Origin of the sequence: Bacteroides sp. HPS0048, from assembly GCF_964240755.1 — a bacterium.
Lineage (GTDB): Bacteria > Bacteroidota > Bacteroidia > Bacteroidales > Bacteroidaceae > Bacteroides > Bacteroides nordii.
Genome location: NZ_CAXSVC010000003.1, coordinates 230,687 through 320,471 on the forward strand (window position 1 = coordinate 230,687; position 89,785 = coordinate 320,471).

Here is an 89,785-nt window from a genome sequence, read left to right on the forward strand (position 1 = left end):
GTACCGCTTCACGGGCGGCAGCTTCATTGGTAAAGTGGCAGGTCACCTTGAAAGTGGGTACTGCAGATATATTTCTTGCTATTGTCCGTGAAGTTGCCGTGTTGTCCTGATCGACTATGCCGATAGGTATATTCTCCATTTGTCCGTTGCCGAAGATAGTAGCCATAAAGAAGAGGGTGAACAATGGCAAGATGATACAGACGCCAAAATAAAGGCGTCGCGAGGTCATCCGTATCCATTCACGACGTAGGACGGAGATTAGTTGATAGTTGGAAGTTGTATGTTGAGAGTTATTGGTCATAAGTAGTACTTCAAATTTAGTTCATACTATGTGACAGCGTTTTATTGAAACGCAAATGATCGCAGATTTTCGCAGATTAAATGGCTGCGTTATACTTGAGCGATGATATGCTTTACGTGAATCTGCGAGTTTCTGCGTTTCATAATAACATCATATAATTTAGAACGATTACTTAATTAATAATATACCGATACAATTACACTGTCCATTGTCAATTGCCCACTGTCAATTGAACAAGCACCGACATTCCCGGCCTTAATCCATCTACGGATTGTGTGGGCCTTGCATGTATCTCAAAAGTTTGTAAATCGTAACTACCCGTTTGTTTCGTCGATTTCCATGTAGCGAAGCTACCCAACGGACTGATATAATATATCTCAAACTCTACATCTTTCTTAGCTATTGCCGGAACATCTGCTACAAATTTACCTCCCATACGGAAGTTGGGCATTAAATCTTCACGTACATTTAGTACCACATGTACATCACTCATCACTACCAGATTCATGATAGGTGTTCCCGGTGCTACGAGTTCTCCACGTTTTGGGAAGATAGTGGCTATCTGTCCGTCTTCGGGAGCTGTAAGGCGTGCATCTACGAGTAGAGAAGTTACTTCATCCACTGTGCTGCGTGCTGCATCTACCAGACTTCTTGCCGAAGCTTTATCTTCACTCTGTGCACCATCTACCGCCATTTGATATTGTTCATAGGCAGCACGTTCTGCAGCAACTGCTGCCTTGTACATCGCTTCTACTTCATCTTTACGTTGTGAGGTTATCACGCTGTCTTTATATAAAGTAAGTATCCGGTCATAGGTAGTCTTTGCCAGTGACAGGTCGCTCTTTGTTTTATTCCAAAGTTGCTGTGCAGTGGCTACAATCTGCCGGCGTGTACCTGCATCAATCTTTTTGTTTTGCTGTACAGCTACTTGCTCCAACGCACCTAATTGGCGATATTTGGCTTCTATGGTCGGACTGTTGATTACTACAAGTGTATCACCTTGTTTTACCCAGTCTCCCTCACGTACTAAGAAAGTGTCAATACGTCCGGGCAGTTTTCCACTGATACGTATTTCTGTAGCTTCTGCCTGACCTTGCAGTACGAGTGGCTGTTTTCTCATTAATATCATACCAATAGCTGTAAATAAGAGAACAACTATCAGAACAACAATAAAGGCAATGCTCAGACTTTTTCTGTTAGAAGTATTCTCTTGTATTTCCTTTGAAGAGGGCGTTACCTCTTTTTTTATGTTATCTTCTGTATTCATAATTATAGGATTGATTATCGTTTCTGTTAATTGAGATTCTTTCGTTTTTTATTCCTCTTTAAGCAAGTTACCAGGCGAAGTGGCGGCATATTGTTTGAATTGTTCCGGTGTACCACATAGGGCCAGTAGATTCATTAGTGCCACATCATATTCATAATAGGCAGCCAGTCGGGCTACTTTTACTTTAGCCAGCATTGTTTCTGCATCAATCACCTCGGTTGAAGTGGCCATTCCTTCCGTAAAGGCTTTTTTCCGCATTCGTACCAACTCTTCACTCAACTCAATGGTGGTGTTCAAAGCACGCACGTTATCCTGTGCCTTCTGCATCTGACTGTATAGCTTATCTACTCCTACGGCGAGATCGTCTTTCGCTTTTGCCTGTCCCAGTACTAATGTCTGTCTGGTGAGTTTAGATTGGCGTATCCGTTTCTCACGTTCCAATCCGTCAAAGAGGTTCCATGTAAAGCCTACCCCGATCATTGTACGAGGTAACAGGTTGCTCTGGATACCGTGTGAGTATAATGTCTGTTTGCCAAAGAGGGCAATGTTGGGCATATATCCGCTTTGATCAATCTTTACTTGTTGCTTGGCCATGTGTTCCTGCAAGTTTAACTGATTGACAAGATAGTTACTGGTATTTACCGAAAGAATAAACTCCATCTTGGGTGGAAGCGAATCATTTATAAACAGAGGTGAAGAAGGAGTGATTTCTCCGTTTTCTCCCTCTATATTGAGCAATGTTTTCAATGCATTCTGTACAACAGCTTCTTCTTTACGTGCTGCTTCCAGTTCGCGTTTCGCTTCGTCCATATTGACTTGTGCAAAGAGACGTGCTGCTTTGTCTATCATTCCGGTAGCTTCTAGTTTGAGGGCATTCTCATAATGCTTTTCCAATCCACGATAGGTTTCTTCGCGCACTGCCACTACTTGTTGTGCCAGTCTTAATCCATAATAACTTTCGGCTAATAGTGTACGTTGTGTGGCATCCACTTGCGCCCGGCTTTCGCGGGCAAGATCTACCATGGTATTTCCTATCTTACTGGCATGGAATCGTTTACCGCCAGAGAAGAGTATCCATTCGGCAGTAACATCTACTGTTGTGAGGTTGCGTGGTGCCAAAGGGAATATCAGCGTATTAGCTCCTATCTGATCGAGTATGCCACTTATAATTTTGTCATCCGGAATAATACTATGTACAAAGTCTTTTGCCGGATCGGTAAATTGCGACAGAGGCTGTTTTACCTCTATTTTCTCTGACATATGTACAAATGCTCCGGTTGATTGCACACTTGGATACCAGAATGCATTCAACTTTCCTTTTTCACTTTTGGCTATTTCCACTCCTTTATCTGCTATTTTTAAACTCTGGTTACCATTGTGTAGTAACTCAAGAGCTTCCTCAAAACTAAGGTGTTGCTTTCCGGAGCTATCTTCTTGTGCTATAACGGTAGGTATAAATAATCCTACCGATAGCATAATGAGAATCATTCGATGGTTTAGGTTCATATTCGTTATTCGTTTATTTCGTGAGAAGTTAACAGATGAAAAAGAAGATTGTTCGCAGACTGTTTTTTAAAGCAGAAAAATAAAACCACGAATTATGCAGTTGAGTAAAACTTTAAACTGCGTAATTAAAAGGTTATGTGTAAGAAAGAACGTGTTTCGTTTTTATTGATAAACTCTGTGTTACTCTGTGGTGGGTTTTACTCATTTCCGATCAGATATGAATAAAACTAACTCTTAATTGGTTTCAACTACTGATTCGCATTATTTCTTATTTTTTTCTGCTTACACATTGCTTTTTTACAAAACAATGTTTACCTTTGCCAACGTTTTCAAAGAATAGAAAAGTAATGCGGCAGTAGCTCAGTTGGTAGAGCATTAGCTTCCCAAGCTAAGGGTCACGAGTTCGAGTCTCGCTTGCCGCTCAATTGAAAATCAAGCACTTACGTCTTTAGTAAGTGCTTTTTTTGTGTCCTTATTTGTTTTTTAATCCCGTTTATGATGGTTTTGAGAGGGTATTAATTATATTTGTGGTGCAAATTTAGTGCAAATTTTATAGCGAATACAATGGAAGACGTTATATGGAGTTTGAGCACAATTTGCACCAAATTTGCATTTTAACCCTAAAAATAGAGAGGTATGGCGATAGTTAATTTTTATTTGGACACGCGAAGAGAAAAGAAAGATGGGGTATATCCACTTAAAATAAACATACGCCACAAGGGGAAATTCCTTTTGTCAACCGGTTTTTCTGTCGCTGTCGATAAATGGGCAGGAAGTGAATTCTCGAATAAGGTAGAGAATTATAAAACAAAGAATGCTGCTCTGAGAAAATTACTTAACGACATGGAGAATACTATCTTTCGTCTTGAGATGGATGGAAAGCTCCAGGGAATGACTGATAAGTCATTGAAAGCTATTCTTGAAAAATGTCTGCCCGGGTTTATTCCGGAAAAAACAAAATGTTTTATGGATTATCTAACCGATTTCATTAATATAAAAGATAAGGCGGGGACAAAGGCTGTATATACAAGTACACTTAATAAAGTCATAGAATTTGATAGGGCCTGTACTTTTGATACAATGGATCTTGACTGGTTGCGTCGCTTTGAAAAGTGGATGAAAGATAGTGGTATGAAAATAAATGCATATGCTCTTCATTTACGTAATATCCGGGCTGTATTCAATTATGCCATCGACGAAGAGATTACCACTATGTATCCATTTCGGAAGTTTAAGATAAAGAAGGAAGAAACAGCTAAGCGTTGTCTTACTCCTGAGCAAGTTGCCTTACTCCGGGATTATGATTGTGAGGAACATCAAAAACGTTACCGGGATATATTTATGCTCATGTTGTATCTTGTTGGTATAAACGCAGTTGACCTGTTTAATTTAAAGCAATTAGTTAATGGTAAGGTAGAGTATAATAGGGCTAAGACAGGAAAGTTATACTCTATAAAAGTAGAGCCGGAAGCGATGGAAATCATAGAACGGTATAAAGGTGAAAACTGGTTATTAAACATATTGGATACTTATAGTAATTACCAGGATTTTCTACATAGAATGGATATTGGCCTTAAACAGATTGGGCCAGTTACTCGGAAGGGATTAGGTGGTAAGAAGGAACGTGAACCTCTGTTTCCTGATATTTCCAGCTATTGGTCTCGGCATACCTGGGCTACAATTGCAGCCGGATTGGATGTGCCTAAAGAAACGATTTCTGCCGCTTTAGGGCATGAGATTGGATCGGATGTGACATCTATTTATATTAAGTTCGATCAGAGAAAAATAGACGAGGCGAATCGGAGAGTTATCGATTATTTGAATGGGATTAAGGAGTAGTGTCTTTCTATTTTTTATTCTTTTTTGTTTGCTTTAAAATCAATAAGTTTAAATAGTGCTATCCCTAAGTCATAAATGACTTCCAAATAGTAAATGAGTGAAGCTAAAACAAATGTTCCTGATATAATATGGATTTTCCATGAAGTGATGAAATCCATGTTCTGTATAAAGTCGCATACTATCAAGATAACAATTAGTGAACAGAGGACGAATATCTGTGCTATTAGTCCATGCCTTAATTCTTTGAATGCGGGCGAAGGATCTATACTGAATTTGTCCTTGATTTTGTTAATCTCGGAGATGATGAGTGTGCTGGTCGGGATATTTATGGCTAGAATGGTGGCTAATAATGATATAATATTATCAGAAAGTCCTTTAATGAAATCTCTGCAACCATTATTAGCTAAATAGCTTAATACGAAGGCTATTGCTAAATACGCTATTATTTTTAGTATTCTATTCATTTAAACTTTTAAATATTTCTTTTATTCCTTCAATATTATCTGCTTGAATTTCTAATTCATCAAAGCTTATTGTTTTTGTCGTATATCCTGTCCTTTGTAGCTTTTTCATTCCTTTTACTCTAAAAACGACAGAGTTACCACTTCCTGAGGCAGCCTGAGTTAATCCTTTTATCTGTTCATTACTTTCCTCTATTTTAAGACATTCTTTCTCGGCAGAATTAAACTCTAATCTGGTTTTAGCACTAAGCGAAGCCTCACTTGCCTGTTTTAACATACTTGAAACGCTTTCTGATACTCTAGGTAGATTTGGATAATCAAACTCAAATCTTACCATTTTAATACAATCGGGATTACGATTAATTAAATCCCAAAACTCGCGTTCTTGATATTCTTTTTTTATTGTAATTGATAACCCTTGATCTATTAATAAAGCATTAAATGCCTTTTTTAAGATTTTGATCACAACACCCGTTTCAGTGAATGCTTTATTTTGTTCTATAGCTATTCTTTGAACATTGGGATTATTATTAATCAAAATATTAACGCTAGGTTCATCTGTTTCAGTTTTTATTTGAAACTTTTGCTCTAAATGCACGCTTTTTACATTAGCTAACTTGAAAGCTATTATATCATCTAAACAAAATAGAAGCTGTGAAGATAGCTTGTGATTTCGATGTGTAAATATACAACTTTTTATTGCATTCTCAAATATCTTATTTTTGTGAGACATTAATTCACCTTGATGTCTCAAACAATCTTCATTATTAAAGAGATTAAATACTGGTTTGAATTGGTATGTGTATATAGTGTATAGTGCCATAATATTATTTTGTTTATATGATAATAACTAATCTTAATTTATCGGCTGTCTCAGAATACAAATGCCAATCCAGCTCCGTTTTCTGTTGCTTGTAACTGTAAGCACTTTCCTGCTTTTGTTTTATAATTTATTGCGCTAATTTCTAATGCGATTGCGGTAATGGCAAATATACTTCCGCCAATAATTAACCCTTTAGCCTTATTGGTCATTTTAGGTTTACCATTATCGTTGAGTTCAAATTTATCTTTCAGACTACCGTATCCGATCAGAAGTCCGGCGGATACGCCAGCACACCCAATAGCTCCATATTGGTAATTATATGATTTATTCATATATACACCTGCACGGGCTGTATTGGACATTGCAAGAAACTCTTTTTTGCGCGATTCTTTCTTTTCTTTAAAAGGATCTACGTAAGTGTCACCATAGTTACTTTTACGGTTGTGGATGTTATCTACCGTATGCTTTACACTTTTCTGTGATTTAGGTTTTGTTTGCCCATATGCACTTAATGGGAGCAGTAAAATTAAAGCAAGTAATAATTTCTTCATAATACTGTTTTGTTTATGTGATAATAATTAGTTGTTTTGTTTTTATTTGTTCCAGATAATTTTCATAGGAACACGTGTTATTCTGCCTCCGGAATATTTCTCTGTTGATCGGCAGCAGTGAAAGCATTCTCCGTTCCGAGGGCAGTTTGTTTTTTCGATGTGAAAAGCTGTAACTCATGTTCAAGCATTCCTATCTTATGTGCTTGATCTTTTATTATTTCATCTTTCTCGGCTATTGATTTTTTGTATTCTTCGAATGGTATCATAATTACAGAAGAATTTGCTTGAATAGATGATTGAGTCTGATGAATTGATTTTAGAATCATATCTCCAGTTCCGCGAAGCAACCATTCTGCTGATAAGTCATTGAAGTGAAGAAGAAATTCTCCTGCTTTTTCAGCTGATATACTTTTTGCTTTAATTAATGCACCTTTACCCCATGAGAGTGTATATTCTGCTTTTGTGGGACTAATAGACTTATAATCAAGATATTGGAATAATCTTTCTTTTATTTCCATGTTTCAGTTGTTGTTAATTATATTTAAACGAAGAATATAATCTCCGGTATTTATTTGTATAGAAGAATATAATCTTCATATTTGTATCATCAATCAATCTAAAACAGTTTTGACTAACAAAACAAAAGTGACAATTCACAAAAATAGCAATTATAATTTAAATACACTATTATGGAAGAGATAAATAACAAGAAAGGAAGCGGTGCTATTTTACAACATATGATATTCCAAGCACTAAAAAAGCTATGGAAATCGATATATAAGCCAAAGCCTCAACAATCTTGCACCACCGAGGAAGATATACTCCATAGGATACAACAGGAGAGTTGGACTGTAGAGCTTTATCAAGTGAATCGCGATATGATTCTAGCTCCTTCCGTGAAAGCCATACTGAGTGATAATATACTAAAATCATGGTTAACAAGCTACCCACCGACAGTAGTAGTATCCCAGAAGCCATGCAAAAATGAAATAATTGGCTACCGGAGTCTTTATCTCCAAGGGAAATTAGTACTCCGAGGAGAGTTGATGATACAAGCACAATCTGACGGTGCCATGAGACTCGTGACGAATTTTTTTGATCCACTAAGGATTTAAGTTCTTTAGAGGCTACTATAGGAGCTTCCTCTGTAAAAAAATAACTCATATGCTTAATTTTTTAAGTTTGGTAACCGCAAAATTAAGCAATCTCCCGGAATGGGCGTGCAGCCGTCAATGGAATTGACCCGGGAGAACCAATAATTATAATTTAAAATCATAGGAGATATGGCAAAAACATTAACAGTAAAAAGAGGCTCAGTATCAAAGCTGGCAAGATTATTTGAGTGTACAGAGCAAACAGTTCGTAACGCTATTAGAGGTGTAACTATTGAGGGTGATGCTGAACGCATTCGTGTTGAGGCAGTAAAACAAGGTTTTGCAGTAAAAGAGAAACCTTTGACAATGGAAGAGTATAACCGGTATTATAAGGAGACATAACCATGGGGCGAACAAGAGCAACAGTAAAAGTCGAGCCGGCTCCAAAACGCTGGCTCAACAAACAGGAGGCAATGAGCTACCTCGGATGCGGTGAGGATTTTTTGGAGAAGCTACGTAATGAGGCTCTTGTCTCTTTCTCTCAATTCGGTAGCAGAATGATATGGTATGATATAGCAAGTCTTGATCGGTTTGTGCTTAAAAACAAAGTAGTATGAAAGTATTACCCTTGACTTTTATCTGGTGTATATCCTTTGTTACAATGGCTATCACCTGTATGAATTGTGATCTTATCTTCTGGTTAGCATTCTTTGTATTTGCTGCCGACTGTATTTACATGGGTAAGAATAGTAAAAGGCTTGAAAGTGAGATTGATGAATTGTTTGGAAAATAATCAGTAAAGTAAGTAACAATGAAGAAAGTATGCAGGATTCCGGAAGGTAGTGAATTTGTCACGGCTGAAGTGACAGATAACAGCATAGTATTGTTGTTTGAGCCTAAAGCTACCAAAGCCTTTCTCTGTGATATCACAAACGATTTAGAGTATATACCAAACCTTGGTGATCTTTCCATTTTTTGGAGTCAGGAAAGACCTGGGGCAGCTATTGTAGCCCGGTTAAGTGATTATAACTTTTCCGAAAAAGAGAGTCTATTTAAATCCTCCAATGGTTTGTGGTATCATCATGCCATTAGATTTCGTAATGAAGAACAATACAATAAAATCATAAGTCATGGCCGGGAAACCCAATCTGAAAAAGAAGCTTGATGTAGTATTCAGCCTTTTCATTCGTCTGCGCGATGCAAGAAAAGATGGAACCTTCAAATGTATCTCATGCGGACAGATAAAATCTTTTGATCAGGCAGATTGCGGACATTATATCAACCGCCAGCATATGTCTACACGATATAGTGAAATAAATTGTAATGCCCAATGTCGGTCGTGCAATCGATTTGACGAAGGAAACATTCAAGGATACCGGAGAGGGCTTTTTGAAAAATATGGTGTCACCACAGTTATATTACTTGAATCAATGAAGAACCAGGTGAATAAGATTTCTGAGTTCGAGTATAAGGCAATGATTGCCTACTACAAGAAAGAGATAAAGCGACTGAAGCAAGAAAAGCAAATTGATTGAGCTATGCCTGAAATATGCAAAACGGATATAAGGACCATTGAGCGGCTACTTCGGCAATGCTCAGAGGAAATAGAAGTTCTTTCTTCTCCCACATCTCCGGTACGGGACCTGGTACGGAGGTGTAATAAGATGAGAAAGAAATTGAGTAAGTCATTATCAAATCACCCTGCTGAGATGCAGGAATAACTAATCATTTAAAGAAGCCGGTGAAAAGGACACTGTCGGGACAGCCCCGGTTTAAGTTTTAATTTTATCAATCCCTCCCGGTGAAATATCCGGGAGTTTTAAACCTTAGGTTATGGCTAAAGTAGATATCGGAAAGATTAAATGTGATTGTCGGTGTTGTCAGCGTGCCGGTCCTGTAGAGAATTTAATGTGTTACTGTCCGATTCATGGATGTAATCGCTCTGTGGGAGCAAGAATGTGTCTGTACTTTTTAAAGAGAAAATAATGATATATCAAATAGATACTCGTTTTTACGAGAATTGCCAAAGGACTTATTATGCTGATTCTTTTGAAGAAGCGTATGAGATGTTTAGGAAATTGGGTACTAAGCTGATACGTACAGATCCGCTTATTACAAGTAAGATGTATGAGCGGAAACAGGGAGGAATACGGTACGGTGTATATTATTGTGGTTCTAACCAGATAGCAAAGACTATCGAGATTAGTATGAAGCCATATCAAGGAAATCAAGAGGTGCAGGTTGCTCTGCCGTCAGATGCATTAGAGGATTTACATTGGGCCATTTTCAATAGGGATATGGTAGAATGTATTCCGGGAGTGAATGATATGAAATTCCATTATGGTGATAAATATAAAAGATAAATGATATGAATGAAGAAAATTTCAGATGGCTCAGGGTGGGCGGTCCTACCATGAAATATTCAGAAGATAAGAGGATTAAGGTACTGCCTTCTACCGAAGGATGCAAAGGGTGTACATTTCAAAATAGCTTTGGGGCAAAGTATTGTCGTATGGCAGCATTCTGTATGGGACATTTACGTCCGGATCGGACTCCGGTTATATTTGTGGTGAAGTGATGGAACCCGAAAAGTTGATCATCCAGATACAGGATTCTCTTTTGGCCGAATTCCTCTATCACTGGGTACAGTATGATAAACCATGTTCGCTGTTGTTTCAAAAGCCCAAAACAGAGGGGCTCGTGGCAATAAAATTGCTGGTTGATACCGGGGAAATCGCAAACTTTGTCATAGAGACCCAACAGGCCATAGGATACAAGATACATTATGTAAAATGAAGAACAGTCGGCATTATGTTTGATAAAGTGGTCATAAAGGCAACGGTTGATACATCTGATATCGATACGATTATACTTCGGAATTACCTTGAGCAATGTACGGAAGGTGATGAAGTCTATTACAAATCGACGGCATATGCGAATTTTGACGGTTGCTTTATTGAGTTACGTGGGAATAGGTTGCGGTGCACCTGTTCTATTTGCAAGCTTTATTTTAAAGGGAAGTATGGGAAGTTGGATAACAGCCGCCCGATAACCTTTGCGATGGCGGTAAGGACAATTAAGGAAGTCTTGTTAAGGTTATGTGTAAGGATGGAGAATACAGTGGTAACATACTATGAGATCGGGATTACAATGAAGATGTCTCTCCCTGCGGATTCATACATAAAGCAGATGTACGAGGTTTCCGGGAAATACCTTTGGAATGATGCGAACTATTCTGCATTCAAGCAGCAGACTACGGAAAAAAGCAAGTATTTCCGTAAGGTTTTAAAGGTTTATGATAAGACCTTTGAGGCTGGTGAGAAAGGACGAAATGTAGGGGCCAATATCCTACGCATAGAAACGATATATAAGCATCAGTCTGTTCCGATGATGGAATTCACAGATAATTTATTCCTGAATAAAATGGGACGTATTTTTTATAAAGACTGGTCAGAGATACGCTTTGTCAGGGAATTGTCTGCTGCGAAGGGGATAAAGATTTCCCAGCTTGACCGTGCCAGGGAGATATACCGGATCGGAGTGACCCGTTACAAAGAACGCTACAAGCAGCTCTATTTGGATAGGAAATTGACCAAAAAACAATGGGAGACAATACGTGTCTTTATTCGTAATTGGCCCGAGGAGTGTGAGAAGTATGTAGAGATAATTGGTGAATTGGAACGCGAATTCAAAGATAAACTTCTGGCCGGTTATCAGACAGGGATATTTATGCCCATTTGTAAGAAATTGTAAGTATTTGATAATCAATTATTTATGTGGTTTTGTAAAAAGCACCTTATGGTGCATGAATAACTATCTTATAATCAGTTGGTTATGTTTTAAAAGATGAGAATTTAACATTTTACGGCAACTTGTCCTATACAGCCCGGAGGGTTGTCGGGTAACTGACATTAAAGGGCTGATAACTTTTTATTATAACTTAAAATAGAAATATATGAAATCATCACAAGACTTTAAGAAAGCAATCCAGGCATATTTGGATTTACGTGCAAAAACAGATAAGTTGTTTGCTGTATCCTATGCTAAAACAAACAAGAACCTTGACGATTGTTGTAACTATATCCTCGGTGAAGCTAAAAAGCGGGGTAATGCTGTTGCAATGACTGATGAAGAAGTGTACGGCATGGCAGTTCATTATTACGATGAAGACAGCATCAAAGTAAACAAGCTTCCGGCTAATGCGAGAGCTTCTGTAAGTGTTCCTGCATCAAAGGCTGTCGAACTTACGGAAGAAGATAAGGAGAAGGCTCGTCAAGTGGCGATTCAACGTCTGGCCGAAGAACAACACGCATTGCTCAAGAAAAAGCCTACACGGGCAAAGAAAGAGGTAACTGAAGTTCAACAGATGTCACTATTTTAACTATGAAACCGAGAACAAAACTTCAATTCAAGATAATGGAGCTGAGCAATCGCTTACCTATGTTCGGTTTGGAAGTCGACAAATGGGCAAAAGAAAAGGTTGTCAGTCACAACGGATATCGCACAAAGAAGTTTATCTACTGTACAGAGTGCGGCCAGTACTTCGATAATACCGGCATTAAAGACGGAAGAAAAGAAACGTGCCCTCATTGTGGTGCCGATTTAGTTATAACCACCTCTAAGAAACGTACCGATAAAGAAGAACGGTTCTTTTGTATCGTGGATAAATTTGAGGAATACCAGGTATTCCGATATGTCTATATTCTTCGCTCTAATCGTACTGGGAAACCAGTTCATTATTTCATCGATGAAGTAATGCAGAAATGGATGTCAGATGACGAAGTGGTTACTATTATAGCCAAAGGTCGTTTAATGAATTCAGCGTACATGTTTGACGGTTGGTCTCATAGCTCTGAAATGCAAATCCGAACACGTGGTATGAGCTATAATTCATTCGATTATGAGGTATATGTACACATGACCTATCCGGTTCAAAAATGGAAGAGTGAGTACAAGAAATACGGCGTCAACCGACAAATCAAAGGTGCTGATCCTTACTGGCTCCTAAAGGGTGTAAAGCATGAACCCAAAAATGAAACATTACTCAAAGCCAAACAATACAACCTACTTGGATATGTGACAAATGGTAACGCTTCTTTCATTAATAGGTATTGGCCAACGATAAAAATCTGCATCCGGAACAAATATATAGTCAAAGATGCAAGTATGTACAATGACTACCTTCAGCTCCTGGAGAGATATCATAAAGACCTGCGCAACGCTTATTATGTTTGCCCCAAGAATTTACATAAAGCTCATGACTATTATGTTACCAAGCGTCGTAAGGAACAGGAGAAATCCGAGAAAGAACGACTGGAACGGGAAATGCTCAAACAGAAGGAAGCAGAAAAGAAATTCCTTGAGCGGATCGGTAAGTTTGTAGATTTGGTAATTTCCGACAACAAATTAACTATCGTTCCTCTGAAATCTCTCGATGAATTCAAGCAGGAAGGGGACACCATGCACCATTGCGTATTTGCCAATGGCTATTGGAAACGTTCTGACTGTCTTATTCTCTCTGCCCGTATCGGAGACAAGCGCATAGAGACCATTGAAGTGAATCTTAAAACGCTCGATGTAGTTCAATCTCGCGGTGTCTGTAACAATAATACAGAGTATCATGAACGTATTATACAGCTTGTGAAGAAGAATATAAACCTAATACGCCAGAAATTAACGGCGTAAAACAAGATAGAAAGGAACTAATATGCCGATAAGCGAGGTTTATAATATGGACTGCATGGAATACATGAAAAATATTCCTGATAAGTTTTTTGATTTGGCTGTAGTCGATCCTGAATATGGAATAGGAATAGCAAAACGTAACGGAAGTATTGGGCAAAAGAAAGGTCAAGGTAAAATAACCCGATATAAAAGTAAAGATTGGGATTCAAAACCTCCTGATAAAGAGTACTTCGATGAACTATTTCGCGTGTCTAAGCATCAAATAATATTCGGTGCTAATTATTTTAATCAGTGGCTTCCGCCATCAATGGGGTGGATTGTTTACGATAAACTACAGCCTGATGGTGTTACGTTTGCAATGGCTGAACTCGCATATACTTCTTTTAAGATAAGCACTAAGATGTTTAGAACGAGCCGAGCCAATATGCAAAATTGCGTTTCCAATAACGCCAAAATAGCGATTAACTACGCCAAAAGACATGTAACTCAAAAGCCCATCCAATTATATGCATGGATATATAAGACTTATGCAAAACCGGGTTGGAAGATATTTGATTCTCATCTTGGAAGCGGCACAAATAGAGTTGCAGCGTATAAACTTGGATTTGATTTTTATGCCACTGAAAAGGACGTAGACATATATAATGACCAAGAAGAATACTTCCGTCGTCAATGCTTTGGAGAAATAAAAACAGAGAAAGGAACTTTAGTACAAACAAGCCTATTTGGCGTATAACAAGAAAGATATGAGTAAAATAGATTTAACCGCCCTTCGTGATAGGGCATATAAAACGGCCTGTGAACATGGTTTTCACGATGAAGAATTGACTAACGAACATTGCTTTTGTCTTGTCATTAGCGAGTTAATGGAAGCTGTGGAAGCAGACCGAAAAAGTAGACACTTTGATAAAGAAAAGTATAAAATCGGCAAATATGCTGAGTGTCAAGGGTGGCTAACGAATGAAGAAAAGTTTATTAACGTATTCAATAGATATATCAAAGATACAGTAGAGGATGAGCTTGCCGACAGTGTTATCCGTTTGCTTGACTTAGCCGGATTACGTGGCATTGATTTAAGTCTTGCAATGAAAGACCTAAATAATAACATTGATGATATGTCAGAAGCTTGCAAAGATGAAACATTTACAGAGTCTATTTATGCAATATCTACTTTACCGGCAAGATATGACGGTCTTTACGATTTCCCTACAACCGTGAATGATATGATAATGTCTGTTTTCGGACTGGCTTGCCATCTTGATATAGATTTGTTCTGGCATATTGAGCAGAAAATGAAGTATAACGAGCTACGTGAAAAAATGCATGGGAAGAGGTATTAACACTGAAATAAAATAAGAAATAAGTATTTATGAATGGATATCATATTGGTCTCCAAGTATTATTACCGATATAATAAGAATAGCAATCAACATGACTACTATGATTGCTATAAACCAGACAATAACATTTGTAATTTTATATTTACTTGACATATATATTAGATGTTATGCAAATATATCGAAAAAAGGAATATAATGGTCAAAACCGATAAGAAATACAATGAATAAAATAAGATTATAATATGGGAAATAAAAAGAAAATTTTGACAAAGAAAGTCTATTCAAGGGTTACTCCGGAAACTTATAAGCGTCTGAATGAGATAAAAGACAAATATGGCTTTAATAGTGTCTATGAGATAGTTCAAAGTCTGATACATTGTTTCTTGCGCGTAGCTGATCGTGAATCAGATTCGCAAATGGAACCAGTTCCCTATGATATTGAATCAATGTTTGATGAGTTTTCAGCAGCAGAAAAACATGTTGAATTCGAAAAGCCTAAAAGAATATCTATAATAAAATCTGTAAATGATGAGTAGAAACCCAATATATAAGCAGTTGATCAGATCTAAAGAATGGAAACTGTTAAGAATAAAAAAGCTAAAAAGTAACCCGTTATGTGAGCAATGTAAACAAAGTAATAAAATTGTTCTTGCTACAGAAGTACATCATGTTATACCTGTAGAGTCAGTTAGTGGGTATTACCAAATGAAGCAGTTAATGTTTCAATACTCAAATTTAAAGAGCCTGTGTCATTGTTGCCATGTAGAAATACATCGACAATTATTCAGTCATACTAAGGAGTCAGTACAAGCCAACAATAAAAGAAGAACGGAATCTTTTGTTTCCAAATACCTGAGATAAACATTAAATGATATTAAAAAGAATATCTTTTATCTCATTCTCTTTGTGGATGATATTAATATTCATATCTTTGTATTGTATTAATCAAGCGATAATTAACATGAAGTACAATGAGTTACATCGGATTCTAAAGAAAAATGGTTGTTATCCTTTGGGAAAGACGCAAGCAGGCCATCCTCTTTGGTTCAGTCCCAAAACAGGTAAAGAGTTTACCACTAGCCACCATGAAGCACAAGAGGTTGCAACCGGAACTCTAAAGAACATCAAAAGATTGGCGGGGATTTAATTCCCGCCTTCTTCCGAGTAATTATATTAAATAAAAAGATAATTGAATATGAAGAAAGTTAGAGTATTTATTGAAAGAGCTTCTGATGGTGATTATAGTGCATATATGCCAGATGAGGATAATCTATCTTATGGGATAATCGGTACTGGTCACACTATTGATGAAACGTTGAAAGACTTTAATGCTGCTTATGAAGGTATGAAAGCGTATTATGCTTCTGAAGATAAACCGTTCGAGGAGGTAGAGTTTGAGTTTAGCTATGATATTCCTTCATTTCTATCGTATTATAGTGATAAGTTATCTTTGGCCGGTCTTGAGCGTATTACTGGAGTTGCACAGGGACAATTAAGTCACTATGTTACAGGTCGCAGAAATCCAAGCAAAAGGACTGTTGAAAAAATACAATCAGCTTTGCAACAGTTTGGAAAAGAATTAAGCAATGTTCATTTCGTTTGATTAATACACTTACCTATGTACATTGCCAGCCCTGCCCTAATAAGGCAGGGCTTTTCTATTATGATAGTTTAAAGAGATTTTGCTTGTATGTATTAGAAAGAATATAACAAGTAATACATCATTATATTGGATAGCAATCTCCATCCCGGGGGGGCTTTTTTTATGACCCCACCTATGTGCTGGAAACCCACACGTCCCTTCTCCGTCATACGTGACATAAAATCATAGGGGGAGGGGCTAAGAACAAATTATCAAAGGGGGGGAGGGTATTCATATAAAGTGCCACCCATAACGATTATAACGGAGGTTATGATATAAGACAGTGTTATGGATGACATAGAAAAAATAAAAAAAGACCTACGTTCTGCATTAAAAAATCAAAATGCTTACTCAAAAGCAATGGAGAAAGCCGTGGAAGCAGCTGCAGATTCTATATTATTTGCTGGTAAGCTTGCTATTGAATTAAGAGGCATATCCGGGGTGTTTGATGATAAGGATGGAAATAATGTCAATGTACAAAAAGCATATCTCTGGTTAAAGTCAAGCGAATATTCCTTGAAATGGCTAAGAGAATTACATCTGACACCCGACAGTATCGGTGCTGATACTACAAATGACGAAGTAGAGGAACTTAAACGAAAGGTACGTGATGTTAGAAAGGGCTGATATCATAAAATTAAAGCAAGATACCGTATCAAGATTGAGTGGTATTGATGTGGATGCGTATGGGATTTATGATACAGACGAACGTTTATATAACTATGTAAAATCTGTAATCGATAATCCAGAGGATCATAATTTATATGAGTTACTATCTATATTACGCTTTTTTCGTTTGCTGGAAACGTATATATTTAAAAGTTCAGAGATAAAAGCCTTTATAGTTTTCTATGAGTTTTTGAAGTTTTCGGGTCTGAAAGGACGTACCAGATACAAACTTACTCCTATACAGGTTTTCCAGTTTGCCAATATTTTAGGATTTTATAAAACCCCGGAAAAACGTTTGTGTCGTGATGCTCTATTGTTTGTCCCTAGAAAATATAGTAAAACCACCTCTGTAGCTTCATTAGCTATTTATGATCTGTTATTCGGAGACTCTAACGCACAGGCTTATGTAGCAGCAAACAGCTATGATCAGGCACAAGTCTGTTTTGGGGAAATAAAAAATATACTAAAAAGCCTGGACCCTAAATTCAGACATTTCAAAATAAATCGAGAGCAAGTTTTCAACAAAAGTCGCGGGAGCACATCATTTGCCCGCTGTCTTGCTTCTAATCCGGATAAACTTGACGGTTTAAACGCTAGTATGGTTATACTCGACGAATACTCTCAGGCAGACAGTGCTGAATTAAAGAATGTATTAACTTCTTCTATGGGGGCGAGGGTTAATCCTTTGACTATTGTCATTACAACTGCATCTGATAAACTTGAAAGCCCTTTTGTCGAAATGCTAGAGTCTTACAAATCAGTTCTTCGCGGGGAGTCTGACAATGATTCCATTTTTGCACACATTTTTGAACCGGATATAGACGATGCAGAAGATGATCCACACACATGGGCTAAAGTTCAACCTCATCTTGGGATTACAGTACAATCCGATTTCTATGAAAATGAGTATCGAAAGGCACTTATGACGGCAGATGACATGATGACGTTCCGTACCAAATTATTAAACCTCTTTGTTCGGAATGCCGATTCCGTTTGGTTCACATCTGATGAAATAGAATCCATGTGTAAACAGGATGATGATTTACAGTCTTTAAAGAATTATCCTGATGCAATGGTAGCTGTGGATTTGTCTGTTAGTGACGATTTTAGCGCAGTAAGTTACAATATTTACATTGAGTCTACCAGAACATTTCATATACATACAGATTATTATTTTCCGCGTGGTAGGCTAAAGGATCATCCCAACAGAGAATTATATGAAAAGTGGGTATCTTCAGGACATTTAAGATTGTGTGATGGTGATGTAATAGATTATCGGTTAATTGTCAACGATATAAACAGTCGAAACAACAAACAGATATGTATCCTCAATATCGGTTATGATCCATTTAAAAGTGTAGACTTTATTAACATGATGGCCGCAAGTGGAGCTAAAAAAGTATTACTTCCCATCAAGCAAACATATGGTACTTTCACAAGTCCGGTTGAAAGCTTCGAGATAGCAGCGAGAACCGGCCATGTTACATTTAATAAAAACCCCATCAATTGGTACTGCTTCGGTAATGCAGTGATGGATGAAGATCGATTGGAAAACAGGAAACCCATTAAACGTAGCAAGAATACAAAGATAGACGGTGCAATTACAGCATTGATGACATTTTACCTATATAATAATTTTGAACGATGAACTTGAAATTTTGGAAAACGAATAAAAAAGAACCGGACTTAGCACTGGAACCGGTTAAAGAGCGTGGATATTTCGAAACGGTCACCTCTCCGGATGTAACCATACGTAATATTAATGAACCCGTCAGTATGATAATTGGACCGGAAACAGCCATGAAACTGGCGACTTACTATAGGTGTGTATCCATTCTTAGCGGAAGTATTGCTTCACTTCCAATGCAATTGAAACGGAAGAAAAACGGTGTATTCATGGTCGATGAAGAGAATCCGTTGAACTATCTGTTAAGCGTACGTCCAAATAGTAGGCAGACAGCCAGTGAAATGATCCGTAATGCTGTTATCCAAATGGTAAACACCGGGAATGCCTATATATACCCAGAATGGAGAGGAGAAGAGTTGTATAGTTTGATATTGCTTAGTCCGGGGAGTGTGAGCTATGATAAAATGCTGAATATCTATATGGTAAACGATCCGGTAAACAGTATCTATGTAACATTGGACTGTGATGAAATCATACACTTACGTAATATGAGTCTTGATGGTGGATACACAGGAGAAAGTACAATTCGGTATGCTTCAAAGGTTCTTGGTATTGCAGCAAGCGCAAATAATCAGAGTGAATATAATTTCCAACCGGGAAATACTTATAAAGGTTTTATAAGCGGTGATGCAGAGAGTACTGTTAAAGGATATAAGGAGTATAAAGAATCCCAACTTGAAGATATTGCCTTTCGTTTCCGTGAAGAATTGAGGAAGGGAGAAACGATCACATATCTACCAGGTCAAACTAAATTCAACCCTCTATCAATGTCTCCTGCCGACATTCAGCTAATGGAGCAGAACAAATTTTCGGTATTGGATATCTGCCGTTTTCTTGGTGTACATCCGGATAAGGCGTTTGCCGGTCAAAGCCAGAACTACAAAGCCAGTGAAATGAGTCAGGTACAATACATGACAGATACTTTACAGCCGATGTTGAGACAAATATCTAACGAATTTTATGTAAAACTGATATCTAAAGGATTATATAGTAAATACCGCATTGAATTCGATCTGGATGCTTTCTATCAAACAGATATCGAAACTATGACCATGCATATGGAAAAATGCATTCAGTACGGAATATATACAGTTAATGAATATCGCGCTAAAAAGGGGCTTTCTCCTGTTTCCGGAGGTGATGAACCTATGATAAGTTGTAATGTAACCCCACTTAAAACAGTCGGAACTAAAAATAATACTAAAAACTCAAATAAAGTGCCACCCGTGAACAGAGAAAGTCAGGTAGTGTAAAGAGATGTGTATGGAAAAATTAGAAATTAGAAGTTATGGCGGCGATGCCGCCCCGAAATTAACCTCTGAAAGGAGAATTGAAGGATATGCAGTTGTTTTCGGGCAAGAAAGTAAATATATGTATGATCCTGTACTTCGTAAATGCTTTATAGAAATCATTGACCCGGGAGCTGTTACGGAAGAATTGATAAGGGGTAGTGATATAAGGGCACTGATAGAGCACAATTATGAACGAATGATTGCAAGAAGCAATTTGGGAAAAGGTTCTTTGAATCTGAATCTCGACACATACGGATTAGGATACGGATTAGACTCTCCTGGTACAGCTGATGGGGATTACTCTGTTGAAATGGTGAAAAGAGGGGATATATTCGGCTCATCCTTTGGTTATTGGACTGATGAGAAGAAAAATGTTACCTGGTCGAAGCGTTCAGATGGAATTATACTTCGCAGAGTTCATAAAATTGATATTATCCGGGAGATAAGTATCGTTGCAAATCCCGCGTACATAGGAACAGAAGTAAACGTTCGTAGTATTGAAAGTAGTTTCGAGCAACCGGATGATAACTATAAGAAAGATTTAAAAGAATTACGTAACTTAATAAAAATGTAAGATGAAACCAGAAGTAAGAAGAAACAGAGTCAGAATCGCAGAGATTAACACCCGTTTGAGTGAGATGGCTGATTCGGTAGAAACAGAAAAAAGATCCTTAAGCCAGGATGAAATTACGGAAAGAGATGCTTTAGTGCAGGAAAGAGAGATTTTAAAGCTCCGTTCTGCTCGTTTGATGAGTGATGATGATAAAGTAAATGATCAGGAGGCAACTTATGAAAGAGCTTTCGCAGAAGCTGTCTTTTCCATTGTAAAAAAACGTTCACTGCCGGAAGGTTGCGAAGGATTCGTAAGTGGTGAAGAAATAGCAATTCCCTTGAATCGTTCCGTACAAAATACGGCCTCTGCTGCTCCATTGATCCCGCTTACTATTGGAGATATTATTCAGCCTCTGGAGAAAGGGTTAATCCTTTCAAAGGTGGGATGTAAGATGCAATACGGGCTGACAGGCGATTTTGTATTACCTGTAGTTGCAGGGATAGAAGCGACTATAGAAGATGAAAATGCCGAAGTTGCCGATACTACTATAGATATCTCCAAACTCAAACCATCCCCGAAGCGCGTATCTTTGGCTATTCCCGTATCAAACAGAGCTATAGACCAAAGTAATAGTGCGTTGTTAGAGATTGTAAGAACACAAATGACAATGGGATTAACACGTTTACTCAACCGTTGGATGTTCAATTTGACAAAGATCACTTCTAAAGCTTCAGAAGGGTGTTTTGTCAAAAATGCACCTACGCTTGTATGTGGATCTGAGTTTAAATTTAAAGATGCAGTAGCTTTGAAAGGTAGAGTAATGGCTACAGGTGTTGTTTTTGACGGTACCGCCGCTTATGTTTGCTCCGCTACGACTTATGCAGATTTAGAAGCTACCCCCAGAGATGCAGGTTCTGGTAGAATGGTGATCGAAAATGGGCTGATTAACGGATTTCCTGTATTTATGACCGAATATGTCGGTGACGGGGTATTAGGCTTCGGAATATTCAATTATGAATTGGTGGGTCAGTTCGGTAAAATGCATATTATTGTAGATCCCTATACTGGAGCAAAGAAGAACCTTGTGTACTTTGTTATGAATACAGATTTTGACATGCTTACGGTTCGCCCGGAAGCGTTTGGAATTGCGAAGATAACAACCATTCCGTCTGTCGGAGTTGACAATGCAACCCCATCATTGAGTACGACATCTGGCGTGGCAACTACCAAAGATTTATTCATTTCTGGTGCAAATCTAACGGCGGGCATTTCTTTGGCGCTTGGCGGTGACAATAAATCATTGTTTGCTATCAATAAACAAAATATTGCCAAAGATGATGCCGGAAACGTGGGTACAAAGGTTACTGTAACTTATACACCTAATGCTTCCGGTCAACATACAGCTACATTAACGTTGTCGAGTACCGGAGCAACCGGTGTTGTAGTCAGTTTGTCAGGATCCTGCTCCTAATGCTTTATAGATGTTTTTGAAATGTTTAACTGGGCGGGTTCGCGGCCCGCCATTTATTTGATAGAAGTGAAATTATTTGTGACTATAGAAGAGGTCAAAGGATCGATACCGGGTTATGTCGATTATGGTACGGATGATGCAAATCTAAAACGAATGATAGAGCGTGCTCATATTCTTTTAGAGGAAAGGCTACAATGTCCACTTACTGATTATGTAGACGAAGAAGGTAATTTAAATGCTGCTTTACGTGATGCGATTATTGTAAAAGTAGTAACAAGATTTGATACACCTTCTGAATTATCATTTTCCAGACCGTACAATACTGGAATTGTAGAAGAATCCATAACCCCCTTTATAAAATTTAGAGGAAGAACCGTATGATGCCACGTGAAAGAATCTCATTTCTTAAAGCAGAAAGAACTCAGGCAAGAAACGGAGAACAGTTAACGGAATGGGTTCCTGCTTCGAAAGAGTTGACTAATGTTCCGACTGAACGTAGAAAGAGAAAGTCATCTGATAATATAGTAATTAATGCCGGGGAAGAGTTTGTGGATTTAAAATTGGTCTTTTGGGTTAGATTCCATAGTACAATAAATGAAAATTTGCGAATTATTTATGAAGGAAAAACATATAGAATTCTTGATATAGATCGTAAATTCCATAATAATTCTTGTGAAATAACTTGTATTAAAATTAATGCATAATGGATGTCATTACCATAAAAGAAGTTAGAAACGATGTATTGTATCTAATTAATGAATTACGGGAAATCGATAAAGATAAGGCAATTCGCTCCGGATTATATTCTGGTGGGGCAATTCTAAAGAGGGGAGGCGTGTTAAGATTAAAATTACGCATGAAAACGCCTTACGGCCAGAAAGGCAATCTTGTTAAATCTTTTAAAGTGCGCGTAAAGAGGAATAAATTAGGTGTTCTGTCTGGTTTTGGTTATCCTGAAGGAAGGCATAGCTGGTTGTTAGATCAAGGAACAGGGAGTAGGCATACTAAGAGATATGATTATAGAGGATATGGGCCGGCTTTAGGTTATTGGAAAGATACAAAAGACCAGGATTCCAATAAAGCCTTGGATAGTGTACGCAAGGGAGTTGAGAAATATGTAGAACGGATTAAAAACAAAGGATAAAATGGGTAAACTTCCTGATTACGAGATAAAAAACACAATGCGCGATTTACTTATAAATAATGAACGTATTGCATCCTGTGTTAATGGGAATATATTGCCAGTCGTTTTGAATGAGGAGACGAAAGGAGATGCCATCTTTTATAAGAGTTATGGATTAAAATCAGAAAGCAACAATATGGGAATAACCTTATTCAGCATGAAAGTCTGTTATACGGTTGTCAGTAGTACTTGTGGACGTACGGATGAGTTAGCGTGGCTTATAGTGGATACTCTCATAGGAACTTACGAAAATCCATATATGAAAATCAAAGTGAGTGATAGTGACGAAGACGGAGAATCTCCTAATTATATGAAACCTGTCGAGTTTTTAGTAGAATGGTAATAATTAACAATTAAATATATGGCAGATAAAAAGTTAGATTCAAGCGTAGACATCTTTAGAGGTGAATTAATGCTTTTTGTAGGAGAAGATCCGATAGCATTCGGATCAAGTGCAGGATTGGATATCAGTACAGAAGAACTTGATATTTCAAACAAGATGATGGGTGATTGGTCCGGTTCTCTTTCCGGAAAGAAGAGTTTCACTATTTCCAGTGAATCACTTCTGACACGCAAAGAGGGAGCAATGAGCTTTGATACCCTGCTGGATAAGCAGATTAAAGGTGATCCTTTAGATTTCTTTTTCGGGAGTGCAAAGGCTACTGATAAGGACAATTTTGGCGGTACATACACAAAGGATACTGAACAAAAAAACTATACCGGTAAAGTTATCATCACCTCTCTATCTATTAAATCGGATAACGGTCAGATTGTTTCTGTCAGTGCATCTTTTAAGGGAGTGGGTGCATTGAAACCAGTAGAAGGAATTGTGTCAGGGGGAGAAGGGGAAGGAGAAGATCCTTCAGTATAGCTAATAAACGAATGTTTGTAAAGGCGGTCCTATGATGGCCGCCTTTTTTTAATATGAAATCATTATGGAAATACTTCTTTTTTGTTTGAGTGTTTTATTTCTTATATGGATTACATGTATAGCTATAGACAATGCGATTATAAATCGAAATAAGCGTCCGGAGCCATCTCATATACCTGTACCTCCAAAATTTAAGCCAATTCTAATAGGTAAATTTCATCGTCTTACCATAAAGACAATAATACGCTGGGAACAGATGCGGAAAAAGTCTTTTTCGCAGGTAGATTATACCGATAAAGAAGACGTAGAATCTTTACTTTATACTATGTATATCACCAGTGATAATAAGCCCGGGTATACTTTTGAAGTTTTTCGGGGGGTACTGGCAGATGAAAGGTTTATAAATGCTATGTCTTACGATCTAGGAAGAATCATGGAAATAGTGGATCAGTTTCAAAAAAAGACAACCATATCAGGTATCGGCAATGCTGAGGGTCGCCCTGAATACATAGGTAGTATTGTATCTACTTTAATAATGGCAGGCTTGGATGCCCATTACGCCATGAATGAAATGGAGTTATGTGATTTGCCTATGTATATAGGTTCTTACGAGAAGATGCGTAAGGAAGAAATGGAGAGTAATCGCTTATGGACCTTCTTTACCATGATGCCACATATAGACGCTAAAAAGATGAAAAACGGAGATAAGGATCTGATAATATTCCCTTGGGAAGAGGAAGAAGCTAAGATAGAAGCTGAAAGAGCTATTAATGAGGGTATGGAAAGATTTGAGAATTTTATGAACACGAAAAAATCAGATTATTATGGCAAGTAAATTATCATTCAGTATTGCGATAAACCTTCTTACTGAAAACTTCAAGAAGGGCACAAACCAGGTAAAAGCCGGATTCCGTGCAATACAGATGCAAATATTAACCTTTGCTGTCGCACTTGGTGCCGGTGGATTAGGATTAAGCAATTTTGTTTCCCGTCTTATCGATGTAGCCAAGGAGACCAACCGGGTAACTACAGCATTGAAGAACGTTTCCGGAGGAATGGCACAGTTTGCCGATAATCAAAGGTTCCTGATCGATATGGCAAAGAAGTACGGATTAGAGATTAACGCTTTGACCGGGAATTTTGCCAAATTTACGGCCGCTGCTTCCATTTCCGGTATGTCCATGATGGACCAACGTAAAATCTTTGAATCTGTTTCCCGGGCTGTTACAGCTTTCGGCATGAGTGCTGATGATAGTAATGGTGTTTTCCTTGCTCTTTCTCAGATGATGAGTAAGGGAAAGATCAGTTCTGAAGAGTTACGTTTACAGATGGGAGAACGACTACCTATTGCATTACAGGCAATGGCTAAGGCTGCCGGTGTTTCTGTTGCCGGACTTGATAAGTTACTGAAACAAGGTAAGCTGATGAGTGCAGATGTGCTTCCTAAGTTCGCTGAGGCTTTGAACGAGATGATTCCAAATGTAGATACTGACAACTTAGAGACGTCAGTAAATCGCTTAAAGAACGTATTCACAGAGTTCGTCAATGGAACAGATGCACAAAGTAAGTATAAAGCTCTGATAGACTGGTTGACAGATGCAATACAAACATTGGGAAATAATTTAAAACATTTATTGACTGTTTCTTTTGCAGCTATTGTATTTATAGCAACAAATGCAGCGACTAAAGTATGGCGTAGTTGGTCGGCTGCTTATGACAAAACAGCAATGAGCGGAGAGAGAGCTTCCGCACAAGCTATTAGGGCCACTGAAAGACGCGTTACTATCGAAGGGACTCTGGCGGTTAAAAAGAAAGCTGAATTGGTCGCAATATCCAATTATGAGATTGCCCTATCTAATGGCGTGGCTAAAGACGTTATAATCGCTGAGGTTACAAAAGAAAAGGCTGTACGTGCAAGGATAGCCACTGAAAGTTCTTTAGAAAAGGCTCGTGTTGTAGAACAAAAGGCATTGGATAAACAAAAGGTTATATCTACTACTACTGCTGCCATGGTAGGGGCTAATGGATTCAAAAAAGCAAGTCTTATTATTAGTGGACAAATAAAACGTCTTGGTACTTCATTATGGGCTATGGCGAAAACATCTGTTTGGGCGATGCTTATTGCTGGAGTAGTTGCCGTAGTTGGCTATTTTAGAAACCTACGTGAAGAGGCTAATCGGATACGAAATATATTTTCCGATTATAAAAAACAGGCGGCAGAATTACAGCCATCTGTAGACGTTTCTCAATTGGAGGCATTAAGAGATATAGCAGGAGATATTAATCGTAGCGACAATGACCGAAAGAGAGCACTTGAGGATATTGCAAAACGTCTAAATGTGATCCGGGAAAAAAATGAGAGTGAAATAAATTATCAAAAACGCATTAATGACAAGATAAGAGATAGGATTAAATTATTAGAAGAAACTGCACGAGCTGAATTCTATGCGCAACAGAAAGTGTCGGCCGAACATGAATTTGGGAAACTTCAGAAGGAGATGAAGCTCCAAGGAATGAAGGAGGGTAATTTGGACTATATGATGTATAATATTTCAAAATTCAAAGATACCGGTTCCAGAAAAGCGCTGCAAAAAGGCATTGATACATATTCTGATCAAGCGAGAAAACCCGGAGTTGGTTTTTCTAAAAATTATCAAGACAAGTTGGTTGAGATGTCCAATTATTGGCAAATCATGGCGGATTCATCTAAACAGTTGGAAAACGCTATGGCAAACTCTTTGAAGTTGTCTTCAAATACGAATGTTGATGATAATAGCAAGAAAGCCCCTCTTCAAAAAGCAGAGGAAGAATACTATGCATCTTTAAAGAATTATCAAAATCAGCTCGATGCGGGGGCTATTACTCAAGATAAGTATAATGAAGGAATTGATAATCTAAACGCAGATACAGTCGTAAAATTAGGGGGAATACTTGGTAAGTCTGCGGATGCAAATAAAACATACGCAACGGCACTGTTGGGCACTTTGAATCCACGGGTAACGGAATCGGCTAAAATACAATCCGAATTATCTAAAGTGGAGCAAGAATACAAGGAAACTACTGATATAGCTAAAAGTAAATTAGATAAAAAACTAATATCCGAAGATGAATACCGCAAAGCGATAATTGATGCTGCCACTGCTGCCACTAATTCGGCTATATCTATAAAAGGAATCGGAGACGCCGCTGATAAATTCATCAAAGAGTTGAAAGACAAGGCGGCGTCCCAGATAGCCGCTCCGGTTCTTGGAAAAAGAGATACTACTTTTGACTACAAGAAGTCAAAGGTAGACATTTTAGGTGAGGAATTAGATGTAGCTAAAAAACTACGTGATGATTTAAAAGACGCCGCTAACGAAGCCGGAGTAACAATGACCGATGAATTAAACCGGGCAATGCAGAATGTAGATTCATTGGAGGATGCATTGAAAATAGCTCAAGTTATTGAGGACGTGAAGCGTTTAAAAAAAGAACTCAGTGAAGGAGTATATTCTGGTGTAAAAGATATTGCCTCTTCTGCAGATCGTCTGGTATCATCCTTTAAAAATCTCGATGAGGTGTTTGATCCGGAGTCTGAAGCAGATGGTTGGGAGCGACTTATGGCTGTATGGAATGCGATGACAAATGTGGTTGATTCTTTTCTTTCTATTATCAAGATGATACAGACACTTACGGAGTTAACCGATAAATTAGCTAAAGCCAAACAAGCGGAAGCTACTGTAGACAGCATCACAACGGCACAAAAGGTGAGTAATGCTACTGTTGGTGCTACGGCGCAAGTGGCAGCATCTCAAGCTACAACGATAGCAGCAAATACAGAAGTAGCAGCGAATACAGCAAAAGGCGTGAGTGCTGCTGGTGCCAGCGCTGCGAGTTTACCATTTCCTGCTAATCTTATCGCTATCGGTGCGGCCATCGCTGCAGCTGTTGCTCTGTTTGCTTCTATTCCTAAATTCGCCAATGGCGGTATCATAACTGGCGGTCCGTCTTCTGGAGATAAGATGCTGGCTCGAGTTAATTCAGGTGAAATGATACTCAATCAAAGCCAACAGTCCAGATTATGGCAGGCTATTCAATCGGGAAGGATGTTGACTGGTGCGTCATCCGGATCGAAATCTGTAACAACTAAAGTGAGAGGTAAAGATTTGCTTCTGACGATAAACAATGAACTTAAATCGCAAGGGAAAAAAACATTATGAGTTACGGACTGATTTATATTATACCATTTGCAAGTTTCAAAAATGAAGTTTGCGTAATCGAAATAGAAAAAGAGGATTATGCCGGAGAAACAACTGAGCTTATTCCGGCTGAGTCTCCTTTCTCTGTGGATATAGAAGATGATGACTTTATGTATGTTGCTACAAGATTCAGTACAGGTAAGATATGTGTGGTTGGCAGTGACTATCTTCGACATTTGTATTCTACTGCTTATCAGCAATATAGAGTAACTTTTAAAAGAAATAATGTTGTCACTTGGTGTGGCTTTATTAAACCGGAACTATACACACAGGATTACAGTTCCAAGCTGTTTGAGCTGGAGTTAGAGTGTCAGTCGGCTATGTCAACGCTTGAATTTATTCTTTATAAACAAATAGGTGAGGAAGGCAAGGTGTTTGTTTCGCTTTGGACCTTGCTGAAAAATGCTATAACCTTATCGAATGCAAAGTATAATTCCATTGTTTTTCCACACGTGTATTCAGAAACAGAGTCGGACTATTTATCAGAATCAGATATTGATAACGTATTAAAAAAGATGACCCTCAGTGAACAGAATTTCTTTGATGAAGATGACAAGGCAATGACGTATAAGGAGGTATTAGAGGAAATCTGTAAGTTCCTTAATTGGACATGCGTAGATTGGAAAGGAGACTTGTATTTTATTGATGTAGACCACCAAGGTGATTATTGGAAATATTCGTTAGATATGAAATCGTGGGAAACTATTCATCTTCTGGGTTTATTGAATGTACAAAATGTGGGGTTCGCAGGTTCTGATCATTCCCTTGATCTTGTACCCGGATATAATAAAGTTACAGTTAAGACAAGTAACTATAGTGTGGGAGTATTGACTCCGGATGAAGATTATGATGATTTATCAGTAGCGGTCATTCCTTCCGATGTGACACAGAATAATAAGGTCAGTCACAAAATTGTCCTTCTTCCGGGTATGTGGGATATGAGACAATATAAAGAAGATCAAACAGGAGAAGGAGTCGAGGCAGTCACTTTGGAATGGGTGAAAGAAAATAAGGATAAGGCAAACATGTTAATGGGGGCATTGCCAATACAATTCTGTGAATATGATTTAAAAGAAGACGGGAAAGGAGGTTTAGTTCCGTCAATCACGAGTTATAATTATGAAGACGGAATACAAGTGAGGTGGACTACGAAGGATCCTCCACAATATTTATCTTCCGCAATGGATATGCGCCCCGTGATTCTTATTAAAGGGGCATCTGCTACATACTCTGATGGTGCTTTTGGTATCACTGGGCAATTAAGACGTTGTCTGAACAAGGAGATGGGCGTCATCGGTGGGAAGCGTAAATGGTATGCTACTCCTAAGTTAATGTGTTCATTGAAAATCGGAAATCGTAGGTATAACGGTACTAAGTGGACTGATAACCCATTTGCGTATTTTTATCTGGAATTTCAAAACACAGATTCCGAAGTGGATTGGTTTAATATGAAAGATACGAAGGTTCTCGAAATGCCTTATAATGGTCTTGCCGGTTATGTGATACCCATTAATGAAATATTGACAGGAGAACTTGAATTGGTAATATACTCTTCATATACGTATGTATTTGGTGCGGAAACAAATTTACATGAATTTGGATTTTTTTTGAAGGGGTTAAAATTTATATATCAAGAAGCTGATTTTACAGACACAGCAAAGGGTAATTCAGATCGATATTATGAAAATGTGCTCAACGAAGACTACATCAATGAGCTAGACGAAATAGAATTCAAAATATCCTCTTATAATAATGATGGAGCGTGTTATAGTAAAGTCATGCTTGGAGATAAATACCTGGAAGATAATCTTTACTCAGCAATAGAAGAAAAGATGATCCGTCCGGAAGAACAACTCATTCGACGGATAATCAATCGCTATAGTGACACCCACATCAAACTTACACAAGAAATACAAGAGGTACCGGAATTGACACCAATTACCCGGTTGTCGGACGATTTTATGGTTGGTAAGGTATTCATCAATACTGGGGGTACCATTGATTATAAACAAGGAAAGTTTCGGTGCATAATGATAGAAGTATGAAAGATGTAATGATAAAAACAAAATCTATATCGGCACAACCCCGGTCAAAGAATTATCCAACTGGCGCCTCTGTTGTACGCTCTTCAAGTGGAAATACCACTATTATTCCAGGTAGTAGTGGAGACTCTGTAGATATAGTTAAAGAGATAGATATAAAATCATTAACAGATAAAAATGTCTTATCCTCCCTTCGTACCTTACTTGAAATCCGTTCCCGTATTATCGCAACGGATAATACTGAAACAGAGCTTTCCGAGGAAAATACATTATCCTCTCTTCGTGCCTTGGAAGAAATAGATAAGTCAATAAAGAGCGTATTACAAACTGTCGATAAAACGTATCTCAATAAAACTAAGCCAGACACCGCCCAAAAAGTTATAACCTTTTTAGAAGGTCTTACCTCTGACGGTTTTGTTGAAGCAAACTCCGGTCTGATTGTTCGTTCCTCAAAGAAAACAACCTCACTTTCTAATGCATTAATCGAAGACAGCAACAAAAAATCTATATCTCATGATTTGATCGAACAAGAAGACAACGCAGAAAATTTATCTACTTCGTTGCTCGAAATTGATATGACAGGCGGGACTATAGGTAGTCTGGATAATGTTGATCCGCAAGCCGATACAGCCTTAATCGGTTCCTTGTTGGCGAAAGGTTCTGAAAGTTGGGCTCCCATAGCTCCTGTGCAGTCAGGTTTAACGGACTATGAGCATATGCTTATCCCTGTCTTCCATACAATCCGGCAGCAATGGATTTTTATTCCGGCTGATCGTTTGGGTGAAGTTGTCCCTCCTGTTAGTTCCGGCTTCCCTTATGTATTACCATTAACCCTATTATAATTATGCCACTTAACATACCTACAAAAAAAACAGGTGATACCTTATCGGCAGAAGAGCTGAATAGCATCGTATCAGAGATTAATAAGAAAGAGGATTCCATTACAGGCAAAGGCTTGTCAAGTAATGATTACACAAACGGTGAAAAACAAAAACTAACCGGCCTCCCGGCACAGGTATACTCTAAAACGGAAACATATTCAAAGGGAGAAACCTATTCTAAGATCGAGGTTGATGACAAAGTTGCATCCGCTGCGCAAGGCCTGACTTTTTCTGATACGGAGACCCAGGTCGGCGTATTCCATATGTCCGGTACTTCGGGAGTTATAGAGAATCCCGTATATTCTCTCTTTTCCACTCTATTACAATTACCCACTACCGAAGGGGCGAAGAAAGACTATACTATATCCAATGATCCGTTGGGTTGTAACCTTTATTTTGCGGTTGATTCTTTCGTTGTGAGCAGTGGCGAAAAGTTACAAAGTGAGATGTTCCTTTCCGCTTATGAGATTACTAAAGTGTATGTAACAGATGACTATCAGACCAAAATAGTCATTCGTTGTAAAGAAGCGACTAATCTTGTCCTTTCAGCATACCTGAATGTACGTTATATCAAGCCTTACTCTGAGAAGATTGAACTTGACATTGCTTCTACTGACTCAATAGACCCGGGTTCTGTTGCGATATCTTTCCCCGTGTTGAAGTATGATAAAAAGATGCTTGTCAGCCTCACGACTGATGACGCAAACACCTCTTCTTTCTGTCGTGTGTGGGCCGGGATAAACGGTCGTCCTGTTAGCAATGCCTTTTATCACGCCAACCAACTTGACGCCGGTGATATTCCTGATTCAATAGTAGATACTACTTTAGAAAAGACATTGGGCTATACGGATGGTTGTGGTAATGAAAGACGTTTCACGCATGGTGTCGCCGTTTGGCCGTATTGTCAAAATGGTGGGCGTGTAATGATGGATACTGAGAGCCCGGTTGATCCTACAGCTAATAATACCTACCGTTTTATGAGTCCGTACCTTCAGTGGATCGACGTTAAGATGATGTTGAAGTACGGTTGTAGTATTTATTACCATAATATCGGTACTGAAATTTTTGGGAGTGACAAGGACGTGAATAACGTAATAGCCGGTTTAAAAGCCGATTGTACACGGTCTATTGAACGTGTCGGGCGCGGAATAAAGGTCCTGGCACGGCCGGACGGTAACAACGTCTTTGTAACTGCCGCCTCTCAAAGTCCGCATATCCTTATGAGTGTCGCAGAGAATTCTCCGGCAGAGAATATTATCCCTTCTTCACTACCGAATCTTTATAATGCTGTGGGATTACGTTTCTTTCCTGTCGCCTCAGGAAGTAATACGGAGCAGGACGCTGTAAAGTCTCAATTCATAACGGAATATGCTAAGGCGAAGGATCAGCGTAAATGGTTTCATTTCTGCTGCCATACCGCGACTTTAGACTGGGTGAATCTACTTGTTTGGTTCAATGACAATTACGGCAAAGATGGCAGCGATGATATCTGGTTCACGACGATTGACGAATACTATGAGTATGATTATATAAGGAAGAATACCATCATAAAAAAGACAATTAATGGCGGTACTTTACATTTAAGTATTTATTTGCCTAAAGGCCAATACTTCTATTATCCGGATTTTACATTACTATTGGATGGTGTGCCACAGGTAGGTAGCATTGTTACTGATGACAAGGTAAAAGGCATTTCTTATGCTGTTAAGGATGGAAAGTTAATGTTGAATGTGAATGCGAGTGCGAAGCTGGTAGAATTGGCCGAAGAATTCACGGCTAAATATGAATCTACCAGACAGGCTGTCTGGAAGAACGATGCCTTGTATGTTGTTGCACAGCTAAAAGAGGCACTCAGACAACCATATCTTGACCGTCTCAATGTCAATCCGGATTCAGTAACTTTGAGCTCTATTGTGATAAATGGTGGCAGTAGTACGACTGCATCACGGGGCGTGGGCATTACCCCGTCTTATACGGGTGTTCCCACCCATTACAGGATCGGAGAAACAAGTGATCTGAATACAACTTCATGGGTTGCATACTCCGGTGGGCACATACAATATACATTGTCTTCCGGTTATGGGGAGAAAATAATTTATCTTCAATTAAAAAATGCAGAATCTGAAAGTATTGTACGTAGCAGTACGATTACTTATGAGGAACAATCAACCGAAATCGTATTGACCGGGCTTAGTATAACGGGTCTAACTAACAATTTAAAGATTGGGGATACTTGTCAGCTATCAGTCTCCTATACTCCTGCCAACACTACTCAGACAGGCGTGACATGGGGCAGTAATAACGAGGGGGTTGCTACAGTTGATAGTTCCGGATTATTACGTATCATAGGGAATGGTACTGTGAATATTTCTGCGGTGTCTGTACATAATAATAGTATAAGTGCATCCCGCTCCGTTACCATTGCTGCATCGGAACCTTCAAATGATGTGGCGATAGTGGCCGAATATGTATGGGGGGAATATAAAGTCGATCATATGTTCGATGAAACAGCGAATGCCTATATTACTATTGCTAATCCTAATAATGGAGCTGGTTATCCTGATGGTGGTAAGCCTATTTATAACGCCCTGACCGGAAATGCCCTTCCCGGTTGGAGTAGGATGTATGACAGTGAAAAAACATCATATTACGGCGTGTCTCCGTTAGACAAATGGCTTTCTGTTACATCATTCAATCCCGATCTTTCTTCTTTATTTTCCATGGTTTTAACATATCAGTATTCAAATAAGTATAACGATGTTGTCTATCCTATATTGGGTTGGAATGTTCCTAATGGTACATATAAGGTCAGCATATTGTCATCGACTACACAGAATGACCACACTTCTACGGGCCACATCAAGATCAATAAAATTGAGATGGAACTTCCACAACTCTCGCTAATGAATAATACCACCTGGATGGAGTTTGATGACATTGTTGTTTCTGATGGTAAATTAGCAATCATGATGTGGGCTGATATTAGCAAGCGCATTGGCTTTAACGCTGTAAAAATAGAACGTAAATCATAAGATATGGCAATATTATCATCAACAGGCATAGCCGGTTTCCTCTCTTCTGTAAAGGCCACCGGAAAACAGGTATTGAATAATGCGGGAAAACTGATCCCGGAATATGTGGGTGATTTCGTCTCTGGGATATCCGGGTGGATTATCAGGAACAACGGTGAGGCAGAATTTAAGTCTGTGTACGCCCGTGATAAGTTTATCACGAACGAGTTTGTCTATAACCGTATCAAGGTGACAGAAGATGAAGAAATAATTAGCAGTTCAATTAAGATCGCTTCTTATGTTGATAATGGGAATAGTACTTGTACAGTTTATCCGGATTTGCGCGAAGGAGATATAAATCCTTTGGCCAATGATGATTTGCTGGTTGGTTACTATCATAACCCTGCCAATAGCGGAGTTATCTATGCGATTCAGAAGTTTTTAGCCCTTGACGATCCGAATAGCGAAAACCAATCGATAATTCTTGAACCGGTTGGGGATTCTCTTCCTTATCAGCATATGATTATTGTCAGGGTGGGTAACGTACATGATACGGACAGACAATCATTTATCCGAATCTCTTCACGTACCAATTGCCAGTACTTTTATGACGGTATCAATAGTTGGGAAGCTTATGACGATCCGAAATGTGTGAAATGTGTACTCGGGAAGGCTGATATCGGATTGATCCCGGCTTGGGCTGTATCTGTTATAGGCTCAGTAAAACGTTGGTTCGGACTTATAGCCGACGGAGTAATACTTCGTGGCACATTTGTTCTGCAATCAAGTAATAAGACAGTGGAAACAGAGTTAGAAGGAGTTAATACTACCATAACTGATATAGAAACAAGATTCGAGGTCAAAGAAGGGCAGATCGCTGCATCTGTGAAACAGGCTGAGAAATATGCTACATCTGCTTCTGATAATGCCGGCTTTGCAGACGAAGCGGCAAATGCAGCAACGGGAATATTGAATACCGTTAAAGAAAGGGAAGCCTCTATCAATATTACTGCACAGGGAATTGAAAGCAAGGTTGGAGAGATCGAAACACAGGTTGATGCGGCTACCGGTATCTTACAGAATATCTCAGAAAAGGAGACTTCAATCAATCAAACAGCAGAAGGTTTTCAGAGTACAGTTTCAGAGACAACCAAGAATGCTGTTGATGCTGCTGTCTCTGGTGCTGATGCAGCGATTGAAGAAAAGGTAAGTACGCAGGTCACACAGTCAGCCCGTGAGTGGAAAGTGGAGGTAATGGGAGCTGATGCGGAAGGTAATCCGAATAAGATTTTAGCCGCTATAAACGCCAGTAAAGAAGGTATCAAGATTGAAGGGGATAGGGTTGAGATAACCGGAACTCTTTTAGCTCAAATCATTGAGGCTACCGGACTTAATATCAATGGTAATTTTATAGTAGATAAGGATGGAAAGATAAAGGCTGTTGACGGTGAGTTTATCGGTAAAGTGGAAACGTCTAAGGATGGCAAACGAGTAATCATAAGTCCAGATACCTCGTCTCTGTTAATGGTTGATTCTTTGGGTAATAAAGCTTTGGAGATCAGGTTCCCTACTTGGGCATCCGGTTCTACTTCGGCCTTCGGCTCTTATATTACGATTAAATCTCATAGGACTGCGATGCAGGTGGGAGAATCCCTCCCGTGGGATTCCACCATAGTAATCAGTGACGAAGAAATATCAATGGAAGGGACATATAATGAATATGGAGTATCAGGAACAGTAAAAAGGAAGGTTTCTATTAACCCATATGGGATAAGTTTTTATAAAAATGGCTCTCTAAAAAAAACATATAATAATGAGTAGAGATAACTATGAGAGCTGAAAAACCGCCCTACTTTCACAAGCAGGGCGGATCATTAACAAAATTACGAGGGAATCCTTATCGGACACCCTCATCGCTCCGACAAAGATAGTATTAATAAATTTATAAACAATAAAAGATGGGATTAAATGACTGGCTGGCAATCATCGGTGCTTTGGGTGGATTGGAAGCGATTAAATGGGGTGTAAATTTTTACATGAATCGCAAAACGAACGCCCGGATAGAGGATGCCAACGCGGATAGTGCTGAATTCAAGACTTTAAGAGAGTATAATGAGTTTTTGCAAAAACAACTGTCGGATAAAGAAGAGCGATTTGTCGAGCAAACAAATAGGTTGAGAATCGTACAAGATGAACTCTTTGTAGCAAAGGAGGACATCTCTAACTTGAAATTAGAGCTTGCTTTAAAGCGATGTGAGAAGAAAAGATGTGGTGATCGTGAGCCGCAAAATGGTTATTAGAACATAAAGGAGGGACAGCATGAAAACAATTGATTCTATTATCATCCATTGTTCGGCCACACGTGCCGGGCAGGACCTACGTGCAAAAGACATTGACCGTATGCACAGACAAAGAGGTTTTTCCCAGATCGGTTATAACTTCGTAATTGATCTCGACGGTACTGTAGAGAACGGTCGCCCACTCTCTATTGATGGTGCACACTGCAATACGAAAGGATTCTCCGGGGTGTCATACAACAAACACTCAATCGGTATCTGCTACATTGGCGGACTGGATGCAAACGGACATCCGGCAGACACTCGTACCGAAGCACAAAAGAACTCTCTTCGTGATCTCGTAGCCAAACTATGCAAAGAGTACGATATTGTAGAGTTATTGGGCCATCGGGATACATCTCCTGACCTGAATGGAAATGGCGAGGTAGAACCGGCAGAGTATATCAAAGCTTGCCCGTGTTTTGATGTAAGATCTGAGTTCTCTAATTTCCTTCGTAATACAGTAGTGAAGCCATGAAAGTACTTCCATGGATATTTGTAATTCTATTATTAATTGTTTGTGTGGCGGCTTGGTTCCGTCCACTCAAGCAATTTCCGGCAGAAATCAAGACCGAGACAAAGGTAAAGACGATTGTCAAGGTTGATACGTTATTGATTCCTTCCCCTATGGCGCCTCTATTAATCATTAGATTGACGGATACGATGCATGTAGGTGATACTGTGATTCATCGTGAGCAAGCATACTATGAGGATAGTCTTTACCGGGTATGGATGTCCGGTTATCGGCCGAGATTGGATAGTATGCAGATATTTCCGAGAACTGTGTATCAAACAGTAACAAATGATATTTATCACATCATCACACCGAAAAAGAAACGCTGGGGGATTGGATTACAATCCGGATATGGATATCCGTATGGTTGGTATGTCGGTGCAGGAATTAGTTATAACTTATTTATGTGGTAATTGTTATATATGTGTAGAAGCTTACTTGTAGCGACAAGTGGCATTCCCCGGTTCTTCGGAATCGGGGTTTTTCTTACGAATACACTGTTAAGCTATTATTATTTGCTTAATTTCTTTATGTTTTTTATGTGAAAATAAATTCAAAATTATTTGTTGTTTTTTTGGATTATTTTGTATTTTTCTTTATTTTTGTTTATAGTAATTGCTTTCTCGCTTAGCAAATTATATTTATAAATATGACTTGCTATGATATTTTATTGATTGAGATAATCCTTATTAGTGTTAACATTTTAATTTTATTATTATGAAGAAGATTCTTTATCAATTAGTTGTGTTTATTCTTTCTTTATTGGCAATGAATGCCAGTGCGCAAACTGCAACATCCTTAGAAGTTAATGATACAAGGGATGTAAGTGAATCACCCAATAGTTATGGGGAAAAAGCAATTAGAGCAGACTTGAAGTTCTTAACGACTTCAGGAATAAGTACTGCATATGGATTTACTACGAATCTTACGATTTCTCCTGGATTTAACGGAACGGCTGGGTATATAAGTCAATTAAGTTTTAATAATAATGGTGTTTTTTATAGAAATGGCGATTTTCTATCTTCTTCTTGGAATGGATGGAATAAAATATTAATGAGTGATTTATCAGGAAATGTTAATTTGGAGAAATTAAAAGTAACTGACTCATTTGAATTTGGAAATGAGTTGGATAATACAAATTCCACATTCATAATTCAAGGTCCTAATTCTCCAACAGGTGAAGCAGGGAAGCGAGATATTATTTTTAATTTTAAGTATGCAGGGCAAAGTGGTATAAGAGCGTTTAGAGGTGATGAATGGGGTACTTTTTTACAGTTAATGACTAGCCAGCCTGGGGATGCTACAGGAATGCCGAGGGTGAGAATGCATATTGATCAATATGGAAAAATAGGTGTTGGTACAGTTAATCCATCCAGTGAGTTTGATGTAAATGGTACTATTAGTTCGCATAATTTGCTGACGAGTGGGAGTATTGGAATCGGTACTGCTAACACAGAAGGTTACAAATTAGCTGTTAATGGAGTAATCCGTGCAAAAGAAATCAAGGTAGAGTCCGATTGGGCTGACTTTGTATTTAAGAAAGATTATAAGCTTCCTACTCTGAAAGAAGTTGAGACCCATATCAATGAAAATGGGACTTTACCCGGTATACCAAGTGAGGCAGAGGTTAAAGCCAACGGAGTAAACCTGGCAGAGACAAATGCTTTGTTACTCCAAAAGATAGAGGAACTGACACTTTACATCATTCAACAAGAAAAACGAATGGAGAGTATGGAAGCCGAAATAAAAAGCATTAGAGCAAATTAATATTAACACTTAAAAATATTATTATGAGAAAGAACATTTTAATAACTTCATTTATTCTTATTTTATTTCTATTTGGTAGCCTTGATTTTGCTTTTTCCCAGAATGGAACAGGAGTTGATGGATTGGCTATTGGTTCAGAACAGGATAATACATATTCTGCTTTAGTAATAAATGGTTCTAATCGGCCTTATTTTGAAGATAGTAAACGTGATATTGTTTTTAAATTTAAAGACGCCGGTATGAGTGCGATAAGATCTTACAGAAGTGGATGGTATGGTACATATATGCAGTTTCTAACCAGTCAGGATACCGCCGCAATAGTTCTAAAACCTAGAATGCATATAGATCAATTTGGTAAAGTGGGTATTGGTACAACAGATCCAGCAAATGAGCTTGATGTAAATGGCACTATTAGTTCGCACAATTTGTTGACGAGTGGTAGTATTGGAATCGGTACCACCAATACTGACGGTTACAAATTAGCCGTTAGTGGTATTATCCGTGCAAAAGAGATCAAAGTAGAGTCCGATTGGTCCGACTTCGTTTTTAAGAAGGACTATAAACTTCCAACACTCGGGGAGGTAAAGAAACATATAGAAGAAAAAGGAACTTTACCAGGTGTTCCTAATGAATCAGATGTCAAGGCTAATGGAGTTAGCCTCGGTGAAGTTAATGCTTTATTACTACAAAAAATTGAGGAATTAACTTTATATACTATTCAACAGCAAGATATAATTGAAAATATGAAAAATGAGATAGATAAATTGAAATGTCAATTTAATAGTTTGAAATAGAGAAAAATGTGTTCCTAAATGTTTATTTATTGAGTAATTATTATGACTTATTTTATTGATAATAAAAAATATTTGTTAGGAATAATCTTTCTAATAAATATTTGGTGTGTAAAGATATCAGCTTTTAGAATCGAAATACATGTCGAACCAGAAATACCAACTATACTTACGGGTGCTACATTAAAAGTACAGGCATCTTATACGGCTGTTGCTGTTACAGGAATAAAACAATGGACTTGGAAAATAAATAGAGAGCCAAATGATTTTGAAGATTATGTTGATGATCCATCCAAAGTTGAAATTCAGACATCGTATCAAAGAGATGTGAAAATTCCTGTAAATCGTACTAAAGCAGGAATATATAGAGTTTATATAACTGCTATTAGTATTACTAATGAGACAGAATCAATAGTTTATTTTGTTCCTATTATAGAGTCAGACGGTATTCTTTCTTCTATACGAATGGATGATTATGATATTGATAGTATTATGGAGTTTCAACTTGGGAGTAAAGTCCTTTTTTATGATTGTGCTCGTTTAGAAGCTACTCCAAACGAGAAATCTCGATATGATGGCATTTATAAAGTTCAATGGGATGTTGGACTTGAACATGAGCATGTTTTCAATACAACTTGGGAAATGGCAGATACAAAATATAAAAAGTATTATTCTGAAGGTGGACATCCTGTGTGTGTATATATGGCTAATCCAGGAGAATATACAATTAAATTTAATGTTTGGGGAGGAAAATTTGAATATTTGTTAGGACAGAGAAGAAATCCTTTAAAGGCTGTTACGAATTATTATAATAGTCAAGCTATAAAAAAAGTGAAGGTTGTAGATTGTTCTAAAATCTTGTATTTAAACGAGATTAGTGATTACAAACAAGAGGAAACTTATAAAGAAATTTATCTTGATTTAGTGATAAATAATGGACGACAGTACGATTTTAGATCTTATTCCCTAATAAAGTTAGAAAATGGTTTTCATGTAAAGGAAGGGAGCTCTTTTTCCGCAAAAATAATACCTACGCCACCATTGATATATTGTGATTGTAAAGGAGCTGCCTCAAGTTCTCTAACCAAAAGTGTTAATAAAATGGTGGATTATAATGATTGTTGTACTGTTAATTTGGATTTAACTACAAAAATATTGAACATACGAATCGATAATCCCATTAAATATTTAGAGATATGGTCTTTGAATGGACAAAAAGTTAAGTCATTTGTAGAGGATTTTAATAATATTGATTTGTCTGATTTATTATCTGGATATTATATTTTGAAAATATTTAATGAAAATGGTTTTCTTAGTAAGAAAATTTTAATAAAATAATGTATATATTCGATAGGAGGAAAAGAAATGATACAAAAATATATATTTCTTATAATAGCTTTTACAGGATATTTTATAAATACATATTCTCAAACTTTTAAAGTAACTGGACAAACTGAAGTGTATTCAGGTTCTAATATAACATATAATTATAATTGCTCTGGTGTAACATATGGTACTAATGTAGAATGGAAAGTTGAAAATGGAACATTCCAACCAAGTGGAAAGAAGACTTTATCTGTAAGCTATAGTCATACTCAACCAGTTACAGTGAAATGGGATGAAGATAGTTTTAGAGGGTCGCTACGGTTTCAGGTAAGAGTTTCAGGAGGGATTTATTATTCTGATCCTTTTGATGTCCTTATTCGTAATTTGAAGCGTGTTTATACAATAGTTGAATGTGATGAATTCGACATTGAATCTGACGAAATTTATATTCCGATAGGTCAAAAGGCAATATATACTCTTCGGGCAAAATCCTGGTTTGAAGTGGGGTATGGAGATCCTAATTATGAATTTAAATCATTTTTTTGGACTTTTCCTTCCAGTTCTGGTGGTAGCATATTTATAAGTAATGGAAAAGCGACTTTAATTTGTGGAAATAATGATGGTGAGGGGGACAAAATTAGAATATCTCCTTATGACGAAGATAGACGTGAAACAGGAAAATCTACTTATATTACAATTCGAAGATTTGATAGAACAATTAAAGATAAGTATATTTCTTCCCGTAAAGAATACGATTTTCCCAATTTATATCTTGAAAATGTTTTTTTGATGAAAGATGCAAATGTAACTCTAAATGGTTATAATTCAGTGCACCTTTTACCGGGATTTACTGCTGAGTTAGGAAGTACTGTTAGAATTTACAATGGTACAGCACCTAAAGTTTTGACTCGGGTTACTATAGATGAAGATAATATAGTAGAAAATGAAATAGATATTGATAAGTATTCTGCAAAATTATATCAGAATATTCCTAATCCGGCTTCATTTGTAGCTTCCATACCTTTATTGATACCTGAGATGCGAAAAAGTGCCTATTTACAATTTTACAATATGATGGGAATCTTGGTTATGAAAATACCGATAACTTCTATTGGTCAAAATAGTATTGATGTAAACACTACAGAACTAACCAATGGGGTTTATATGTATTCTCTTATAGTTGATGATTGTTTGATTGATACTAAACGAATGGTAGTTGCAAATTAATAATTAGGGCAGCCCAATAAGCTGCCTTAATTTATTCTTCTTTTTCTTCCATATCTGCCTCTACGTGACTTCCTGGCTTCCAATCTCCAATATCAGGATCAAGACCGTTATCAGTACTGTCTACTACAGCAGGAGTTATATCTGTTTTCAACTCTTGCTTGTTTGTTTCAGTGATTTCTTCACGGCTGCAACCAGTGATTGCTATTATCGTGAAAAGTATTAATGTGTGTTTCATCCGGTGAAGATAAGGTTTATATATTCATTATTATTATCTTTGCTTAAAAATTATATTTTTATGGTACATAAATCAAGGAGATGTGTTTTTACAAAAAAGATATAATGCAAATTTGGTGCAAATTACTTTGCATTATTTTTTAATTATTTGATAATAAATGATTTATATATTGATGAATATGGCTTCCCAAGCTAAGGGTCACGAGTTCGAGTCTCGCTTGCCGCTCCAAATGAAAAGAGCCATAAATCAACCTGATTTATGGCTCTTACTATATCTGTAATAATCATGAATAAAGAACTGAAAGAACATCTTATGTTATTGGCGGAACGATATGAGACTCCGGCCTTTATCACAGAAGATCCGATACAAATACCTCATCGTTATACTTCTCAGGTAGATATTGAAATTTCAGGTCTCGTAACTTCCTGGATAGCTACCGGAAACCGTAAAGCCATTATCAAAAGTGCAGACCGGGTGGATTGTGAACTATTCAGTTGTGCTCCTCATTCTTATATCATGAGTGAAGAGTGGAAAATGTATGCAGGGCAAAAGAGAAGTTTTTACCGATATTATTCTTATGATGATTTTTATCTGTTGTGTAGTACCTTACATGCGGTGTATTCTCAAACCCCGACATTGGAAGATTATCTTTATGAGTCCTTTGAAGGATTCTCACCATTACAAAGATTACAATCAGTTTTGGGGCATATCAACGGTATGCCCGCAATACGTAGTACTTCCGAAGCCAAGAAAATGTGTATGTTTCTGCGCTGGATGATTCGTCGGGATTCCTGTGTTGATTTTGGTATCTGGCAGAAGTTTCATCCCCGTGAATTGATTATTCCACTTGATACTCACGTTCATCGTATTTCTACCGATTTGGGCTTGACAAAAAGCCGTAAATGTATCAAAACAGCAAGTGATATTACGAAAGCATTGGCACGTATCTGGCCCGATGATCCGGTAAAAGGAGATTTTGCTTTGTTCGGTTTTGGAGTGAATGAGCCTGTAAAGTGACAGAAGCCTCGTTATAGCGGCTTTCATTGACAAAAATAATGCAGAAGAATAGGCAGAGTTCAGTCTAATTTCGTATTTTTGCATCCTGTTTTTAATGAATTAAGAAAACTTTAAATAAAAAATATAATGGCAAAAGAACTGAAAGACCTTACCAAACGTAGCGAGAATTACTCGCAATGGTACAATGATTTGGTGGTAAAAGCCGATCTGGCAGAGCAGTCGGCTGTGCGTGGATGTATGGTGATAAAACCTTACGGATACGCTATTTGGGAGAAAATGCAACGTCAGTTGGATGATATGTTTAAAGAAACAGGTCATGTGAATGCTTATTTTCCGTTGTTAATCCCAAAATCTTTCCTTAGCCGCGAAGCCGAACATGTAGAAGGCTTTGCTAAAGAGTGTGCGGTAGTGACTCATTATCGTCTTAAAAATGCAGAAGATGGTTCAGGGGTCGTGGTAGATCCGGCTGCAAAACTTGAAGAGGAGCTGATTATTCGTCCTACTTCAGAAACAATTATTTGGAATACATATAAAAACTGGATACAATCTTATCGTGACCTGCCTATTTTGTGTAATCAATGGGCAAATGTATTCCGTTGGGAAATGCGTACACGTCTTTTCCTGCGTACAGCCGAGTTCTTGTGGCAGGAAGGTCATACAGCACATGCTACCCGTGAAGAAGCGGAAGAAGAAGCAGTCAGAATGTTGAATGTATACTCTGATTTTGCAGAGAAGTATATGGCTGTTCCGGTAGTAAAAGGAGTGAAGTCGGCCAACGAGCGTTTTGCCGGTGCACTCGATACGTATACTATCGAAGCAATGATGCAAGATGGAAAAGCTTTGCAGAGTGGTACTTCTCACTTCTTGGGACAGAACTTCGCCAAAGCATTTGACGTGCAGTTTGTGAATAAAGAGAATAAGATGGAATATGTGTGGGCTACTTCATGGGGCGTTTCTACTCGTCTGATGGGAGCACTTATCATGACTCACTCTGATGATAACGGGTTGGTATTGCCTCCGCATTTGGCTCCTATACAGGTCGTTATAGTACCTATCTATAAAAACGACGAACAGTTGAAGCAGATTGATGCTAAAGTGGCGGGTATTGTTGCCAATTTGAAGTCACTGGGTATTTCTGTGAAGTATGATAATGCCGATAATAAGCGTCCTGGCTTTAAGTTTGCAGATTATGAACTGAAGGGTGTGCCTGTGCGTCTTGTTATGGGGGGACGTGATTTGGAGAACAATACAATGGAAATAATGCGTCGTGATACTTTGGAAAAAGAAACAATTTCTTGTGAAGGTATCGAAGCATATGTTAAGAATCTCCTTGAAGAAATTCAGGCAAATATTTATCAGAAAGCGTTGAAACATCGTGAGTCTATGACAAGAACCGTAGATACTTATGATGAGTTTAAGACAGAAATAGAAAAGGGTGGTTTTATTCTTGCTCACTGGGATGGAACTACTGAAACCGAAGAGAAAATTAAAGAAGAGACGAAAGCGACTATTCGCTGTATTCCATTCGATGGCGATAAAACTCCGGGAAAGTGTATGGTTACAGGTAAGCCTTCTGCATGCCGTGTAATTTTTGCACGCTCTTATTAAGAAGATACTTTATTTTGACGCGAGTGCCGGTTGCAGATCATTGCCAACCGGCATTTCTTTTTTAGTGATAAGCAGGAGTATTTCAGATTTAACTCATACTATGAATCGGTATTTCAATACTATCACTCAATTGGGATACAGTACCTGTATTATGAACTTAAAAATAAAAAAAACGTCGTGATTTCAGCTTTATTTCAGAAACTTCCTCTTTCTTTGTACATATATCTAATAAAAAAGTAATCTTATGAAGATATTGATAGTTGAAGATGAACCTTCATTGCGTGAACTCATCCAACGTTCATTGGAAAAAGAGCGTTATGTGGTAGAGGTGGCTGCCGATTTTAATTCGGCTTTGTGCAAAATAGAAGATTATGATTATGACTGCGTTTTACTGGATATCATGCTTCCGGATGGTAATGGACTTAATCTGCTTGAAAGGCTGAAAGCAATGCACAAACGTGAGAATGTAATTATTATCTCTGCGAAAGATTCTTTGGAAGATAAAGTATTGGGATTGGAATTGGGAGCGGACGATTATTTACCTAAACCCTTTCATCTGGCAGAATTGAATGCTCGTATTAAAAGCGTTATTCGCCGTCAACATCATGATGGAGAGGTGGATATTCGTTTGGGTAATATTCGTATTCTTCCGGACAAGTACCAAGTGCTTATTGATGAAAAAGAAGTTGAACTGAACCGGAAGGAATATGATATTCTATTGTATTTTATCAATCGTCCCGGCAGACTGGTCAATAAGAATACACTTGCCGAATCTGTTTGGGGAGATCATATCGACCAGGTAGATAATTTTGACTTTATCTATGCACAAATAAAGAATCTTCGTAAGAAACTGAAAGATGCCGGAGCCACTGCTGAAATAAAAGCGGTCTATGGATTTGGCTATAAAATGACTGTTGAATAATTATGAAACTGATTTATCGCATCGTTATCCGCATATCCTTACTCCTAACACTTGTTCTGGGTGTTTGGGCCGTGTTTTTTTATATGGCTATGATGGATGAGGTGAACGATGAGGTGGACGATTCTCTGGAAGATTATTCGGAAATAATCATTATTCGTGCGCTTGCCGGAGAGGAATTGCCTTCACAGAATACCGGTTCAAACAATCAATATTATCTTAAAGAAGTTACTGAAGAATATGCGGACAGCCGTGAGGGTATTACCTATAAAGATTCGATGGTTTATATTGTGGAAAAGGATGAAACCGAACCGGCACGTATTCTGACTACAATATTTAAAGATAATGAAAATCGTTTTTATGAATTAACAGTATCTATTCCCAGTATAGAGAAAGAGGATTTGACCGCTGCGATACGTGATTGGATGATATTTCTTTATATCGCTTTGTTGCTTGTAATAATAGTAGTGAATGTGTGGGTATTTCAACAAAATATGAAACCTTTATATGTTTTGTTGCATTGGTTGGATGATTACCGGATAGGAAATAAGAATAAACCTCTGAAGAATGATACGCAGATAACTGAATTTCGGAAACTAAATGAAGCAGCCCTTCGGAATGCAGAGCGTAGTGAACAACTGTTTGAACAACAGAAACAATTTATAGGCAATGCTTCTCATGAAATACAGACTCCGCTTGCCATTTGCCGGAACCGTCTGGAGATGATGATGGAAGATGAATCTCTTTCTGAAACCCAGCTGGAAGAACTGATGAAGACTCACCAGACTTTGGAGCATATTACAAAACTGAATAAATCGCTGTTATTGCTCTCTAAAATAGATAACGGGCAATTTACAGAAACCGTAGCACTGGAACTTAATGAACTTTTAAAGCAGTACATGGATGACTATAAAGAAGTATATGCTTATCGGGATATTCAGACAGAAATAGTTGAAGATGGTATTTTTTGCGTACAAATGAATGAGTCTCTTGCTACTATCCTGATAACTAATCTTTTGAAAAATGCATTCGTTCACAACATAGATGGTGGACATATCCGGATAGAAATAACGCCACACAGCTTTACGTTTCGTAATAGTGGGGTAGGGCAGCCTTTGGACGAAGAGCGTATTTTTGAGCGCTTTTATCAGGGGGCCAAAAAAGAAGGTTCTACAGGACTTGGACTGGCAATCGTTGATTCTATTTGTCGGTTGCAGAATATCGGACTGAGGTATTATTTTGAGAATGGAGAGCATTGTTTTGAAATTTCAGAAAAGTAAAATTAGGTAAATATGATAATGTCAGCAAGCTGGAATCCGTGGCATGGTTGTACTAAAATCAGTGCCGGTTGTAAATATTGTTATGTTTATCGGCAGGATGAAATGTATGGTGCAGATACCAGTAGTCGTGAGGTTCGCAAAACGGCGGATTTTAGCCTGCCAGTGAAGTTAAAACGCGATAAAAGTTATAAGATAGAGTCGGGAAAATTGGTTTATACCTGTTTTACTTCTGACTTCTTTGTGGATGGTGCAGACGAATGGCGGGCAGAAGCATGGGCTATGATACGTGAAAGGGAAGATTTGGACTTTTTTATTTTTACTAAACGTATTGATCGGTTTAAGGTTGGGCTACCCGCTGATTGGGGAAACGGATACAAGAATGTGATTATCGGGTGTACAGTTGAAAATCAGGAGATGGCAGATTATCGCTTACCTATTTTTAAAGAGTTGCCGATACGGCATAAAGTAATTATAGCGGCTCCGCTATTGGAAAATTTGGTTCTCTCACCTTACCTGGACGATACAATTGAGGAAGTAGCAGCAAGTGGTGAATCGGGGAATGATGCCAGAATTTGTGATTATGAATGGATACTCGATATTCGTAAACAGTGTATAGAAAAAGACATTCCTTTCTGTTTCCATCAGACCGGAGCCAAACTGCTTAAAGACGGAAAGTTGTATCGCATTAAACGATATTATCAGATTGCACAGGCATGGAAAGCAGGTATAAATTACAGAATAGGCAGGGATGGTAAACCGGAAAAAAGAGGAATTTTATAAAAAAGACCTCTTTTTAAAAATGATGGATGTTTTCGGTGTCTTTATTCTTTTTTTAGCCACTCCCAACGTTTGCCCCAATCTTCCATAACAGCATTTCTCCATTTGTAGATAGTTTGTGCACCTTGATAATTTTTCCAGAAATACTCGGAAGCACTTTTATCAGTAAACCATTTATTGCCTACAATATAATCAGTATCGCGTATTCTTCCCGGCCAAATGTTTTCTACAGTAATCTCTCCTTCCTGGTTGGGAAATTCAGGAATATTGGAAGTAATTGTATAAGGCAATGTTCCAAGATAATAGGTAGAGTGGCGGACTACATAGTCACCATTGCCAATGTGATAGCCACCCCATTTCTGCTTACCAATAGTTAAAGTTATACAGGCTGAATCAATAGGAATATCATTTCTGACTGGTCCTGCCACATGAAACTCTATGATGGAATACACTTGTACCGTGTCTTTGGCCGTAACCGGACGATAAAAGACGGAACGGGGGCTATGCGTACACAGGTCAAAACTACCACCCCATGATTCTTTAGCGGGGTTGTCAGGATCACCGTCCATCATGTATAGTAATGCAGGTGTATCACCCAATTTGGGGTTACCTTTATAATAGTGTGCAAAATCTTTTCCTAAATATCCGGCATCTTTTATATATGTATCATAATACAAAGCATTGTATTGATCGTTGATTTTACTTTGATAAATAAATCCCCGGTAAGAAGCGTTATTTTCAATAAACCATAAATCGGGGAAATTCTGTACGATGTAGGTATAACTATTTATACTCCATTTCTTGTTGGGACCTCCAATCCAATAAATACGAATTTTACTTTGAATATCAGGTGCATCATGGAGAGCTTGGGCTACGTCCTCCAATCCTCCCCAAACGAGTATATATAAAGGGCGTTTGTTTTCACGACGGGCGCATTGCACAATCCAGTCCGAACCTTCGGTTGCAGAAGCAAAGCCGCAGTATGGAGCAGATCCTCTTCGGCCTTGTTTAGTAATAGAGCGGAGGTATGCGGGAGAGGATAGCCCCTGGATATGTTTCTCCAACGTTGGTAGATCTTTCTCATAAAGGTCTATCATCCGAAGAATTTCTTTTTTGTCTCCATTTCCGAAAGATGGGGAAGAAATAAGACCTTCTGTATCAAATTCATTGTTATACATCAGGAAATGAGCTACTGACTGGTTGTCGTCAGGATCAGTTCCTCCGATATCAGAACTGATAAGAATACGGGGCTTTTGCGGTACAGTCTGTTGAGCTACCAGATTTGTGGCCATTATAAATAGAAGAAGAGACAAGACTAATTTTTCTCTCATGTAGAAATGTTTTTTGTTAGACTTTACAAATATAATATATTAAGATCGCTTTTTATTTCATTTTTTCTCAGATTTCAAAATCTTTTCAGTTTCTCTTCTCATCTTTGTATCATAATTAAATATTCAAAGAAAAAAACAGTATAAAAAAAATGATTATGAAAAAGTTACTTCTTTTATTTGTGTGCCTGTTTACTATTCAATCTGTTGTAAGGGCAAATGATGATAAACCTATTAAGGTAGACCAGTTACCACAACCGGCTCAACAGTTTGTAAAATCGCACTTTGGCGACAGCAAGGTTGCTATGGCTAAAATGGAAACCGATTGGTTTGATAAGAGTTATGATGTCATTTTTACTGATGGCAATAAAGTAGAGTTTGATAAACAAGGAAATTGGAAAGAGGTGAATTGCAAGTACAGTGCTGTCCCTGTGAGTGTTATTCCTGCGGCTATTCGTAAGTATATCTCAGAGAACTATCCCGACGTTAAAGTGTTGAAGATAGAGCGTGACAAAAAAGAGTATGAAGTAAAGCTCTCTAATAAGTGGGAATTGAAGTTTGACCTGCAATTTAACCTGATTGATATTGATAATTAAAAAAGATAGAGAATAATGAAGACGAGATTTTATTCTATACTAATGGCGGTTGCCTGTATTATAGGTTTGCAAAGTTGTGATAATGATGATGATAACTTGAGAGTATCTCCCGAACTTCAGAAAGCATTCCTGGAGAAATATCCTGCTGCTACTCGCGTAGAATGGGAAACAAAAGCCGGTTATTATGTTGCCGATTTTTATGATAATGCCAGTGAAGCTTCTGCCTGGTTCACTCCGGCAGGTGTGTGGTGCATGACAGAAACGGATGTTTTGTATGTAGGTTTGCCCGAAGCTGTGAAAGCGGCGTTTGAACAGGGAGATTATAGCACTTGGACTGTTGACGACGTTGATAAGTTGGAACGCCGGGATATGGAAACAGTATATGTCATTGAGGTTGAGAAGAAACCACAGGAAATGGATTTGTACTATTCTGCTGAAGGGCTTTTGATAAAAGCGGTTGCAGATACGGATCATGATGACGACTATGAAAGTCATTTACCGATACAGGCTCCGGAAGCAATTCTTTCTTTCATTAACGATAAATATCCCGATGCCCGGCTGATAGAGATAGAAGTAGAACAGGGCGTGACAGAAGTGGAAATCGTTCACGAGGGGCGTTGTAAGGAGGTTCGGTTTGATAAAACGAACAATTGGATTTCTACTTCATGGGACATTCGCCGAAATGAACTCCCTGCTGTTGTGACACAAGCATTGGCAAACTCTGAATATAGTACGTATACTGTGGATGATGCCGAATATTATGAAGCACCACAAGGAGATTATTATCAGATTGAACTGGAACAAGGAGCGAAAGAGGTAAAAGTGAAAATAGATACGACAGGGAAATTTATCTGATCTCTATTGGACTTAAAGTTATCATAACAGCAATTATAACAGAAAGCGTCTGTTGAAGATCATCGATGTATGAAATAGTAAATAAGACGTAAGTTGCTGAATGACAACGTAATTAATAATGCATTCTTTATGTTGTAAAAGTACGTATTTAAGTGTATCTTAAAAACGTACTTTTCTTGTATATGAGTACGTACTTTTATACCTGAGAAGTACGTACTTTTGCCGGGCTAAAAAAGTAGGGTAAGACAAACTGTTAAGACAGTTAATGAGGAAGTGGAATGAAATAGAAATGGTTTACATAGTACTAAAAATATTTATTTTTTAGTACAAAAAGAAGGGATCGCTTTTGCTTTTCTATATACCTCTTGTCAAGTCTTATAAACATTCCATTTGTTGCTCTACGAGGAACGCCTCGTTTCTCGTAGAGTTTCGACCCGATCTCCGTAGAGTTTCGATACGTTTCTCGTAGAGGAAAATTACACCATGTTAACTTGTTTATAATCAGCTTATTAGTTGGATTAATTATTGTGCACTTTTATTACTATAAACTATCTGTATTTTACAAAAGAAAGTGTTTTTTTATGTTTTAAAATTATTACATAAGAGATATCCTCATACCTCTAATATTTATAAATTCTTAGCCTGTTTAAATTGTATCAAAACCGATCGGAAATGAGTAAAACCCACCACAGAGTAACACAGAGTTCCACAGAGTACTATTTATCTGATGAAACGCGGATTAACACAGATAAATACAGATTAAAAGACTGTATTTCTTTATCTTAGATTTGTTTCCCTTTGCGAAAATCTGCGTTCATCTGCGTTTCAATAAAGATTTAAACTCTGTGGAACTCCGTGTTACTCTGTGGTGAAATACACTCAAAACCATACAAAAATTCACAAGATTGTTTTATCTTTGTATCCATAGATAATTAAATTTTTGGAAATATGAATTTACTCATGAACATACTATGGCTTCTATTGGGAGGCATATTCACAGCTGTCGAATATCTGATAGCCAGTTTCTTGATGATGATAACTATTATTGGTATTCCTTTCGGACTTCAGACCCTGAAGATGGCTTTGCTGGCATTATATCCATTTGGAAAGGAGGTGAGGAGTTGCCCAGATTCGGGTGGTTGTCTCAGTATATTAATGAATATTCTCTGGATATTTTTAGGAGGTATCTGGATAAGCCTTTCACATCTGGTATTCGGGGTGTTGCTGAGTATCACAATTATCGGATTGCCTTTCGGTATACAACACTTTAAGCTGGCTGGACTTGCATTAACGCCGTTTGGGAAGGAAATTGTAGATAAGAGATAATGTTTTGCAAAACCTGATCTATTTCAAGATAGTTTTTTTGAAACGCAGGATAAACACAGGTTATCGCAGATTAAATCTGATTTTTGCGATAATCTGTGTTTTAATGCTAAGTTGATTTGCTTCTACAATATTTCTTATATAGAACCGGAATAGGTTTCTATTTTTTGAGAACTTCTATTATTTTAGGCATCATTGTCCAGATCGTATTTTCATCCTGTGCAGTATAGAAGTTTCCATCAATTTCTGATTTCTCATCTGTAGCTGTTCCATTTTGTATAGCTGGTTTTGCCAGAGGATGTACTGCTATTTTTTTACCGTTAGTGATTCCTGTAAAATCAAACATCATTGCGGCAGCACAGTGTCCAATCATTAGCTTTCCTTTGTTTCCGAAAGTTTTAATCACTTCCATTAAATCAAGATTATATTGCTTGTCTGCATTGTCCTTAAATACCGGAATTGCATCTCCACAGGCGAATGCCAATGCGTCATATTCATCCTCATGTCCTTTCAGATTACTTATCACATCGTCTGTAAGTAAAGTTATGCCTGAATTGGTTTTAATCTCTTTCGTTTCTGCCACTGCATACACTTTGTATGAAATATGATTCTCAAAAAATGCTTCCAAATACTGGAATAAACCAAATCCGTTGACCGGATTTACTGCTAAAACTGCAACTTTCTTTGCCATAACATTAATTATAAAGTGAAACAATAGTTATTTTTAGTAAGTTTATTACTTTTGTACCGCAAAGATAGATTTACTAATTCATATAAACAAGAACGTACCTCAGGATAAGGGACTTACATAGAAGTAACTATTGTTGAGCATCAGTGGAATAGAATAAATAAAAAAATGGAAAATTTTCATCCTACAGGAAATTGCCCCGTACGGGACGTGTTGAGCAGATTAGGTGATAAATGGTCAATGCTCGTGTTAATCACATTAAATGCAAATGGAGTGATGCGTTTCAGTGATATTCATAAAACGATTGAGGATGTATCTCAACGTATGCTTACTGTAACTCTTCGTACACTTGAAGCTGACGGATTGGTGGCAAGAAAGATATATGCCGAAGTACCTCCACGGGTGGAATATTGTTTAACCAAGACAGGACATAGCCTGATTCCTCATATTGAAGCTTTGGTAGGTTGGGCGTTGGAGAACATGCCTGTCATTTTGAAAAACAGAGAAACTAAATCATAAAACAACTATTATGAAAACAGAAAAAGAAAAAATGCTGTCAGGGGAAATATATGATTTTACTGATACAGAACTGATTACCCGTTGGCACAAAGCAAAACAACTGCAAAGAGAATATGCTACAACTGACACAACAGATCAGGAGAAATTGGATGCTATTTTAAATGAATTACTTGGTTCACATGGAAAGAATGTGTGGATCACCGCTCCTTTTTTTGTAGATTATGGTGAGAATATTCATTTAGGGAATAATGTTGAAATAAATATGAATTGTGTTTTCCTCGATTGTAACCGTATTACCATCGGTGATAATTGTGGTATTGCTCCGGGAGTGCATATTTATACTGTATTTCATCCGGTAAATCCAATGGAACGGCTTTCTGAAAACAGTGCTTACTGGAATTCTTTGACGGCTCCTGTCACTCTGGGTAATAATGTCTGGATTGGCGGTGGTTCTATTATATTGCCTGGGGTGACTATCGGTGATAATACCACCATCGGAGCTGGTAGTGTGGTGACTAAAGATATTCCGGCTAATTGTCTTGCAGTGGGGAATCCTTGTCGCGTAGTAAGACAATTATAGGATACATCTGTTTTATAATGTAATAATTTCCAGATCATCAGGGACAAATATATTGCCTTTAAATAGCCTGGAAGCTTCCCGGCTATATTTATGTTTCCGTTCTTTTATGTTTTCGTCTTCTGTATGATAGAGCAATAGATTTTTTACATTTAATTCTTCTGCCAATCTTCCGGCATCAAGTGCTGTACTGTGATGTTTTTCATATGGTTTGAATCTTTCTTTGTCTGCATAAAGACAAAACGCTTCACAAAGTAACCAATCGCAATGTGCTACATATCTGTGGCTTTTTTCGTTGTAAGGTTCGTCACCCAGGCAGACCAATGTTTTTTGGTTGGGTAGGATAGCCTGAAACCCAAATTGTTTCATCTTAGTGGAAGCAATATCGAAAAAAGAGAGTTTTATATTGGCGATTTCTGCTTTGTCTCCATCCTTAACTTCCTGTATAAGAATCCGTTTTCCAATGGGAAGCATTATTTTCTGTGGGAGAGTCAGACGGCAAATAGTAAGCAATGTTTCTTTCACTTCATCGTGGCAATAGATAGTCAAAGTGCCCTCATACTTACCATTGTTTATCATCATTGCTATATTGCGTACCATCCACACCATACCGAATAAGTGATCAGTATGAGCATGAGTGATGAACATATGATGAATGTCAGTACAAGCAATATTTGCTTTTTTAAGTTGAGTGAAGATGCCGTTGCCACCACCGGCATCTACTAAAAAGTACTCTTTTCCTGATTTTAGAGCGAAACAGGTATTATAGCATTCTATTGCCATTGCATTTCCTGTACCCAGCATTATGAGTTGAGTCATTGTATTACTATCTTTTCATTTGTTTTCGTGTTACAAAGATAGTATTTATTCAGATTTTTGCGGCAATTTTTCCTTTCTACCGGAATGTTATGGTGTGTTCTTACTCTTTTATTACTACGCGCTGAAATTGATCTTCAATATAAATTGTAGCCTGATTACTGCTGAATTTGAGCAATATATATTCCGGACCTTTCACTCCTTGCGGGAAGAATTTGATAAACCAACTCTGCCAGTATTATCCGGAATGCTTGTTTATTTTTCCGGTCGTTGTCTTTTTGTTTTTGATTGTGCACTATCTGTTTTTGTAGAATCATTCTTTTGAACTTCTTCCTGCTTCTTCTCCATTTTTCTCTTTAGATTACGAAGCTTCCACTTGTTCCAGAAGAAAAGTTCATTCCATTTACTGAAATCTTTCTTATACATAATGCCGACTCCCTGGGTGGTCAGATTGGTTTTAGTATAATAGCGATCATTCGTTTCATTATATGCTTTCAATCGTACTTCTCCCGAACGGGTCAGTAACCATTCTGCTTCAAAGTCTCCCACAAAGTTGGTATTAGCCATTGGATTATCTCTATATCCAAAATTCCCATTGATAATCAGTCGGTTATTGAGCAATTGACCCGAAAGGATTCCTTCCACTTCCATATCTGTCCAGCCTTTCTCACCGGTACTGAGATTGGTTCCGATGTTCCAGTTGTTATTATCGATAATCTGTGAGAGTACATTGTTCAGTTGGCCGGATAAAGTAGAAGATAATACAGAAGACATCATGTCAGAGCTCTGCCGGTTACCTGTATTATTTTCCATGTAAAACTTACCAATACCTAACAGATAGAGTATCTGCATATTCATTTGTTCATCTGTGCTGATATAATTGCGTACCAGGGCCTGTACTTCATCACGTTCGTTGGGAAGCTCAATACCTAATTTAATAGAGGGACGCAACAGGATGCCAGTAAGATTCATCATACAGTTTACACGGACATTGGGTTGTTGCACAACCACAGATGCATCTGGTATCAAGTCATTTAATGAGGCTGAGGGTACAGTGTAAGAGGCCTGTATATCCAATGTGGCATTAAGTGGCGGTCCATTGAAGGTAATAGTACTTCCGTCTTTGATAATAAAGTCCTTACGTATTACTTCCTGAAGGCTGAATTTATAGATACCCTGTTGAATGTGGTAGTTACCGAACATTTTCACATCTCCTTTATTATAGAACTCTACACGAATATTACCTGAACCCCGTCCACTGATATAATCACCGGCAACAGGATCCATAACAATTTTCATTGTAGCATCTGGTGTGGCATCCACTAATATGTTGAGACGGATGTCTGTCTGTGAATTTTTCTCTTCTTCTTTCTGTTGGGCTTGTTCATAGAATGAAATGATCTGTATCGAATCCTGTATGCTACGTCGTGGGGTTTTGTCTACAAACTTAATAAATTGATTACTGGTGGCCGAGGCAACAGTTCCTGTACTATATGTAAAGTTCGTATTCCGGTTGGTAGTCATTGCTATGTTCGCATCGAGCCCGTCTTGTGCATTACCTGCGAGCAGAGCGTTTCCAGTGGCATATACTGTACCATAGAAGGGGAAATCCGGAGATTCCTGTGTGTTCATTACCAGCATATTGTTGACCTGAATGTCGAATTGATACTTTATATTCTTGAAATGTTCGTAATGGAGATATCCATTCATTCTTCCCTGATGCCCTTCCATATCTGAAATATGGATGTGATCGAATGTGATTCCTTCCGGTGCCAGACGTATCGTGTCTTTTATGGCAAACGAGGTATTAAGTATATCAAATTTCATTGAGGCATCTGTCATTACGGCACCATCGAGATTTAATCCTTTGAATTTACCGTAAAAATGTACTTTTCCTGTAGCTCTTCCTTTAATATCCTGAGCTATAGACCGCATATAATGTTCCAGAAACTTAATATTCAGGTTTTCGGCATCAATGTTTAGATCAAGTCCACTGGTAGGTTTGATAGGGTAGATGAACCCATCTACGTGAACTTTGGAAATATCTTTTTCTTGTATATGGGCATCCAGATAAATACCTTTCTTCTCATTGTCCCAAGCTCCATAAATATCTAAATCACCTAATAACCCTTTGTTCAATGTGAAACTACGGATAGACAGGCGCGTGTTGAGCACCGGCTTCTTCAGTATTCCACTGGCATAAGCCATACCGGTGGCATCTCCTTCAAAATTAACATCGTCTGAAATGCGTGCAATATCAAAAACATAACCGATATTGATATCTTTCAGATTAACTTTTACTGTATCCGCCGGATTGTCGGATACGCGTCCGTTGATTCGGATATAACGGTCCTGATGACTAAAATAGAAATCGTTAACATCAATTTTACCGGAATCCACCACTACTTGCGAAGGATGTACTTCCCAGATGGTATCATTTAAGATAACATCTGTCGGTTTTATGTCTACAATTGCTTTGAGCAAGGGTTTGTCTCCTTCTGTACGTAAGAATTGTGCTGCGGCAGCCAGTTGGCCGCTATATGTAACGGCAGCATTATTTCCCCAATTGATGGTAGTGTTTACAAGATCATCTTTAGCCTGTGCTTCCAGAGATAGGTTTACAGCTCCCTTCTTTTTTTGATTTGTAAAACGAACCCTGACTCTAAACTGGTCGGCAGGGTTCTCGCAAAGTAACAATCCCGATTCTAAGAAATTGTTTTTGTATTGTAGGCGTGGGAAGTATCCTTCCACACGCAAGCGTTTCATTCGGTCATTGACATATCCGTTAATGGTGGAATGGGTGTAAACCTTTAATGGAATATCAAAAATGGTGGATAAGATATCTGTATTATATATATTAATGTCAAAACTGAAATTGTTATCTGTCTCTATCGTTTTTTTAGGAGGAAGAATGAGCGAGGGGATATAACTGCGCAAAATGCCCATTACGCTGGAGGGTAGTGTATGGTACATGAAACGTCCTTTTACATTAGCAGTCAGAAACTCTGAGTTTAGAGTTAGTTGATTAATACCTGTTTGTTGTGTGGCGGACAGATGCATATTTTTCATAAAGAAATTTTTCTCGGGAGCTGTGAATTGCAAACTATCGATGTCTATATTACCGATCATCTGATCGATAGAGCCTCCCTTGAAGTTTGCTTTTACTTTTACGGAGAATGTTGCATCTTCATATTTGGGTGTCAGGTTTAGTTCGTGTGGACGGAAATTGCTAACTGAGGCTGAAAAGTCAAAAGTAGGCACTTTCTCAGTCAGATTAATATCACCATTGATCGCAATAGTAGCGTTTTCGTCATTTAATGCAGCTTTACCATTGAATCCACCACGTTTGTATTCACCATCAAGAGTGATATTTTCATATTTATAATTACTATATTCAATAGCAGCTACTAAACCTTTCAACACGATGGAAGGGCGCTGTTTTTCATAATGACTGCCTTGTACGTCGAGATTGAAGGTGATTTCTCCTAACTTTTCATTATTCAGTAATTTTCCCAGTTCAAAATCTTTTGTTTTAACGGAACCGGAATAAGCAAACAGCCCCTTTTCTTTGTTAGAACTGAGTTTCAAGTCGGTTTTTACAGAGCCTATGTCTGTATGGAACAGACCGTATGTAACGAGGTCCGTGAAGTATCCGGAAATCTCTCCGTGAAAGGATACATCTCCTAAGCGCTCGAGTACAGGAGGAACTCCATTATAGTTTTTACTTAAATTGCGTACTAAAAAGCCAATGCCGTCACTATTGGCCGAAAGATTAGACATCTTACCAAAGACGAAAGCGTCTTGTGGGTGTGACAAATCTTGCAGAGAAACATCTCCTAACAGATGGAACTGCTTACCGGCTTTTATTTCAAGTTTAGAGCAATTCAATTGGTCTATTGTACCATTAACATCCATATCGAGTTCGATCTGCTCTTTAAAATTGGATAGTGCCGGAACAAACGGAGAAATATCCTTTAATGTGATGTGTGAAGGCAATGTGTGGAAAGAGAATCGTACATTATTGGTAAATTGTTTAAATGCTCCCAAGCTATCGTAATTCAGATGAATAGTATCCATCTTTAAGGAAGTATTGGGCAAATCGATAACAAAATTATCAATAGACATTTCTTTATCATTGGCTACTAACTTCAGACTTAATTTTTTAAGTTCAAATCCGGATTGTTCATCTACGCTCAGCCGCTTGATTGAAGCGTTCACAGAGTCATTTTGCAGCGCTTTCAACGAGATGTTGGCTATAATGTTCTGTAAACGTACATGCTTGGCATTAAACTTTCCCGGAGTCTCTTCTTCAGAAAGTACATCATATGCCAGTTTTCCACGACGAATTAATATGGAATTGATACGCAAGTCGATATTTTTCTCTTTCTTAACAGTATCTTTGGATGCAAATGCGTCAAGGACAAATTTGAAGTTAGGTGGTGAATCCGGAGTTTTTTTGTTTAGATTGATGTTGAAACCAAACAACTGTACACTACTAATAGTTATTTTTCCTTTGAAAAGAGGAAGTATCTCAAACTTGGCAGAAAGACGGGTGACCTTCAACATTTCCTTTCCTGACTGGTCGTCAAGTAATACATCATCGATAATGATACGGTTCAGCAGTCCCATATCTATTCTTCCAATAGTTAATTCGGTACCCATTACACGGGAGAGTTCTTTGGCTACGAATACAGCAAACTTCTGCTGAACAAAAGGTATGTTCAACAAAAGAATGACCCCGATATATACTCCCAGTACAATACCGAGTACCCAGCGTACAGTCTTTTTCAGCGTTCTGATAAGCGGTTACTTTTATTTTGCGAACAAAAATATAAAATAGTTCGTTATGAATCGTACTTTTATCATTACTTTTGCACCGTTTAAACATCAAAAAAACTATGAGTACAATAATATTAGGAATTGAGTCCTCTTGTGATGATACGTCGGCAGCCGTTATCAAGGATGGTTATTTGCTGTCGAATGTGGTATCCAGCCAGGCTGTTCATGAAGCGTATGGGGGAGTAGTACCTGAGCTTGCTTCGCGTGCACATCAGCAAAATATAGTTCCGGTGGTACATGAAGCATTAAAACGTGCAGGGGTGACCAAGGAGGAATTGAGTGCTGTAGCTTTTACGCGTGGTCCGGGATTAATGGGGTCATTACTTGTGGGAGTTTCGTTTGCAAAAGGTTTTGCCCGTTCTTTAAATATACCAATGGTTGATGTTAATCATCTGACAGGTCATGTGTTAGCCCATTTTATTAAAGTAGAGGGTGAAGAAATTCAGCAGCCTAGCTATCCTTTTCTTTGCTTGCTTGTGTCGGGTGGAAATTCGCAGATAGTATTGGTGAAGGCATATAATGATATGGAAATTCTGGGGCAGACTATTGATGATGCTGCCGGAGAAGCAATTGACAAATGCTCAAAGGTGATGGGGCTCGGATATCCGGGAGGGCCAATTATTGATAAATTAGCACGCCAGGGAAATCCGAAAGCATTTACTTTTAGTAAACCGCATATACCGGGACTGGATTATAGTTTTAGTGGATTGAAGACTTCCTTCCTTTATTCACTTCGTGATTGGATGAAGGATGATCCTGATTTCATTGAACATCATAAGGTAGATCTTGCAGCTTCCCTGGAAGCGACAATTGTAGATATTCTTATGGATAAACTTCGGAAAGCTGCCAAGCAGTATAAAATAAATGAGGTAGCTGTAGCTGGTGGAGTATCTGCCAATAACGGATTGCGTAACTCTTTCCGTGAGCATGCCGAAAAATATGGCTGGAAAATATTTATTCCTAAATTCAGTTATACTACAGATAATGCCGCAATGATTGCTATTACAGGTTACTTCAAGTATTTGGATCAGGACTTTTGTTCAATCGAACTTCCAGCTTATTCGCGTGTTACTTTGTGATATAAAAGAGATTTGTATTGAAAGAGGTTTCTAATTACAATTATCTGATTGGTATAAGTATGTTTGCAGAGATTATTACAATAGGCGATGAACTACTGATAGGGCAGGTTGTCGATACAAATTCGGCCTGGATGGGGCGTGAGTTGAATAAAGTTGGCATTGAGGTGATTCGTGTTGTTTCTGTCCGTGATCGTGCGGATGAAATAACTGAGGCTGTAGACGATGCGATGAATAGGGCCGATATTGTATTGATGACTGGTGGATTGGGGCCTACGAAAGATGATATAACCAAACAGACGTTATGTGCTTATTTTGATACGGAGTTGGTGTTTAGTGAAGAGGTATTTGAAAATATCAAGCGTGTATTGGCAAGTAAGATACCGATGAATGCGTTAAATAAGAGCCAGGCAATGGTTCCGAAAGATTGTCTTGTGATAAATAACCGGGTAGGTAGTGCGTCCGTTAGTTGGTTTGAAAAAAATGGTAAGGTATTGGTATCTATGCCGGGTGTGCCTCAGGAAATGATTACTGTGATGAGCGAAGAGGTAATTCCTCGTTTGCGTCAGAAATTTGATACAGATGTTATTATACATAAGACTTTTACCGTAAAGAATTATCCTGAATCTGTCTTGGCAGAAAAACTTGAATCATGGGAAGAGGCTTTGCCTGAATCTATAAAATTGGCCTATTTGCCTAAACCCGGTATTATTCGGCTTCGACTTACAGGACGTGGAAAGGATAAAGAAGAGGTGCAATCTCAGATTTCCGTTGAAGGGTGTAAACTGAAGTATATTTTGGGGGATGCTGTTTTTGATGAAGAAGATACTCCTCTTGAAATACTTATTGGAAATTTGCTAAGAGAGAAGAATTTGACCGTATCCACCGCAGAGAGTTGTACGGGAGGAAGCATTGCTGCTAAATTAACTTCCGTGCCTGGTAGTTCGGATTACTTTAAAGGAGGGATTGTTGCTTATTCTAATGAAATTAAGGAATCGTTGTTGGGGGTGTCGTCTGAAACGCTCAAAAAACAGGGGGCTGTCAGTGAAGAAACTGTGATTGAAATGGTAAAAGGTGCGATGAAAGCGTTGAAAACTGATTGCGCCGTTTCAACTTCAGGAATAGCCGGTCCTGGTGGAGGGACAAAAGAGAAACCGGTGGGGACCGTTTGGATTGCTGCTGCCTATAAAAATGAAATTCGAACAATGAAACAAGATACAGACCGTGGGAGAGAGATGAATGTCGAGAGAGCTGGGAATAATGCCTTTTTGTTACTTCTGGACCTTCTAAAATAAAGAAAAAGTGTACTGTATAACGAATTATTTTAAGAATTACTTGTTTTATATCTATAAAAGTGCTTACTTTGCGCTCTGTTTGAAATAAGTATAGATAAAAACTATAAAAATAAGATAGAAATGTCGAAGATTTGTCAAATTACCGGAAAGAAAGCCATGATTGGCAACAATGTTTCACACTCAAAGAGAAGAACAAAGAGAACCTTTGATTTGAACTTGTTTAACAAGAAGTTCTATTATGTAGAACAGGACTGCTGGATCAGCCTTAGCCTTTGTGCTGCTGGTTTGCGCATTATTAACAAAAAAGGATTGGATGCTGCACTGAACGATGCAGTTGCTAAAGGGTATTGTGATTGGAAAACCATTAAAGTGATTGGCTAAACGTAGAGGAGAAAACTGATTATGGCAAAGAAAGCAAAAGGTAATAGAGTACAGGTGATTCTGGAATGTACAGAACATAAAGATAGCGGTATGCCGGGAACATCTCGTTATATCACAACAAAAAATAGAAAGAATACTACAGAAAGACTTGAGTTGAAGAAATACAACCCTATTCTGAAGAGAGTAACAGTTCACAAGGAAATTAAATAATAAAAGATAGAGAATAACCCATGGCAAAGAAAACAGTAGCAAGTTTGCACGAAGGATCTAAAGAAGGTCGTTCTTATACTAAGGTTATCAAAATGGTTAAGTCTCCGAAAACTGGTGCTTACATTTTTGATGAACAGATGGTTCCTAACGAAAAGGTACAAGACTTTTTCAAGAAATAATAGATTGCGGTTGCCCTGCAATTAAAAAATCCTCTCATGTTGTTATTGGGGGGATTTTTTTTGTAGTTATAGATTTGTGAATCTTTATTTGTAATTCTATAAATAAAAAAGAGCTCTTCTGAACAGTTTGAAATGCTTTCTTGTTGTTGTTTGAAGTTTACTAAAACGTTGTGGAGTTTCAATTTTTTTGCCTCACTTTTTAGTTTTTCATTACTTTATTATATCTTTGTAGCATAATGTATTATACAAATAGTAAGTATCATGGGATTTTTTAGTTTTTTTTCAAAGGAAAAGAAGGAAACTTTAGATAAAGGATTATCTAAAACCAAGGAAAGCGTGTTCAGTAAGATAGCCCGTGCAGTAGCCGGTAAGTCAAAAGTGGACGACGAAGTGTTAGATAATTTGGAAGAGGTGCTCATTACTTCTGATGTAGGTGTAGAGACTACATTAAACATCATTAAGCGTATTGAAAAACGTGCTTCAAATGATAAATATGTAAACACACAAGAACTTAATACTATTCTTCGTGATGAAATAGCTGCATTGCTGACAGAGAATAACTCTGATGATGTAGCTGATTTTGATGTGCCAATAGATAAGAAGCCATATGTAATTATGGTAGTGGGTGTTAATGGGGTAGGCAAGACTACTACTATTGGAAAATTGGCATATCAGTTTAAGAAAGCCGGAAAATCAGTGTACTTGGGTGCTGCGGATACATTCCGTGCTGCTGCCGTGGAGCAATTGGTTATTTGGGGTGAAAGAGTAGGAGTACCTGTTATTAAGCAAAAAATGGGTTCTGATCCCGCTTCCGTAGCATACGATACACTAAGTTCGGCTGTTTCCAATGGTGCTGATGTGGTTATTATTGATACTGCCGGGCGCTTGCATAATAAGGTAGGATTGATGAATGAACTGACAAAGATCAAGAACGTTATGAAGAAAGTTGTACCTGATGCTCCTAATGAGGTTTTGTTGGTGCTTGATGGTTCTACCGGGCAAAATGCTTTTGAGCAAGCGAAACAATTTACATTGGCAACAGAGGTTACAGCTATGGCTATTACCAAATTAGATGGTACAGCTAAAGGGGGAGTCGTGATTGGTATTTCTGATCAGTTTAAAATTCCTGTAAAGTATATCGGTTTGGGGGAAGGTATGGAAGACTTGCAGGTTTTCCGTAAAAAAGAATTTGTAGATTCCTTGTTTGGAGAGAATGCATGAAGAGAAAGACTATAGATATTATAACCTTAGGGTGTTCTAAAAATTTGGTAGATTCAGAACAGTTGATGCGTCAACTGAACGAAGCTGGATATAACGTTACTCATGATTCTGAGAAACCTAAAGGAGAAATTGCAGTAATAAATACCTGTGGCTTTATAGGTGATGCAAAAGAGGAGTCTATTAATATGATTCTTGAATTTGCTCAGGAGAAGGAAGAAGGGAATCTGGAGAAATTATTCGTGATGGGATGTTTGTCGGAACGATACTTAAAAGAACTGGCAATCGAAATTCCCCAGGTTGATAAATTTTATGGAAAGTTTAATTGGAAAGAACTGCTGAAAGATCTGGGTAAAGCCTATCACGATGAATTACACATTGAACGAACATTAACTACTCCCGGTCATTATGCTTATCTGAAAATCTCGGAAGGGTGTGACCGCAAATGCTCGTATTGTGCTATTCCTATAATAACAGGACACCATGTGTCACGGCCGATTGAAGAAATACTGGATGAGGTGAAATATCTTGTGTCTCAGGGTGTGAAAGAGTTTCAGGTTATAGCACAAGAGCTTACTTATTACGGAATTGACTTGTATAAGAAACAAATGCTTCCGGAATTGATAGAACGTATTTCTGATATTCCTGGGGTAGAATGGATTCGTCTGCATTATGCTTATCCAGCTCATTTCCCTACAGATCTTTTTCGTGTAATGCGTGAGCGTGATAATGTATGTAAATATATGGATATCGCTTTGCAGCATATTAGTGATAATATGTTGGAGCATATGCGTAGGCATGTAACAAAGGAGGATACTTATCGGTTAATAGAGCAGTTTCGTGAAGAAGTTCCCGGTATTCATTTGCGCACTACCCTGATGGTAGGGCATCCGGGAGAAACGGAGGCTGATTTTGAAGAATTGAAAGAGTTCGTTCGTAAGGCACGTTTTGACAGAATGGGAGCTTTTGCATATTCAGAAGAGGAGGGGACTTATGCTGCCGAGCATTATGAAGATTCTGTTTCTGCAGAAGAAAAGCAAGCTCGTTTGGATGAATTGATGGATATTCAGCAAGGGATATCATCTGAGTTAAGTGCTGCGAAAGTGGGTAAGCAACTAAAAGTAATTATTGATCGTATTGAGGGAGATTATTATATTGGACGTACAGAGTTTGATTCCCCGGAAGTGGATCCGGAGGTTTTGATTAATCGTGCGGACCAAACGCTTCTGATTGGTCATTTTTATCAGATAGAGGTGATTGATTCTGATGATTTTGATCTTTTTGGAAAGATTATTTAAAGTATTCTTTCATGGAATTTGTTTATTTGCTTAATAATGACTAATATAGCGTCGTACTTTAAAAACTTTTGGATTTGAATAATAAAGATTTTATTTCAGAGTTATCACGTAGATTAGGATATACAATTAAGGATACATCCGAATTATCATCCTCTTTATTGTCGGGTATGACCCAGGAATTACAAGAGGGAAATGTAGTTACAATACAGGGTTTTGGAACCTTTGAAGTAAAGAAGAAAGCAGAACGTATTACAGTCAATCCAACAACGAAGCAACGAATGCTTGTTCCTCCTAAATTGGTTTTGACATACAGACCGAGTGCCCAATTAAAAGATAAGTTTAAATAAAAGTTCACTCTCATGAATGAAAGGTTATATCTGCAGAATTTTATAGACTTATTATCTGAGAAATACGGCATGGATAAAAAAGATGCCGATAAATTTGTTAAAGAGTTCTTTCTTTTGATAGAAGAAGCTCTTGAACAGGACAGGTCTGTGAAAATTAAAGGCTTTGGTACTTTCAAACTGGTAGATGTGGAAAGCAGGGAGAGTGTGAAGGTTAATACGGGTGAACGATTTCAGATACAAGGTTATACAAAGGTTTCCTTTATTCCGGATGGTTCATTACGTGATATTATTAATAAGCCATTTTCTCATTTTGAAACGGTAGTGTTGAATGAAAAGACTGTTTTGGAAGATACTCCGGTGATGGATTCGGATGATGATGGGGAATTGACAGAAGAGGAATCTGTATCCCAGAGTGTGGGGAGAGTGAATCCTGAAGAAAGCATCGGGGAAGTAGAGAGTACTGAGGAAATAGTTGAAGAAGAAAAGTCTTCGATAGAGGAAAAGGAGCAAGACGTTTCTGCTGTGGGAAATACTTCAGTGGCGACAGAAGGACAAGATACGGTAGATGAAGTTGCTACTGAGGAAGATACAGCGGTTACTGAAGTTGTAGTACCGAAAATAGAAGAGGTGAAAAATGAAATAATAGTTGGTGAAAAAGGAGTTTCAGACGATATTATTATGGAGAAAGAAGCTACTCCTTCTGTAAATCAACCTTCTCAATTGGATAAGGAAAAAACAACAGATCCGGAGAATTCTCAATCAGTAGCTCCAAAGTTGTCTGCAGAAGAAATAATAGCCCGGGAATTGGCTGTTTCAACAGTGGCGAATGAAGTGCCGGTTAAAAGAAAAAGTAAACCCAAGCAGGTGAAATCTGAAAGGTCTCCGGTACCTTATCTTATTGCGATCATCGTTATTGTATTATTGCTTTGTGGAGGGGCTTTGCTTTTCATCTATTATCCTGATCTTTTTGATTCTTCGGACAGAATTGAAAAAGTGAAGGAAATGGAAAAAGCTGTTCAGCCTACTTCGGAACCGGTTATTCTTCAAGATACAATAGTCAGAGAAGATACGGTTGCTGAAGTTGTTCCTCCTGTGAAAGAAGAAATTCCGGTGGTTGTTCCTGTATCTAAAAAAGAACCGGAAACAGTGAAGAAAGATGCAGGTAAATCGACAACAGCTAAGTCTGTTCCTTTCAAGCCGGATTCTGTTAGTTATATTATAACGGGAACTAAAACTACATATACTATCAAAGAAGGGGAAACATTAACAAGAGTTGCTTTACGTTTTTATGGAACTAAAGCTTTGTGGCCATACATTGTAAAACACAATCCGGGAGTTATTAAAAATCCCGATAATGTGCCGTATGGAACTACAATTAAGATCCCTGAATTAGTAAGGAAATAATAACCCGGACTTTTTACTTCGCCTGAATGTACATGTTTGTTTCATTCAGGCGGAGTTTTTTGTATAGGAACGAAATGTTATGGAACTGCTAAACCATATAAAAGTACCTTAATCTAAAGGTTTCGCATTGTTTTTTAATAAAAATTAGTTGCAATGGTTAATTTTATGGCGTACTTTTGGAATCGAATTAAAAAGCCTTACACAAACAAGAGGCTTATTTATTATTTGTGGTAATTAAACAATAAAATATTAAGTATTTATGGCTGAATCAATTGATATCCGCGAACTGAATGAGCGGATTGAAAGACAAAGTGCTTTCGTTACCAATCTTACAACAGGCATGGACCAGATTATTGTTGGTCAGAAACATTTGGTAGAGTCGCTGCTTATTGGACTTCTTTCTGACGGGCATGTACTGTTGGAAGGTGTGCCTGGTTTGGCAAAGACATTAGCAATCAAAACGTTGGCATCATTGATTGATGCACAATATAGTCGTGTACAATTTACCCCCGACTTATTGCCTGCTGACGTTATTGGTACAATGGTTTACAGTCAGAAAGACGAATCATTTCAGGTAAAAAAAGGTCCTGTTTTTGCTAATTTTGTATTGGCTGATGAAATAAACCGTGCACCGGCTAAAGTACAGAGTGCTTTGCTTGAAGCGATGCAGGAACGTCAGGTTACTATTGGTAAACAAACTTTTCTTTTGCCTGAACCTTTCTTAGTATTGGCTACTCAAAATCCGATTGAGCAAGAAGGTACTTATCCGTTGCCGGAAGCACAGGTAGACCGTTTTATGTTGAAGGTGGTCATTGATTATCCGAAGTTGGAAGAAGAAAAATTGATTATTCGTCAGAATATTAATGGTGAGAAATTTAATGTAAAGCCTATTCTCAAGGCAGATGAAATTCTTGAGGCTCGTAAAGTCGTTCGTCAGGTTTATCTGGATGAGAAAATAGAGCGTTATATTGTAGATATTGTATTTGCGACACGTTATCCTGAGAAATATGACTTGAAGGAGTTGAAAGATATGATTGGATTTGGTGGTTCTCCACGTGCTTCTATTAATCTTGCGTTGGCTGCGCGTACGTATGCATTCATTAAACGACGTGGGTATGTAATACCGGAAGATGTGCGTGCTGTAGCTCATGATGTACTTCGTCATCGTATTGGTTTGACGTATGAGGCAGAAGCCAGCAATATAACTTCAGATGAAATTATCAGTAAGATATTGAATAAAGTTGAAGTGCCTTAACTTTGATTGAGTGATGAATAATTCTCGATTTTCAAATCTCAATTCTCAATTAAATAGATGGAAACAAGTGAAATATTAAAAAAGGTCCGTCAGATTGAAATAAAGACGCGTGGATTGTCTAACAATATTTTTGCAGGTCAGTATCATTCGGCTTTCAAAGGTAGAGGTATGGCGTTTTCAGAGGTGCGTGAATATCAGTTTGGTGACGATATTCGTGATATCGACTGGAATGTGACTGCGCGTTTTAATAAACCCTATATTAAGGTGTTTGAAGAAGAACGTGAGCTGACAGTGATGTTGATGGTTGATGTTTCCGGTAGTTTGGAATTTGGTACTGTTAAGCAGATGAAGAAAGATATGATAACTGAGATTGCTGCAACATTGGCATTTTCGGCTATTCAGAACAATGATAAAATTGGTGTAATCTTTTTCTCTGATCGAATAGAGAAGTTCATTCCTCCTAAGAAAGGACGTAAACATATTCTTTATATAATTCGTGAATTAATTGATTTTAAACCTGAAAGCCGTCGTACAAATATTCGGTTAGCACTGGAGTACTTGACGAATGTAATGAAAAGGCGTTGTACTGCTTTTATTCTATCTGATTTTATTGATCAGGAAAATTTCAAGAATGCCATGACGATTGCCAACCGGAAGCATGATGTAGTAGCCGTTCAGGTTTACGATAGGCGTGTGGCTGAACTTCCACCAATAGGATTGATGAAAATTAAAGATGCCGAAACCGGGCATGAACAATGGATTGATACTTCGTCGAAAGCAGTTCGTCAGGCACATCACAATTGGTGGGTAAGTAAACAGGATGAACTGAGTGACATCTTTACTAAAAGTAATGTAGATTCAGTATCGGTACGTACAGATCAGGACTATGTAAAGGCGTTGTTGAACTTGTTTGCCAAACGAAATTAACGGAAAGACAATGAATAGAAATAGTTTTCTAATAATACTGTTGTTTTTGTTATCTGGTAGGGCTGTTGCACAGTCTGTTACTGTTGAAGCTAAAATAGATTCTTTGCAGATTCTCATTGGAGAACAGGCAAAGATACAATTGCAGGTGGCAATGGATGCAAAGCAGCGAGCTGTTTTGCCTGCTTATACTGATACAATAGTACGCGGAGTGGAAATTGTGGAAACTGCTAAACCGGATACACAATTCTTGAATGATCGTCAGCGATTGTTGATCACACAAGAATATACTGTAACATCTTTTGATTCTGCTCTTTACTATTTACCTCCAATGGTGGTGACGGTTGATAATAAAGAGTATAAGTCGAAGGCATTAGCATTGAAAGTGTACTCAATGCCAGTGGATACCTTGCATCCGGATCAATTCTTTGGGCAGAAAGCCGTAATGAAAGCTCCTTTTGTTTGGGAAGATTGGTATGGACTAATCGGATGTTCATTCCTTGCATTACCGCTACTTGCTTTGCTTATTTATTTTATCATACGTATTCGTGATAATAAGCCAATTATACGTAAGGTGAAAGTAGAGCCCAAATTGCCTCCACATCAGGCTGCTATGAAAGAGATCGAACGTATTAAGAATGAGAAGGTATGGCAAAAAGGACTTCCGAAGGAATATTACACGGAACTTACAGATACTCTTCGTACTTATATAAAAGATCGTTTTGGTTTCAATGCGTTAGAGATGACTTCTTCGGAAATCATTGATAATCTGATGGAAATGAATGATAAAGAAGCTATTGCAGATTTGAAGGAGCTCTTCCAAACAGCGGATTTAGTAAAGTTTGCTAAGCATGATCCTCAAATGAATGAGAATGATGCCAATCTGATTAATGCTATTGATTTTATTAATGAAACTAAGCAGCCTGATGAGGAGAACCAGAAGCCGCAACCAACGGAGATTACGATTATAGAAAAACGTTCATTGCGTGCTAAGATATTGCTTATTTGTGGCATTGTTTTATTATCAGTAGCTCTTGTAGGTACTTTTGTATATATTGGAATGCAACTTTATAATCTCTTTGCTTAAAGGAGCATTTCTCAATCGTGAATAGTAAATTGTAAAATCGTAAATAGAATGGTTTTTGCCAATATTGAATATTTATTTTTGCTGCTGTTGCTCATACCTTATATCGTATGGTATGTTTTAAAGTGGAAGAAAAGCCAGGCAACGCTTCAAGTTTCGGATGCCCGGGTATATGCACATACACCAAAAAGTTATAAGAACTATTTGTTGCATGTACCATTTGGACTTCGAATCATAGCATTGATATTGATTATTCTGGTACTTGCCCGACCTCAGACTACGGATAACTGGCAAAATAGCGAAATAGAGGGTATTGATATTATGCTTGCTATTGACGTATCTACCAGTATGCTTGCTGAGGATTTAAAGCCTAATAGATTGGAAGCCGCTAAAGATGTAGCAGCTGAATTTATTAATGGACGTCCGAATGACAATATTGGTTTGACTTTATTTGCTGGTGAAAGTTTCACGCAGTGTCCTTTAACAGTGGATCATGCAGTGTTGCTCAACTTGTTTCAAAGTATTAAATGTGGTATTGTGACAGACGGGACAGCAATAGGTATGGGTATTGCTAATGCAGTTACGCGTTTGAAAGATAGTAAAGCAAAATCAAAGGTTATTATTTTGTTAACTGACGGTACGAATAATAAAGGAGATATTTCTCCTTTAACTGCTGCTGAGATAGCTAAGAGTTTTGGTATTCGCGTATATACAATTGGTGTCGGTACAAATGGCATGGCTCCTTATCCGTATCCGATAGGAAATTCTGTGCAGTATGTAAATATACCTGTTGAAATTGACGAAAAGACGTTGACTGAGATTGCAGGTACAACAGACGGAAATTATTTCCGGGCTACCAGTAATTCAAAGTTGAAAGAGGTTTATGAAGAAATTGATAAACTGGAAAAAACAAAGTTGAGTGTTAAAGAATATAGCAAACGTCAGGAAGAATATCGCTGGTTTGCCTTAGCAGCTTTTCTTTGTATATTGCTTGAGGTACTGTTGCGTAACTCAATTCTTAAGAAGATTCCATAGTATAAATGTGATTTCAATCGTAAATTGTAAATCGTAAAATTTAAATAGAAAGATGTTTCGATTTGAAGAACCTGCATATTTATATCTGTTGCTGCTATTACCGTTATTAGCTGTTTTCTATCTGTATTCTAATTACAGAAAGCGAAAAGCTATTCGTCGTTTTGGTGATCCGGTATTGATGGCACAACTTATGTCTGACGTTTCCAAATATCGTCCGGATGTGAAATTTTGGTTGATTTTTGCTGCAATCGGATTGTTTGCTGTATTGTTGGCACGTCCGCAGTTTGGTTCAAAACTGGAAACAGTGAAACGTAAAGGAGTAGAGGTAATAATTGCACTTGATATCTCTAACTCTATGTTGGCGCAGGATGTTCAACCAAACCGTTTGGAAAGAGCCAAGCGTCTTATTTCTAGATTGGTAGATGAAATGGAAAATGACAAGGTAGGTATGATTGTGTTTGCAGGTGATGCTTTTACCCAACTTCCGATTACAAGTGATTATATTTCTGCTAAAATGTTTCTGGAGTCTATTAATCCTTCGCTGATCTCTAAACAGGGAACTGCCATCGGAGCTGCTATCAATCTTGCAACACGTAGTTTCACTCCGCAAGAAGGAGTAGGGCGGGCTATTATTGTCATTACTGATGGTGAGAATCATGAAGGAGGAGCTGTGGAAGCTGCTAAGGTTGCGGCTGAAAAAGGAATCCAAGTGAGTGTATTAGGAATAGGACTTCCTGATGGGGCTCCGATTCCCGTTGAAGGAACGAACGATTTTCGTCGTGATCGGGATGGAAATGTAGTGGTAACTCGACTTAATGAAGCTATGTGTCAGGAAATCGCTAAAGATGGTAAGGGTATATATGTACGTGTTGATAATTCCAATTCTGCTCAAAAAGCTATTAACCAGGAAATTAATAAAATGGCAAAATCAGATGTTGAATCCAAGGTATATACAGAATTCAACGAGCAGTTCCAAGCTATTGCATGGATTATTTTGCTTTTATTATTAGCTGAGATGTTGATATTGGAACGTAGGAATCCGTTGTTTAAGAACATTCATTTGTTCTCTAATAAGAAGTAATTATGCTTATGTCAAAAAGTAAATATATTCTGTTCATTCTGTTTGTGATACTGGCAGCTGGAGCTTCAGCACAAAAGATAGAGAGAGACTATATCCGTAAAGGAAATCGTTTGTTTAACGATAGTGTATTCGTAGACGCTGAAGTGAATTATCGGAAGGCATTGGAAGTAAATCCCAAGTCAACAGTGTCTATGTATAATTTGGGTAATACATTGTCTCAGCAGCAGAAATTTAAAGATGCTATGGAGCAATATGTGGCTGCTGGTAAGATTGAGAAAGATAAAATGAAACTGGCACATATTTATCATAATATGGGTGTTTTATTTCAGGCGGGGAAAGATTATGCTCAGGCTGTAGAAGCTTATAAAATGTCGTTGCGAAATAATCCTAAAGATGATGAAACTCGTTATAATCTGGCATTGGCACAGAAGATGTTGAAGGATCAGCAACAGAATCAGCAAAACCAGGATCAAAATCAAGATCAGAATAAGGATGAGCAGGAAAAGAAGCAGGATCAGCAAAAAGATCAGAATAAGCAAAATGATCAAAAGAAAGATGATCAGCAACAGCAGCCACCCAAGCCTGAGAAGAAAGATAATGAGATGTCGAAGGAAAATGCTGAACAACTCCTTAATTCTGTGATGCAGGACGAAAAGGATACCCAGGATAAAGTTAAAAAACAGCAGCAGGTAATCCAGGGAGGTCGTCTCGAAAAAGATTGGTAATAATAAAGTAAGATGATAAAAACTTCAAAAGAAATGAGAAAACTGATTTTCTTATTGATAATATTTGTAGTAGCAAGCACTAATGTCTTTGCCGATGGTAAAGTATCGTTTACTGCATCAGCGCCTGATGTAGTAGTGGTGGGAGACCAGTTCAGGTTATCTTATACAGTGACTACGCAGAAGGTGAGAGACTTTCGTGCACCATCTATCAAAGGGTTTGATGTATTGATGGGACCTACTCGAAGTACATTTAGTAATACGCAAATAATTAATGGTGCGATGTCTTCAGAAAAAGGAATCACATTTACCTATATTCTGATGGCAACAACTGAAGGTGATTATTCTATTTCTGGTGCAACAATTACGGCAGATGGAGATCAAATGGTTTCTAACTCTGTAAAAATAAAAGTGCTTCCACCCGATCAAAGTGCAGCTGCAACTTCAAGTGGTGCGGCTACTCAGGGGAATAGTTCTTCTGGCAGAAATTCTTCTGCAAGTGTTTCCAGTCAAGACCTGTTTGTAACAGCAACAGCTACAAAAACAACTGTTTATGAGCAAGAGGCTTTTCTGCTGACTTATAAAATTTATACACGTGAAAGCCAGTTGCAATTTGATAATGTGAAATTACCGGATTTTAAAGGTTTTCATTCGCAGGAAATAGAACGTCCATCCAATGCAAAATGGTCGCAAGAGCATTATAAAGGGAGAAACTATTATACTACTGTTTTTCGACAGTTTGTGTTATTTCCACAACAGTCCGGAAAGCTCACGATTGAGCCGGCACGGTTTGATGCCTCTGTTGCGAAAGCAGTACGGAGTGCCGATCCGTTTGATGCATTCTTTAATGGAGGCAGTAACGTTGTTGAAGTGAAGAAAGTACTTACAACTCCGGCTATTACAATCAATGTGAATGCTCTTCCTGCCGGGAAACCTGCTGATTTCTCAGGTGGAGTAGGAGAGTTTACTATTAGTTCTTCAATAAATAGTAAGGATGTAAAAACAAATGATGCAATCACGATTAAGTTGGTAATTTCCGGTACAGGAAATTTAAAATTGCTTTCAAATCCGGAGGTGAAATTTCCGGAAGATTTCGAAGTGTATGACCCCAAAGTAGATAGCCAAGTTCGTTTGACATCGAGCGGGTTGTCTGGTAATCGTGTGATTGAATATTTAGCAATTCCGCGTCATCCAGGTAATTATAAGATACCGGCTGTAACATTCTCTTATTTCGATATTAAATCCAAGTCTTATAAGACGTTGAAAACAGAAGACTATGAAATAAAAGTAGAGAAAGGTGCTGGTAATGCGGATCAAGTGATTGCGAATTTCACAAATAAAGAAGACCTGAAAGTTTTGGGTGAAGATATTCGTTATATTAAGTTGAAAGATGTAACGCTTCAACCTAAGGGAAGTTTCTTCTATGGTTCATTCACTTACTGGTTGTTCTACATAATTCCTGCCATTGCTTTCATTATATTCTTTATTATTTATCGTAAGCAGGCAGCCGAGAATGCTAATGTGGCTAAAATGCGTACGAAGAAGGCAAATAAGGTAGCTACAAAGCGTATGAAACTGGCAGGTAAACTGCTTGCTGAAAATAAGAAAGAAGCATTCTATGATGAAGTATTGAAAGCTTTGTGGGGATATATAAGTGATAAACTGAATATCCCGGTATCTCGCTTATCAAAGGATAATGTGGAAGAGAAATTGAGAAATCATGGAGTAAGTGATGAATTGATTAAAGAGTTTTTGGATGCTTTAAATGAATGTGAATTTGCACGTTTTGCTCCGGGAGATGAAAGCCAGGCTATGGATAAAGTCTATTCGTCATCTTTGGCTGTGATGAGTAAGATGGAGAATTCAATAAAACATTAAATTAGAAGAGATTAACATCATGAAAAAAATATTGTTTTTTGCATTTAGTTTATTGGTTTCAATAGCTTCTATTGGACAGAACTCGTTGAAGACAGACTCTTTGCAGGCTGTAGAAACAGACTCGATAAGTGCTGGTATGCAACAGTTCTCTTCTAAATTGGAAGATGTTACAAAAGCTGAAGGAGACAGTGCATATATGAGAAACGATTATATTTCTGCTATTCAGATTTATGAGGCGCTGTTGGGGAAAGGTGAAGCTGCAGATGTTTACTATAACCTTGGGAATAGTTATTATAAAGCCGGTGATATTGCCAAAGCAATATTGAATTACGAACGTGCATTACTGCTTCAACCAGGTAATAGTGATATTCGTGCCAATTTAGAGATAGCACGTTCCAAAACGATTGATAAAGTAGAAGCTGTTCCGGAAATCTTTTTTGTTTCCTGGATAAATTCTTTAGTTAATAGTATGAGCGTAGATGCATGGGCTGTGTGGGGTGTTGCTTGTTTTATATTATTGATTATATCTCTTTATTTCTTTATTTTCTCAAAGCAGATTGTATTGAAGAAAGCGGGCTTTATATGTGGGATCATTTTTCTGGTTGTAGTTGTTTTAACGAATATATTTGCCGGACAACAGAAAGACGAATTATTGAACCGTAATAATGCTATCGTGATAAATCCGAGTGTTACAGTTCGTAGTACTCCCAGTGACAGCGGAACGAGTTTGTTTATTCTTCATGAAGGACATAAAGTAGATGTAAAAGATAATTCCATGAAAGACTGGAAAGAAATACGTTTAGAAGATGGTAAAGTGGGATGGATACCCGCTTCTGCAATCGAAATAATATAGGAATAATAATTAAAATAAAAGTAAAAATCCCCGTGTAGATATGTCTACATGGGGATTTTGCTATATAATATCTATCTAAAATTGTATTTTATCTAATATAGTAAAAAAAATAGGTAAATAGTTTGTTTTATCTTTTTTTTTCCTTAAGTTTATAGCGTGATAATGATTCACATTAGTATTAACCATTAAATTTATGTGACATGAGGACAATAACATTCAATGAGCTTCGTAAAATTAAAGATTCATTGCCCAGCGGTAGCATGCATAGAATAGCTGATGAACTTGGTCTACACGTAGATACAGTACGCAATTTCTTCGGCGGACATAATTTTAAAGAGGGTAAAAGTGTCGGAATACATTTAGAGCCCGGTCCGGACGGTGGGTTAGTGATGATTGACGATACTACCGTACTTGACCGGGCTCTTCGCATTCTTGATGAACTAAATATGAGTATGCAAAGAGAAGAAGCTACCGAACCTGTGCAGGCTTAATGAAAAGATATACTTGCAGAATCCCAATTGAATCAAAACAATTGGGATTTCTTATTTGTTAAATTCATATATATTAATGGATTATGGAAGACAAATTAGTTACTTTAGCTATTCTGACTTATACAAAAGCTCAGATATTGAAAAATGTCCTTGAAAATGAGGGTATTGAGACGTATATTCATAATGTGAATCAGATTCAACCAGTTGTTTCATCAGGTGTCCGATTACGCATAAAAGAAAGTGATTTACCAAGGGCGCTCAAGATTACAGAGAGTTCTGTTTGGTTAGCCGAAAGTATAGTGGGAGAGAAGACACCTAATGTTGAGGATGATAATGAGAGTAGGAAGATACTTATTCCAGTGGACTTTTCTAATTATTCGATTAAAGCATGTGAATTCGGTTTTAACTTGGCTAAAGCCTATGGAGCCGAAGTTTTATTATTGCATGTATATTTTACACCTATATATGCATCTTCGTTGCCTTATGGTGATGTGTTTAACTACCAGATAAGTGACGAGGAGACGGTTAAAATGATTTTACAAAAAGTTCATTCGGATTTGAATGCGTTAGCTGATAAAATAAAAGAGAAAGTAGCTTCCGGGGAGTTTCCGGATGTAAAATATACTTGTGTATTGCGTGAAGGAATACCTGAAGAGGAGATTTTACGCTATTCAAAAGAACAACATCCGCGTATTATAATAATGGGTACTCGTGGTAAGAGTCAGAAAGATCTTGATTTGATTGGTAGTGTTACTGCTGAAGTGATTGAACGCAGTCGTACTGCAGTATTGGCTATTCCAGAAAACACGCCATTTAGAGAATTCGGTGCTGTGAAGCGGGTTGCTTTTATGACTAATTTTGATCAAAGGGATTTAATAGCTTTTGATTCCTTTATAAATGCTTGGAAACCTTTTAATTTCGTCGTATCTTTGATTTATCTTGCTGATGTTAAAGAAGCAAAAGATACTTGGAATGAAATAAAGTTGGCTGGTATTAAAGAATATTTCCAAAAACAATATCCGGAACTTGAAATTCATTATGATGTGGTGATGAATGATGATTTCCTTAAAAGTTTTGACGGATATATTAAAGCCAATAAAATCGATATTATCACGTTGACTTCTTATAAAAGAAATATATTTGCTCGTTTGTTTAATCCAAGTATTGCCCGGAAAATGATTTTCCATTCAGATACACCATTACTTGTTATTAACGGATGATCAGAAGAAAAAAATAAGGCATTTAAAATAATGGAATAATCAGCATTATGTTTAATATAAAAAGGCAATTTGTTCGTAAAGAGTAAGTTGCCTTTTTATATGGTTGAAAGTTACTATTCATCAATTACTCTCCTATTATATATAGATCCTATCAAGTGTAAAAAGAAACGGCTGAAATATTAATTATTCCAGCCGTTCATGCTATTTTGGGGAAATATCAAATTGAATTTTAGTTATTCATCAACTTTTCAATTTCGTCAAATTCAGTACCCATGTTTAAATTATAGTAAACTCTATAAAGACCCGGTGCCCACAAATCTTTCTGATCAGGTTTCAGTTCTCTCGCCTTTTCATAATAAGGTTTTGCTTCTTCATAGAATTTTTTGATAGTAGCTTGAGCTTGTGCATACTTAGGATCGTTAACATCCGTAGTAGACTGATCTGCAAAATCCTGAGCTTTCATCAGCAATACTAAACCTAAGTTTGAATAAGCTTCTGCATATTGAGGATCAACTTCAATTGTTTTTTTGTAGAAATCAAGTGCTTTATCATAATCTTTCATATTGTGATAAAGATATGCCTTCACATACAGATACAATTTGTTATTAGGATCTTTAGCCAACATACCGTCAGCAAATTCCATTGCTTTTTCTGGTTGGTTAGAACTGCTATAATAGTCAACAAGATTTGCAAAGAAGTATTGATTTTCTGGGAATTTGAGGATACCTTCTTTTAGAGATTCCACCCATTTGGCAGTATCACCTTTTGCTTTTAAAGCATCTGCCCATAACTGCATGGCAATTGAGCCATTATCTTTGTCTTTAATTGCTATAGGAGCATATTTCAAGATAGCATCTTTATCCTCTACTCCATTGGCAGCTAATGTGGCGTAATACGCAATCTGAGGTAGCAACGTGTCAGATACAGCCAGATTTTCTTTCTCCAACATCGGATAAGAAGCTGATTCTACGTATGTTCCGAAGAATTTCAAGGCTTCTGCGCTCTTATTAAGATTGAAATACTGTATTCCTCCATTGATCAGGTTAGGACGTTCCGCCATCATTGAAGCAGCATTGGCTTTTCTATATTTATTTTTAACCTTGCCTTTTTCGTTAGGTATTTCTGCCAATTCGTCACATTTCAAGAAGTACTCATACATTTTCAGGATGCTGTTGTACGCTTTCAATGTATCATAGGGTTTTCTCAGATAAGCATTTTCCATCTCCTTTTCGTTGATTTTCTTTTGGATCAAGCCTGCTACATCCCATGTAGCTGCATCATCCTTTGTTTCAGGATTAGTCAATGCTCCGTTAATCAGCTGTTCAGCTTTTTTGAAGTCAGGTTTTACATCGCTGGCAATGCCTTTAGCTTCTTTTACGCTCTTCTGTTGAGCAAATGTGAAACTGACAGCCATCAGTAGAACCATTGAAAATAATACTCTTTTCATGATTGTTGTTTGATTAATTATTAATATTACGTCTATTCTTCTTTGTTTTCGTCTTCATTATTCTCTGCAACATCCGGTGTATCTGTATCTTCAAATGTTTCTGCTGTAGGATCAACCGGAATTTGTCCTTCTATCTCTTCTGTAGGGACTTCATCTTCAAGACTCTCCGTTGTAACCTTACATACAGACCCGATCTGGTCATTGCGTTTTTCCAGATTGATTAAGCGAACGCCTTGTGTGGCGCGTCCCATAATACGTACATCTGCGACTTTCAAACGAATGGTAATACCGGATTTATTGATAATCATCAAATCATTTTCGTCTGTTACTGACTTGATTGTTACCACTTTACCTGTTTTATCGGTAACGTTCATTGTTTTTACACCTTTGCCACCACGGTTTGTTTTACGGTAGTCTTCAATTTCAGAACGTTTGCCGTATCCCTGCTCAGAAACTACCATAACAGATTCTGTTTCAAGATCTTTTATGCAAATCATACCTACTACTTCGTCCTGTCCGTCGTTGTCGAGTGTAATACCACGTACACCTGTTGCCGTACGTCCCATAACGCGAACTGCTGCTTCGTGGAAGCGAATTGCACGTCCGTTGCGGTTTGCGATAATAATTTCATTATTACCATTTGTCATACGAACTTCGATAACGCGGTCGTCTTCACGGATCGTGATCGCATTTACACCATTCTGACGTGGACGAGAATATTGTTCAAGCAACGTTTTCTTAATTACACCGTTCTTTGTACAGAACAATACATAATGACTGTTGATATATTCTCGATCATCAAGGCTCTTTACACGTAAATATGCATTTACGGCGTCATCAGAGTCTATGTTCAGTAGGTTCTGAATAGCACGTCCCTTAGAGTTTTTCGTTCCTTCAGGAATTTCGTATACTTTCAACCAGTAACATTTACCTTTTTGGGTAAAGAACATCATCGTGTTATGCATTGTAGCCGGATAGATATGTTCAATGAAGTCTTCATCACGTGTTTCTGTACCCTTCGAACCTACCCCACCGCGATTTTGTGCACGGAATTCAGTAAGTGGTGTACGTTTTATGTATCCCATATGTGAGATGGTGATAATCATTTCATCATCGGCATAGAAGTCTTCAGGGTTGAACTCTTCAGATGAATAAACAATTTCCGACCGGCGTTCGTCAGCATATTTAGCTTTTACTTCGATTAATTCATCTTTTACAACTTTACGGCATACCTCATCGTCTGCAAGAATACTTTCCAAATAAGCAATGAGATTCATTACTTCTTCATATTCGGCATGTAACTGATCCTGCATTAGTCCGGTCAATTGACGCAGACGCATTTCTACGATTGCACGTGCCTGTATTTCTGTCAGTTCAAAGCGGTTGATTAATCCGGCAATAGCATCGTTCGGAGTTTTTGCCGCACGGATAATGCGGATAACTTCATCAATATTATCTGAAGCTATAATCAAACCTTCAAGAATGTGAGCACGTTCTTTAGCTTTGCGCAGATCATACTGAGTACGACGTATAACTACATCACGTCTGTGTTCTACGAAGTACTTAATCAAGTCTCTTAAATTCAGCGTTTTAGGGCGCCCATGTACCAATGCCACATTGTTGACACCAAAAGACGTCTGCAAAGCCGTCATCTTATAGAGCTTGTTAAGAACAACGCTGGCATTTGCATCGCGTTTTATATCGATAACGATACGCATACCATCACGGTCGGACTCGTCATTTGCATTGGAAATGCCTTCTATCTTCTTATCATTTACAAGATCAGCAATATACTTAATTAATTCAGCCTTGTTTACATTGTATGGTATTTCAGTAACTACGATCTTGTCATGTGTTTGTCCCGTTTCAATTTCGGCTTTTGCACGCATTACTACACGACCACGTCCCGTTAAATAGGCTTCACGTACACCAGTTACACCATATATATACCCTCCTGTCGGAAAGTCAGGTGCTTTGACATAGTTCATCAACTCTTCTACGGTAATCTCGGGATTATCAAGATATGCATCACAAGCATCGATAACCTCGGACAGGTTGTGAGGTGGCATATTCGTAGCCATACCTACAGCAATACCGGAAGCGCCATTTACCAGAAGATTAGGGATACGTGTAGGCATTACAGTTGGTTCCACCAACGTATTGTCGAAGTTCGGTTCGAAGTCAACGGTTTCTTTATAAAGATCCTCCATCATAGCTTCGCCGAGCTTGTTCAATCGGGCCTCTGTATAACGCATAGCTGCGGGACTGTCACCATCCACAGAACCAAAGTTACCCTGGCCATCTACTAACGGATAACGCATAGCCCATTCTTGTGCCATACGTACCATTGCTAAATATACGGAAGAATCTCCGTGCGGATGGTACTTACCGAGTACCTCACCCACAATTCTGGCTGATTTTTTATAAGGTTTATCTGACGTATTACCCAATTCCATCATACCGTAGAGTATTCTGCGGTGAACGGGTTTAAATCCATCTCTAACATCCGGAAGGGCACGCGAAACAATGACCGACATGGAGTAGTCAATGTAAGATGACTTCATTTCCTCCTCGATGTTAATCTTTATAATTCTGTCTTGTTCAAGCATTTAAAAAGATTATTAATTATACATTCATGGCTTACGAAAAACCACGCTAAAGTACTACTTTTTCACGATATACAAAAGTTTTCTCGCATAAACTTTTTGAGTGTTGGTATATCCTTAATTATAAGAGTTGGAAATATACATTTCTATCTTTGGGATTGATATATGGAATAAAAGTACTGTGTTTTAAACTTAAAATACAGGTATCTAATGGATGTTCTATCAGCGTTTGGTAATAGTACTATTATAGATATCATGCTATCATAACACCCGGATGTTTTATACAAAAACATCCGGGTGTTATGATAAAGAACATGGGGATGTTTTAGTATTTGTTCTCACCTTTTATGAGGATAAGAAATAGTCTTATTTGATTAAAATGAGAAGTATTTACTATTATATATAATAAGGTATATAAGTATGCATCTTTTTTGGCACGGCATTTGTTATTATAATAAATAAAGCAAATATTGCGCATAAATCAATGTTATGCGTATCTTTGCCAGTGAATAACACCTTAAGAAGGAAGGAATAAAGTATGAATAATCAATTCTCACAAAGAGTTTCCGACATTATCGTTTTCAGTAAGGAAGAAGCGAACCGTTTGAGAAGTAGGTATATAGGCCCTGAACATTTGTTACTGGGAATGCTTAGGGACGGAGAAGGGAAAGCTATCGAGATATTGTCTAAACTCAAAACAAATCTGACCGACATTAAAAAGCAGATTGAAGTAATATTGAAGGCAGATGCAGATGATTTTCTGCTGCCTGATGCAGAAGTTCCATTGTCTAATGGGGCGGCTAAGATACTCAAGATGTGTATTCTTGAAGCTCGTTTAATGAAGAGTAATGTAGCTGATACAGAACATGTTCTGTTAGCTATTCTGAAAGATCGTAATAACGTGGCTGCTTCTGTACTTGAAGCAAACCAGGTGGATTACAAAAAAGTGTTTGAGCAGTTGTCATTGCAACCAGACATTAATGCCGGAATGGGCTTTAGTGAAGATGACGATGATGAAGAAGAAATGGGGGCTTCCCGTTCTGGTGGTCGTGGTTCGGAAGAGCGTCAGCAACAGGCACAAACGGCTTCTAAAAAGCCGGCGAATGATACTCCTGTACTCGATAATTTTGGTACAGATATGACAAGAGCGGCAGAAGAAGGACGTCTGGATCCGGTGGTAGGCCGTGAACGTGAAATAGAACGTCTGGCGCAGATTTTGAGTCGTCGTAAAAAGAACAATCCGATATTGATTGGTGAACCGGGGGTTGGAAAATCAGCCATTGTTGAAGGCTTGGCACTTCGTATTATCCAGAAAAAAGTATCGCGTATCTTATTCGATAAACGTGTGGTGGCTTTGGATATGACATCGGTTGTTGCTGGAACTAAATATCGCGGACAATTTGAAGAACGTATTCGCTCCATTCTCAATGAGTTGCAAAAAAATCCGAATGTTATCCTGTTTATTGACGAGATGCATACCATTGTTGGTGCGGGTTCTGCTGCTGGTTCTATGGATGCTGCCAATATGTTGAAGCCGGCTCTTGCACGTGGTGAAATACAGTGCATTGGTGCCACTACTCTTGATGAGTATCGTAAAAATATAGAGAAAGACGGTGCATTGGAACGTCGGTTCCAGAAAGTTATGGTAGAACCTACTACGGCTGAAGAAACTCTCCAGATTCTTCGGAATATCAAGAGTAAGTATGAAGACCATCATAACGTGATCTATACCGATGAAGCTTTAGAAGCTTGTGTCAAGTTGACAGATCGTTATATAACGGACCGTAATTTCCCGGATAAAGCAATTGACGCTCTTGATGAAGCAGGTTCGCGTGTGCATCTTACCAATATTAATGTTCCGAAAGAAATAGAAGAACAGGAAAGATTGATTGAAGAAGCTAAAAGTAAAAAGAATGATGCGGTGAAATCGCAGAATTTTGAACTTGCTGCCAGTTTTCGGGATAAAGAAAAAGAACTCACTACTGAGCTCGACCGTATGAAGCAAGAATGGGAAGAACGATTGAAAGACAATCGGCAGACAGTTGATGCAGAGGAAATTGCAAATGTTGTTTCTATGATGTCCGGTATTCCTGTACAGCGTATGGCACAGGCCGAAGGTATTAAACTGGCTGGGATGAAAGAGTCTCTTCAGGCTAAGGTTATTGCTCAGGACCCGGCTATTGAGAAGTTGGTGAAAGCCATTCTGCGTAGCCGTGTCGGATTAAAAGATCCGAATAAGCCGATTGGAACTTTCATGTTCCTGGGGCCTACCGGTGTTGGTAAAACGCATTTAGCAAAAGAGTTGGCCAAGTATATGTTTGGTTCTTCGGATGCTTTAATTCGTATTGACATGAGTGAGTATATGGAGAAGTTCACTGTTTCCCGTCTTGTCGGAGCACCTCCGGGATATGTGGGATATGAAGAAGGTGGACAGTTGACGGAAAAGGTTCGTCGTAAACCTTATTCTATTATTTTGCTTGATGAAATAGAGAAAGCGCATCCTGATGTCTTTAATCTATTGTTGCAGGTTATGGACGAAGGCCGGTTGACTGACAGTTATGGCAGAATGGTAGATTTTAAAAATACAGTTATTATTATGACTTCTAACATAGGTACACGTCAGCTGAAAGACTTTGGCCGCGGAGTGGGTTTTGCTACTCAGAACCGTATTGATGATAAAGAATTTTCTCGTGGTGTGATACAGAAGGCTTTGAATAAATCCTTTGCTCCGGAATTCATAAATCGTGTCGACGAGATTATTACTTTTGACCAGCTGTCTTTGGAAGCGATAACTCAAATTATTGATATAGAACTTAAAGGCTTGTATGACAGGATCAAGTCTATTGGTTATAATTTGGTTATCGAAGATAAGGCTAAACAATTTATAGCTGAAAAAGGGTACGATGTACAGTTTGGTGCCCGTCCGTTGAAACGTGCTATACAGACATATCTGGAGGACGGATTGTCAGAACTGATCATCTCCTCTACTTTGGTCGATGGAGATACTATAAAGGTGTCCCTGAATGAGGAGAAAGGAGAACTGGAGATGAAAAAAGAGGCAAATATTGTGGAATAAATTTCCTTGTAATACGTCAAAATGTCAGATCGGAAGGTCTGGCATTTTTTTTGTTTTCATATTCCATGAAAACATTAATCTGATAAATTAAAAATATACATTATTATGCAGAAAGGTAATATTGGGGTTACAACAGAGAACATTTTCCCTATCATCAAAAAGTTCTTGTATAGTGATCATGAGATTTTTCTCCGTGAGTTGGTTTCTAATGCTGTCGATGCTACTCAAAAGTTGAATACACTGGCATCTATTAGTGAGTTTAAAGGAGAATTAGGTGATTTGACCATTCATGTATCGCTTGATAAGGATACAATTACCATCTCCGATCGCGGTATTGGTCTGACTGCCGAAGAAATTGATAAATACATCAATCAGATAGCTTTCTCCGGTGCCAATGACTTCCTGGAAAAATATAAGAATGATGCGAATGCCATTATTGGTCATTTCGGACTTGGTTTCTACTCTGCCTTTATGGTAGCAAAGAAAGTTGAAATCATTACAAAATCTTATAAGGAAGGTGCTCAGGCTGTGAAATGGACTTGTGATGGTAGTCCTGAGTTTACTTTGGAAGATGTTGATAAGGCTGATCGTGGTACAGATATCATACTTTATATTGATGATGACTGTAAAGAGTTCCTTGAAGAAACACGTATATCCGGTCTGTTGACAAAGTACTGTAAATTCCTGCCTGTTCCAATTGCATTCGGTAAGAAAAAAGAGTGGAAAGATGGTAAGCAGGTAGAAACTGCAGAAGATAATATTATCAATGATACTACCCCATTGTGGACACGTAAACCAAGTGAACTTTCAGACGAGGACTATACAAAGTTCTATAGAGAGTTGTATCCGATGTCTGATGAGCCTTTGTTCTGGATTCATTTGAATGTAGATTATCCTTTCCATCTGACTGGTATTCTTTATTTCCCGAAAGTAAAGAGTAATATTGAACTGAATAGAAATAAGATTCAGTTGTATAGCAATCAGGTTTATGTGACAGACTCTGTAGAAGGTATTGTGCCCGACTTTCTGACACTATTACATGGTGTAATTGATTCACCGGATATTCCGTTGAACGTTTCACGTTCTTATTTGCAAAGCGATTCAAACGTGAAGAAGATTTCGACATATATCACTAAGAAGGTTTCCGACCGTCTGCAATCTATTTTCAAGAATGATCGTCCTCAGTTTGAAGAGAAGTGGAATGACCTGAAAATATTTATCAATTATGGAATGTTGACGCAGGAAGATTTCTATGAGAAAGCTTCAAAATTTGCCCTTTTCACCGATACAGATGGTAAGCATTATACCTATGAAGAGTATCAGATGCTAATTAAAGATAATCAGACAGATAAGGAAGGAAATTTGATTTATCTTTATACAAATAATAAAGACGAACAGTTTAGCTACATTGAAGCTGCTAAAAATAAGGGATACAATGTGTTGCTTATGGATGGACAGTTGGATGTTGCTATGGTCAGCATGCTTGAACAGAAATTTGAGAAATCTCGTTTTACCCGTGTTGATAGTGATGTAATAGACAATATCATTGTGAAAGACGATAAGAAGGGTGATGTGCTGGATGCTAACAAGCAAGAAGCTTTATCTGTTGCATTCAAGAGTCAGTTGCCTAAAGTTGAGAAGGTCGAATTTAATGTGATGACACAAGCGTTGGGTGAAAATTCTGCTCCTGTCATGATTACGCAGAGTGAATACATGCGTCGTATGAAGGAAATGGCCAATATACAGGCAGGTATGAGTTTCTATGGAGAAATGCCGGATATGTTCAATCTGGTTCTGAATTCTGATCATAAGCTCATTAAGCAGGTGTTGAGTGATGAAGAAGCAGCTTGTGCCGCTGATATTGTTCCTTTGCAACTTTCTATTGATGATACGACCAAACAACGTGATGCATTGAAAAAGAAGCAGGAAGGTAAGAAGGATGAAGATATTCCTACCTCAGAAAAGGATGAATTGAAAGATTTGGATAAGAAACTGGATGAACTGAAAGGTAAGAAAGACGCTATCTTCACCGGATATGCTGAAAAAAATAAAGTGGTACGCCAATTAGTGGATCTTGCTCTGTTGCAGAATAACATGCTGAAGGGTGAAGCGTTGAACAACTTTGTAAAAAGAAGCATTGAGCTTATTTAATTAGCCCCTTTTAAATTCTTAAATAAATTCCCGAAGAGCATTGCTCGCTTAAAGCGAAGCAATGCTCTTTTTTTGATTATAAATCCCTTTGAATTGCCCGTTAATTGGAAACTATTGCATATATTTGAGCATTAATTAATGAAAAATCAATTGTTTTATCCGGGATTATGAAAAAAGCTTTAGTGCTTATTACTTTTTTGCTGTTGTTGCCTATATTGGTGCAAGCCCAGAAAGTGGGGCTTGTGTTGAGTGGCGGTGGAGCTAAAGGGCTGACGCACATCGGTATTATTCGTGCCCTTGAAGAGAATAATATTCCTATTGACTATATTACAGGTACTTCTATGGGGGCTATTGTTGGCTCTTTGTATGCTATGGGGTATTCTCCGGATGATATGGAAATATTATTGAAGTCGGAAGAATTTAAACGTTGGTATTCCGGAGAGGTGGAAGAAGAGTATATGTATTACTTCAAAAAGAACCAGCCGACACCTGATTTTTTAAATATCAGGCTTTCTTTTCGTGATTCATTGAATATAAAACCGCAGTTTCTACCTTCCAGTGTTGTCAATCCAATACAGATGAATCTTGTTTTTCTTGATCTGTACGCTCGGGCTACGGCAGCTTGTGGTGGAGATTTTAATAAGCTTTTTGTACCTTTTCGTTGTGTAGCCTCTGACGTGTATAATAAGAAACAACTGATTATGAATAGGGGTGATCTGGGAGATGCTGTACGTGCTTCTATGAGCTTCCCGTTCATGTTTAAGCCGATTGAAATAGACAGTGTTTTGGCTTATGATGGCGGAATTTATAATAATTTTCCTACGGATGTGATGCGTGATGATTTTCATCCTGATGTTATTATTGGTAGTGTTGTAGCCACCAATCCCACAAAGCCGAAGGAAAATGATTTAATGAGTCAGATAGAGAACATGGTAATGCAGAAAACTGATTATTCGGTTCCGGAATCTGAAGGCATTGTGATGACTTTTAAATACGATGATGTCAATCTGATGGATTTTCAGCGAATTGATGAACTGCATGACATTGGATATAATCGTACGATGAGTATGATGGATTCTATCAAAAGTCGTATTCGCAGGAGGGTAAATCTCGATAATATTCGTCTTAGAAGGCTTGTGTACCGAAGTAATTATCCGGAACTTCGCTTCAAAAATATATTGATTGACGGTGCCAATGCTCAACAGCAGGCTTATATCAAGAAAGAGTTTCATGCTTCTGATGATAAAGAGTTTACGTTTGAAGATGTGAAACGTGGTTATTTCCGTTTGCTTTCAGGTAATATGATATCCGAGATTATCCCTCATGCTGTTTTTAATCCGGAAGATGATACGTATGATTTGCATTTGAAAGTCAAACTGGAGGATAATTTCTCTGTTCGTATCGGAGGTAATGTTTCTACCACAAGTTCCAATCAGATATATCTGGGACTTAGTTATCAAAACTTGAATTATAATGCAAAAGAGCTGACATTTGACGGACAATTAGGTAAAATCTATAATAATGTGCAGTTGATGGGGAGGATTGATTTCGCTACCAATATTCCTACGTCATACCGGTTGATAGCTTCTATCAGCACGTTCGATTATTTTAAGAAAGAGAAACTCTTTTCGCGGAATGATAAGCCGGCATTCAATCAAAAAGATGAACGTTTTGTGAAACTGAAAGTAGGACTTCCTTTCCTTTCCAGTAAAAGAGCTGAGTTTGGAGTGGGACTGGCGAAGATACAGGATCGTTACTTTCAGAAGAATGTGATTGATTTTGATAAAGATAAATATGATAAAAGCGAATATAGCCTGTTTGGTGGTTCAATCAGCTTTAATGGAAGTACCTTGAATGCCAGACAATTTTCTACACAAGGCAGCCATGAGGAACTTGTGGCCCAGATATTTACCGGAAAAGAACGATTCTATCCGGGAGAAACTTCAGATATAAAGAAGACAAGTGAGGAGCGGCACTCCTGGTTGCAACTGTCATATATGAAGGAGAAGTATCACAGAATGGCAGAGCATTGGACGCTTGGGTGGTATCTGAAAGCATTGTATTCTTCAAGAAATTTCTCCGAGAACTATACGGCTACTATGATGCAGGCCGGAGAGTTTGCGCCTACAGCGCATGGGCAATTGATGTATAATGAAGCTTTTCGTGCCAATCAATTTGTAGGAGCTGGTGTACGGCCTGTGTATCGTTTGAATCAAATGTTTCATGTGCGAGGAGAATTCTATGGTTTTATGCCAATTTTCCCAATAGAGAGAAATTCGATAAATAAGGCATATTATGGAAAAGCCTTTTCTCGTTTTGAATATTTAGGAGAAATATCAATTGTATGCCAATTTTCATTCGGTGCTATCTCTGCTTATGTAAATCATTATAGCTCACCGAAAAAAGAGTGGAATGTAGGATTAACGCTGGGTTGGCAGCTCTTCAATTATCGTTTCTTTGAATAATATTTCGGGAAAAAATAGTAGTAAACGCTTGCTACTTTCAAAAAAGTCCGTATCTTTGCACCCGTTAAACAAAAACAAAGGGTCGCGTAGCTCAACTGAATAGAGTAGCTGACTACGGATCAGCCGGTTACAGGTTTGAATCCTGTCGCGATCACTTTTAAGTTTAACAGAATGGCCGCGTAGCTCAACTGAATAGAGTAGCTGACTACGGATCAGCCGGTTACAGGTTTGAATCCTGTCGCGGTCACAAAATATATTCATAATTCGAAACAAAGGGTCGCGTAGCTCAACTGAATAGAGTAGCTGACTACGGATCAGCCGGTTACAGGTTTGAATCCTGTCGC

General features: G+C 38.0%; 88 protein-coding genes and 3 tRNA genes (1 of these 91 only partly in view). 77 read left to right on the top strand and 14 right to left on the bottom strand.

Annotation, left to right across the window (positions count from 1 at the left end; genetic code table 11):
- From ACESQI_RS03685 to ACESQI_RS03695, 3 genes are all read right to left on the bottom strand, one after another.
- Nucleotides 1–301 carry the 5' portion of an ABC transporter permease gene (locus ACESQI_RS03685; protein ID WP_195660377.1) on the bottom strand. Its footprint begins 896 nt before the window's first position, so only the first 301 of its 1,197 coding nucleotides appear in the window; the start codon lies at nt 299–301; the stop codon falls past the left edge of the window.
- A 211-nt stretch (nt 302–512) separates the two neighbouring features.
- On the bottom strand, nt 513–1,568 hold the full coding sequence (locus tag ACESQI_RS03690; RefSeq protein WP_195660378.1) for an HlyD family secretion protein: 1,056 nt from the start codon (nt 1,566–1,568) through the stop codon (nt 513–515).
- Between the two features lie 48 nt (nt 1,569–1,616).
- Nucleotides 1,617–3,074, bottom strand: a complete 1,458-nt coding sequence (locus ACESQI_RS03695) for a TolC family protein (protein ID WP_195660379.1) — start codon at nt 3,072–3,074, stop codon at nt 1,617–1,619.
- Between the two features lie 349 nt (nt 3,075–3,423).
- Here ACESQI_RS03695 and ACESQI_RS03700 point away from each other — a divergent pair.
- Nucleotides 3,424–3,496: transfer RNA gene (locus ACESQI_RS03700), tRNA-Gly, on the top strand.
- A 214-nt stretch (nt 3,497–3,710) separates the two neighbouring features.
- Nucleotides 3,711–4,913, top strand: coding sequence for a site-specific integrase (locus ACESQI_RS03705; RefSeq protein WP_278509662.1), 1,203 nt, complete (start codon nt 3,711–3,713; stop codon nt 4,911–4,913).
- A 14-nt stretch (nt 4,914–4,927) separates the two neighbouring features.
- Here ACESQI_RS03705 and ACESQI_RS03710 read toward each other — a convergent pair whose 3' ends face one another.
- The 4 genes from ACESQI_RS03710 to ACESQI_RS03725 all read right to left on the bottom strand — a co-directional run bounded on the left by ACESQI_RS03710 (nt 4,928) and on the right by ACESQI_RS03725 (nt 7,266).
- Nucleotides 4,928–5,377: a hypothetical protein gene (locus ACESQI_RS03710; protein WP_278509664.1), complete on the bottom strand. Its 450-nt coding sequence runs from the start codon at nt 5,375–5,377 to the stop codon at nt 4,928–4,930.
- Nucleotides 5,370–6,197, bottom strand: a complete 828-nt coding sequence (locus tag ACESQI_RS03715; protein WP_278509666.1) for a hypothetical protein — start codon at nt 6,195–6,197, stop codon at nt 5,370–5,372. The genes ACESQI_RS03710 and ACESQI_RS03715 overlap by 8 nt, the downstream gene beginning before the upstream one ends.
- Nucleotides 6,198–6,247: 50 nt before the next feature.
- Nucleotides 6,248–6,748, bottom strand: a complete 501-nt coding sequence (locus ACESQI_RS03720; RefSeq protein ID WP_002560770.1) for a hypothetical protein — start codon at nt 6,746–6,748, stop codon at nt 6,248–6,250.
- Between the two features lie 77 nt (nt 6,749–6,825).
- Nucleotides 6,826–7,266 (bottom strand): hypothetical protein, encoded by a 441-nt coding sequence (locus tag ACESQI_RS03725; RefSeq protein WP_373125459.1) that lies wholly within the window; start codon nt 7,264–7,266, stop codon nt 6,826–6,828.
- Nucleotides 7,267–7,437: 171 nt separating this feature from the next.
- Here ACESQI_RS03725 and ACESQI_RS03730 point away from each other — a divergent pair, with 171 nt between their 5' ends.
- From ACESQI_RS03730 to ACESQI_RS03930, 41 genes are all read left to right on the top strand, one after another.
- Nucleotides 7,438–7,863 carry a hypothetical protein gene (locus tag ACESQI_RS03730; RefSeq protein WP_289292541.1) on the top strand — a complete coding sequence of 142 codons (426 nt, stop codon included), beginning with the start codon at nt 7,438–7,440 and terminating at the stop codon, nt 7,861–7,863.
- Nucleotides 7,864–8,031: 168 nt separating this feature from the next.
- Complete coding sequence (locus tag ACESQI_RS03735) at nt 8,032–8,244, top strand: hypothetical protein (protein ID WP_278509671.1); 213 nt, start codon at nt 8,032–8,034, stop codon at nt 8,242–8,244.
- A 2-nt stretch (nt 8,245–8,246) separates the two neighbouring features.
- Nucleotides 8,247–8,459 (top strand): DNA-binding protein, encoded by a 213-nt coding sequence (locus ACESQI_RS03740; RefSeq protein WP_373125460.1) that lies wholly within the window; start codon nt 8,247–8,249, stop codon nt 8,457–8,459.
- The gene (locus tag ACESQI_RS03745) at nt 8,456–8,635 is read left to right on the top strand and encodes a hypothetical protein (RefSeq protein ID WP_002560763.1); all 180 of its coding nucleotides are present in this window, start codon (nt 8,456–8,458) and stop codon (nt 8,633–8,635) included. Before ACESQI_RS03740 ends, ACESQI_RS03745 begins: the two co-directional genes overlap by 4 nt.
- Before the next feature lie 18 nt (nt 8,636–8,653).
- Nucleotides 8,654–9,007, top strand: coding sequence for a hypothetical protein (locus tag ACESQI_RS03750; protein ID WP_278509677.1), 354 nt, complete (start codon nt 8,654–8,656; stop codon nt 9,005–9,007).
- Nucleotides 8,973–9,377 (top strand): recombination protein NinG, encoded by a 405-nt coding sequence (locus ACESQI_RS03755; RefSeq protein ID WP_002560761.1) that lies wholly within the window; start codon nt 8,973–8,975, stop codon nt 9,375–9,377. Before ACESQI_RS03750 ends, ACESQI_RS03755 begins: the two co-directional genes overlap by 35 nt.
- Before the next feature lie 450 nt (nt 9,378–9,827).
- Nucleotides 9,828–10,205, top strand: a complete 378-nt coding sequence (locus ACESQI_RS03760) for a hypothetical protein (protein ID WP_373125461.1) — start codon at nt 9,828–9,830, stop codon at nt 10,203–10,205.
- A 5-nt stretch (nt 10,206–10,210) separates the two neighbouring features.
- The gene (locus ACESQI_RS03765) at nt 10,211–10,420 is read left to right on the top strand and encodes a hypothetical protein (protein ID WP_320997407.1); all 210 of its coding nucleotides are present in this window, start codon (nt 10,211–10,213) and stop codon (nt 10,418–10,420) included.
- Nucleotides 10,420–10,638, top strand: a complete 219-nt coding sequence (locus ACESQI_RS03770; protein ID WP_211460443.1) for a hypothetical protein — start codon at nt 10,420–10,422, stop codon at nt 10,636–10,638. The genes ACESQI_RS03765 and ACESQI_RS03770 overlap by 1 nt, the downstream gene beginning before the upstream one ends.
- 15 nt (nt 10,639–10,653) lie before the next feature.
- Nucleotides 10,654–11,595: a hypothetical protein gene (locus ACESQI_RS03775; protein WP_373125462.1), complete on the top strand. Its 942-nt coding sequence runs from the start codon at nt 10,654–10,656 to the stop codon at nt 11,593–11,595.
- Between the two features lie 202 nt (nt 11,596–11,797).
- A complete protein-coding gene (locus ACESQI_RS03780) occupies nt 11,798–12,223 on the top strand; it encodes a PcfK-like family protein (RefSeq protein WP_278509692.1) in 426 nt (141 codons plus the stop codon).
- A gap of 2 nt (nt 12,224–12,225) precedes the next feature.
- On the top strand, nt 12,226–13,527 hold the full coding sequence (locus tag ACESQI_RS03785; RefSeq protein ID WP_373125463.1) for a PcfJ domain-containing protein: 1,302 nt from the start codon (nt 12,226–12,228) through the stop codon (nt 13,525–13,527).
- Between the two features lie 55 nt (nt 13,528–13,582).
- On the top strand, nt 13,583–14,263 hold the full coding sequence (locus tag ACESQI_RS03790) for a DNA methyltransferase (protein ID WP_373125464.1): 681 nt from the start codon (nt 13,583–13,585) through the stop codon (nt 14,261–14,263).
- Nucleotides 14,264–14,273: 10 nt separating this feature from the next.
- Nucleotides 14,274–14,867, top strand: a complete 594-nt coding sequence (locus tag ACESQI_RS03795; protein WP_373125465.1) for a hypothetical protein — start codon at nt 14,274–14,276, stop codon at nt 14,865–14,867.
- A 242-nt stretch (nt 14,868–15,109) separates the two neighbouring features.
- Nucleotides 15,110–15,403 (top strand): hypothetical protein, encoded by a 294-nt coding sequence (locus ACESQI_RS03800; RefSeq protein ID WP_289292517.1) that lies wholly within the window; start codon nt 15,110–15,112, stop codon nt 15,401–15,403.
- Nucleotides 15,396–15,728 (top strand): HNH endonuclease, encoded by a 333-nt coding sequence (locus ACESQI_RS03805; protein WP_373125487.1) that lies wholly within the window; start codon nt 15,396–15,398, stop codon nt 15,726–15,728. The genes ACESQI_RS03800 and ACESQI_RS03805 overlap by 8 nt, the downstream gene beginning before the upstream one ends.
- 100 nt (nt 15,729–15,828) lie before the next feature.
- A complete protein-coding gene (locus tag ACESQI_RS03810; RefSeq protein ID WP_289292514.1) occupies nt 15,829–16,014 on the top strand; it encodes a type II toxin-antitoxin system HicA family toxin in 186 nt (61 codons plus the stop codon).
- 48 nt (nt 16,015–16,062) lie between these two features.
- Nucleotides 16,063–16,470, top strand: a complete 408-nt coding sequence (locus ACESQI_RS03815; RefSeq protein ID WP_289292512.1) for a type II toxin-antitoxin system HicB family antitoxin — start codon at nt 16,063–16,065, stop codon at nt 16,468–16,470.
- Nucleotides 16,471–16,797: 327 nt separating this feature from the next.
- The gene (locus ACESQI_RS03820) at nt 16,798–17,136 is read left to right on the top strand and encodes a hypothetical protein (RefSeq protein ID WP_289292510.1); all 339 of its coding nucleotides are present in this window, start codon (nt 16,798–16,800) and stop codon (nt 17,134–17,136) included.
- Nucleotides 17,120–18,826 carry a terminase large subunit domain-containing protein gene (locus ACESQI_RS03825; protein WP_373125488.1) on the top strand — a complete coding sequence of 569 codons (1,707 nt, stop codon included), beginning with the start codon at nt 17,120–17,122 and terminating at the stop codon, nt 18,824–18,826. Before ACESQI_RS03820 ends, ACESQI_RS03825 begins: the two co-directional genes overlap by 17 nt.
- The gene (locus ACESQI_RS03830; RefSeq protein WP_373125466.1) at nt 18,823–20,118 is read left to right on the top strand and encodes a phage portal protein; all 1,296 of its coding nucleotides are present in this window, start codon (nt 18,823–18,825) and stop codon (nt 20,116–20,118) included. Before ACESQI_RS03825 ends, ACESQI_RS03830 begins: the two co-directional genes overlap by 4 nt.
- A gap of 10 nt (nt 20,119–20,128) precedes the next feature.
- A complete protein-coding gene (locus ACESQI_RS03835; RefSeq protein WP_373125467.1) occupies nt 20,129–20,731 on the top strand; it encodes an HK97 family phage prohead protease in 603 nt (200 codons plus the stop codon).
- A gap of 1 nt (nt 20,732) precedes the next feature.
- Nucleotides 20,733–22,181 carry a phage major capsid protein gene (locus ACESQI_RS03840; RefSeq protein WP_373125468.1) on the top strand — a complete coding sequence of 483 codons (1,449 nt, stop codon included), beginning with the start codon at nt 20,733–20,735 and terminating at the stop codon, nt 22,179–22,181.
- 78 nt (nt 22,182–22,259) lie between these two features.
- Nucleotides 22,260–22,562, top strand: coding sequence for a hypothetical protein (locus ACESQI_RS03845; RefSeq protein ID WP_278511820.1), 303 nt, complete (start codon nt 22,260–22,262; stop codon nt 22,560–22,562).
- Complete coding sequence (locus ACESQI_RS03850) at nt 22,559–22,885, top strand: phage head closure protein (protein WP_278511818.1); 327 nt, start codon at nt 22,559–22,561, stop codon at nt 22,883–22,885. The genes ACESQI_RS03845 and ACESQI_RS03850 overlap by 4 nt, the downstream gene beginning before the upstream one ends.
- Nucleotides 22,885–23,325, top strand: coding sequence for a hypothetical protein (locus ACESQI_RS03855; RefSeq protein WP_278511816.1), 441 nt, complete (start codon nt 22,885–22,887; stop codon nt 23,323–23,325). The genes ACESQI_RS03850 and ACESQI_RS03855 overlap by 1 nt, the downstream gene beginning before the upstream one ends.
- Nucleotide 23,326: 1 nt before the next feature.
- Nucleotides 23,327–23,707: a hypothetical protein gene (locus ACESQI_RS03860; protein ID WP_278511813.1), complete on the top strand. Its 381-nt coding sequence runs from the start codon at nt 23,327–23,329 to the stop codon at nt 23,705–23,707.
- An 18-nt stretch (nt 23,708–23,725) separates the two neighbouring features.
- The gene (locus ACESQI_RS03865) at nt 23,726–24,235 is read left to right on the top strand and encodes a phage tail tube protein (protein ID WP_278511810.1); all 510 of its coding nucleotides are present in this window, start codon (nt 23,726–23,728) and stop codon (nt 24,233–24,235) included.
- Between the two features lie 256 nt (nt 24,236–24,491).
- Nucleotides 24,492–25,070 (top strand): hypothetical protein, encoded by a 579-nt coding sequence (locus ACESQI_RS03870; protein ID WP_278511807.1) that lies wholly within the window; start codon nt 24,492–24,494, stop codon nt 25,068–25,070.
- Nucleotides 25,060–28,434 carry a tape measure protein gene (locus ACESQI_RS03875; protein ID WP_278511805.1) on the top strand — a complete coding sequence of 1,125 codons (3,375 nt, stop codon included), beginning with the start codon at nt 25,060–25,062 and terminating at the stop codon, nt 28,432–28,434. Before ACESQI_RS03870 ends, ACESQI_RS03875 begins: the two co-directional genes overlap by 11 nt.
- Nucleotides 28,431–30,518, top strand: coding sequence for a hypothetical protein (locus ACESQI_RS03880; RefSeq protein WP_278511802.1), 2,088 nt, complete (start codon nt 28,431–28,433; stop codon nt 30,516–30,518). The genes ACESQI_RS03875 and ACESQI_RS03880 overlap by 4 nt, the downstream gene beginning before the upstream one ends.
- A complete protein-coding gene (locus tag ACESQI_RS03885) occupies nt 30,515–31,357 on the top strand; it encodes a hypothetical protein (RefSeq protein WP_373125469.1) in 843 nt (280 codons plus the stop codon). The genes ACESQI_RS03880 and ACESQI_RS03885 overlap by 4 nt, the downstream gene beginning before the upstream one ends.
- A gap of 2 nt (nt 31,358–31,359) precedes the next feature.
- A complete protein-coding gene (locus ACESQI_RS03890) occupies nt 31,360–34,428 on the top strand; it encodes an Ig-like domain-containing protein (RefSeq protein WP_373125470.1) in 3,069 nt (1,022 codons plus the stop codon).
- Nucleotides 34,429–34,431: 3 nt separating this feature from the next.
- Complete coding sequence (locus ACESQI_RS03895; protein WP_373125471.1) at nt 34,432–36,228, top strand: hypothetical protein; 1,797 nt, start codon at nt 34,432–34,434, stop codon at nt 36,226–36,228.
- 137 nt (nt 36,229–36,365) lie between these two features.
- Nucleotides 36,366–36,707 (top strand): hypothetical protein, encoded by a 342-nt coding sequence (locus ACESQI_RS03900; RefSeq protein ID WP_251234988.1) that lies wholly within the window; start codon nt 36,366–36,368, stop codon nt 36,705–36,707.
- Between the two features lie 19 nt (nt 36,708–36,726).
- On the top strand, nt 36,727–37,221 hold the full coding sequence (locus ACESQI_RS03905) for an N-acetylmuramoyl-L-alanine amidase (RefSeq protein ID WP_373125472.1): 495 nt from the start codon (nt 36,727–36,729) through the stop codon (nt 37,219–37,221).
- Nucleotides 37,218–37,670: a DUF6808 domain-containing protein gene (locus ACESQI_RS03910; RefSeq protein WP_373125473.1), complete on the top strand. Its 453-nt coding sequence runs from the start codon at nt 37,218–37,220 to the stop codon at nt 37,668–37,670. Before ACESQI_RS03905 ends, ACESQI_RS03910 begins: the two co-directional genes overlap by 4 nt.
- Nucleotides 37,671–37,974: 304 nt before the next feature.
- A complete protein-coding gene (locus ACESQI_RS03915) occupies nt 37,975–39,024 on the top strand; it encodes a hypothetical protein (RefSeq protein WP_373125474.1) in 1,050 nt (349 codons plus the stop codon).
- Nucleotides 39,025–39,047: 23 nt separating this feature from the next.
- Complete coding sequence (locus ACESQI_RS03920) at nt 39,048–39,818, top strand: hypothetical protein (protein ID WP_373125475.1); 771 nt, start codon at nt 39,048–39,050, stop codon at nt 39,816–39,818.
- Between the two features lie 42 nt (nt 39,819–39,860).
- Nucleotides 39,861–41,153, top strand: a complete 1,293-nt coding sequence (locus ACESQI_RS03925; RefSeq protein ID WP_373125476.1) for a T9SS type A sorting domain-containing protein — start codon at nt 39,861–39,863, stop codon at nt 41,151–41,153.
- A 27-nt stretch (nt 41,154–41,180) separates the two neighbouring features.
- Nucleotides 41,181–42,368, top strand: coding sequence for a hypothetical protein (locus tag ACESQI_RS03930; protein ID WP_373125477.1), 1,188 nt, complete (start codon nt 41,181–41,183; stop codon nt 42,366–42,368).
- Nucleotides 42,369–42,399: 31 nt separating this feature from the next.
- On the opposite strand, the gene ACESQI_RS03935 is transcribed toward ACESQI_RS03930, so the two are convergent.
- Complete coding sequence (locus ACESQI_RS03935) at nt 42,400–42,603, bottom strand: hypothetical protein (RefSeq protein ID WP_373125478.1); 204 nt, start codon at nt 42,601–42,603, stop codon at nt 42,400–42,402.
- 285 nt (nt 42,604–42,888) lie between these two features.
- On the opposite strand from ACESQI_RS03935, the gene ACESQI_RS03940 reads away from it, so the two are divergent.
- From ACESQI_RS03940 to ACESQI_RS03960, 5 genes are all read left to right on the top strand, one after another.
- On the top strand, nt 42,889–43,620 hold the full coding sequence (locus ACESQI_RS03940; protein WP_195660392.1) for a TIGR02757 family protein: 732 nt from the start codon (nt 42,889–42,891) through the stop codon (nt 43,618–43,620).
- A gap of 126 nt (nt 43,621–43,746) precedes the next feature.
- Nucleotides 43,747–45,228 carry a proline--tRNA ligase gene (proS, locus tag ACESQI_RS03945; protein ID WP_002560139.1) on the top strand — a complete coding sequence of 494 codons (1,482 nt, stop codon included), beginning with the start codon at nt 43,747–43,749 and terminating at the stop codon, nt 45,226–45,228.
- 244 nt (nt 45,229–45,472) lie between these two features.
- A complete protein-coding gene (locus ACESQI_RS03950) occupies nt 45,473–46,150 on the top strand; it encodes a response regulator transcription factor (protein WP_002560140.1) in 678 nt (225 codons plus the stop codon).
- A gap of 2 nt (nt 46,151–46,152) precedes the next feature.
- Nucleotides 46,153–47,427: a HAMP domain-containing sensor histidine kinase gene (locus ACESQI_RS03955; protein WP_007485696.1), complete on the top strand. Its 1,275-nt coding sequence runs from the start codon at nt 46,153–46,155 to the stop codon at nt 47,425–47,427.
- Between the two features lie 12 nt (nt 47,428–47,439).
- Nucleotides 47,440–48,207, top strand: a complete 768-nt coding sequence (locus ACESQI_RS03960; protein WP_234130546.1) for a DUF5131 family protein — start codon at nt 47,440–47,442, stop codon at nt 48,205–48,207.
- A 41-nt stretch (nt 48,208–48,248) separates the two neighbouring features.
- Here ACESQI_RS03960 and ACESQI_RS03965 read toward each other — a convergent pair whose 3' ends face one another.
- Complete coding sequence (locus tag ACESQI_RS03965) at nt 48,249–49,535, bottom strand: nucleoside hydrolase-like domain-containing protein (RefSeq protein WP_195660381.1); 1,287 nt, start codon at nt 49,533–49,535, stop codon at nt 48,249–48,251.
- Nucleotides 49,536–49,690: 155 nt separating this feature from the next.
- On the opposite strand from ACESQI_RS03965, the gene ACESQI_RS03970 reads away from it, so the two are divergent.
- The 3 genes from ACESQI_RS03970 to ACESQI_RS03980 all read left to right on the top strand — a co-directional run bounded on the left by ACESQI_RS03970 (nt 49,691) and on the right by ACESQI_RS03980 (nt 52,309).
- Complete coding sequence (locus tag ACESQI_RS03970) at nt 49,691–50,128, top strand: PepSY-like domain-containing protein (protein ID WP_002560144.1); 438 nt, start codon at nt 49,691–49,693, stop codon at nt 50,126–50,128.
- Between the two features lie 15 nt (nt 50,129–50,143).
- Nucleotides 50,144–50,983 (top strand): PepSY-like domain-containing protein, encoded by an 840-nt coding sequence (locus ACESQI_RS03975; protein WP_195660383.1) that lies wholly within the window; start codon nt 50,144–50,146, stop codon nt 50,981–50,983.
- Between the two features lie 948 nt (nt 50,984–51,931).
- On the top strand, nt 51,932–52,309 hold the full coding sequence (locus tag ACESQI_RS03980) for a YccF domain-containing protein (protein WP_002560146.1): 378 nt from the start codon (nt 51,932–51,934) through the stop codon (nt 52,307–52,309).
- Nucleotides 52,310–52,466: 157 nt separating this feature from the next.
- On the opposite strand, the gene ACESQI_RS03985 is transcribed toward ACESQI_RS03980, so the two are convergent.
- Entirely contained in the window at nt 52,467–52,997 is a 531-nt protein-coding gene (locus ACESQI_RS03985) for a DJ-1/PfpI family protein (protein ID WP_002560147.1), read from the bottom strand.
- Between the two features lie 165 nt (nt 52,998–53,162).
- On the opposite strand from ACESQI_RS03985, the gene ACESQI_RS03990 reads away from it, so the two are divergent.
- Nucleotides 53,163–53,513 (top strand): helix-turn-helix domain-containing protein, encoded by a 351-nt coding sequence (locus ACESQI_RS03990; RefSeq protein ID WP_002560148.1) that lies wholly within the window; start codon nt 53,163–53,165, stop codon nt 53,511–53,513.
- Between the two features lie 10 nt (nt 53,514–53,523).
- A complete protein-coding gene (locus tag ACESQI_RS03995; RefSeq protein ID WP_002560149.1) occupies nt 53,524–54,093 on the top strand; it encodes a sugar O-acetyltransferase in 570 nt (189 codons plus the stop codon).
- Between the two features lie 12 nt (nt 54,094–54,105).
- Here ACESQI_RS03995 and ACESQI_RS04000 read toward each other — a convergent pair whose 3' ends face one another.
- Nucleotides 54,106–54,909 carry an MBL fold metallo-hydrolase gene (locus ACESQI_RS04000; RefSeq protein WP_195660384.1) on the bottom strand — a complete coding sequence of 268 codons (804 nt, stop codon included), beginning with the start codon at nt 54,907–54,909 and terminating at the stop codon, nt 54,106–54,108.
- Nucleotides 54,910–55,161: 252 nt separating this feature from the next.
- A complete protein-coding gene (locus ACESQI_RS04005; RefSeq protein WP_195660393.1) occupies nt 55,162–59,568 on the bottom strand; it encodes a translocation/assembly module TamB domain-containing protein in 4,407 nt (1,468 codons plus the stop codon).
- Between the two features lie 236 nt (nt 59,569–59,804).
- On the opposite strand from ACESQI_RS04005, the gene tsaD reads away from it, so the two are divergent.
- The 19 genes from tsaD (at nt 59,805) to ACESQI_RS04100 (ending at nt 77,696) form a co-directional block, all read left to right on the top strand.
- Nucleotides 59,805–60,824, top strand: a complete 1,020-nt coding sequence (gene tsaD, locus ACESQI_RS04010) for a tRNA (adenosine(37)-N6)-threonylcarbamoyltransferase complex transferase subunit TsaD (RefSeq protein ID WP_002560152.1) — start codon at nt 59,805–59,807, stop codon at nt 60,822–60,824.
- Nucleotides 60,825–60,883: 59 nt separating this feature from the next.
- Nucleotides 60,884–62,116 carry a competence/damage-inducible protein A gene (locus ACESQI_RS04015; RefSeq protein WP_195660394.1) on the top strand — a complete coding sequence of 411 codons (1,233 nt, stop codon included), beginning with the start codon at nt 60,884–60,886 and terminating at the stop codon, nt 62,114–62,116.
- Between the two features lie 120 nt (nt 62,117–62,236).
- Nucleotides 62,237–62,497, top strand: a complete 261-nt coding sequence (rpmB, locus tag ACESQI_RS04020) for a 50S ribosomal protein L28 (RefSeq protein ID WP_002560154.1) — start codon at nt 62,237–62,239, stop codon at nt 62,495–62,497.
- Between the two features lie 21 nt (nt 62,498–62,518).
- Entirely contained in the window at nt 62,519–62,707 is a 189-nt protein-coding gene (gene rpmG / locus ACESQI_RS04025; protein WP_002560155.1) for a 50S ribosomal protein L33, read from the top strand.
- A 20-nt stretch (nt 62,708–62,727) separates the two neighbouring features.
- Entirely contained in the window at nt 62,728–62,886 is a 159-nt protein-coding gene (locus tag ACESQI_RS04030) for a DUF4295 domain-containing protein (protein ID WP_002560156.1), read from the top strand.
- Nucleotides 62,887–63,147: 261 nt separating this feature from the next.
- Complete coding sequence (ftsY, locus tag ACESQI_RS04035; protein WP_007485682.1) at nt 63,148–64,107, top strand: signal recognition particle-docking protein FtsY; 960 nt, start codon at nt 63,148–63,150, stop codon at nt 64,105–64,107.
- Nucleotides 64,104–65,402 (top strand): 30S ribosomal protein S12 methylthiotransferase RimO, encoded by a 1,299-nt coding sequence (rimO, locus tag ACESQI_RS04040; RefSeq protein WP_195660385.1) that lies wholly within the window; start codon nt 64,104–64,106, stop codon nt 65,400–65,402. Before ftsY ends, rimO begins: the two co-directional genes overlap by 4 nt.
- A 74-nt stretch (nt 65,403–65,476) precedes the next feature.
- Nucleotides 65,477–65,749 (top strand): HU family DNA-binding protein, encoded by a 273-nt coding sequence (locus tag ACESQI_RS04045; RefSeq protein WP_195660386.1) that lies wholly within the window; start codon nt 65,477–65,479, stop codon nt 65,747–65,749.
- A gap of 12 nt (nt 65,750–65,761) precedes the next feature.
- Nucleotides 65,762–67,153, top strand: a complete 1,392-nt coding sequence (locus ACESQI_RS04050; protein WP_195660387.1) for an HU family DNA-binding protein — start codon at nt 65,762–65,764, stop codon at nt 67,151–67,153.
- 259 nt (nt 67,154–67,412) lie between these two features.
- Nucleotides 67,413–68,408 (top strand): MoxR family ATPase, encoded by a 996-nt coding sequence (locus ACESQI_RS04055; protein WP_002560161.1) that lies wholly within the window; start codon nt 67,413–67,415, stop codon nt 68,406–68,408.
- A gap of 57 nt (nt 68,409–68,465) precedes the next feature.
- A complete protein-coding gene (locus ACESQI_RS04060) occupies nt 68,466–69,335 on the top strand; it encodes a DUF58 domain-containing protein (RefSeq protein ID WP_007485679.1) in 870 nt (289 codons plus the stop codon).
- Between the two features lie 10 nt (nt 69,336–69,345).
- The gene (locus tag ACESQI_RS04065; protein WP_025868009.1) at nt 69,346–70,419 is read left to right on the top strand and encodes a membrane exported protein; all 1,074 of its coding nucleotides are present in this window, start codon (nt 69,346–69,348) and stop codon (nt 70,417–70,419) included.
- A gap of 48 nt (nt 70,420–70,467) precedes the next feature.
- Nucleotides 70,468–71,451, top strand: a complete 984-nt coding sequence (locus ACESQI_RS04070; RefSeq protein WP_195660388.1) for a VWA domain-containing protein — start codon at nt 70,468–70,470, stop codon at nt 71,449–71,451.
- A 52-nt stretch (nt 71,452–71,503) separates the two neighbouring features.
- Entirely contained in the window at nt 71,504–72,532 is a 1,029-nt protein-coding gene (locus tag ACESQI_RS04075) for a VWA domain-containing protein (RefSeq protein WP_195660389.1), read from the top strand.
- A gap of 8 nt (nt 72,533–72,540) precedes the next feature.
- Complete coding sequence (locus ACESQI_RS04080; RefSeq protein ID WP_195349227.1) at nt 72,541–73,257, top strand: tetratricopeptide repeat protein; 717 nt, start codon at nt 72,541–72,543, stop codon at nt 73,255–73,257.
- Nucleotides 73,258–73,290: 33 nt separating this feature from the next.
- Nucleotides 73,291–75,132, top strand: coding sequence for a BatD family protein (locus ACESQI_RS04085; RefSeq protein WP_007485673.1), 1,842 nt, complete (start codon nt 73,291–73,293; stop codon nt 75,130–75,132).
- A gap of 19 nt (nt 75,133–75,151) precedes the next feature.
- Nucleotides 75,152–75,985 (top strand): tetratricopeptide repeat protein, encoded by an 834-nt coding sequence (locus ACESQI_RS04090; RefSeq protein WP_002560168.1) that lies wholly within the window; start codon nt 75,152–75,154, stop codon nt 75,983–75,985.
- Between the two features lie 200 nt (nt 75,986–76,185).
- Entirely contained in the window at nt 76,186–76,476 is a 291-nt protein-coding gene (locus tag ACESQI_RS04095) for a hypothetical protein (protein ID WP_002560169.1), read from the top strand.
- Between the two features lie 83 nt (nt 76,477–76,559).
- A complete protein-coding gene (locus tag ACESQI_RS04100; RefSeq protein WP_002560170.1) occupies nt 76,560–77,696 on the top strand; it encodes a universal stress protein in 1,137 nt (378 codons plus the stop codon).
- 229 nt (nt 77,697–77,925) lie between these two features.
- Here ACESQI_RS04100 and ACESQI_RS04105 read toward each other — a convergent pair whose 3' ends face one another.
- Together ACESQI_RS04105 and gyrA are read right to left on the bottom strand one after the other, a co-directional pair.
- Nucleotides 77,926–79,143, bottom strand: coding sequence for a M48 family metallopeptidase (locus ACESQI_RS04105; protein WP_002560171.1), 1,218 nt, complete (start codon nt 79,141–79,143; stop codon nt 77,926–77,928).
- A 32-nt stretch (nt 79,144–79,175) separates the two neighbouring features.
- Entirely contained in the window at nt 79,176–81,752 is a 2,577-nt protein-coding gene (gene gyrA / locus ACESQI_RS04110) for a DNA gyrase subunit A (RefSeq protein WP_007485669.1), read from the bottom strand.
- Nucleotides 81,753–82,287: 535 nt separating this feature from the next.
- On the opposite strand from gyrA, the gene ACESQI_RS04115 reads away from it, so the two are divergent.
- From ACESQI_RS04115 to ACESQI_RS04135, 5 genes are all read left to right on the top strand, one after another.
- Nucleotides 82,288–84,825, top strand: a complete 2,538-nt coding sequence (locus tag ACESQI_RS04115; protein ID WP_373125479.1) for an ATP-dependent Clp protease ATP-binding subunit — start codon at nt 82,288–82,290, stop codon at nt 84,823–84,825.
- Between the two features lie 105 nt (nt 84,826–84,930).
- Nucleotides 84,931–86,976 (top strand): molecular chaperone HtpG, encoded by a 2,046-nt coding sequence (htpG, locus tag ACESQI_RS04120; RefSeq protein ID WP_007485667.1) that lies wholly within the window; start codon nt 84,931–84,933, stop codon nt 86,974–86,976.
- 167 nt (nt 86,977–87,143) lie between these two features.
- Entirely contained in the window at nt 87,144–89,441 is a 2,298-nt protein-coding gene (locus ACESQI_RS04125) for a patatin-like phospholipase family protein (protein WP_373125480.1), read from the top strand.
- A gap of 80 nt (nt 89,442–89,521) precedes the next feature.
- Nucleotides 89,522–89,595, top strand: a tRNA-Arg gene (locus ACESQI_RS04130).
- A 19-nt stretch (nt 89,596–89,614) separates the two neighbouring features.
- Nucleotides 89,615–89,688 (top strand) — tRNA-Arg (locus ACESQI_RS04135).
- The last annotated feature ends 97 nt before the right edge of the window (nt 89,689–89,785 follow it).

Coding starts and splice junctions, on each gene's coding strand:
- ACESQI_RS03690 (WP_195660378.1), bottom strand. CDS start 1,568: ATGAATACAGAAGATAACATAAAAAAAGAGGTAACGCCCTCTTCAAAG.
- ACESQI_RS03695 (WP_195660379.1), bottom strand. CDS start 3,074: ATGAACCTAAACCATCGAATGATTCTCATTATGCTATCGGTAGGATTA.
- ACESQI_RS03705 (WP_278509662.1), top strand. CDS start 3,711: ATGGCGATAGTTAATTTTTATTTGGACACGCGAAGAGAAAAGAAAGAT.
- ACESQI_RS03710 (WP_278509664.1), bottom strand. CDS start 5,377: ATGAATAGAATACTAAAAATAATAGCGTATTTAGCAATAGCCTTCGTA.
- ACESQI_RS03715 (WP_278509666.1), bottom strand. CDS start 6,197: ATGGCACTATACACTATATACACATACCAATTCAAACCAGTATTTAAT.
- ACESQI_RS03720 (WP_002560770.1), bottom strand. CDS start 6,748: ATGAAGAAATTATTACTTGCTTTAATTTTACTGCTCCCATTAAGTGCA.
- ACESQI_RS03725 (WP_373125459.1), bottom strand. CDS start 7,266: ATGGAAATAAAAGAAAGATTATTCCAATATCTTGATTATAAGTCTATT.
- ACESQI_RS03730 (WP_289292541.1), top strand. CDS start 7,438: ATGGAAGAGATAAATAACAAGAAAGGAAGCGGTGCTATTTTACAACAT.
- ACESQI_RS03735 (WP_278509671.1), top strand. CDS start 8,032: ATGGCAAAAACATTAACAGTAAAAAGAGGCTCAGTATCAAAGCTGGCA.
- ACESQI_RS03740 (WP_373125460.1), top strand. CDS start 8,247: ATGGGGCGAACAAGAGCAACAGTAAAAGTCGAGCCGGCTCCAAAACGC.
- ACESQI_RS03745 (WP_002560763.1), top strand. CDS start 8,456: ATGAAAGTATTACCCTTGACTTTTATCTGGTGTATATCCTTTGTTACA.
- ACESQI_RS03750 (WP_278509677.1), top strand. CDS start 8,654: ATGAAGAAAGTATGCAGGATTCCGGAAGGTAGTGAATTTGTCACGGCT.
- ACESQI_RS03755 (WP_002560761.1), top strand. CDS start 8,973: ATGGCCGGGAAACCCAATCTGAAAAAGAAGCTTGATGTAGTATTCAGC.
- ACESQI_RS03760 (WP_373125461.1), top strand. CDS start 9,828: ATGATATATCAAATAGATACTCGTTTTTACGAGAATTGCCAAAGGACT.
- ACESQI_RS03765 (WP_320997407.1), top strand. CDS start 10,211: ATGAATGAAGAAAATTTCAGATGGCTCAGGGTGGGCGGTCCTACCATG.
- ACESQI_RS03770 (WP_211460443.1), top strand. CDS start 10,420: ATGGAACCCGAAAAGTTGATCATCCAGATACAGGATTCTCTTTTGGCC.
- ACESQI_RS03775 (WP_373125462.1), top strand. CDS start 10,654: ATGTTTGATAAAGTGGTCATAAAGGCAACGGTTGATACATCTGATATC.
- ACESQI_RS03780 (WP_278509692.1), top strand. CDS start 11,798: ATGAAATCATCACAAGACTTTAAGAAAGCAATCCAGGCATATTTGGAT.
- ACESQI_RS03785 (WP_373125463.1), top strand. CDS start 12,226: ATGAAACCGAGAACAAAACTTCAATTCAAGATAATGGAGCTGAGCAAT.
- ACESQI_RS03790 (WP_373125464.1), top strand. CDS start 13,583: ATGGAATACATGAAAAATATTCCTGATAAGTTTTTTGATTTGGCTGTA.
- ACESQI_RS03795 (WP_373125465.1), top strand. CDS start 14,274: ATGAGTAAAATAGATTTAACCGCCCTTCGTGATAGGGCATATAAAACG.
- ACESQI_RS03800 (WP_289292517.1), top strand. CDS start 15,110: ATGGGAAATAAAAAGAAAATTTTGACAAAGAAAGTCTATTCAAGGGTT.
- ACESQI_RS03805 (WP_373125487.1), top strand. CDS start 15,396: ATGAGTAGAAACCCAATATATAAGCAGTTGATCAGATCTAAAGAATGG.
- ACESQI_RS03810 (WP_289292514.1), top strand. CDS start 15,829: ATGAAGTACAATGAGTTACATCGGATTCTAAAGAAAAATGGTTGTTAT.
- ACESQI_RS03815 (WP_289292512.1), top strand. CDS start 16,063: ATGAAGAAAGTTAGAGTATTTATTGAAAGAGCTTCTGATGGTGATTAT.
- ACESQI_RS03820 (WP_289292510.1), top strand. CDS start 16,798: ATGGATGACATAGAAAAAATAAAAAAAGACCTACGTTCTGCATTAAAA.
- ACESQI_RS03825 (WP_373125488.1), top strand. CDS start 17,120: ATGTTAGAAAGGGCTGATATCATAAAATTAAAGCAAGATACCGTATCA.
- ACESQI_RS03830 (WP_373125466.1), top strand. CDS start 18,823: ATGAACTTGAAATTTTGGAAAACGAATAAAAAAGAACCGGACTTAGCA.
- ACESQI_RS03835 (WP_373125467.1), top strand. CDS start 20,129: ATGGAAAAATTAGAAATTAGAAGTTATGGCGGCGATGCCGCCCCGAAA.
- ACESQI_RS03840 (WP_373125468.1), top strand. CDS start 20,733: ATGAAACCAGAAGTAAGAAGAAACAGAGTCAGAATCGCAGAGATTAAC.
- ACESQI_RS03850 (WP_278511818.1), top strand. CDS start 22,559: ATGATGCCACGTGAAAGAATCTCATTTCTTAAAGCAGAAAGAACTCAG.
- ACESQI_RS03855 (WP_278511816.1), top strand. CDS start 22,885: ATGGATGTCATTACCATAAAAGAAGTTAGAAACGATGTATTGTATCTA.
- ACESQI_RS03860 (WP_278511813.1), top strand. CDS start 23,327: ATGGGTAAACTTCCTGATTACGAGATAAAAAACACAATGCGCGATTTA.
- ACESQI_RS03865 (WP_278511810.1), top strand. CDS start 23,726: ATGGCAGATAAAAAGTTAGATTCAAGCGTAGACATCTTTAGAGGTGAA.
- ACESQI_RS03870 (WP_278511807.1), top strand. CDS start 24,492: ATGCGGAAAAAGTCTTTTTCGCAGGTAGATTATACCGATAAAGAAGAC.
- ACESQI_RS03875 (WP_278511805.1), top strand. CDS start 25,060: ATGGCAAGTAAATTATCATTCAGTATTGCGATAAACCTTCTTACTGAA.
- ACESQI_RS03880 (WP_278511802.1), top strand. CDS start 28,431: ATGAGTTACGGACTGATTTATATTATACCATTTGCAAGTTTCAAAAAT.
- ACESQI_RS03885 (WP_373125469.1), top strand. CDS start 30,515: ATGAAAGATGTAATGATAAAAACAAAATCTATATCGGCACAACCCCGG.
- ACESQI_RS03890 (WP_373125470.1), top strand. CDS start 31,360: ATGCCACTTAACATACCTACAAAAAAAACAGGTGATACCTTATCGGCA.
- ACESQI_RS03895 (WP_373125471.1), top strand. CDS start 34,432: ATGGCAATATTATCATCAACAGGCATAGCCGGTTTCCTCTCTTCTGTA.
- ACESQI_RS03900 (WP_251234988.1), top strand. CDS start 36,366: ATGGGATTAAATGACTGGCTGGCAATCATCGGTGCTTTGGGTGGATTG.
- ACESQI_RS03905 (WP_373125472.1), top strand. CDS start 36,727: ATGAAAACAATTGATTCTATTATCATCCATTGTTCGGCCACACGTGCC.
- ACESQI_RS03910 (WP_373125473.1), top strand. CDS start 37,218: ATGAAAGTACTTCCATGGATATTTGTAATTCTATTATTAATTGTTTGT.
- ACESQI_RS03915 (WP_373125474.1), top strand. CDS start 37,975: ATGAAGAAGATTCTTTATCAATTAGTTGTGTTTATTCTTTCTTTATTG.
- ACESQI_RS03920 (WP_373125475.1), top strand. CDS start 39,048: ATGAGAAAGAACATTTTAATAACTTCATTTATTCTTATTTTATTTCTA.
- ACESQI_RS03925 (WP_373125476.1), top strand. CDS start 39,861: ATGACTTATTTTATTGATAATAAAAAATATTTGTTAGGAATAATCTTT.
- ACESQI_RS03930 (WP_373125477.1), top strand. CDS start 41,181: ATGATACAAAAATATATATTTCTTATAATAGCTTTTACAGGATATTTT.
- ACESQI_RS03935 (WP_373125478.1), bottom strand. CDS start 42,603: ATGAAACACACATTAATACTTTTCACGATAATAGCAATCACTGGTTGC.
- ACESQI_RS03940 (WP_195660392.1), top strand. CDS start 42,889: ATGAATAAAGAACTGAAAGAACATCTTATGTTATTGGCGGAACGATAT.
- proS (WP_002560139.1), top strand. CDS start 43,747: ATGGCAAAAGAACTGAAAGACCTTACCAAACGTAGCGAGAATTACTCG.
- ACESQI_RS03950 (WP_002560140.1), top strand. CDS start 45,473: ATGAAGATATTGATAGTTGAAGATGAACCTTCATTGCGTGAACTCATC.
- ACESQI_RS03955 (WP_007485696.1), top strand. CDS start 46,153: ATGAAACTGATTTATCGCATCGTTATCCGCATATCCTTACTCCTAACA.
- ACESQI_RS03960 (WP_234130546.1), top strand. CDS start 47,440: ATGATAATGTCAGCAAGCTGGAATCCGTGGCATGGTTGTACTAAAATC.
- ACESQI_RS03965 (WP_195660381.1), bottom strand. CDS start 49,535: ATGAGAGAAAAATTAGTCTTGTCTCTTCTTCTATTTATAATGGCCACA.
- ACESQI_RS03970 (WP_002560144.1), top strand. CDS start 49,691: ATGAAAAAGTTACTTCTTTTATTTGTGTGCCTGTTTACTATTCAATCT.
- ACESQI_RS03975 (WP_195660383.1), top strand. CDS start 50,144: ATGAAGACGAGATTTTATTCTATACTAATGGCGGTTGCCTGTATTATA.
- ACESQI_RS03980 (WP_002560146.1), top strand. CDS start 51,932: ATGAATTTACTCATGAACATACTATGGCTTCTATTGGGAGGCATATTC.
- ACESQI_RS03985 (WP_002560147.1), bottom strand. CDS start 52,997: ATGGCAAAGAAAGTTGCAGTTTTAGCAGTAAATCCGGTCAACGGATTT.
- ACESQI_RS03990 (WP_002560148.1), top strand. CDS start 53,163: ATGGAAAATTTTCATCCTACAGGAAATTGCCCCGTACGGGACGTGTTG.
- ACESQI_RS03995 (WP_002560149.1), top strand. CDS start 53,524: ATGAAAACAGAAAAAGAAAAAATGCTGTCAGGGGAAATATATGATTTT.
- ACESQI_RS04000 (WP_195660384.1), bottom strand. CDS start 54,909: ATGACTCAACTCATAATGCTGGGTACAGGAAATGCAATGGCAATAGAA.
- ACESQI_RS04005 (WP_195660393.1), bottom strand. CDS start 59,568: ATGGGTACCGAATTAACTATTGGAAGAATAGATATGGGACTGCTGAAC.
- tsaD (WP_002560152.1), top strand. CDS start 59,805: ATGAGTACAATAATATTAGGAATTGAGTCCTCTTGTGATGATACGTCG.
- ACESQI_RS04015 (WP_195660394.1), top strand. CDS start 60,884: ATGTTTGCAGAGATTATTACAATAGGCGATGAACTACTGATAGGGCAG.
- rpmB (WP_002560154.1), top strand. CDS start 62,237: ATGTCGAAGATTTGTCAAATTACCGGAAAGAAAGCCATGATTGGCAAC.
- rpmG (WP_002560155.1), top strand. CDS start 62,519: ATGGCAAAGAAAGCAAAAGGTAATAGAGTACAGGTGATTCTGGAATGT.
- ACESQI_RS04030 (WP_002560156.1), top strand. CDS start 62,728: ATGGCAAAGAAAACAGTAGCAAGTTTGCACGAAGGATCTAAAGAAGGT.
- ftsY (WP_007485682.1), top strand. CDS start 63,148: ATGGGATTTTTTAGTTTTTTTTCAAAGGAAAAGAAGGAAACTTTAGAT.
- rimO (WP_195660385.1), top strand. CDS start 64,104: ATGAAGAGAAAGACTATAGATATTATAACCTTAGGGTGTTCTAAAAAT.
- ACESQI_RS04050 (WP_195660387.1), top strand. CDS start 65,762: ATGAATGAAAGGTTATATCTGCAGAATTTTATAGACTTATTATCTGAG.
- ACESQI_RS04055 (WP_002560161.1), top strand. CDS start 67,413: ATGGCTGAATCAATTGATATCCGCGAACTGAATGAGCGGATTGAAAGA.
- ACESQI_RS04060 (WP_007485679.1), top strand. CDS start 68,466: ATGGAAACAAGTGAAATATTAAAAAAGGTCCGTCAGATTGAAATAAAG.
- ACESQI_RS04065 (WP_025868009.1), top strand. CDS start 69,346: ATGAATAGAAATAGTTTTCTAATAATACTGTTGTTTTTGTTATCTGGT.
- ACESQI_RS04070 (WP_195660388.1), top strand. CDS start 70,468: ATGGTTTTTGCCAATATTGAATATTTATTTTTGCTGCTGTTGCTCATA.
- ACESQI_RS04075 (WP_195660389.1), top strand. CDS start 71,504: ATGTTTCGATTTGAAGAACCTGCATATTTATATCTGTTGCTGCTATTA.
- ACESQI_RS04080 (WP_195349227.1), top strand. CDS start 72,541: ATGTCAAAAAGTAAATATATTCTGTTCATTCTGTTTGTGATACTGGCA.
- ACESQI_RS04085 (WP_007485673.1), top strand. CDS start 73,291: ATGAGAAAACTGATTTTCTTATTGATAATATTTGTAGTAGCAAGCACT.
- ACESQI_RS04090 (WP_002560168.1), top strand. CDS start 75,152: ATGAAAAAAATATTGTTTTTTGCATTTAGTTTATTGGTTTCAATAGCT.
- ACESQI_RS04095 (WP_002560169.1), top strand. CDS start 76,186: ATGAGGACAATAACATTCAATGAGCTTCGTAAAATTAAAGATTCATTG.
- ACESQI_RS04100 (WP_002560170.1), top strand. CDS start 76,560: ATGGAAGACAAATTAGTTACTTTAGCTATTCTGACTTATACAAAAGCT.
- ACESQI_RS04105 (WP_002560171.1), bottom strand. CDS start 79,143: ATGAAAAGAGTATTATTTTCAATGGTTCTACTGATGGCTGTCAGTTTC.
- gyrA (WP_007485669.1), bottom strand. CDS start 81,752: ATGCTTGAACAAGACAGAATTATAAAGATTAACATCGAGGAGGAAATG.
- ACESQI_RS04115 (WP_373125479.1), top strand. CDS start 82,288: ATGAATAATCAATTCTCACAAAGAGTTTCCGACATTATCGTTTTCAGT.
- htpG (WP_007485667.1), top strand. CDS start 84,931: ATGCAGAAAGGTAATATTGGGGTTACAACAGAGAACATTTTCCCTATC.
- ACESQI_RS04125 (WP_373125480.1), top strand. CDS start 87,144: ATGAAAAAAGCTTTAGTGCTTATTACTTTTTTGCTGTTGTTGCCTATA.